We start from the raw sequence: 115,343 nt of genomic DNA on the forward strand, positions 1-115,343 counted from the left end.
AATTGCTAGCAGCACTGCCAAGTCTGCCGCTGGTTCTGAAATCTTGACACCACCAACGGCATTTAAAAATACATCTTGATCAAAACACGCCACGCCCGCATGGCGATGCAATACCGCTAAGAGCATTGCTAAACGGGCTTGCTCTAAGCCAACTGCTAGACGCCGTGGGTTAGGAACATGTGCTGTATCTACCAATGCCTGAATTTCTACCAAGAGTGGTCTACTGCCCTCTTGAGTGACTAATACGCAAGCGCCGGGAACCATTTGCTCGTGCTGCGATAAGAAGATTGCTGACGGGTTAGTGACCCCTCGTAGACCTTTTTCAGTCATTGCAAATACACCAAGCTCGTTAACGGCACCAAAACGATTCTTAATCGAGCGCACTAAACGAAATGAAGAATGGGTGTCACCCTCAAAATACAATACCGTATCCACAATGTGCTCCAGCACCCGTGGGCCAGCCAAGTGGCCATCTTTAGTCACATGACCAACCATCAATACACAGATCCCACTGGATTTTGCAGCTCTGGTGAGTTGGGCAGCGCACTCACGCACTTGGGCGACGGAACCTGGCGCTGAACTTAACACCTCAGAATACAAAGTCTGAATAGAGTCCACCACCAATACCTGTGGCTTGACAGTATCCATGATGGAGATGAGTTTTTCTAACTGAATTTCTGCTAAGACCTCTAGTTGTGGCGCATTGAGCGCGATGCGTTTTGCACGCAATGCTATTTGTGCAGCCGATTCTTCACCACTGCTATAGAGTACATTCATACCTGAAGAGCTCATCTCAGCCAAAGCTTGCAGTAGGAGTGTTGATTTACCAATTCCTGGATCGCCACCCAATAAAACTACGCCACCAGGTACCAAGCCACCACCCAACACGCGATCAAACTCTTCAACACCAGTACTAAAACGTGGCAAATCTTCGGCAGTAATTGCAGAGAGTTTTTGTCTTGGTAATGATTGCGCTAAACCCTGAAACCGTGAGTTAGAAGTGGTCTCGGGCAAGCCCTCTTCCATAGTATTCCACGCCTGACAAGATGGGCATTGGCCCTGCCACTTTGCAGAAGTACCGCCACAAGATTGGCAGATATAAACCGTTTTGACTTTAGCCAAGAGATTCCTAGTAATTGAAGCTAATAAATTCAGTGTTAATCGAGTTGCGTGCCAGCTTTATTTTCTTGGGCACGCTTAGGGGCGTCCTTGCGACGCTGCTCCAGATCGGCCGCTCTTGCAGCCGCAGCTTTTTGCTTATCTTCAAACTCGCGTTGATTATCAACCCGTTCTGCAGCCTTGACAGGCGAAGCCCGCTCAGCGGCACGCTTTTGATCTTCCTGATCTTTAATACTCTTACGTAAATTGCGTTGCACTTCATGCAAAGCACGCTCTTGTTCGCTAATGGGGTCAATTTCTTTACGATATTCTGCTCTAGCGCTACGCAAGCAATAGTTCACCCAATAGTTTTGATAGCAATCTGATGAAGCTTTGCCCCAGCGATACTTAGCCCAGTCTCTTTGCAACTCTAGCTCTGACTCGATCTTATCCAATTTAGCCAACTCAGCCTCTTCAGCAGGCGTTGCTAAAGTAATGCCGCTAATGGAGCTCAGTAATAAAAATATCCCAATGAATATTTTGGATCGCTGAGAAAAATTCTTTCTCAAATTTCCACCTTTGCGCCCAACTCAACCAAGCGATTTGCAGGAATTTTGAAAAAGTCTGATTGACGACCGGCATTTTGATACATCCAGCAAAACAAGCGTTCACGCCACAATGCCATACCCGGAATCTCCGTAGAGACAATGGTGTCGCGCGACAGGAAGAATGAGGTATTCATTAAATCAAACTTCAAGTCAGAAGACCTCTGCAGTAATTCGATGATCTGGCCCATGTCCGGAGTTTCATTAAACCCATACACAGTGCGAACTACATACACACCATTACCAAGATCTCGCAAAGTAATACGCTCATCATCCTTAACATAAGGGACATCCCAAATACTGACCTTTAAGAAAAAAACTCTTTCATGAAGCACGTGGTTGTGTTTGAGGTTATGTAAAAAAGATACTGGTAAATAATCGACGTGAGCCGTTAAGAAAATGGCAGTACCTTCAACTCGATGTGGTGGATGCATCATCAAGGCTTCGATGAAACTCTTTAACTCAATGCCATTATTGATCGCCTTCTGACGTAAGATCTTGCGGCCTTGATACCAAGTCATCAAGAAAATGAAGCAGACTGCGCCCAATAACAGCGGAAACCAACCGCCTTCCATAATCTTCAATAAATTAGCCGTTAAGAATGCGAGATCAACAGCTAAGAATGCACTGATTACCAAGGTTACTAGGATAGTATTCCAGCGCCACACTACACGCATCACAATCGCTGCCAAGAAGGTGGTGACGATCATAGTGGTAGTCACCGCAATGCCGTAGGCTGCAGCTAAGTTTTCAGACTTCTTAAACGCTAACACCACCACAATAACCAAAACCAATAAAGCCCAATTAACTAATGGCATATAAATCTGACCGATTTCCCGTTCAGACGTGTGACGCACTTTCATACGAGGTAAAAAACCTAACAAGATGGCTTGGCTAGTCATTGAAAAAGCACCGGATATTACCGCTTGGGATGCAATCACGGTTGCGGCAGTAGCTAAGATCACCAATGGGAAAACAAACGCTTCGGGCACCATCAAGAAAAATGGGTTGCTAATAGTTTCTGGGTTATTCAAAAACATTGCACCCTGTCCAAAGTAATTTAAAAGCAAACAAGGCATCACGATAAAGAACCAACCCATCCGAATAGGCTTCACTCCGAAGTGGCCCATATCGGCATAAAGCGCTTCAGCACCAGTCAGCACTAGGAACACCGCGCCCAGCACAATAAAGCCTTGCAGAGCATGCTCATCCATAAAGTGAATGGCATACATTGGATTGATAGCAGCAAAGATAGCTGGATGCTGTACGACCTGATATATACCCATTAGGCCAATCACTGCAAACCACAGCACCATAATGGGTCCAAATAATTTTCCAACTACATCGGTACCAGTCTTTTGAATCACAAATAGGATAACTAAGATCACTACTGTAATCGGCAACACAAAACGAGTGAGATCACTAGATATCACCTCCAGACCCTCGACTGCAGACAGAACTGATATTGCAGGTGTAATGATTGCATCACCGTAAAACATACAGGCCCCAAAAACACCGGCCATGATGATTAACAATGAGCGCCTGGAACCGCTTGGTGCCGTCCTTAAGGCCAATGCCATCAGCGCCAAAATACCACCCTCACCATGATTATTGGCGCGCATCACAAACAAAACATATTTCAACGACACCACAATTGCAAAAGCCCAAAAGACCATGGAGATCACACCATAAACAGCATCGGCTGAAAAAGGAATACCATGCTCAGGACTAAAACACTCTTTCAGTGCATATAGAGGGCTGGTACCAATGTCCCCAAAGACCACGCCAATCGCAGCAAACATTAAAGCAATCGAAGCGCCTTTTTTGTGAGGATGATCCTCTCGTGAAATCTCTACCGGCCTCAATAGAGATGATTCAGAAAACTCCGGATTACTCACTGACATGAATTGTTCCTAGCGTGTTGTTGCGTGGCAATATATTACTCCTTATGTCAGATCATTAAATCTGGAATTTTTGGCAGAAAACCGCATATTTACGCGTCTTTTGAAGGTTTACCTCGACAGAGGGGTCCAAAAAATGGTAGAATCTATGTCTTCAGACGCGGGGTGGAGCAGTCTGGCAGCTCGTCGGGCTCATAACCCGAAGGTCGTAGGTTCAAATCCTGCCCCCGCAACCAGTAGTTCAGTACTAAGCCCTTAATTTTTAAGGGCTTTTTGCTTTTATAGGGCTCGAAAGCTTCGACCCAGCCTCAGCTTGGTCAATATTACGATGCCAGAGACGTCCTATCTCGCGCCTTAGAAAACGGATTAAAGTCCCGGCACCCTTTGTAAAAGTCCAAATTTGCGCGCCCGTCTTTGGCGTTTGATGAAAAGGGATCTGCATACCTTCATAACGTGCAGTAACGGTCGGATGCGGATGGCCATAACGATTGCGATATCCATTTTGAGCAAAAGCAATATCCGGTCTCAATTTCGCTAATAGATCAATTGACGAAGAAGTTTTACTACCGTGGTGTGGCGCCATAAAAATCAATTCTCTTTCATCTAATGCGCTTAGTGTTTGCGAATCAAGGCGATCAGTCATTTCTGCTTCGCCCTGTTTCTCTACATCCCCAGTTAACCAGATCGAACTATTTTTATTGCGCACCTCTAATACACAACTCATTTCATTAGGCTTCATCGAATATTGATTCTCAAAAAGCGTATCTTCATTTGGATGCCAAATTAAAAACTCCACCTCATCCCAAATCCAGTACTGACCATAACGGCATGGAATACTTGGAATGCTGTTGAACTGTAAATTTTTTAGTAATGGGTTATTACCTGGCAATGACCCCATCATTGTGTCAAACCCAACCTGCTTCAGTAGCGAGGCTGCCCCGCCCACATGATCACTATCACTATGACTAATTACCATACGATCGATTCGATCTATACCCCTGCCGCGCAAGTACGGCAGCAGGACACGTTGCCCAGCATCATCTTTTTTACCCTGTATCGGACCAGTGTCATAAAGCAATCTCTTATTAGCAGTCTCAATAAAGACCGCTGTGCCCTGCCCAATATCAAATACTGTTGCCCTAAACTCTCCAGATCTAAGGGTCTGGTACTCCAAATTAGCCAACGGGATAAAAAATAATAGGGAAGGCAGTAAAGCGAGCAATCTTGATGGCCAAGAATGGGAAAGATCTCCAGGGCGGATGGCATAAATAATCCCAATCCCCGAAATGAATAACATCCACCATACTGGTTGACTCGACCAAACTACCGCCCAATTCCAATGAGCCAACCACTCTAATATCACGGCCAGGTATTCCATTGATGCATGTGCCGGCAATAAGAGCCAGCGGCCAATAAATTCTGGGAGTAAGGCGCCAGCAATTGCCAAGGGGGTCACAACATAACTCACCAAAGGAATCGCAAATGCATTGGCGATTGGCGAGACTACCGACACCTGATAAAACCAATACAAAGTAAAAGGGAGTAGTGCAATGGTTACCACTGCCTGTACACGACAAGCTTCACGTAGTGCCTGCAAGATTCGATTTGACCAATGCACCTCCAACTCTTTTCCAGTGGGGATACCCAACAATCCAGAAGAATCTTTCATCGCAAAGAGAATGGCGGCGACCGCTCCAAATGAAAGCCAAAATCCTGGCGTATAAGGTGCCATTGGATCAATGACTAGAACAAATGCGAGCGCCCACCACCAAATATCGAATGATCTTGGATTTCTGCCAGTCCATAAAGCAAAGGCAACGACGCCGACCATATACATCGTTCTTTGCGCCGGTATCTGAAAGCCTGCTAACCATGCGTAGATGAATGCCGTGATAAAACCCGAGGCTGCTGCCACTTTACTCACCGGAATGATAAGTGGCCATGCGCGACGCCGCCAGACAAATCCAGCAATCGATGCCCCAATACCTGCCAACATCGTGACGTGTAAGCCCGAAATAGAAATGAGGTGGCCTATACCGGTTGCATTAAATACCCGCCAGTCATCTTGCTCAATGGCATTTTGATCTCCCATCACTAGCGCAATAATAACGCCAGCATAGCGCGCATCGCTTGGCAAGAGTGAACGAATCTTTTCACGTAATTTCCAACGTGCTAACTCCATGCGCAACTCAAATTCGGTCAGACCAATATCAATTGTTTTCAACAATTTGCCAGATCTAACGGATCCACTAGCACCAAAATCCTGATGAAATGACCAACGCTCAAAATCAAAGGTATAAGGGTTTAAAGATCCATATGGTCTCTTGAGCTTGACCTTCAAATTCCAGCGCTGCCCTGGGATTATTTGAGGAATCTCTTCATTGCTTCTCCATGCAGGCTGCCAACTTAGATAGATTCTTTTAGGAAATACACTGATCTTTTCTTTGCCATTCAAAAGATAGCTAATCTCAAATGCAAACTTGGCGCCCGCAGAACTACTTTGTGGAAGAGCGACAACTCTTCCTTCAGCACTGAGTTCTTTGCCCTCTAAATCCTCGGCAAGAATATTTGCCAGTCGCCTATCTGCATAGTTTGCATTCCAAGCAAAGCCCACAGTGAATAAAAGAAGACAAATAAAAATATATCGAAGCCCTCTGATTTGAGGGCCTAGGTATAAAGCCAGCCAACACAAGAAGCTCATAAATAAGCATGCGGGTAGCCATAATGTTGGAACTTGTGGCAAAAATAAAAGAAATGATCCCCCGGCGATGAACGCCGTAATTGCTAAGCGCAAGGGCCTAAGAAGCTAAAGCTAAGTTTGGATTGCCAGTACAGAGAGCCGACCAATGTAGCAATATCTGCACGACATTATCCCGGCCCAAAGAAGAAAATAAATTCAGCTCAGGCAAACGTACCCGACTCACTAGCAAGATATATTTCCTGAAAACTATTTACGCAAACCTAAATTCGTGCCAAGTTTTTCATAAAGAAGAACTTGCTGTTTCACAAATTGCTCCGTTTCAGATGGAGAGCGAATTGCTGGAATCGCTCCCGCTGTTTTATTGGCCCCCTCCCACGCTGGGTCTTGAGCCACCTTCTTTAATACTTCAGTCCACTTATCCACTACCTCTTGGGGCAATCCTGGTGGGCCAAATAAACCACTCCATCCCGTGGCTTGCTCAAATTGATTTAATCCCAACTCGCGACTAGAGGGAATATCAGGGAAATCTTTTAGTCTATCTGGCGTAGATACCATCAAACCACGCATACTTCCGCCCTTAATTTGGCCCGCTAAAGTAGTCATCGTGTTACAAACAAAATCGACTTGATTTCCCAGTAAGGCAGCACTACTTTCACCGGCGCTTTTATATGGGATCATCGTAGCTGCTGAAGAAGGTAGATTTGCTGCATTGAGCAGTATTTCGACGGATAAATGCTGAGAAGTGCCTGCACCAGCGGTTGCATAATTGAGCTTGCCTGGATCAGAGCGCAAAGCGTTAAGCAGATCCTTCATGTTTTTATAAGGTGAGTCGCTTTTGACAACACACACCATAGGATTTAAATCTAACAAAGTAATGAAAGTAAAATCATTCCACTTGTAGGGGGTTTTGCTGTCGAGTGCCGGCACAATAGCCTGAGAACCTACTCGTGAGATCAGCAAGGTATAGCCATCGGGCGGGCTATTACGAACCTTTAGCGAACCAATTGTTCCTGATGCGCCTACGATATTCTGAACAATCAAAGGTTGATTCATCAACTTAGTTGCTACTGCAGCCAAGTTTCTGCCTGAAAAATCGCTATCTCCGCCTGCGGTATAGGGGGCAATTAAAGTAATCGGCTTATTGGGGTAGCCTTGCGCACTAAGACCTAGCGAAACAAAATTTAAAGCTGCAAAAATGAGCCCAAAAATCGAAAGCTTAAGACTCAAAGCATCATTCATTATCTTGCGCAGATTATCGAACATATCATCACACCCCAAGTAGATTTTCAGTTTTTAAAGCGTATTGAGCTCAACACTAAGCTGAGTCCCTGGAACAATAATTCCGCCGCGATCACCCTTGGTAGTAGAGCCCCAACGGGGAACGTAATAATCAGGAAGCGACCGTGCGTTATCAGGAGCAATCCATAATCTGAGCAAATGACGATGGCGCTCAGGCTCTGGCCAATTTTCAAAATCACTTCTTGAATGAAGTATTTGATGGTTATTCAATATTTGAATGTCGCCAGGCTCAAACTCCATAGACAACACAACCTTTCGCTCCGCCAATATTTCATCCATCAAATCCATGACTTCAATCTGTTGACTCGTTAGCCTAGGAGCATCTGGAAAGTTCATTTGTGCTGCGTCGATATATTGACGTATGTAGGTACAAGTTAATTGATCTTCATACCAAGTAAAAATTGGCATGCTGTACCAAGGCTCATAACCATCGGGAATCTCGCCTCTCCTATCCGTTGGATAAGGCATAAATAAAGCCTCTACTAAATCTGGGCGCCTATGCGAAACCTCGTTATACAAGCTAATAGAACTGGCAATATAAGACTCCCCGCCCGACTTGGCCTTTTGAAGACAAAGTAAGGCCACTAAATCTGCAGAATCCGTATGAAAATCTAATTTTTTATTGGTTTGATAAAAGCGGACATCTTTATTCTTGATATCAACACCTTGATCTTTAACATGTCCCAATAAATGTCCCTTTGCATTACTACTACGCAAACTTCCAATATGAGAACCAATCCCAAGATAAATGGTGGCAGACAATTTAAGCTCTAGCTGATCAACAGGCAATCCTCTGATCAACAAAAATCCGCGCCCAAACAGTAATTCATTTGAAAACTCTTTTATCTTTTTGGATAAAGAGGGTATTGGGAACAGTTTTGGAGAAATCTGCTCTAGCGGCTTATTCAGTGACAAAAAATAATTCCCCGCCTCTATAAGCTCGCGAATTTCATCTTGAGTCCACTCCAGAATCCAGGATGTATCCTTTTGTAACTCTTGCCCATTCCATGCGGCAGGCCCAACAATCGCTTTAGGTAGTTGCAACTTCGGTATCAGATCATTCATCTACATTCCCAAGGAGAATCATTTGCTAATCAATATAAACTAACTAGCAGAATACTAAAGTCTCTTTTTTTGAATTGTTAGTAGTTCCCCTTACTTTTCATGAGGAGGCAACGAAGGACAACTTAAGGATTTTGCTTTTATCTACTGAAAACATTACTGCATCGCAATAGCAAGTAAGAATGAGCGCCTGCAAACCATGACCGCACCCTAGGAATTTGAGCTCAGACTCGAGGATTGTGAGTGCCCCGCTTTAACCAGCCTAACTAATTAAAACGCTTATCTGCGCAAAGAGCCGACCAACGGGGCAATACCTCCATAGCGTTGCACCAAGCTGCTGAGGCGAATTCAGCATCGCTTATGCCACGAATAGCGGCCAACTCTTTTGCAATACGAACCACAAAGGCGGGTTCATTAAATGGGATGTCCTCTTCTCTGAGCCAAGCCGGCGGTATATCCGGAGAGTCCGTCTCAGTAACGATGCTATCAAGCGGCAATTCAGTTAAGAGTCTGCGAATCTGCAATGCACGCTCATACGTGGCTGCACCACCAAAACCCAACTTAAAACCGAGTTCAATAAACTGCTCAGCTTGCTGAAAGCTGCCATTGAATGCATGCGCAATTCCGCCGGGGATTTTGCGGCGTCTAAGCGCTTTCAAGATTGCATCCTGTGAGCGGCGCACATGCAAAATGACTGGTAATTGATATTTTTGAGCTAGATCTAATTGCGCATGAAAAAAATATTCTTGCTTATGTGGATCCAAGCCTTCCACAAAATAATCAAGGCCAATCTCACCAATACCCACAAACCTTAGATCTGAAAGTGATTGATTGATCTGCTCTTCCAAGAGAGCAATATCTTCTTCGCGCGCTTGATTGGTATACAGGGGATGAATGCCTAAGGTGTAGACCAAGCCAGGTATCTCACCCCCATATTGCGCAGCAAGCTCTCTAACGTGTTGACAGTCGGCAACTTTAACCGCTGGCAACAAAATAGCCCGCACATTTTTTTCTTTAGCAGCAGCAATGATCGATGGTAGCGAGCCTGAGAACTCTGGTGCATCTAGGTGACAATGAGTATCAATCCACATGGGATGCTTTACTGCGCGAATGTCTTTAGAACTCCGCGCTCTAAGTGCAAGATACGATCGCAGCGTTTAGCTCTTACAGGATCATGCGTCACGATCACAAAGGCTGTACCCTGTTCGCGAGCAATATCGAGCATCAGATCAAACACGCCATCAGCAGTTTCAGTATCTAAGTTGCCAGTAGGCTCATCTGCTAATACACAAGCAGGATTACCCACTAATGCTCTTGCTACTGCTACACGCTGACGCTCACCACCAGATAATTCACCTGGGGTATGTAATTCACGATTCGCCAAACCAACGGCTTTCAGCATCTTGCTAGCGCGCTCCATCGACTCATCGTTACTTAAGCCGCGAATGCGTAATAGCAATGCAACATTCTCCACGGCGCTGAACTCATCTAAGAGATGGTGGAATTGGTAAATAAAACCTAAACTTTGATTACGTAGGCGATCAAGCTTGGCAACCGATAGTTGATTGATATTGGCGCCGTCTAATAAGACTGAACCAGCGCTAGGAGTATCAAGGCCACCCAAAAGATGTAACAAAGTACTCTTACCAGATCCTGAGGAGCCCACAATGGCAACCTTCTCGGAAGGCGCTACCTCTAAGTCAACAGACTTAAGCACCTCTACTGCGGTTGCGCCTTGACCATAGGTTTTAGCCAAACCTTTAGCAATCAGAACCTTATTCATATCTGAGGGCCTCGGCAGGTTGCACCTTGGCGGCGCGACGGCTTGGGTACAGAGTGGCCAGTACGGATAAGCCAAAAGCCATTAATCCAACTGTCACTACATCACCTAAGCGCACATCTGAAGGCAACTCACTAATAAAGTACACCTCCCGCGGCAAGAAACGCACACGGAAGATAGCCTCAATAGCGGGAACAATCACATCAATATTGAGTGCAATGAGTAAACCAAGGCCAACGCCAGCCAAAGAACCTAACAAGCCAATGGCTAAGCCTTGTACCAAGAAAATTCTTTGAATTAAACCTGGGCTCGCGCCCATTGTTCTCAGAATCGCAATATCAGCCTGCTTTTCATTAACGGTCATCACTAAAGTAGAGACCAAATTAAAGGCGGCCACCGCAATAATCAAGGTCAGAATGATGAACATCATCTTCTTTTCTGTTTGAACCGCAGCAAACCAATTTCGATTTGAACGGGACCAGTCAGTAATCCATAGTGCTTGAGGCACAACGGCAGCTAACTCATTAGCAACCTCAGGGGCACGTTGCATGTCATCAACCTTGACGCGTAGACCAGACGGGTCACGCAAGCGCAGCAAGGCTGCTGCATCTTTCCAATGCATGATAGCCAGTGAACTATCGTATTCATAATGGCCGCTATCAACAATACCCACAACTTGAAGGGTTCGCATCCGAGGCATTGCACCAGCTGGCGTTAAATCACTCTCAGGAACAATCAAATTAATTCGATCTCCGACATGAGCGCCAACCAAAGATGCTAGTTGCGCCCCCAAGGCAACGCCAAAACCACCTGGCTTAAGATCATCAATACTTCCAGCAATAAATTGTTTTGGTAAATCAGAAACCTTGCCTTCTTCACTTGGCAAAATTCCGCGAATAGCAACACCGCGCATCACGTTATCTCTTGCGAGTAGACCTTGCGAACTCACCATGGGAGCAACCCCAACTACGTGAGGCTGACCTGCAACTTTTAAAGCCAGTGGCTCCCAATTCGCCAAGCCATCAGGTGCAGTAATTTCTACATGGGAGAGAACGGAGAGCATGCGGTCACGGACTTCCTTCTGGAAACCATTCATCACCGATAAAACCACAATCAGAGATGCAACGCCTAAAGCGATACCTGCAGTGGATATCCCAGAAATAAAGGAAAGGAAGCCGTCACGCTTACCAACCGTCTTACGACGCTTGGAACGGGTATAGCGTAAGCCAATTTCTAGCTCAATGGGAAGTCTCAACATAGCCACAGTTTAGACAATTGCCAGGGCAAACTGATGGAATAGTTAAATGCCACCTAAAATCAGGGAAATGACTGCAAATATGAACTCCCTCCAAAGCACCCCACGGCGCTTTACCCTGATGCTATCGGGAGAGGATGCCTTGGATGCTCATGCGATTGGAAGCCAGCCGCTAAAAGGACTTCCCCACGAGCGCTTCTTACTGGGAGATTTGACTCCAATCGCACCAGTTCTCCTCCTAGGCCAGTCAACTCTGCAAGTAAATCCAAGCCAAGAAATTGTTTGCCTACAGCCCGTTCATCTGCACGCTACGCGTGACCATCTCATTTTGATGGGTCAGAATCAGATTGATCTGACCGAAGCTGAATCTTCAGAACTTCTGAAAACTGCCCTTCCCTTGATTGAAGAAGATTTTCAGAATCCCGTTTTATTTCATGATAAACATTACTGGTTTATCCCAGCAGGCCCATTCGCAAGTTTGGCAAGCTATAGCGTTGATCAAGCACATGGTCGCAATATTGATTGGTGGATGCCCCGTGATACCCATGCAGAAGGTATTGCAAAACATTGGCGCAAGTTACAAAATGAAATTCAGATGCTCTGGCATATCGACCCAGTCAATGAAGCACGAGAGCAACGCGGCCTTCCCAGTATCAACTCTCTATGGATTAGTGGTATTGGCAAACTCAATGATGTTCATTTACCTCAAGTAATCAGGGGATCACAACAGATCTATGGTGAACACACTTTGCTGGCCGGTATTGCGAAGTACTTAGGCATTTCGCATAGCTCAAGCATTCAAACGGAAAGCCTAGCAGGTGCTTTTGCATGGCTAGATCGCCCAGAGACAATATGGCATGAGCTAAGTTATGCCCTCACCCATCAAAAGATTGATCAATTACTCCTCGTTGATTTTCCGAATGGAAAAGTGCGTGAGCGCATCTTGACTGCGAAAGATCTGCATAAAAAGTCTTGGGCCTTTTGGAAAAAAGTCGAACCGCTTACCTGGAAAGAAATCATTTCTTCATGAGTCTTTTTTCCCAACGTCCTTTTTCTGAGCGTACTGCGACTTGGTTGCAACAAAGTGGCTTACATCCCTTGCTCGCGCGTCTATATGCTGCGCGCGGTTTGGAATCTCCAGATGAACTCTCGTTGGAACTCAAAAATCTACTTTCACCCACTGAACTGAAAAATTGCATCACTACTGCAAGTTTACTCGCAGACATTCTTGAGAGAAAAGAGCCCATGCTCATCGTTGCAGACTATGACTGTGACGGTGCCACAGCTTGTGCAGTAGGGTTGCGGGGCTTAAAAATGCTAGGTGGAGTAGACATCCCCATTCAGTTTCTAGTGCCTAATCGCTTCACGATGGGCTATGGCTTAACGCCCGAAGTCGTTGAACTCGCAGCACAGCAAAATCCCAAACCTAAATACCTTATTACCGTTGATAACGGTATTGCGAGCGAAGCGGGCGTAGAACGCGCCCGTGAACTTGGCATGGAAGTGATTGTTACTGACCATCACCTCCCTGGCGACCGATTACCAAAAGCCACTGTAATCGTTAATCCTAATCAGCCAGGCTGTAATTTCCCTAGTAAAGCGCTTGCCGGTGTAGGTGTGATGTTTTATGTATTAGTCGCACTACGTGCAGAGCTGCGCAAGCGCGGAAAATTTACCAACGAGACTCAACCTAAAGTTGAGAATCTCTTAGATCTGGTTGCACTAGGAACTGTTGCGGATGTTGCGCAACTCGATCGCAATAACCGCGTATTAGTTTCCAATGGCATCAAACGTATTCGTGCAGGCATCTCCCAACCCGGTATACAAGCTTTGTTTCAGGCGGCGGGGCGAGACCCTCGTAAGGCAAATACTTTTGATCTAGGTTTTGCGATCGGCCCCAGACTCAATGCTGCTGGGCGTCTAGCGGATATGACCTTAGGGATCCGTTTATTGTTGACTGACAATACAGATGAAGCAATGAACTTGGCGCAGGAACTTGATCGCATCAACCGTGAACGTCGCGTGATTGAAACAGGGATGCAAGAAACGGCGCTTGCTCACCTCTCAGAAGACCAACTTGCAGGAACAATGGCGCAACGAACCAGTATCTGCCTATGGAATCCAGAGTGGCATCAAGGTGTCGTGGGCATTGTGGCTTCACGCCTAAAAGAACGCTTTAACCGCCCTGCCATTGTCTTTGCTCCTGATGGCAATACTGGAGAAGAATTGCGTGGCTCTGGAAGATCGTTAACGGGCTTTCATTTAAGGGATGCACTCGATATGGTTTCTAAGCGCGAGCCCGGCCTCATTCTGAAATTTGGTGGTCATGCAATGGCAGCGGGGCTGACGATTCGTAAACATGATTTTGAGAAGTTTGATGCCTGCTTTCAGGAAGTGGCAAATACCTTATTGACTGATGAAATCCTCGAGCGTCGCCACCCCCATGATGGCGCCCTGCAGCCTTCAGAATTTACCCCCGAGATAGGCGACCTCCTCGCAGAAGAAATCTGGGGCCAAGGGTTTCCACAACCGGTTTTCTATGGGGACTTTGAGATTACTCAGCAAAGCCTCATGAAAGAGAAGCATTTACGCTTGATGGTGCGCCCTCTAGGATCCGATGCCTCAAAAAATACATTAGCAGCCAAGCCGTTGACAGCCGTCTGGTTCAACCGCACCCAAAGCCTGCCTGCTAAAGCCACACTTGCTTACCGTCTAGTCACCGATCGCTATCAGGGCCAAGCCCGTGTACAGCTGATGATTGAGGCTCATGACGAGAACCCTAGGACCTGAGAGTCCGATGTAATAACCCCCTTATAATTAGGGGATGGAAGCTGAACAACTAAACACTATTTCAAATACCTTGTCCGATCTGCTCACTCGCGAGCAAGCTCTTCGGGGGTATCTTTGACTTCGAAGTAAAGTCACGTCGCCTTACTGAAGTTAATTCGATTCTGGAAGATCCCACTATTTGGGATGACCAAAAGAAAGCGCAAGCGCTGGGCAAAGAGAAAAAATTACTCGACGGCGTTGTTGCCACCCTCACCGATTTAAATACCAATATCACTGGTGCCATTGAATTATTCGATATGGCTAAAGAAGAAAGTGATTTTGAGACGATTGCTGCAATCGAGCAGGACGTTGAGGGTTATAGCAAGATCATTAATGATCTCGAATTTCGCCGTATGTTCCACAACGAGATGGACTCATGTAATTGCTTTATTGATATTCAAGCAGGTGCTGGTGGTACCGAGGCTTGTGATTGGGCGAGCATGCTCTATCGCCAATATCTTAAGTATTGCGAACGCAAAGGTTACAAAACCGAAATTTTGGAAGAGTCTGATGGTGACGTTGCTGGCATTAAGAGCGCCACTATTAAGGTTGATGGTGAATACGCCTACGGACATCTTCGCTCGGAGACTGGCGTACATCGTTTAGTGCGCAAGTCTCCGTTTGACTCTTCTAATGGACGCCACACCTCATTTGCATCGATCTATGTTTATCCGGAGATTGATGATTCGATCGAGATTGAAGTCAATCCTGCCGATATTCGCACTGATACCTATCGCGCCTCTGGTGCGGGTGGTCAGCACATCAATAAAACTGACTCCGCTGTTCGTCTCACCCATATTCCAACTGGGATTGTGGTGCAGTGCCAGAACGACCGCAGTCAACACCGTAACCGCGCTGAAGCTATGAGTATGCTCAAGTCACGCTTATATGAGCACGAGATGCAAAAGCGTCGTGCCGAACAGGATAAGTTAGAGGCTAGCAAGACCGATGTAGGCTGGGGTCATCAGATCCGCTCCTATGTTTTAGATCAAAGCCGCATTAAAGATTTACGTACTAACGTTGAGATCTCTAATACTCAAAAAGTATTAGATGGGGATCTTGATGCCTTTATTGAAGCTAGCCTGAAGCAAGGCGTTTAATTACTGACGAATATGAACGATAAAACCAACTCAGCAAATACATCAGCACCAGCCACCGAAGCTGTTGATGAGAACCATATCATTGCGGAGCGTCGTGAAAAGCTCGCCAAGTTACGTGCGAACGGGATCGCCTTCCCAAATGACTTTGTTCCAACACACTTAGCTGCTGACTTACATACTCACTATGACAGCCTGACGAAAGAAGAGTTAGCTGCCAAGAAAATTCATGTGAAAGTTGCTGGCCGCATGATTCTTAAGCGCGTCATGGGTAAGGCGAGCTTTGCCACCATCCAAGATCGCAGTGGGCAAATCCAGTTCTACATCAATGATGAGCTGACTGGTGCGGATACCCATGGCGCCTTTAAGCACTGGGATATGGGTGACTTTATCTCCGCAGAAGGCAATCTCTTTAAGACCAATAAGGGTGAACTCTCGGTCGAGTGCAGTAACTTGCGCTTATTGAGCAAGTCTTTGCGCCCATTGCCAGATAAATTTCATGGTCTCTCAGATCTGGAGACTAAATATCGTCAGCGCTATGTCGATTTAATCGTCAACCCAGAAAGTCGCAATACATTTAAAGCCCGTAGCAATGCGATTGCATCACTCCGTCGCCATATGCTTGATGCTGACTTCATGGAAGTCGAAACACCGATGCTCCACCCGATTCCTGGTGGCGCAGCAGCTAAGCCATTTATCACTCACCACAATGCACTTGATATGCAGATGTTTTTGCGTATCGCTCCTGAGCTTTATCTCAAGCGCTTAGTCGTTGGTGGATTTGAGCGCGTCTTTGAAATCAACCGCAACTTCCGTAACGAAGGCGTCAGCCCGCGTCACAATCCTGAATTTACGATGATGGAGTTCTATGCAGCCTATACCGATTACCGTTGGTTAATGGACTTCACAGAAGGCCTGATTCGTGCGGCAGCGATTGATGCACAAGGTACAGCAGTATTGACACACCAAGGTCGCGAGCTCGATTTAAGCAAGCCATTCCAACGCTTAACGATTAACGAAGCAATCCTCAAGTATTGTGGTCAGTCTGGCAAGAGCTACGAAGCTACACAACTGGATGATGCCAACTTCATTCGCGCTGAATTGAAAAAAGGTGGCGAAAATCCAGATTCCCCAACGCTGAAGAACGCAGGCATAGGCGCTTTGCAATTAGCCTTATTTGAGTTGGTAGCTGAAGAACATCTCTGGGAGCCTACCTATATCATCGATTACCCCATCGAAGTGAGTCCACTCGCTAGAGAGTCAGATACACGCCCAGGCATTACTGAGCGATTTGAGTTATTTATTACCGGTCGTGAAATTGCCAACGGATTCTCTGAGCTTAATGATGCAGAAGACCAAGCCAATCGCTTCCGCAAGCAAGTAGAGCAAAAAGAAGCTGGCGATGAAGAAGCCATGTACTTTGATCATGACTTCATTCGCGCTCTCGAATACGGCATGCCACCAACTGGTGGTTGTGGCATTGGTATCGACCGTTTGGTCATGCTCCTCACTGATGCACCAAACATTCGTGATGTGATTCTCTTCCCGCACTTACGTCGCGAAGAAGAATAAGACGCAAATCATCCCTAAATCATTAGAGATAAAAAAAGGCACCCTAGGGTGCCTTTTGTTTTTAAAAAGTATCCTCAGTAAGTAGAGAACTCATCAAATTGTGGGTCATGCTTTAGCACTTGTTGAGCAATCAACAAAACGCCTGCAATGAAACTAAAACATACCAGCAGAGCAAAGGCATGATATTCATTTAGCCCACTTTGATTCAGGATCTCAAGATAAGCCTCAGCCTGCAATGCAAGATGAGTAGACAAGGTAATGAGTGCAATACCAATAATGACTTGTGCAGCGGTAAATAATGACGAGCTCACTTGCTTGCGGGAGCCTACTTCCTGATTTAAATGAATCAGTGGTGATTTACCGATAGTTTGTGAGTTGCCCTGAAAATGTGTCATATAAGACCCTTATTCCTGATGAACTTCGATCTTACGGATGCTCCTTATATAAGTAAAAGAATTACTTTTCATACCTTAAGTACTTTTAGGTATATAGATAACGTGGGCAGCCAAAATTAGGGGTTTTTCTTGAATAGAGTGGCTAATAAGATCAAGAAAAGTACTGAAAACCAAAATAAGGACCATTCCGGCACTTGAAGGCCAAAAATAGTGGGCAGTTGCGCAGAACAAAGCCCATCAGCCTTAAACAACCAAGGGACGCCTTGGGAAAGTTGAAATTGATTAATCCAAACCTCCAAAGGATCAATCCCACAAGAGGTTTCGGGGTGAGATAAAAGCCAAACTTGGCGCCCTGCTACTGAAACACCATATGTCGCCGATAACAGCGCTAGAACATGGAAGAATCTCCGCAATGGAGCAATGCCCACAGCCAAAAAGCAAAAAATGGTGACTCCCAAATAACCGACCCTTTGCAAAATACATAAGGGACATGGCAAAAAACTGACCCCTCGATAGCCGGTCTGTTGCAAAAGGACTGCAAAAATAACCAGTCCAAGACTAAATAGAGAGAGATATAAATAGCGTGCTGAACTCATAAAAATGATCATAGCCTGTTATCCGATCTCATATAAGCCAATCCTTATTACCAAAAATTTGATGCATATCACAACTTAGTCCTGTTTATCAGCAAATTACCGCAGATTTAGGCCGTCGAGAATGGGATAATTAATCATTCTTTAAAACTTCGCCTTTTATTTACAAGCATTTATGGCCGCATACAATACTGAAACCGTTCTCACTGTTCACCACTGGAACGACACACTCTTTAGCTTCACTACTACCCGTAATAAAGGACTACGTTTTCGTAGCGGTCACTTCTTAATGATTGGCCTTGAAGTCGAAGGCAAGCCACTAGTACGCGCATACAGCGTTGCAAGCCCCAATTACGAAGAACATTTGGAATTCTTGAGCATTAAGGTTCAAGATGGTCCGCTGACATCACGTTTACAAAAGATTCAAGTTGGCGATCCTATTTTGGTTAGCGAAAAGTCTGTTGGCACATTAGTATTGGATGACTTAAATCCAGGCAAGCACCTCTATCTATTTAGCACCGGCACTGGTTTAGCTCCATTCATGAGTATTATTCGTGACCCAGAGACTTATGAAAAGTTTGAGAAAGTTGTTTTGATTCACGGGGTGCGCTTAGTGAGTGAGCTCGCTTACGGTGACTACATCAAAAATGAACTCACTCAAGATGAATACCTTGGTGAATTGATTCGTGAAAAACTCATTTACTACCCAACAGTGACTCGCGAAGCATTTAAGCACACCGGTCGCCTCACAACCGCTATTGAATCCGGTCAACTCTTTAAAGATATTGGTTTGCCGCCACTTGATCAAGCCGTTGATCGCGCCATGATTTGCGGTAGCCCATCCATGCTCAAAGAGACCGCAGAGATGTTGGATGCTAAGGGCTTCAAAGTATCTCCGAGCCTTGGCCAATTGGGTGACTACGTCTTTGAACGTGCATTTGTAGAGAAATAATCACACTCTCTGTATATACCCATAAGTAATTTAGATATCTCTATATATTTCTTGTAGGTATATAGATGTCTTGGTAAATTCTTCTTAACAGGATATTTATCAAGGAACTTGAATGTCACCTATACGTGAGCACTACAACCCTATTATTACCAGTCTCTTGAGAGAGCATGACCGCCTACCGCATGACCAAGTAGAAGAGCGCAAGAGTTTTCAAAGACGTATTCTCTTTTTGATGACCACCATCAAAATGGAAGAGTTCTCAGACTCTTTTGCTTAAACCATCCTCGATGTTCAACGCTCCACTGAAATAAACCCATCTCTATTTGGCATTTTTACTAAAGGTAGAGTCTTGGCATCCATCACCGCATCTTTTGCAATAATCTTATTGAGATAAAGAATATAAGCGGTGGCTGCATAAACCTGGTCATCAGTTAAAGATTGCGGTGCTTGGTGTGGCATTGCTCTTTTGACATAGTCAAAAATAGTAGTTGAGTAAGGCCAAAAACTTCCCACGGTCTTTACGGGCTTATCCGTATTTAAAGCGCCGCCACCCACAAGACGATTAGCGGGTCCGCCCTGTCCTTGATCCCCATGGCAGGATGCACACTGTTGCTGATATAGCTTTTCTCCAGCAATAGCAGTGCCCGAACCAGGAGGAAGACCTGCCCCACTTGGACCAACATCAATATTCCACGCTCGAATTTGATTTTCAGAAATAGGCTTGCCAAGGCCTACTGGTCCTTGCATTTGATAACCCGATGTACAGCCAAGCATCATGCCAATGGTGACTACGACAAAGCATACGATGGAGGATCTATTAGCGACCATTAGTAACCTCCCCATTAGCGGCTACACGCCATGGTTGTATGGCGTTATTGTGATAAAAAGTATTTGCGCTCTTAGCCTTGATTACAGCATCCATCGTAGGTTGCATTTCACCACTTGAATCAACTGCCCTGCTCATTAAAGTTGCTGGCGCTCCATCCCATACCCAAGGAAAGCGAAACCGTACCAAAGATTTATCCATCACCGGCTCCTGAAGTACTGCCTCCCCCCAGGATTTACCACCATCTGTTGAAACCTCAACACGTCGAATATTGCCATTACCAGACCAAGCAAAACCCGAGATTTCATAAAAACCTTTGGATTTAAGCTTCATTAATCCTGAGGGCTGGGCAATAACAGACTTCACTTCCATGGCGAAAGTAAATTGCAATGCCTTACCATCGGATCGAAGATCGGTATATGCAGAAGTCTCTTCACGGGTTTGCCAAGGCTCAGTGCCCAACTTGATTCTTCGAAGCCACTTAATACTCATATTGCCTTCATACCCCGGCAAAAATAATCGCAAAGGATAGCCCTGTTCAGCACGCAACATCTCACCATTTTGAGCGTAGACCAATAAGGCATCATCCATCATCTTATTCATTGGAATGCTTCGAGTCATCGCGGCACCGTCAGCCCCCTCCGCTAAAGCCCACTTGGCTCCAGGCTGGACGCCGCATTCTTGCAAAATAGTCGACAAGCGAACGCCGGTCCACTCGCAACAAGAGACTAATCCATGAATTTGCTGCACTGTTTGATTGCTCGCCTTTTTAAGCTCAGCGGCACTATTGCCAGAGCATTCTAGAAAATAAATTCTAGACTCGGATGGAAAGCGCACAATTTCATCCATCGTAAAGATCATTGGGCGATCGACCATTCCATGAATTACCAATTTATGTAGATCTGGATTGATGTCAGGAACGCCAGCATGATGACGCTCAAAAACTAAGCCGTTTGGAGTAATAATTCCATGCAAACTTTGCAGAGGAGTTCTTGAGCCCGTTAGAAAGGTTGGTGCCGGCGAAGGAAGCAATCGCACCACATTCTTTTCATATTTCGATGGCAAACCATAAGGGGGATTTACAAAAGTTGATCCCTGGGTTTTAGTCCAAGGATCAATCTCTAAAAAACCACCCCCTTGGTTTTGAGCGGAGGCAGAAGAGGCGCCCAATACACCGCCAACGCCAGCGCCAGCAACAATCGATGATTTTAAGAATTGACGGCGATTAGAAAATACATCTTTCTTAGACATAAATACTTTGCCTCCATTTTGCTAACTAATTAGCGTATATTTTTTCTAGCATACAGCCAATACAAAAAGAATTGCTATTTTTAACTCTAGGATGCGTACAAAATAAATACAAGTCCAAAAATAGCAATAAATAGGGTTTCAACTACCAACATGAGTACTGGCTGCCAACCTAGTTTGGCCAATTCCTGAAAATTGGTTTTTAATCCCGCTGCTGCAATAGCAATTACCAACATCCAACGTGATAAACCACCAATTTGATGGGTAATCGAAGTTGGCAAAATCTGCATCGATGCCACAATAGATAGGGCGACAAAGCCCAATAAGAATGTGGGAATCAATCGTAAGCTACTCCACCCTAAAGTACTGGTAGTTTTTTGTGCGCCAAAGAAAATCGAGATGACTAAAACTACTGGTAGCAAAAGAGCCACTCTAAATAGCTTCACTACAGTAGCAACATCTCCCGCCTCGGGGCCAAAAAGCATTCCCGCAGCCACCACTTGTGCCACATCATGAATAGTTGCGCCGATAAAAATTCCAGCTGAAAGAGCGCCAATATCGAGCATCTGCAATGCAAAAGGATAGGTCACCATTGCAATCGTTGACAGCACAGTAACGCCAACAACCACCAATAAAGTAAATTGCTCGTTTTCTTTCGACTTGGGTAATACGGAGGCAACGGCAAGCGCAGCAGATGCACCACATATTCCAACTGAACCGCCTGCTATCAATCCAAAGTCTGGCGATAACTTTAAAAACTTTGCCAGAACAAACCCTAAGCAAACAGTTAATGTAACAGCAACAATCACCATAAATCCAGTATTCAGACCAATCGCACTAATATCTGCGAAGGTGATTCGAATACCCAAAAATGCAACCCCTAAACGCAGAATAGTTTTTGCGCAAAAATCTATCCCTGGTTTTACAGCCTCGTTTAGATAAAGAAAGTGGAGCGATAGGCCCAATAACAGCGCATATAACAGTTGGGGTCCACCATAATTTTCTGAAAGAAAACTAGTGGACATGGCGATTACCAAACAGACCAATAGCCCCGGTAAATTGCGCTTAGTAGTGCCGTACATATAACGCTAAACAACCAACTCACTAAAGTATTCGTGTTGATTGGTATTGAGTGTAGAGACTCGCCACTCCAAGGGCTCATCCTGAATGCCCAGCGCAACCCTTCTGATAATCAAAACTGGTGAATCGGGCTTTACGCCCAGCCACTCCGAAAATTGCTTACCAGCAAGGCCTGCACGTAAGCGCTCGCTACTTCGAACTACGGTCTGTCCATATTTCATTTGGTACAACTGGTAAATGCTGCCCTCGCGATTAATGTAATCAGCTCGGTTCAGTTTTTGAAAACGCTTTTTATCAAGCGTGATCTGATCAATCATGACGCATTTATCGTCTAGATAAAGGCAGTTGACGAGGCGCCATACTGCGACACCTTCTTTAATCTCGAGCTTACTAGCCTCTTCCTTGTTTGCAACGGCACTGGTCAACGAAACCAGCTCAACCCTTGGGTTCACTTTTTTGTCAGCATCATGTTTGACAACGTGGAAAAAATAATAGAGCAAACGCTTGAGGTCATGCTCAGCAACATAGGTACCCCTGCCTTGGCGACGAACCACAATGCCTTCAGCAACCAACTCATCCACCGCTTTGCGCAGGGTTCCTATAGATACATCTAACTCTTTTGATAAATCCTTTTCAGCAGGCAATGCCTGCCCCATAGGATAACGACCCCTGACCAGATCTTCGGTGATCTTTTGCTTTACTTCTTGATAAGCAGTCAGGGATTTCATGCTTTAAGACTTACGCTGATTCGTATAAACGGGTTAATACGAATTCACGGTGACCGAGAATTTCAGAGGCAGTCAATTCACCATCAGCAGTGCGCAAGAGGCACTCTAATAACTTATCACCAGCCTGGTCCATATTCTCTTCGCGACGCAAAAGACCTGACACATCAACGTCAATGTGCTCGCCCATTGTACGAACTGTTTTTGGATTAGCGCAGATCTTAATCACCGGAAGAATCGCATTACCGATCACATTACCTTGGCCTGTTGGGAAGAAGTGAGCAGCAAATCCAGCGGCAGCACACAAGGTCACCATCTCAGCAGCTGCAGATGAAGAGTCCATAAAGTGCAAACCTGGAATCTTTGGCTCTTCGCCCTTATCTAAGACGCTGTCAACGATACATTTCTTACCGATTTTCTGAATATTGCCTAAGGCTTTTTCTTCGATGGTTGTCAAACCGCCAGCAATATTGCCTTTGGTTGGCTGCGAGTCAGATAAGTCACTGGTCTTATGACGCTCAATCACATCCTGATAGCGATCAAACATTTCGCGGAACTTTTTCTTCACTTCTGGAGTACGGCAACGAGCTTCTACTAAATGCTCACCACCAGTTAACTCAGTAGTCTCACCAAATACCAAGGTAGAGCCAATTCCGTAGAGCTTGTCAAATGCATCACCAACCGTTGGGTTTGCACCGCAACCGGAGGTAGTGTCAGACTCACCACACTTCGTAGATACCCAAAGCTCGGACAACCGTGCTTTAACACGTTTCTGCTTTGACGCATGCTTCATCATTGCATATGCAGCTTTACTGGCTGAGGCAATCGTAGCAGTATCGCCATTGCCCTCAATCCAAAAACCTTCAACTGGTTTGCCTGAAGCTTTAATGCCATCAACCACAATTTTGGTCCACTGTGGCTCAATACCGATCACTACTACCGCAGCAACGTTTGGATTAGAACCAGTGCCGATCAATGTACGGAAATGCAATTCCAAGTCAGCACCGAACTGCAAGCGTCCATAGGAGTGAGGAATAGCTTGGGTTCCCTTGATGTTGTTTGCCACTGCTTCACAAGCGGCATTCGACAAGTCATCTAAAGGCAAAATCAGCACGTGGTTACGAATACCCATGCGGCCGTTCTCACGGCGGTAACCCATAAAGGTCGCGTCTTTCAAATTAATCATTTTTTTCTTTCTCAATGAATGTGTGAATAAGGGCCTGGATTACCAGCGCTTAGTTTTTACGTTCTGAACGTGGAGATGCTCACCTTTTTTGATGGGAGCAACTACTTTGCCAATATCAACGCCATACTTCATGACCGTATCGCCTGGCTTAAATTCATTCAAAGAAATTTTGTGACCAATTGGAATATCACTCTCAGACTTCATATTGAGAGTTAAATCTCCATCCATCACCCAACCAATCAAATCATCTCCGGCTTTCACACCTTCAACTACTACTACGCCTACGCCATCTCCTGGCTCATGCACGACAAAATGGATCATTACCTTCTCCTCTTTAATCTTGTTTAACTACTAAACACCCCATAACTGGCGAATACCAGCCTGAATTTCTTCTATAACAACATCAGAAACGTTGACGCCCTCTTTAAAGCCTGATGCACGCTGTTTAAAACGTCTTTGTCCGGGAACTCGGGTTCCGGAGTCAGATGCCAAGGTTTTTAAGAACTCTTGCATCTTGCTTGCAAACACTTGGCTACCCGCCAAACCTGGATCGATGGTTAGCAAAAGCTGTCCGATGCGAGGACGATTGCCCTTGGCATCAAAAAAAGAATCTGCTTCATAAGAGAATCGACTTCCCGATAGACCGACAACTAGCAACTCAATAATGAGAGCAAGCAAAGCCCCCTTATCGCCACCAAGCGGAACCATTAAGCCCTTGAGTCCTTCATTGGGATCAGTGGTTGGCTTGCCATCAGCAGTTAATGCCCAACCTTCTGGAATAGACTCTCCCTTTTTCGCTGCAACCAATAACTTACCCCTGGCAACAGCCGATAAGGACATATCAATCACCATCGGATCGTGATTTGCCACAGGAAACGCAGCAGCCAGAGGATTCGTACCAAAAAGGGCTTTGCTGCCACCAACCATCGGCATTGCTGCTGGTGTATTGCCAAACAATAAAGAGATATAACCGGCACGCGCTGCGGCTTCAGCAAAGTGCCCTGCAACTCCAAAGTGATGGCTGTTGGTAACTGCGACCAGGCCAACGCCCGTCTTAGATGCCAGATTCACAGATAAGTCAGTAGCAAATCGTAGCGCTGGAAAGGCAAGACCATCACAAGCGTCTACTAAAGCGGCAGAGGTTTTAAATGGGCGTACTTTAATTTTTGGTGATAACTCTATGCGGCCATTTTTAGCATGCCCCGCATATTGAGAAACACGTGCCAGTCCATGAGATGCCAAGCCATCCAGCTCAGCAAGCGCTAAAAATTGCGCAGTCTCATAAGCGGCTTTTTCTCCAATGCCTGCCGCCTGCAAACCTGATGAAGCTAACTTAACCATCTTTTGATAGGACAAATTCACCTTATGCTCCTAGAAACCGATTCACTTCATCGGCAATCATTTGACTAACGCGCTCATTACTTTCCTGAGTTACACCTGCAACATGTGGGGTCAAGATCAGATTCTCAATCCCTGCAAAATGACTCAAATCTTTAGCCGGCTCACTCTCAAATACATCAATAGCCGCACCGCCCAAACGTCCGGTCCGTAAGCGCTCTGCTAGAGCCCGCTCATCAACGATGCCACCGCGAGCAGTATTAATCAGGCAAGCGCCAGACTTCATTTGATCAAGAGTGGAGGCATCAAATAGGTTCTTTGTTTCTGGCAGAAATGGGAGATGCAAGGAAACTGCATCACTATGTGCGAGCAAGTCGCTTAAAGGAAGTAACGGCACTGAAAACCCAGGAAGCTCAACAGAGCTGCCAGATAACATTGGGTCATAAGCAAGACACTGCAAACCGAATGCATTTGCCTTCTTAGCCACCACTCTACCAATGCTTCCAAATCCAACGATGCCTATCGTCTTTCCTAAAAACTCGTGGTATGCAGAGAAGCGGGGGCGAGGCCATTCACCCTTTAAAGTTGAGATAGTTGCCGGAATGAAGCCCCTAGTTAATGCAACCGCAGCGCCTACAACATACTCAGCAACCGACTCAGCGTTTGCACCGGTAGCAGGTATGACTTTGATATTACGCTTCGCGCAAGCTGGCAATTCAATATTCTCTAGACCAACGCCTAGTCGACCAACTACTTTCAACTTGGGTGCGCCAACCAAAATGTCCTCATTGACTTGTGTGAGGTTACGAACAATCAGCGCCTCAATATTTTGCAATGCAGCAATCAAAGCTGGGCGGTCTTTATATAGCTCAGGCTCATAAACGACTGCATGCTTAGAACGCAGGGTTTCTAGGGCTTGACTTGTAATGAACTCAGAGATCAAAATGGATGACATATCTAGATCATATAGATGATTTAGATATCCTGCAATACCCCCTAATTGTGCAATGCAATTACAAATTCAATTGCACAAAACAATCCCTGGAGGAGACACTAGCAGCACATAAGCTTATAACTATTAAATAGAGATCGCTTCTATTTTTGAGAGAAATCAAAGATAAGATACTAAGATTGAATTAACACCGGAGAACAAAAGAATGTTTAAGCAATTCATCGCAAGTCTCAGCACTAAAATTGCATTGGTTACTGGAGCCCTCATATTAATTAGCTCGCCAATTGCAAATGCTCAAAATTGGCCGACTAAGCCTATCAAACTCATCATTCCTTTTGCTGCAGGAGGTACCACTGATATTCTAGGGCGCCTACTAGCTCAGCAACTGACAAAAGATCTTGGTCAAAACGTGATTGTTGAAAATAAGCCTGGCGCTGGCGGCAATATCGCCGCTGAATTTGTCGCACAATCTGCAGCCGATGGATATACCATCATGCTGGCTTCTGGAAGCATGCTTACCGTCAATCCAAATCTCTATAAAAAACTGCCCGTAAATTACGCCAAGGATTTTGTTTACATTACCAATGTGGCAAGTGGGCCAATGCTTTTGTCTGTAAGCAATAAGATTCCAGTAAAGAACGTTGCTGAGTTCATTGCTTATGCAAAAACCAAAGACTTAAACTTTGGCTCAGCCGGTATTGGCAGCCAGGTTCATATGGCTGAGGAGAACTTTACCTATACAGCTGGAATTCCAGCAACACACGTACCCTATAAAGGTGAATCCGCAGCACTAAATGACTTAGTAGCAGGTCAAATTGATTTCATGGTCGGCAACCTCACAGCAGCAGCAGGGTTTGCAAAGGCTGGCCAAATTAAGCCACTAGCAGTTACTAGTTTGAAGCGTTCCAAACAATTGCCGGATGTTCCAACAGTCGCCGAGTCAGGCATACCTGGATTTGAATCCACTGGCTGGTTTGGACTTGTTGCTCCAGCAAACACCCCTAAAGTTATCACCGATAAAATCTATGCCGCTACTGTTAAAGCTGTAAATTCAGAAGCACTTCGTGCTAGCCTAGATTTAAATGGCCTAACTGCAGTCGTCAATAATCAGAAAGAATTTGAAACCCAAGTAAAAGCAGAGTCGGTAGTTTGGGAAAAAGTGATTAAGGGCAGAAATATTAGTGCCCAATAAATAAAACGCCACTTTTAATAGGTGGCTTTTTATTTGCTGAAACATATTGAGGTAATCGGGATATTGTCAAATTAATGAATACAAAAAATAAAACTGGGGCGCATGCCCTTATAGAGGCATTCGAGATAGCAGGTATCAATAAAATTTTTACCTTATCAGGTAATCACATCATGCCTGTGTATGACACTATCTTTGATACAAAAATTGACCTCATCCACACCAGACATGAAGCAGCCGCAGTTCATATGGCTGACTCCTGGGCAAGATTAACGGGCGAGGTTGGGATTGCCCTTGTAACAGGCGGTCCTGGACATGCCAATGCTATTTCAGCGCTCTATACGGCATCCATGGCTGAGTCACCAGTGGTCCTTCTTTCAGGTCATGCTCCAATCGGACAACTCGGAAAAGGCGCCTTTCAGGAGATGGATCAAGCAGCTATCGCAGCGCCACTCACGAAAGCTTCATGGGTATGTCAAAAGACGGAAGATTTGGCATTGGATTTTGCAAAAGCAATTCGCATTGCTAAATCCGGCAGGCCCGGTCCTGTTCACCTCAGCCTTCCTACCGATGTGCTTGAGTCCGCTCTCCCCCTCAATACAACTATGCCCACCACCTCATCCTTTAGTGCGGAAGTATCTATAACTGATACCGCCGCCCTAGAAAAACTAATGAGTGAGTTACATAAATCAAGCAAGCCGCTCATTTTGACTGGTCCTTTAATGCAGTCCAAACCAGGCAGAATGAAATTAAAGGAACTTGAAAAAGTGACTGGCATTCCTGTTGTTGGCATGGAAAGCCCCAGGGGTATTGGCGATCCAAGCTTGGGTGCTTTTGCTGAAGTATTAAGTCAAACGGATTGCATATTATTGCTTGGGAAAAAGACAGACTTCACCCTGAAGTTTGCACAAAGTCCCGGAATTCAGAAGAGCTGCAAGTTCCTCCAAATCGATCCTGATGCTAGTGAAATCGAGCGGGCTAAAAAAGTCATTGGGGAACGACTAGCGCAATCAATTCAAGCCGATGTTCCGAGTGCCATTGAAGCCATTATTGGATTAAATAATGCAAAAGCGATTCCAACTAGCCATTGGCAAAACGAAGTAGCAGATGCTATTGCATTTCGTCCTGAAGCCTGGAAGAAACTCCCACCAAAAACTGGAACGATGCACCCCGTACAAGCGCTTGCCCCACTGCAAGAAATTCTAGATAGCCATCCCGACTCCGTACTCATTAGTGATGGCGGTGAAATTGGCCAGTGGGCACAAGCCTGCCTACAGGCCCCTAATAGAGTTATCAATGGTGTGGCTGGATCGATTGGATCGGCGCTACCCTTTGCAACTGCAGCGAGAGTTGCAAAGCCTCACTCACCAATTGTTGCGGTGATGGGCGATGGTACATTCGGCTTTCATAGTGCAGAAATTGATACCGCTGTTCGCTACAAACTCCCATTTTTACTGGTGGTTGGTAATGATGCTCGCTGGAATGCTGAATACCAAATTCAAGTTCGTGAATATGGTCAAGACAGAACTATTGGTTGCGAGCTGCTTCCATCCCATTATGAAAAAGTGTGCTCTGTGTTTGGAGGGCATGGAGAATTTGTGAATGACTCCACTGAAGTGCTACCAGCTGCTAAACGAGCTATGGAGAGTAAACTTCCTGCGTGCATGAACATCATGATTAATGGACTTGCGGCGCCAAACATCAAACGATCTTAATTTGGGCACAAAAATGCTTGCCAGGCTAGGCAATCCGTCTATCTATGTGAGTTGACGTATTAGTAAAATGATTCCGGAAAAAATGAGGATTGAGCCATAAGCCACTCTCATGGCAGCATTACTTAATTTGGTATGTACATGGGTGCCAAACCAAATCCCCAGAAAGGTGGCCGGCATGAGACAAATTGCCAATCCAATCACCGGCCAACTCAAAATCAAACCAGTAACTAGCATTAAGGTGAGACGCAAAAGGGTCAGCGTAAATATTGCAAACGCCATCGTGGCACGCAACATCTTAGGATCATTGATCCGTAAACCTAAATATGAGACATAGATTGGCCCACCAGTGGCAAACAATGCCGTAAAGGTGCCACCAAAAAATCCAAATGGCGCAGCCCACCACTTACTAATGGGTTCACGTAATTCTGTATTTCTTTGCCAAAGGATGCGAGCTCCATTGATTGCCGCAAAGCAACCCAAAGTAATGAGTAGTGGCTCACTTGGAGCCATCACCAATAAATAGATTCCGAGAATCATGCCAATCAGGCTAAACGGGAACAGCCATTTCAGCTCTTTGAGATTAGCGTCCTGAGAAGATTTTCTGCCGACATATAAAGAGGCGCAGATATCAATAATCACCATCATCGGGACTACCGATTTCAGCGGATACATTTGCACTAGCAAAGGCACTGCAACAATAGATGAACCAAAACCTGAGATGCCAAAAATGAAATAGGCAAGAAATATAACCAGTGTTGCCAAAGCAAACTGGATAGGATCAATTAAATCAAAAATGATTACGCCTCTACCAAGATCGTTTGCCCTGGCTGTATCATCTTAAATTGCACGGGGCGATTTTCAATCTTTAGCTCTTGCTTAATAAAATTCACTGCCGTGTAATAGGAGTCTTCAAGAGATCCTGGCTCCGGAAAGTCATCTCGATAGTGGGCGCCTCTGGAGTTCTCCCTGGCAATAGCCGCTTCAGTTACAGCCTGACTTACCAGAATGAGATTTTGTAAATTCATCCAATCTTGCCAAGTATTACTGTATTCACGCTGAATATTACCCACACCCATTTGATTTAACTGTGAAGCCAACTGCTTCAAGGTTTGACGTGCGCGCATTAAGCACTCTTTTGTTCTCGAAATGCCAACGCCATCCCACATACATTCGGCAAGGGCATCGCGGATTGCCTCAATATCACCAGCTGGTTTTTTCAAGGGCGCCTCGTGCGCCTCAATACTTTGTGCAACCTCATCCATATTGCACTCTTTGAACTGCTGTGAAGCAACCCAGTGAGCCATCACATCTCCTGCAATACCTCCAAAAACGGTTGAGTTAGCAACACCGTTACCACCTAAGCGATTGGCACCATGAACGCCACCCGTATCTTCACCAGCTGCAAAAAGACCCGGAAGATCGGTGCTGCAATCTTTCCTAAAAACAAGACCACCCATCATGTAGTGAGCGGTTGGCACTACCTCAACCAAATCATTCGCCAGATCAAAGCCGCTATCGGCACAACGTTCAACCATCCCTTTAAATTGCTTACGCACATTCTCTGGTCCCAAATGACTCATTTGAATGTAGACCCCACCATTCGGGGTTGCGCGTCCAGAACGAATCTCTGAATTAATAGATCGAGAAACAATATCTCTAGTAGCGCGCTCGTTACGTGGATCATAGTTACCCATGAAGCGCTCCCGATTGCCATTGAGCAGATAACCACCAGCACCGCGTAATCCCTCTTCCAAGACGGTGCCTGTCATACGAGTCCCCGGACCAGCCAATAAACCAGTGGGGTGAAATTGCACCATTTCCATATCGCGCAATGTAAGCCCAGCGCGCAATGCCATTGCCAAGCCATCACAACTCTTATCTCCAGACGGTGTATGGTATTTGTACATAGTTGGGCCGCCACCAGTTGCAAGCAGGACAGCTTTGGCGCGGACCAGAACAAATTCACCGGTCTGCATATTGAGCATCAATACACCAGCAAGTGATTCACCATCTTCGCTATGAATTAATTCAATAGCACGATGCTCTTCTAGACGATTGATGCCTCTGGCCCATACCTGTTCTGCTAGGCGATTAATAATTTCAATGCCGGTTAAGTCCCCTTTATGAACTGTTCGATCAAATGTTTGACCAGCAAATGCTTTTTGATGAACCGTGCCGTCTGGATTGCGATCAAAAAAACAACCTAATTCATTTTCCAACTCATGAATACGTTCAACCGCTTTACTAACTAGCGTCCATGCTAAATCCTGGTCAGAGAGCCATTTACCACCTTCAATCGTATCCATGAAGTGGCGCTCAACAGAATCTCCTTCGGCCAAAGCCACGTTGTAACCGCCCTGCACCATACGCGTACAACCACACTTACCTAGTAAACCTTTGACAGCAATGGTGATATTTAAGTTGGGGTTTGCTTGATGGGCATGCAATGCAGCAAAAAGACCTGCGCCCCCTGAGCCCAGAATCAAGATATCAGTATCTATTGTTGGAATCGTATTCATGAGCTGATCCCAAGGCTTTTTAGTACTGCTGCTTTTTTGCTAGCGACATCACTCTTCACTTCTTGGTAGATACTGCCGCCATGACTATCCATTGCAACTAGTAATGGGCCAAAATCTTTAATCTTGAAACGCCATAAAGACTCTGGATTGAGATCATCCATATCCACATCCTCAATCTGCTCGATCCAAGTTGTTTCAAGCGCTGCAGTACCACCAATAATGGCTAAATAAACGCCACCCAATTCTTTGAAAGCCGCAGCTGAACCCTCGCGCATACCACCTTTGCCCACAATCATTCGTACACCATTCTGGGTCATTAAGGGGTGAGTGAAGCGCTCCATACGATCTGAGGTGGTTGTACCAATACAAATAGGTTCATATCCAGCAGGGAACTGGGTACTTACTGGCACTTTACGAACATTAGGTGCCGTATGAATCACCGCATGACCATTTAAATCAAAGCGCGTCTTACGATCATGATCAAACATATGAATTTGAGTAGCATCACGAATGCCGAACAAAGTATTTTGCAAGGTCACGGTATCGTTAATTCGTAGCTTGCGGATATCCTCTTCGCTTACTGGTGTTGCAAGGTTGTAATGTGCCATCAGTCGCCTTCCTAGAATCCGTAGGTCACGCCAGAAGGCGTAAAGGTTGCACGTGCTCTTCGAGCGGAATGGCATTGCATATTGACTGCAACGGGATTCAAAGTAATGTGGGTATGAGCTAGCTCAACTTGAACCGCAAAAGCAGTTCCGTCACCACCGAGTCCTTGTGGACCAATGCCAAGCTGATTAACGGCGGCGCTGAGCTCTTTCTCTAACTGAGCACCCTCTTCATCACTACATACGCTGCCTAATTCACGGGTTGCTGCACGTTTTGCCATAGCAACACATTGATCTGAGGTGCCACCAATCCCAACACCGACAATCGTTGGCGGGCAAGTCTTCCCGCCAGCAGAAACAACACTTTCAATCACAAACGCTTTAACCCCATTAATACCATCTGCAGGTATTGCCATTTTTAAAAAAGAATTATTTTCTGAACCGCTACCCTTTGGCACCATTTCAATCTCAACTGATTCTGATTTATCAAAAAAATCAATATGTATAGCTGGCATATCAATGCCACAAGAGGTGTGATTATTTTTGCGAGTAATTGGATGCACCACCGAAGATCTGAGTGGATACTCTTTAGTGGCGCGCTCACATCCTTTACGAATCGCCGCCTTTAAGGCCATGCCATCAAATTGCACATTGCTGCCAATCTTTACGTTATAGATCGGCAGACCTGTATCTTGGCAAAGGAGATTATCTTCACGCTCTGCTACTGAGATGTTGGTAATCATGGTCTTCAAAACTACCTGAGCACGTGAATCTGTCTCCGCTTTATCTAGCTTATCAATACCAGCCTTAATATCATCAGGCAAAACCCTGAGAGCTCGAATGTAGAGCTCTTTGCAGGCCTCTTCCACTAAATTCATTTGTAATTGCATATCAACCTAATCAATTAGCGAAATATAGAAATAAAAGTCCGCACACAATCGCGAACAGGATGGAAACTTGAATCCAGCCCTTGCGTAAGCCCTTCCATGGCCCAAACTCGATCATCAACAGACGTATTCCACCTGCCAAATGAACTGCCAGCAAAATAACCAAGGCCCACTCACCAAACTTAAATACCCAAAAGTCAGTTAAAGCTAAGGATTTCTCAAAGCCCTCGGCTCCTCGTAAAGACTGAGACAGCATCAGAAAGTGCAGGGGTATAAAACAGGCTAACAGCAAGCCAGAAAAGCGATGGCACGCATATGCAAAATAAGATAAGTGGCTTTTTGCACGGTAATCTAACTTTGGTCTGGAGCTCATATTTGACCTCCTGTAAAAACACCAACAACTGCAGCAGTGCCAAGAACCAAAATCAGCAGTGCCAGCATCCAAGCTAGAGGTTTAGCCAATTCACTCTTTGGGAAAGTCTCTTGCAAGATATTCGCTACACCGATTGGCGCGTGTACAAAACACGCTAGTACAAAAATTTCATAAAAAATAGCAAACAGCACATTGCCCTGGGTGCGGCCTAAAATCTCTTGCGCACTTAAACCACCTCTGATAGCGTAAAAAATAATGAGTAAATGAATCGCAACACAAATCCCAAGTACCATAGCGCTAATTCTTTGCGCATACCAAAGCTTTGCTTGCAATACGCCAGTGCTCATAGCTTGCCCCACTTGCTTCCACGTATGGCAGCCCTAGCAACTAACTTTTTTAAACCAGCAATACTGGCAGTAGGCTCAATAGCCTTGGGGCAACGCTCAGTACAAGAGCCTTGTGTATGGCATGCGTGGCAACCAGCATCACCCGCTACGGCACGCATACGATCTAACTGCTGAACATCTCTCACATCATTCGTTAATGTCCAAGCACGATTGAGTGCAGCAGGTCCAAGATAATTAGGCCTTGACTCAACTACCTCACAGGAGGCATAGCAAACACCACAGCCGATACACTCAATCCCAGCATTGGCTAATTGACGCTCTTCAGAATCTGGCTCAACTTTTGCAAAGTCATCATGACGCGTTTGATTGCCTTTGAAAAATCCGACTGCGCCCTTCCATTTATTAAAAAACTCTCGCATATCTGTTGCGAGATCTTTAATGACCGGCAAGTTATTTAATGGGGCTATCTCTAATGAGTCTCCCTGAAGAATCTGAGATACGTGAGTACGACAAGTCCAGCGAGCTACGCCATTAACTGTCATGGCACAAGATCCGCACATACCCACTCTGCAAGCAAAGCGGTAACTCAAGGTGGGGTCAAGCTTTCTCTGGATGTAGGTAACGACATCCAAAACTGTTTGATTGGGGTTGCGTGGCACCAAGTATTCAACAAACTCCCCTTCTTGGGAGCCGCGCCATACCCTTACTTTCAGATCTGTATTTGACATGCCCTCATTATATTGATGGATAGTAAAAAATAAATCGAATTAATTTTTCTTTGAGATAAAGAAATTATTTATAATAATGCCTATGTCTAGCATTAAAACCCTAAAAAACTTCTTGGCGATTACCCGCCACAAGAGTGTGGCAGCTGCAGCCCGAGAAATTGGCCTCACCGCAGCGGCGGCTGGACAGCAATTACAACAACTGGAAAAAGAAATTGGTCTAGAGCTATTTGATCGGACGAAGCGCTCCCTCACCTTAAATGCGCATGGAAGATCGCTAATCGAACCGATTCAAGAAATCGTCGCTCGCTACGAGGCCCTTGGCTCAGATCTTAAATCCGATCTTAGCGGAACGATTGTTTTAGGTGCGCTGGTTTCTACCCTAATGGGTGCATTCGGAAAAACTTTAAATGAATTAAAGCAAAGCTTTCCCAGTCTTGAAGTGAAATTGATTGCCGGCTTATCAAGTGATTTCCTTGATCAAGTTTTAGAAGGTAGCCTCGATGCAGCAATTGTCACTGAGTCCCCATACGCATTACCCCAAAACGTACAATGGACTGAGCTATATAAAGAACCCATGATCTTGATCAGTCCAGCAACTGCATCAAAACGAAAATCAAACGTGTCGTACGCAGATTCCAAACTGCCCTTCATTCGCTTTGAGCGTAATACTTGGACGGGCCATCTAGTTGACCAAACCATTAAGGCTAATAAACTTTCTATACAAGAAGGTATGGAGCTCAATTCTGTCGAGGCTATTATTGAACTAGTGCGCCAAGGGCTTGGCTACTCGATCGTTCCAAAGCTAGCAAACATCTCCTGGGGGAATGATCGACAGCTCAACATTCAGGAACTACCTGGAAAAACAATCTATCGTAAGGTTGGACTTCTAGAGCGTAAGAAGCATGGGAGACAGAACATCACGCTAGCTATCAAGCAGCATTTCTTATCTAGCCTATAGGGCTTCACGATATAGCGTCGCAGCATCTTTCAGAGTAATTTCTCTGGGACTATTCATCAGCAATCGAGTTTGTAGCATCGCATCTTGTGCTAGCTGATCAATATCACGTTCTGTAATTCCTACCTCAAGCAACTTTTGCGGCAATCCCAACTCACCAGCAAGGCTACCGAGATAATCGGCCAACTGGGAGGCCTGCTCAATACTTGAACCTTTTAGCCCAGGCTTTATGATTTGACCAAGCTCTGCATACATCGAGTGAGCAACATCAATATTAAATCGTATTACCGGTGCCAGCATTAATGAGTTAGATAAACCGTGAGGCACATGGAATCTTGCTCCAATTGGATAGGCTAAGGCATGCACTCCAGCAACCGGTGCATTCGTAAATGCCATACCGGCTAAACAAGCACCAAGTAACATATTTTCACGAGCAACAATATCGTTTCCAAAATTGACTGCTTGGTGAAGGTTACCAGCCAATAATCTCAAAGACTCTTTAGCAACGCAGTCCGACATTGGGTTCTTCAAGCGCTTAGTAGTGAAAGCTTCAATTGCATGAACCATTGCATCTATTCCGGTTGCGGCGGTTACATGTGATGGCAGGCCAAGAGTTAATTCTGCATCGAGTATTGCCATGTCCGGCAAAAGATGTGGTGAAAGCACGCCCTTTTTCTCGCTCTCACTAACTGTAACAACAGAACTTTGAGTCACCTCTGAGCCTGTGCCTGCGGTAGTCGGCACTAGGATGAGAGGCAATCTTGGGCCTTTCGCCATGCCAATCCCATAGATATCCTCCAATCTTTCTTTTCCAGACGATAGGAGTGCAACCAACTTGGCAACATCCATTGAGCTACCACCCCCAAACCCAACGATATAGTCAGCATGACATGCTTGCGCCGCCAGCACTGCCTGATTGATTACCGGGATTGGTGGGTCAGCTTCAACATCTGAGAAGATTTGAACTGATAGCTGCAGCTCTTTAAATTGAGCTAATGCTCTATTTAGCAAGCCTGCAGCCAACACTCCAGGGTCAGTAACAATCAATACCGATTTGCCACCTCGCTCCTGAATCTTGCGTGCAAGATTGACTGAACTACCTCGCGCCACCAATATTGAATGGGTTGAGTAAAAGTCAAATTGCATAGCTCAGCATCCCGAGATAGATTAAAACGGTTTTAATAAAACTTTAGCTGCAGCAGTCTTTCCTGCATGCAAGTCGCTGAATGCCTGAGGACCATCTTCCAGCGCTCTCTTTTCAACCCATGCAAGGTCACCAAAGGCATTGCGTGCGAGCAAATTTACAGTGGCTTGTAGATCTACCGTCGAATAGGTATAGGTGCCCAGCAGGGTAATCTCAGCAAGCGTAAGCTTTCTCATGTCAATTTCGCTAGCCCAATCCTGTAGGCCAACATGCATCATTACTCCGCCAGGTTTAACTGCACTTAAAGCCGAGTTTCGGGTTACTACAGCACCGACACAATCCATCACAAACTCATAAGCATTTTCTGAAATCTTTTTATCAATCGGGTTGATTGTCTTACAGCCTACGTATTTTTCTATCGCCTTTCTACGCAAGGGATTTACTTCAGCAACCGTCAAGTCATCCACACCGTAATGCTTCAAGAGTAACGCTGATAACATTCCGATTGCACCTCCACCCAATATCAAAACACGGCACTCTTGAATCGGTCTTTGAAGTGCGCGCATTGATAAGTTAATGGCATGGACGGCTGTGGCAGCAGGCTCGGTTAACGCAGCCGCATCTAAACTTAAGCTCTCTGGAATAGCAATAAGTGAACTAGCGGGAATACTCATATACTCCGCAAAAGCGCCCGGTCTTGTCATCCCAACCATCGTACGATTAGCACACAAATTATTTCGACCTTGCAAGCAATATTCACAATTGCCACATGTAATTAAAGGGTTCCCGGTAACTCTTTGACCCTTTGAAAACAATGGAGAGCTCATCTCCTCAACCGTGCCAGCAAATTCATGCCCTAAAACTAGGCCCGGCTTTCTTCTTGGGTCATGGCCATGAAATGCATGCATATCACTTCCGCAGATTCCAACAGACTCGATTTTGAGAACCACCTCACCCTCATCTAAAGAAGGGTATGGACGTTCCATAATTTGCATTTCATTGGGCTGGGTATAAACCAAGGCTTTCATTATCTCGTTCCTTATGTAGCGGTATAACCACCATCCAACATGATGGTCTGTCCAGTAATGTATGCAGAGGCATCGCTAGCCAAAAAGATCGCCAGACCATAAATATCACTCAATTCTCCGTTGCGACCAATAGCTGTTTTTTCTGAGTGCATTTTGACTAAGTCAGGATTATTAAATACTGGTGCAGTCAGTGCTGTTGGAAAAAATCCTGGACCAATTGCATTACAAGTAATCCCAAATTTTGACCACTCTTGAGCTATTGCCCTGGTTAACTGCAAAATACCGCCTTTGGCTGCACCATAAGGAGCGCTATTTGCAAATGCCCGATAACTTTGTAACGAAGCAATATTGATCACTCTTCCCCAGTTCCGAGACTTCATTTGGGGAGCAAGCGCTTGTGTCATAAAAAACGGCGCTGCTAACTGAATATTTAATTGTTCTTGCCAGCTCTGAGGAGAAACCTCGCCGAAGGGTTCTCGTAAATTAATACCTGCAGCATTAACTAAGATGTCCACCTTGTCAGCTTTACCTAAGACTCGAGTTGAAAGATCCTTGGCAACCTCTAAATCACTTAAATTAGCAACATAAGAGGAGACATTGACTCCCTGCTCTCTCATTCGCTCTTCAGCTTGCTTTAAAGGCCCCTCTCTGCGAGCGGCAATAATCACTTCGGCGCCAGACAAACCTAAGGCCATAGCAATTGCCTCTCCTAATCCACTGCTACCACCAGTGATCAGAGCAGTTTTACCCTGCAGATTAAAAAGTTGATTCGCTAATGAACTCATACTTCAACAGGGCTTCCAAGATCAAATATTTCATTGGGAAAGTATTTTTCAAGACGATCATCAGCAGTACGGGCATGCGCTTCCATTCCCTCGAGGCGACTAATTCTTGCAGTTACCAATGCCATCTCTTTACTGCCTTCACGCGTCATCTTCTGCCAAGTTAAGGTTTTCATAAATTTATGAACCGATAATCCACCCGAATATCTAGCGGCTCCTTTAGTTGGTAATACATGGTTTGGTCCGCTAGTCTTGTCGCCAAAAGCAACAGTAGTTTCCTCACCCAAAAACAAGGATCCGTAACAAGTTAGATTACTCAGCCACCAATCCAAATCTGTTGCATGAACCTCAAGATGCTCGCTAGCGTATTGATCAGAAACCTTAGCAAGCTCTTCTCGAGTGCTGCATACAATGACTTCTCCGTAATCACGCCAGGCACAAGCTGCTGCATCTTTTGCCGTTGGTGGCAATACATCAATCATCTGAGGAACCAGCTCCATCACTTCTTTGGCCAATTTCTCAGATGTTGTAAATAACCAAGCCGGGGATTCATGTCCATGTTCAGCCTGCCCTACTAGGTCGCTGGCAACGATTTTAGGATCTGCAGATTCATCTGCAATTACCGCAATCTCTGATGGACCGGCAAAAACATCTATTCCAACTTTGCCAAATAATGAACGCTTTGCCTCCGCAACAAATTTATTACCAGGCCCAACCACAACGTCTGCTGGCTTCCCTGTAAAGAGACCATATGCCATGGATGCAATCGCCTGCACCCCGCCAAGAGTCATGATGACATCTGCACCGGCTGCCTTAAAGGCATAAAGCACATATGGATGAATGCCACCACCACGAAATGGACTAGAACAAGCAATAATATTTTTGACGCCGGCAGCTTTTGCAGTTGCCACAGTCATATATGCTGAAGCAATATGAGCATATCTTCCAGACGGCGCATAACATCCCACCACATTTACCGGTAACACCTTTTGACCTGCTGTGACGCCTGGATGCAATGTCGTTGAAAAATCACTAATACTTTTTTTCTGGGCTAGAGCAAAGTCAAATACTTGTTTGACAGCGAAATCGATATCTCTTTTTACTGAATCAGGCACATCCGCTAGAATTTTATTGATCGCAGACTCTGACATCACGATATCACCAGACCATTTATCAAGCTTTACGGCATATTCCTTTACGGCTGATTCACCATTTCGCTCAATATTGGCCAGCATTTCAGTGACCACTTGTTGAGCTGTCGATGTCTCAGTTTCTGGAGTTTTAGCCGCCTTCTTCAAATAATTTATTGACATGTTTCTAACCCTATCTTTGTAAGCGCTTACAGCTTTAATCCAAAAAATGAGGTTGCCCCCATTTTTTGGATTTCTTTGTTAACTACTTCGTGTTATTTGCAAACTCACGCAACTTCTTATCAGCATTCACCATCTTCATGAACTCATCAGTGATGTATTCGTTTGCTGGCGGAATAGTTTGAATTGCTCCAGTTGATTGCATAAAGGCTGCAATCGCATTGAACCAACCATCAACTTGTGATGGGCCTTTAGAGCCATCCATAATCTTTAACTCTGTTGCTAAATCATAGTTTGGACGGGTATCAAACTCTTTCTTCATTGAGGCCTCAGAAATAGTCACACCACCTTGCTCATAAAACTTCTTCATCATTGCAATGGCTTGGGGTTTATTGGCATTCATCCACTTCCATGCGCGCAAGTAAATTGCTAAGAATTTAGCGACGTTCTGTGGATTTTCCTTTGCATAATCACCGCGAACAATTAAAGCGCCAGGTACAAATGCTCCCCCATCTTTGCCGCTACAAATAACCTTGGCACCAGCTTTTTCTTCTAGGGTATAAATATTTGGCGCCCATAAACCACCAAAGTCTGCATTCCCAGATGACATTGCAGAAATAATTTCGCCCTGGCCCATGTTTTTAATAACGACATCGGCTTTAGTTAAACCATATTTCTTAAGGCAAGACTGAACTGCATAGTCGCCTGTGGAGTTGCCAGTTAAAACAATAGTTTGTCCTTTTAAGGACTGTGGATTTGCCGCAAATGCCTCTGCTGCTTTCGGGGTAGCTAGCAATGCATTTCCAGCAGACTCATCGTTACTAAGGCCAATCGTTTTGATTCCGAAACGGACATAACCTAAGACGGCCGGTACCGAGCCCGTACCCCCCACATCCCAAGACTTGGAGGCAGACGCTGCGATTTGAGGAACACCTGCAGGGAAGGTACTAAATTCTGGCTTAAGACCCAACTCTCCCCACCAATTTTTTTCAGTTGCAACGAAGAACGGCAAGGCCCAATACAGAGCAGGCTGATAGCTCACCTTAATCTCCGTTAAAGCAGGCTTTGCTTGTGCTTGCACATTCCCGATGCTTGCTGCAGCAAGCATTGTTGCCCCCAAGATTCCAACCAATGACTTTTTAAATTTCATATCCGTCTCCTTCGTCTATTTCAAAAGTAAATCAATGATCAACACCCAGGTTTTGCTCCCTGAGTAATTTCCAAATATGACTACGCAACTGCACAAAAGAACCTAAATCCATTACATCTTCAATACGAGTGTATTGATCCCAACCTTCTTTCTCTCTAATCGGCTTAATTTCTATAACATCTCTAATCAAACCAGGCCTTCTAGACATGACAACGACACGATCCGCAAGGTACACAGCTTCCTCAACCGCATGGGTAATAAACAAAACCGTTTTCGGATTTTTACGGGCCAGTCTCACAAGCTCTTCTTGCATTACAACTCGTGTTTGCGCATCCAATGCCCCAAATGGTTCATCCATTAATAGGACCTCCGGCTCTAATACATAGGCTCGTGCAATAGCCACACGTTGCTGCATACCCCCCGATAATTGATGAGGGTAAGCCTGCTCATAACCCTCTAGACCCATTAAGGTGATTAAGCGGGCCGTCTTCTCCCTCTTATCCACCGCGCCCATACTCAAAGACTTGAGTCCGAACTCAATGTTCTCCTGTACTGTTTTCCATGGGAATAATGCAAATTGTTGAAATACAACTGCGCGATCCGGTCCTGGACCCTTCACTTCTTTGCCACCAACTAATACACGCCCCTTACTTGGCATTTCCAGGCCCGCAACCATCCGCATACACGTTGTTTTACCGCAGCCAGAGGGTCCAACAATAGCAACAAACTCCCTATCTTTTACACACAAGTCAATTCCGCCAACAGCTAGAAATTCTTTTCCACCCTGTTTAAAACTACGTTCTACGGATTCAAAAACAATATCTGCCATAACTCAAATTTCTTTATAGTGAACAGCCAGCTTTTCAGCCTGCCTTAAAAGTACATCAATTAATAAACCAATTAATCCAATTGCAATCATTCCACTCATAACAATATCGGTTTGAATACTTGCTTGACCCTTCACCATCATGTAACCAACACCGCTAGAAGCCACAATTAACTCTGCACCCACTAACGATTGCCAACCCAGCCCCGCTGAAATTCTGAGGCCAGCAATAATTGAGGGGATTGCCGCAGGAAATAACACTTCAGTCATCAAGCGAAACTTGCCGGCGCCCAGCATCTTTGCCGCTTCAAGATATTTTTTATCAACATGTATGGCACCACGATAAGTATTAATTAATACGGGCGGGAATGCGCCCATAAAGATTACCAATACTGGTCCGCCTATGCCGGTACCAAACCAAAGCGCTGCAAATGGAACCCAGGCAATAGGGGCTACAAAACGAATACTCTCAAAGAAAGGGGTAATCAGCTGGTTAGCGAACCTTGATAAGGCCATCAACAAACCCAATGGAACACCGATCATGACAGCTAAAACAAAGCCATACAAAAAACGCTGAAAGCTGGAGGCGATATGGGCAAGTAAGGTATAGCCAGAGAATGGTTCATTGAGTAGATGAATAAACTTCAACAAGACCTGATGTGGCGCAGGAAGAAACTGTTTAGGAACAAAACCAAGAGCAACCGCTAGATACCAAAAACCAATAAAGCTAGCAAGACCTAAGCCAGTCCATAATATAAATTCACCTTGGTTTAAACGGTCGCGATTAACCATCATGCTCTCCAAGGCATCGCATAGCGCTCAGCCTTTGCTAATAATTGCGTCATTAGCCATCCCGAAATTGCTACGCTCATCATGCCAACCAGAATCATTGCCGGATTAATATCTTGAGCAGCTTGATTGAGTATTGAACCCAATCCTAAAGTAGCACCCACTAACTCGGCAGCAACCAAAGTAGTCCACGACGCCTGGAGCGAAAGTCTTAGACCAGTAAAGATCAGTGGTAGAGCGCCAGGTATTAAAACCTCTCTGTAATAGGCAAAGCGGCTAATCCCCAACATAGCTGCTGCTTCTCTTTGCGGCACTTCAATAGAGCGGACACCCGTGAAAGTATTAATAACAGCCGGTACAAACGCTGCCACATAAATCACCATAACCTTGGCTGAGTTGCCGAGCCCCAGCCAAACAATCGCTAGTGGGATCCAAGCTAAGGGGGGAATTGGTCTTAAGGTTAAAAATATTGGGTTAACAAATGCTTCAATTTTCTTATTTGCGCCCATCAAAATACCAAGCAGGATGCCTAGGGATGATGAGACTAAAAATCCTGAAGTTACCAGCACCACGCTCTGAAGAATATGCTGATACAACTTGCCATTACCGTAGCCTTGCACAGCAATAATTTTGAATGAATTCCACGTTTCAGTTGGCGATGGAAATCTTGCGCCCAAAATAATACCCGTCCACTCAGTTAACCCAAACCAAGCAAACAGAAGGATTGCACAAAACAGAAGGAGGGATAAAAACTTGCTAAAAATTTCTAATTCCTTATAGAATGACAGAAAATGTAAGCGCTTTCATTCTAACCACAAAATGGAAGCAAAATGAGCGGTGCAAACTCAAATTGACTAGGACTTTCCCTAAGGCCCAAATGAAAAAAACGGTAGGATCAATCACGATTGACCATGTTGCATCCGCAGCAAAAGTCTCTACTGCCACCGTTTCTAGGGCCCTAAATAATCCAGATGCAGTTAGCTCTGAACTCAAAGAAAAAATTAGTAGTGTTATAAAAAAATTAGGGTACATACCCAATGCAGGAGCTCGCGCACTAATGCTCAAACGCTCTGGAACAATTGGCGCTATTGTCCCGACTCTTGATAATGCAATCTTTGCACAAGGCCTTGCAGAATTTCAACGTCAACTGAATGAATCTGGACGCCAACTTTTGGTAGCGAGTAGTAACTACGATCCTGAGATTGAAGCAAACCAAATAACCAATTTACTCACTAGAGGCGTTGAAGGTATTGCGCTATTTGGCGTTAGCCAACAGCGAGAAGCGCTAAAGCTACTGAAAACCCGTAATATTCCATACATACACGTGGGATCATTATCAGCACCTTATAACGGCTATGCCTCAGGCTTTGATAACCGAGAGGCAATCAAGCCTGGAGTTCAGCATCTACTCTCTCTTGGGCATAAACACTTTGGAATACTGGCAGGAATTACAACGCATAACGATCGTGCTAGAGACCGTGTAGACGGGGTTCTAGAGCTTTTAGCTGAGAAAAAAATTCAGGTTAAAAGCGACGTGATTGTTGAATGTGCTTATGGTCTACATGAAGCACGTCTCGGAATGAAAAAATTACTCCTCAATAATCCTAAAATTACTGCGATCATTTGCGGTCAAGACGTATTAGCGTTAGGAGCATTACTTGAAGCACAAAAGCAAGGGCTTCGAATTCCAAATGATCTATCCATTATTGGATTTGATGATCTAGAAATTTCTCAGCATCTCACGCCAAGTCTGAGTACGATTCATATTGATGCAATTGGTATGTGGGCACAGGCAGCGAATCATCTAATCTCCCAGATTAATGGAGTAGACAATCTGCCTCGAAAAATTAAAGCCAGCGTCAATTTAGTTATTCGCGAATCGAGCTCAGTGCCGCCCAAGCGCTAAAAGCGAAAAAAGAAAAAGCCACCCCGAAGGATGGCTTAAAAGAAATCTATGGAGGTACTACGTAAAACAAACTACAGAATGAACAACTTCATATTAGTCCTATCTGCGACAGCCTTTTGGGTCTAATGCTTTAATACTGAGCCCAATGCACTAACTTAGTGCCGTTAATGGTTCTCTTTGGCGTGGTTGATTGAATATTTAGGTATTTCAATCACCAAGTCTTCTCTGGCAACAATGGCTTGGCAAGATAAACGGGACTGGGAGTTAAGACCCCAAGCGCGATCTAGCATATCTTCCTCATTCTCATCTGGAGGGTTGAGGCTATTCAATCCCTCTTTCACAATCACGTGGCAAGTCGTGCAAGCACAGACCATGTCACAGGCATGCTCAATCGGAATGTCATTTTCAAGCAGGGCCTCACAAATCGAGGTGCCAGGGGAAACTTCAACCACTGCGCCATCTGGGCAATACTCACTATGGGGAAGAACAACGATTTGGGTCATGATGATTTCTACTTTTTTAATTTAGATCTCGGCAACATTTTTGCCGGATAAGGCTTTCTGAATACTCGCGTTCATACGCATCTGGGCAAATTCATCAGTCGCTTTGGCCGCATGATCCACTGCTTTGCGCACAATGGCACTATCAGTCTCTTCATTCAAAATCTTTTGTAGCGCCGCCATCTCTTGATCAATCGCCTTTTGCTCTACTGCATTAAGAAGATCTCGATCACTAGCTAGCGCAGTTTGTACGGCATCTAATAAACGCTGCGCATTCACCTGTTCTTCACGCAAAGATCTAGAAAGCAAATCTTCTTGGGCTGAGGCAAATCCATCTTGCAGCATGCGGGTAATTTCTGCATCGGTTAGGCCATAAGAAGGTTTAATATCTATCGACGCTTGAACGCCAGAGCCTTGCTCAGTGGCGCTCACAGACAATAGGCCATCAGCATCCACCTGAAATGTCACCCGAATGCGGGCTGCACCTGCAGCCATGGGTGGAATACCGCGTAACTCAAAACGACCAAGAGAGCGGCAGTCTTGCACCAATTCACGTTCGCCCTGTACGACTTGGATAGCTAAGGCAGTTTGACCATCTTTGAAGGTCGTAAAATCCTGTGCTCTTGCCACTGGAATGGGTGTATTGCGAGGAATAATTTTCTCCACCAGGCCACCCATCGTTTCAATACCGAGAGAGAGCGGTATGACATCTAATAAAAGCCACTCATCATCTTTACTCTGATTGCCTGCTAATAAATCCGCTTGCATCGCTGCACCCAGCGCTACGACTTGGTCAGGATTTAAATTGTTTAATGGCTTTGTGCCAAACAACTCACCAACCGCGCGCTGCACATTGGGCATGCGGGTTGAACCACCTACCATCACTACACCTTTAACATCCTCAGCCTTTAAGCCGGCATCACGCAGCGCTTTTTTACATGATGTCAAAGTCTTAGCCACCAAGTTTTGAGTAATCTCAAAGAGCTGTGCCTGACTAACACCCACATTGACGACCGTTCCGTCTGAGAGAGTCTCATGCACACGCGCCAGAGGGTTATGGCTCAGCGACTCTTTGGCATGCTTACAGGCTTGAAGCAAGGTACGGTGATCATGAATCGATAAAGGGGGTAATTTAGATTGCTCAATCACCCAGCAATACAAACGATGATCAAAGTCATCACCACCCAATGCAGAGTCACCACCGGTAGAGAGTACTTCAAATACACCCCTACTCATGCGCAAAATAGAAATATCAAAAGTACCGCCACCCAAGTCATAGACTGCATAGGTGCCTTCAGAGGCATTGTCTAATCCGTAAGCAATCGCAGCGGCAGTTGGTTCATTAAGTAAACGCAACACTTCAATGCCCGCTAACTTCGCTGCATCTTTCGTAGCTTGACGCTGGGCATCATCAAAATAGGCGGGTACGGTGATCACAGCTCCCACAATGTCATCGTTTACGGAGTCTTCAGCCAATTGACGTAAACGCGCGAGGATTTCTGCAGAGACTTCAATAGGGCTTTTATCACCAGCAACGGTTCTGAGCTTGAGCATGCCTGGCTGATCCACAAAATCATAGGGAGTGCTTTCAATATGCTCTACATCATGTAAGCCACGACCCATGAAACGCTTTACCGAAACAATCGTGTTCTTTGGATCGATCACCACACTCTCAAGCGCCTCAAATCCTGCTTGGGTACGGCCATTTGGCAGATAACGAACTACCGAAGGAAGCAACTCGCGCCCTTGTTCATCCGGAAGTACTTTAGGCAACGCATCTTTCACAATAGCGACTAAAGAATTCGTAGTGCCTAAATCAATGCCGACAGCAATGCGGCGCTGATGAGGTGCAAGCGATTTACCAGGTTCAGAGATTTGTAATAAGGCCATAAGAAATAGAGAGTCGTTTACGTATGGTCTAGATCAAAGCTGCAATAGTGTCATCAAGTTCAAGCGCAAACTTATCAATGAATAACAAGCCACGTAAAAGTTCTGCGGCACGCTGATAATTTTTTGCGCCATCGATGGCTTGAGTGATTTCAGCAAGAATATCTGCCTTGGATTGCTCTACTTCAGCCATCAAGGCTTCAAGAGCGGGCAAATCTTCTGCTTGTTCATCTAGAAGCTCGCGCCATTCCATTTGCTTCATCAAGAAAGCGGCTGGCATCGCAGTATTGGTTTCTAGTTTGGCATCAACACCATGCAGCTGGCACAAATACAAACCACGTTGAATAGGGTGTTTTAGTGTCTGAAGGGCGGTATTAGCAAATGTAGCCATTTGCATTGCCAGTCGCTGCTCGGTCTCACTCCCGCGAGCATGGCGATCAGGATGAACTTCCTTCTGGATTGCTAAATAAGCCTGATCTAGAGCAGGCAAATCGATCTTGAACTGCTGATGTAAACCAAAGAAGTGGAAGTAATCGTCAGACGCGGAAGGATTCGCCACAACCACACTCATCTTTTACGTTTGGATTTTGAAACTTAAATCCCTCGTTCAAACCCTCACGTACGAAATCCAATTCAGTACCATCCAAATAAGCCAAGCTCTTTGGATCAACAAATACTTTCACGCCATTGGATTCAAACACCTGATCTTCAGTGGCAGGCTCATCGACATATTCCAGCTGATAAGCTAAGCCGGAGCAACCCGTAGTGCGAACGCCCAAACGTAGGCCGCAACCTTTGCCGCGCTTCTCAAGATTGCGGTTAACGTGCTTTGCAGCTTTTTCAGTCAGGGTGATTGCCATATCTTTTTCTAATTCCGTTTATTTAGCTGGATGCTTTTCTTTGTAGTCAGTAACTGCAGCCTTAATAGCATCTTCAGCCAAGATAGAGCAGTGAATTTTCACCGGTGGTAATGCCAACTCTTCAGCAATTAATGAGTTCTTAATCTCTAAAGCTTGATCCAAGGTCTTGCCCTTAACCCACTCGGTTACTAATGAAGATGAAGCAATCGCAGAGCCGCAGCCATAAGTCTTGAACTTGGCATCTTCGATCACGCCTTGATCGTTCACGCGAATCTGCAGCTTCATCACGTCGCCGCAAGCAGGCGCGCCAACCATACCAGTACCTACGCTATCGTCGCCCTTCTCAAAGGAGCCAACGTTACGGGGGTTTTCATAATGGTCGATGACCTTTTCACTATATGCCATGGTATTTCCTCTTTAATTTCTTTATCTAGATATTGCTTTTAGTGTGCAGCCCATTGAATCGTGCTCAAGTCGATTCCGTCTTTATACATTTCCCATAATGGGGAGAGCTCACGCAACTTCGCAATCTTTTCTTTCACTAACTTAATGGTGAAATCTACCTCTTCTTGAGTCGTAAAACGACCTAAGGTAAAACGAATCGAGCTGTGCGCCAACTCATCGTTACGACCCAATGCACGCAATACATACGAGGGCTCTAAGGATGCAGAAGTACACGCAGAGCCAGATGAGATAGCCAAATCTTTAAGCGCCATCAACATCGACTCACCTTCAACATAGTTAAAACTAATATTGAGGTTATGAGGAACACGATCGTCCATATCACCGTTGACATAGACTTCTTCAATATCTTTCAAGCCAGTCAATAGGCGGTCACGCAACCCACGGATACGCTTATTTTCTTCGGCCATCTCAATACGAGCAATGCGGAACGCCTCACCCATACCGACGATTTGATGAACGGCTAATGTGCCAGAACGCATACCGCGCTCATGACCACCGCCATGAATCTGAGCTTCAATACGAATACGGGGCTTGCGACGCACAAACAAAGCGCCGATACCCTTAGGTCCATAAGTCTTATGAGCAGAAAAACTCATCAAATCAACTTTGGTCTTCTCTAAGTCAATTGCTACTTTGCCAGTCGCTTGTGCAGCATCCACATGGAAAATCACACCGCGTGCACGGCACAAATCGCCAATGCGAGGAATATCTTGCACTACACCGATTTCATTATTGACATACATTACTGATGTCAAAATCGTACCCGGCTTCATGGCAGTTTCTAACTGCGCAAAATCAATCAAGCCGTTGGGCAAAACATCTAAGTAAGTCACTTCAAAACCTTCGCGCTCGAGTTCGCGACAGGTGTCTAGAGTTGCCTTGTGCTCGGTCTTCACAGTGATGATGTGATTACCGCGCTCTTTATAAAAATGGGTAGCACCCTTGAGAGCTAGGTTAATACTTTCAGTAGCGCCGCTAGTAAAAACGATCTCTCTTGGATCAGCATGAACTAATTGAGCTACTTCTGAACGCGCCCACTCCACTGCTTCTTCTGCAGCCCAGCCATAGGCATGACTGCGGGAAGCCGCATTACCGAATTGCTCACGCAAATACGGCAACATCTTGTCAACCACACGAGGATCAATCGGTGTTGTGGCTGAATAGTCCATGTACACCGGAAAGTGCTTAGGACTAAACATCGGAACCGGTTGCAAAGGAAGGTCTTGTGGTGCGTTCATATGGTATTTCTAGGTATGTAGGACTGCTGATTAAATTCGCTTAATTCGCTTAGCTTTGCCGCGCTAAATTAAAAACAGAATTCACTAATGGCGCTTTGGGAACAACTTCTTTTTTCGCTGCAAGTGCTGGAACTGGTTTTTCAGACTTGATACTTTCAACTTTCATTTTCTTTTGGCGCATGTCTTGAATCACAATGCCGCGCCCTTCTTGCTGCTGAACTAAATCTTTTAAGCTCACTGAGCTTAAGTACTCCACCATTTTGGAATTGAGATTGCTCCATAGATCATGAGTCATACAACGACCATGGCCTTCTTCTTCGGTATGACAGTTGCCTTTGCCACCACATTGAGTGGCATCCAATGGCTCATCAACTGCCACAATGATGTCAGCAACACTGACTTCATGGGATGGGCGCGCTAAGGTGTATCCACCTCCAGGGCCGCGTGTGCTTTCCACGATATTGAAACGGCGCAATTTACCAAACAACTGCTCGAGGTAAGAAAGGGAAATCTTTTGTCTTTGGCTAATTCCGGCCAAAGTTACAGGACCATGCGTTTCACGCAGGGCTAAATCAATCATTGCGGTTACTGCAAAACGACCTTTAGTTGTAAGTCTCATATGTCACCTTGGTAATGGATTGTTATGGACAGCTCATGGGCAGGCGGGTAATACCCGACCATTCCACTCAACTTTACCATATGACCCAGCAAACTGCTCGGGAATTATCCCAAAAATCCCCATTGCAAGCCTGGAATTAGCTTATTGAGTCTCTAGACCTAGCCCCAAAAGCCATTTCTTTGACCTTAGTGAGTCGATCTCGAGTGCTGGCGGCCTTTTCAAACTCGAGATTCTTGGCTTCAGCGTTCATCTGCTTCTCTAAGCGCTTGATTTCATTAGCTAAATCTTTCTCGCTCATATCCTCATAGCGAGCCCGCTCTTGCTCCACCTGCATCTCCTGGCGTTTCTCTTTGACGTCATAGACCCCGTCAATGATGTCCTTAATGCGTTTCTGCACCCCTTTGGGCTCGATTCCATGAAGCTTATTAAAGGCAATTTGCTTGGTGCGACGTCTTTCTGTCTCGCCCATGGCCCGTTTCATCGAGTCAGTGATCCGATCGGCATACAAAATAGCTTTGCCTCGCACATTGCGGGCGGCACGACCAATCGTCTGAATTAAGGAGCGCTCAGAACGCAAGAAACCTTCTTTATCAGCATCCAGAATTGCTACTAAGGAAACCTCTGGAATGTCCAAACCTTCGCGCAATAAATTAATGCCCACTAAAACATCGAATACACCTAAACGTAGATCGCGCAAAATTTCGACGCGTTCAACAGTGTCAATATCAGAATGAACATAGCGCACCTTGACACCATTATCTGAAAGATAGTCAGTGAGCTGCTCTGCCATACGTTTGGTAAGCACGGTGACTAAAACACGTTCACCCACTTTCACGCGCTCATGAATCTGACTGAGCAAATCATCGACTTGAGTGCTAGCTGGTAAGACCTCAATATCAGGATCAACTAAACCTGTTGGTCTTGCCACTTGTTCAACTACTTGACCTTGATGTTCTTTTTCATAATCAGCCGGCGTTGCAGAAACGAAAATAGTTTGACGCATTTTGGTTTCAAACTCGGTAAATTTGAGTGGCCGGTTATCCATTGCAGAAGGCAAACGGAAGCCAAACTCTACCAAAGTATGTTTACGAGATTTATCCCCGTTATACATAGCATTCAACTGACCAATCAAGACATGACTCTCGTCTAAAAACATCAGTGCGTCATTGGGCAGATAGTCCACCAGCGTAGGCGGGGCATCGCCAGGAGCGGCTCCTGAGAGGTGGCGAGAGTAGTTCTCGATACCCTTGCAGAAGCCCAATTCATTGAGCATCTCCAAATCAAAACGAGTGCGCTGTTCTAGACGCTGCGCCTCTACCAACTTACCATCTTTTACAAACTCATCGAGACGAGTTCGCAACTCTGTCTTAATAGTTTCAATCGCTTTGAGAACGGTTTCGCGAGGTGTCACATAATGCGAACTTGGGTAGACGGTAAAGCGAGGAATCTTTTGGCGTATTTTTCCAGTCAGTGGATCAAAGAATTGCAAACTCTCGACTACGTCATCAAACAACTCTACGCGGACTGCTAATTCATTATGTTCGGCTGGGAAAATATCAATCGTGTCACCGCGCACACGAAACACACCGCGTTTGAAATCAGTTTCATTACGGTCATACTGCATGGCAATCAGTCGCATCAAAATATCACGCTGACTCATCTTGTCACCAGGGCGTAGTGTCATCACCATGCTGTGATAGTCACCAGGGTTACCGATACCGTAAATGGCAGATACCGTTGCGACGATGATGACATCGCGTCTCTCCAGCAAACTCTTGGTTGCTGACAAACGCATCTGTTCGATGTGTTCGTTAATAGAGGAGTCTTTCTCAATAAAGAGGTCGCGCTGAGGCACATAAGCTTCAGGCTGGTAGTAGTCGTAGTAACTGACGAAGTACTCCACCGCATTTTTAGGAAAAAACTCCCTAAATTCACTGTAAAGCTGGGCAGCCAGCGTCTTATTGGGGGCAAAAATGATGGCTGGACGCCCTGTTCTAGCGATGACATTGGCCATCGTAAAAGTCTTTCCTGAGCCCGTTACCCCCAAAAGCGTCTGGAAGGTTAAACCATCCTCTATCCCCTCCACTAAGCCATCAATCGCTGCTGGCTGGTCGCCAGCAGGCGCAAAAGGCTGATAAAGCTGGTAAGGGGAGGCTGGGAAGGTGACAAACTTCGCAGGATCAAGGTCGTGGCCTACCTCACCCAAGGGATCAGCCATAGGGGTTTTGGGCGCTTCTTTTACTTCGGGTTTTGATCCAATTTTGGACGACTTAGGGGGCATCTCGGCTATCATTTCATCTGTGAGATATCTTCACAGCGAATTTTGTACAAACAATGATTTTGCCGTTTTTATTTAGAAATAGTTGGTTCTGACTTCAAAAACAGACAATTAATAGCAAAACTATCCTTAAACCACCATACCCGACCCCAAATGACCCTGTTTGCCTCAGTTCAATTAGCCCCTAAAGATCCTATTTTTGGCCTCACAGAAGCCTACGTTGCGGATCAACGCCCCGACAAAGTGAACCTCGGTGTTGGCGTGTACTACACAGATGAAGGCAAAGTGCCTCTCTTAAAAGCGGTGATCAAAGCGGAAGAGGCAATTGTGGCGAAACATTCACCACGAAGCTATATTCCAATCGAGGGTCCAAACCCCTATAACAGCGCAGTACAAAATTTATTATTTGGCGCAGACTCTGCTCTGATTAAAGACGGTCGCGTAGTGACTGCTGAATGTTTAGGGGGTACCGGTGCATTACGTGTTGGCGCTGACTTTATTAAGCGTCTCAATTTAAACGCACCTTGCGCAATCAGCAATCCAACCTGGGAAAATCATCGCGGTATTTTTGAATCCGCTGGCTTTGAAGTGCTGGAGTACACCTACTTTGATGGCACAACCCGTGGTGTTGATTTTGACGGCATGGTCAAATCCTTAGAATCATTCCCAAAACACACGACTGTGCTCTTACATGCATGCTGTCATAACCCAACTGGAGCAGATATTACTGAGGCGCAATGGCGTCAAGTGATCGAGATTTGCAAGCATAAAGGTTTGATTCCATTCTTGGATATGGCTTACCAAGGCTTTGCATCTGGGATTGAACAAGACGGTATTGCGGTTCGCCTTTTCGCTGAATCTGGTATGTCCTTCTTTGTGTCCAGTTCTTTCTCTAAATCATTCTCACTTTACGGCGAGCGTGTCGGCGCCCTGTCGATCGTGACCCAAAGCAAGGATGAATCTACTCGTGTGCTTTCACAATTAAAGCGCGTGATCCGTACTAACTATTCCAATCCACCAACACACGGTGCTGCAATCGCAGCAGCGGTTCTGAACTCTCCTGAGTTACGCAAGCTCTGGGAAGATGAATTAGCGGAAATGCGTGATCGCATTAAAGCCATGCGTCATGGTTTGGTTGAAAAATTGGCTACTGCTGGTGTGAAGCAAGATTTTGCTTTTATTGAAAAGCAGCATGGTATGTTTTCTTACTCAGGCTTAACTGCTGAGCAAGTTGATCGCTTACAGAAAGAAGATGGCATTTATGCCCTCTCTACTGGACGCATTTGTGTGGCGGCACTCAATACAAAAAATATTGATAAAGTAGCCAAAGCAATCGCCCGCGTATTAGCTCAAAAAGCATAATAAGCGGCTACATAGAATTACAGGGGGTACCATGCTTTATCAGTTACACGAGTTCCAAAAAGCCTTACTTCAACCCATGAGTTCATGGGCACGCGCTGCTTCTGAGGCTTTGATTAATGCCTCCAATCCAGCTTCAAAGGTTCCAGGATCAGAGCGTTTAGCTGCCAGCTACGAACTTCTCTATCGCCTCGGCAAAGACTACAAGAAACCAGAATTTGATATTCGTTCAGTCATAGCGCATGGTCATGAAGTAGCCGTCCATGAAATCACCAAGATTTCTAAGCCATTCTGTAATTTGATTCGCTTTAAGCGCTTCTCTGATGATGTCGATACCATCATCAAACTAAAAGAAGATCCTTCAGTACTGGTAGTGGCTCCAATGTCTGGACATCACGCCACACTATTGCGTGACACTGTACGAACCCTCTTGCAAGACCACAAGGTTTACATTACCGACTGGATTGATGCTCGCAATGTCCCAGTGAGTGAAGGTGAATTTAGTCTCGATGACTATGTTCATTACATTCAAGAATTTATTCGCTCTATTGGCGCCGAAGATTTACATGTGATCTCAGTATGTCAACCCACCGTGCCAACCTTAGGTGCTATTTCATTGATGGCATCTGCTGGTGAAACAACTCCTGCTTCGATGATCATGATGGGTGGCCCCATTGATGCTCGTAAATCACCTACTGCCGTAAATAACTTGGCAGAACAAAAATCTTTTGATTGGTTTGAAAGTCATGTGATTTACAAAGTACCACCAACCTATCCGGGTGCTGGTCGCCGCGTTTACCCAGGCTTCTTACAGCACACTGGCTTTATGGCCATGAACCCACAAAATCACCTCCAATCGCACTGGGACTACTTCCAGAATCTGGTGAAGGGTGATGAGCAGGATGCTGCATCCCATATTCGCTTCTATGACGAATACAACGCAGTATTGGATTTGGATGCGAAGTTCTACTTAGACACAATCAAAACTGTATTCCAAGACTACGCATTGCCAAACGGTACTTGGAAGGTTGCGGGAGAACTGGTTAAGCCGCAGGATATTCAGAAAACGGCCCTGCTTACAGTTGAGGGTGAGTTAGATGATATTTCTGGAAGTGGGCAGACTCGTTCTGCGCATGGTTTGTGTGCTGGCATCCCGAAAGAACATAAAGATCACTATGAAGTCGCTGGTGCTGGTCACTACGGTATTTTTGCCGGTCGTCGTTGGCGCAATAAGGTTTATCCAAAAATCAAAAACTTTATTCGTGAGCACCAAGTGGTGAATAAAAAAACTAAGGCAAGACCCCCTGCACTAGAGGGTTCTGACTAAGTCAATATCAGTGAGGGTCTACACCCTCACTTTTTAAACTTTCTAGGCAATGAAAACAAAACCGGCGAACGAGCTCACGGATCGCCTAGAGGATCTCCTTCCTCAAACCCAATGTACAAAATGTGGCTATCCAGATTGCAGAGGGTATGCAGAAGCTTTAGCTAGCGGAGAAGCGCTACCCAATCGCTGCCCACCAGGTGGTGTTGAAGGCATTAAAAGACTCAGCCAAGTTCTGACACCCATTTACCCTCAAGATGCTTTTGATCTTAATGACACAATTGATCCAGAGTGCGGCAAAGAACGTCCTAGACCGATTGCATTGATTGATCCGCAAAAATGTATTGGTTGCACACTCTGTATTCAGGCCTGTCCAGTTGATGCCATTGTGGGCGCATCTAAGCAAATGCACATGGTGCTCACTGAGTGGTGTACTGGTTGTGATCTCTGCATTCCACCGTGCCCCGTTGATTGCATCAGTATGGTTGATGTCACTGAGACAACAGGTTGGAATGCTTGGGCTCCTGAATTAGCTGAGCTCTCACGCAAGCGCTATCACGACCGCGAACATAGACTTGATCGTGAGCAAAAAGAGAATGATGAACGTTTAGCCAAAAAAGCGGCAGCTAAATTAGTAGCGGTCAATGCAGAACAGCCTACCACCGCGGAAGAGGAAAAAGAGCAAGAGCGCAAACGCGCCATCATTGCGGCGGCGATTGCCAGGGCACAGCAACAGAAATGATGAATCCTGATAAGCGGCGTGCTTTCTTTGAACAGCTCAAAGCCAATAACCCCAAACCAACCACCGAATTAGAGTACAGCTCTCCTTTTGAACTGTTGATTGCAGTGCTCTTATCAGCTCAAGCAACCGACGTATCGGTAAATAAGGGAACCAAGCAGTTGTTTAAAGTTGCCAATACGCCCCAAGCCCTTTTAGATCTTGGTGAAGAAGGCGTTCGTCCTTACATACAACACATTGGCCTATTCAATGCCAAAGGCAGACATATTCAAGAGACTTGCCAATTAGTGATTGAAAAGCATGGTGGTCAAGTTCCACAAACTCGGGAAGATCTTGAAGCGCTTCCAGGGGTTGGCCGAAAAACAGCGAATGTCATTCTGAATACTGCTTTTGGTCAACCAACCATTGCGGTTGATACCCATATCTTTCGCGTATCCAATCGCACCGGTCTTGCGCCTGGTAAAGATGTCGTCAAAGTCGAAGAGCAATTACTCAAAAGAGTACCCAAGGAGTATCTACTAGACGCACATCATTGGCTTATTCTGCATGGCAGATACACTTGTAAAGCACGCAATCCTGAGTGTGCTCAATGTATCGTCGAGCCACTCTGTGGCTTTAAACAAAAAACTGGCAAAGGAAAAGTTCGTGGCGATATTTAATCCAACTCGCGAAGAAGTGCGCCGCTTTTTCTGTGATACCTGGAAAAAGAAAACTGAGAATCGCATCCTGGATCCAATGGAGACACTTGCAAGCAACTGGATGGAGCAACATCCTGAATACCACGCATTATTAACCGATCCTGAAGCTGCCTTAGAGCAAGATTACACACCAGAGCGGGGTGAAACCAATCCCTTCTTGCATCTATCCATGCATTTATCTATTGGCGAACAGATCTCCATTAATCAACCACCTGGCATTAAAGAGATCGCTGAAAAACTCAGTAAGAAATTAGGCTCTGAACATGAAGCTCAACACTTGATGATGGAATGCTTGGGTCAAGTTATGTGGGAAGCACAGCGAGAAGGTAAAGCACTGAACCCCGAGAACTATCTCGAGGCCCTGAACAAGCTAATTTAGGTATTGACCTTTTTAGACAGGTTCAAAGAGGTGGGTTTTTTGCCCATCTTGTGTTTCCTGAAATACCACCTTCACCTTTTGCCCAACGCGAATCGAATCAAAATCGCAATGAGTCAAATGAGTCAGTATGGAGATGCCCTCATTTAAGCGCACATAGGCCATCGCAAACGGCACTTCGACACCACGTCTCATCACGGTATAGGAGTAGATTTCACCCAGGCCGGCAGATTTCACCCAAGTCGTATCATTACTGCCGCAATGCGGACAGATCGTGCGTGGATAGTAATGCACTTCTTTGCAAGCATTGCAATGCTTTAAGACCAATTGGTTGTTCTGCGCAGCTTCTAGGAAAGCCTTATTTTCAGGATTAGCAACTGGGCTTGGCAAACGATATTCTGTATTAGCCGAATTTTTTTCATTTACTTGACTCATGACAGTCTCCCTAAAATTAATACTGCTGCACCATGACGAGTACCCAGTGCGCCACCAATACCTGAGGCAAGTGCAAACTCTAAATTGGGGACTTGTACTACTGGATGCGCTTCACCACGCAACTGTCTGACTGCTTCAATGACTTTTGTCATACCGCCGCGATTAGCTGGATGGTTATTGCATAAGCCGCCTCCATCGGTATTAAAAGCTAACCGACCTTTGCCTGAAATTAATTGACCACCTTCAACAAACTTGCCACCCTCACCCTTCTTACAGAACCCTAGATCTTCCAACTGAATCAGGACGGTAATGGTGAAGCTGTCATAAATAGATGCATACCGAATTTGCTCAGGTGTTAACTTGGCCTCCTTAAATGCTAAGGGTGCAGCCCAAGCTAACCCAGAATAAGTAAGGTCGACCTTGCCACCCATCTGACCTTTCGTCGTTTCACCGGCGCCCATCATGGTCACTACCGGTTTTTTCAAGGTCTTCGCAATATCGGGATGAACTACGACCAAAGCACCGCCGCTATCTGTTACTACACAGCAGTCAGCACGATGCAAAGGATCAGCAATCATTGGGGAGTTCAAGACATCTTCAACAGTCAGAACATCTTTCAATGCTGCATGAGGATTATGCTGTGCATGATGTGAAGCTGCTACCTTGATCCATGCAAGCTGCTCACTGGTAGTGCCAAACTCATACATATGGCGCATAGCACACATGGCATAAGTATTTAATGGCGCTGGTGAATACGGTTTTTCAAAAGCAAAATCAGGAGCACTAGCCCATTGACTACGAACTTGTGTACCGCTAGAGCCTTCAGACTTCGGCCGTCCGGCCAAGGTAATTAAAGCTACCTTGCACTGGCCTGCTGCAATCGCACGAGCGGCATGGTTCACGTGAGTTAAATAGGAAGATCCACCAGTATCCGTTGAATCTAAATACGTGAGTTTTTTCAAACCCAAATAATCTGCCATGGATACAGGACCCATACCAGGCGCGTCACCTGCACAAAAATAACCATCAACATCATCTAGTGTTAGGCCGGCGTCTTGCAAAGCCCCACGCGCTACTTCCGCATGCAGCTGAGCAACCGTATGATCGGGCGCCACCCTGAGGGGATGCTCATATATTCCAGCAATACAGGTATTGGATGTAAATGACATGAATCTTCCTTTAGTAAACCCTTAAATCGATCATTAATCAATCGTAATTTGTGATTGCGCAATTAGCTTACGCCACTTTTCAATTTCACTTTTAATGAATAAAGAAAACTGTTCGGATGTTCCTGGCATGGGATCAGCACCCTGTGCAATCAGCTTATCCTTAAATTTAGGATCCGCCAAAATACTTTGCAATTCTTTGTTCAAGCGATTACGAATCTCTACTGGTAAGTTTGCAGGAGCAACCAAGCCATACCAGGTTGCCATGTCATAACCAGGCAAGCCAGATTCTGCGATGGTTGGAATATTGGGTGCAGCACTTGATCGTTTTGCAGTAGTAATCCCTAGCGCTCTTAAGCTACCCGACTTCACATGGGGCAGACCACTTGGTAAGTTCGGAAAACTCATATCTACTTGACCGGAGATCACATCAGGCATGGCACTGCCAGTACCTTTGTATGGCACATGAATCATGTCAATCTTAGCCATTTTTTCAAATAGCACGGCTGAGAGATGGACAGATGTTCCGCTGCCACTAGAGGCAAAGGTCAGTCTGCCAGGGTTTGCTCTAGCTGCTGCAATCAATTCACCAACTGATTTATAGGGTGAGTTCGCTGGAACGATTAGGATATTGGGAGCTGAAAATACTCCACCGATGGCTGTGAAATCCTTCACCGGGTCATAGGGCAAGTTTTTATACAGAGACGCATTCACTGCATGACCAATGGATGGGAAATACAAGGTATAGCCATCTGGAGCAGAGCGAGCTACTAACTCTGCAGCAATATTGCCGTTAGCGCCGGCCTTATTCTCAACCACAACAGCTTGCCCCAGTCGATTCGATAAGCCTTCTGCCAGGGCGCGCCCTACTGTGTCAGCCGAGCCGCCAGGAGAAAAGCCAACAATTAAATGAATAGGTTTATTGGGATACGTGGATACGCTATCAGCAGCAAAGGCCGAACTCAATCCCATCCAAAATATCAGGACTGAGAAAAACTTTTTAGATTGCAAGCTAGAAACCAAATTATTTCTCAAGCTGACGCATTGGTACACCACTTAGCTCTTGCAACTCTTCAAAGCTAAGGCCATCGATCCAATCGACCGCTACTAAACCTTCTGGTGTTACAGCAACCGTTGCTAAGTCGGTGTAGATGCAATCTACCGCTGCCAAAGCAGTGAGAGGATAAGTGCATTCTTGAACGAACTTAGATTCCCCTGACTTAGTTAGGTGCTCCATCATCACAAATAACTTCTTGGCACCAAGAGCTAAATCCATTGCACCACCCACCGCTGGAATTGCCTTAGGGTCACCAGTTCGCCAGTTTGCAATGTCGCCTTTGACAGAAACTTGAAAGGCACCCAATACACAGATATCAATATGCCCGCCACGAATCATCACGAAAGAATCGGCATGATGACATAACGAGGCACCTGGCAACATAGTGACAGGCTGCTTACCTGCATTCACCAACTCTTCATCGATTTCATGGTCTTTTGCTAATGGGCCCATACCAAGCAGTCCATTCTCAGAATGCATCAAGATTTCTTTATCTGCAGGTAAATAATTACAAATCGTCATGGGCTGACCAATACCCAAGTTGACATGAGCACCGTCTGGTATATCTTGAACAATGCGCTTGGCAATGTCGGCGGTTGAACGCTTTTGTACTTTAGAGAGATCAATCATGATTTACCTCCAACAGGTACCACGCGTTTTACAAAAATTCCGGGAGTCACTACATTCTCTGGATCTAATGTGCCGAGCTCGACAACTTCATTGACTTGCGCAATGGTGCAACGAGCGGCTGTAGCCATAATCGGACCAAAGTTGCGACCAGTACGGTGATAGGTTAGATTTCCCCAACGATCACCTTTGTCAGCTTTTATCAATGCATAGTCCGCTTTAATGGCAGTTTCAAAAATATGATTCACGCCGTCAATTACGCGCGTATCTTTACCCTTTGCAAGCTCGGTGCCAAAGCCCGTTGGCGTGTAAAAACCACCGATACCTGCACCACCAGCACGAATACGTTCTGCTAGAGTGCCTTGGGGAACAAGTTCTAATTCAATCTTACCTGCACGATAGAGATCATCAAATGCGCCAGATTCTGGTTGACGGGGAAAAGAACAAACCATCTTCTTAACCTGTCCAGCTCCAATCAATTTGGATATGCCAATGCCAGAGTTGCCGGCATTATTGCTGACGATCGTCAGATTCTTCGCGCCCTGCTCTGCTAAAGCATCCAATAAGTAAATGGGGAGGCCTGCACCACCAAAACCCGAAACCAAAATGGTTGAGCCATCACTAATATCCTGCACAGCCTGCGCCACGCTAGGAATGATTTTGTCTATCACTTCCTGTCTCCATCTATTTTTTATGGGTACCGCTTTTCAGCTTTTTGCCCAATTTCTACTAATTTAATGCATCAGAGTAAAGATCTGATCTTTCTTGCAAAATCAAGGGCGGAGGGGCCATCTCCATGAATGCAAAGTGTGTCGGCCTGTAGCTTGACAAGCTTTTGATCAATCGAGAGCACTTCGTTGCTAGAAGCCATCCGAACAGCTTGCTGCGCAGCCTCATCTTCATCCTCTATTAATGCACCTACTTCAGAGCGTGGCACTAAATATCCTTGAGAGGTATAACGTCTATCCGCAAAAACCTCTTGCCATAATTGAACACCTACCGCATTTGCAGCTTCAACATAGCAACTACCTGCTAAGCCATACAAAATGACATCCCCTCCCAAATCTTTGACAGCCAGAGCAATTGCTTTAGCCAACTCTATATCTTTGGCGGCCTGGTTATAAAGAGCTCCATGTGGCTTGACATGATGCAAGTTGCCATTCATGGAATCAATAAAAGCTTTCAGAGCCCCTGCCTGATACATCACGTAGTTATAGGCGTCATTAGGGGTAACGGCCATCTCTCTTCGACCAAAACCAATTAAGTCTGGCAGGCTCGGGTGAGCCCCAATAAAAACATTTTTCTGAATTGCAGCAGCGACTAAATTTTTCATCCGTTCAGGATCACCAGCGTGCCAGCCACAAGCAATATTGGTAGAGTCTATATAGTCGAGCAACGAAAAGTCATCGCCCATCTGCCAGACCCCAAACCCCTCACCCATATCGCAATTCAGATCAATTTTCTTTGTCATAACTTACACAATAGAGCAGACTCAATATTATTCAAGGTTTTAATCTGGTTAGCAAAGTACAAAGCATTTATCTTATCGGCATCTTCCAGTGTAGCTCTTATAAATTGGAATTTATCTCCAGGCTTTAATTGTGCCAATTTTGAACGTTCAGAGCGTACTACCTCTAATAATCTAGGGTAGCCACCCGTAGTCTGATGTTCGGATAACATCAAGATTGGCTGTCCAGAAGGTGGTAACTGAACCGTGCCAAACCAGATACCTTGCGAAGGTATGCCAGCAATAGAACTAGAAATTTTGAAGTGACTATCCAATCGCATGCCCATACGATTACTTTGCGATGAAACCGTCCAAACCGTCTTCCAAAGCAATTCTTGATCTTGATCACTGAGTAAATCCAAGTGCAAGCTTGGGATTGCTGCAATAAATTGAGCTTCATGAGTAGGAATGCTTGGAGAAGCAATAAACCACTTCGTAGAGTCCGCACCACGCTTCATCATATTTTCTAGTAGTGGCTTTTCATCAGAATAATGAGGTTGCGATAAATAGAGGACATCCCCTTTTTGTATCGGCTTACTTCCAATACCCGAACTCAAATGTGAACTACCGCCCCCCAGAATAGATTTCGTCAGAATACCTCCAGCAATCGCCAAGAAAATTCTATAACCTTGTTGCATTGAGGAAAAACGAAGGATTTGACCCTGATGAATTCGGATTGGGCGATTACCAAAGACACGTCTCCCATCAATTTTCGCCTCACAATAGGCGCCCACCCAAGCAACCCAAGTATCAGTATGAAACAACAATTGAGGCCCAATGCCTGTAATCTCCAGCCCTGCGGCACTTGTTAGATTACCAATGAGTGCGTTTGCTAAAGCTGCGCTATCTACATCGACGGGGCCACCCGAGCTAAGTGCTAAATGTGCATAACCATGGCGCGGAAGATCCTGAATGGTGGTTAAAGTACCAGAGGTAATAACATCAACTGTATTGACTTTACTTAGTACTAAATTTTCTAATTGCGAGGAGTTTTGCGTTGCCTCTAATTGAATCTTTTTATATTCATCTAAGCTGATCTCAATAAATTCAACTCGAGTGCCGGGGGTCAATAAATTAGGTGGCACTCTTGTAGCGTCGAACAAGATATCTGGCGTTCTCCCAATAACGTTCCAGCCCCCTGGAGTAGATTTTGGATACAGCCCAGTCTGTAACTCAGCAATAGCCACAGACCCAGCTGGCACGGCAGTCCGCGGGGATTCAAGGCGAGGCAATCTTAAGGCTGGATCTAAGCCGCTACAGTATGCAAAACCAGGCATAAAACCCAAAATGTCGACATATGTTTCTGAGTTTTTATGTCGATTGATAAATTCCCGAACCGTCATCTTACATTTTTGCGCACTACTTAATAAATCAGGAGCCACCTCAGGGTCGTAGCAAACTCGAATACGATATGTCAGCTCATTTTTTTCTGGTAATTTACTTGAGCTGGAAATGTCTTTGAGAGCAGCCTGCAAAGCAATCCGCGCACTCGAACGTGTCTGCGCAAATTCAAGGCTTTCAAAATTCAAACAGACTAAAAGACTGTCAATACCCGGAATAACGTCGAGCAACCAAGGAGGAGAATTGGACAATAAAAGCTCACACAATTGATGAACTTTAGTCAGCGCATTACTTTGCCCCCGAAAATCGACTAAGAGGGCTGCATCACCAACATCTAAGATATTGATTTCACTAGAAGACTTTTGAGAACTCTTTAAAGCCATCGGGCATTACTTAATTTCTTTTTGCAAAAACTGATCAGGCAACCATGTCACCAAATCAGGCCAAATGGTGATTAAAGCCACCGCCAATACCATCATGCCAAAAAAAGGTAGCGAGACCTTAGCGATGTAATTACTATCCTTGCCGGTCATACTCTGCAAAACAAATAAGTTAAAACCAACCGGTGGCGTCACTTCTGCAATCTCGACCAACAAGACAATAAAGATCCCAAACCATACCAAATCAAATCCAGCCTGCTGAACCATAGGCAGGACAGTTACCGTTGTTAGGGCAATCATTGAAATGCCATCTAATGCCGTTCCCAATAAGATGTAAATAATTGTCAAAACAAAAATAAGGGCCCAAGGTGAAAGGTACATACTTTGCACCCACTCAGCAAGCCCCCTTGGGATTCCGGTGTAACTCATGACAATTGACAAAAAAGAGGTCGCCCCCAAAACAAACATAATCATTGCAGTCAGCCTTGTAGCCGATAGAAGACTTTGCCAAAAATTACTCCATGATAAGTTTCTGCCAGCTGCCGCTAAAATCAACGACCCCACTACCCCATAAGCAGCAGCCTCAGTTGCAGTAGAGTATCCAGCCAACATCAACCATGCAATAAAGATAATTAAGGCAGTACAGGGTATTAATTGCCCAATTGAATGAATGCGCTGCTGCCAAGAATACCTTTCTGCAGGAGGCGTCTTATCGGGATTGAGTAGCGCCCAAACAATGATGTACCCGGAGAATAAGCCCATCAAGATAGCGCCGGGTATAAATCCTGCCAAAAAAATACGAATGATGGATTGATCCGCTGCTACAGCATAGACCACCATCGTAATTGACGGGGGAATCAAAATTCCCAAAGTACCAGCGCAGGATAAGGACCCCAGGGTAATCTTTTCGTCATAACCACGCTTAGTTAATTCAGGCAGAGCAGATTTTGCAATCGTCGCGCACGTTGCAGCAGATGATCCAGATACAGAGCCAAAAATTCCACAACCCAAAATATTCACATGCATCAACCTACCTGGCAACCAATTCAGCCAAGGAGATAATCCAGTAAACATTTGTTCTGAGAGCTTTGTTCTAAATAAAATTTCTCCCATCCAAACAAATAATGGAAGTGAGGCCAAAGTGTAGGATGAACTTGAATTCCACCAGACATTAGCCAAATTCATCATGGTGTCTTTATCAGAAAAGACAGCTAAGCCAAACCAAGCCGTAATTGCTACACCTGCTGGAATCCAAATTCCCATCAGCAATAAGAAGGTCATCAATACCAACAATATCAATGCGATTACAGTAATACTCAAAGAGTCTCTCCAAAATCGCCAGCGCTTAAACGCTCCTCAGCCATTTGCTGATAACGAGGCTTACCTCCACGTAGCACTCTAAAAAACTCATCTAAAACTGCTAAGAAAAATATCAAGCATCCCAGCGCAGCAAAAATCTGAGGCATCCAGAGTGGCACAATGATTTGACCCTGAGAAACATCATTAAATTCCCAACTCTGGTAGACGAATAATGAAAAAGCTAAGAGTGCAAACAAGCAGAATCCAGACATAACTGCAAGGCTAAATATCTCCAGGCGATTTTTCCAGATTGGGCCAAGTCTACTTAAAAATATTTCGACTCTGACAATACCGCCATGCTGAAAGGTTTGCCCCAAAATTAAAAATGCAGATGCAGCGCAGAACCAAGCAATCAAATCATCAGCGCCACGCAGATTAATGCCAAATTCTCGGGATAACGACATTGATACCATCAAAACACAAATACTCAGAATGCATAAGGCCGCCAAAACGGCGGCCCAATGAATTAAGCCATCAAGCAAACGACCATACAGACTTCGCAAGGCTGGCATCAATTTTATTTCTTAAAGTCTTCGATAATTTTTTGACCTTCATCGCCAGCGCTTCGAATCCACTCAGCGACCATAATACGACCCACTCTATCTAGATCATTCTTTAATTGGGTGGATGGCTTTTGCACAAGCATGCCATTTTTTGCCAAAGTTTCGTTGTAAAGCTTGGTTTTTTCCTCGGAAACTTTTGTGCCCCGTTTTTCAGCTTCAGCACATGCTTTCAATAATGCAGTCTGAGTGGGTTTATCTAAGGAGTCAAAAGCTTTTTGATTAATCATCAAAATATTCTTAGGCAACCAAGCATCAACTTCATAGTAATACTTTAAGCTCTCCCAAGCTTTAATATCTACGCCAGTAGCACCAGAAGTCATCATTGAATTAATCGTTCCTGTTGCCATCGCTTGCGCTAAGTCAGCAACCTGAACTGTTACTGGCTGAGCGCCAACCAATTCTGCAATCTTCGATGTCGCTGGGTTGTAGGCCCTCCACTTCAAGCCCTTCATATCAGTGCCAGAGTTAATTGGATTTTTGGAGTAAAGACCTTGCGGAGGCCAGGGTACCGCATAAACTACTTTCAAACCCTGTTTTTGCAGCGCAGACTCTGTGGCATTTTTTGAAAGTTTCCAAAGCTTTTCAGAATCTTTATAACTTGTTGCTAAGAATGGAATGGAGTCGACGCCAAAAATCGGATTCTCATTAGCAAGCACGGAGATTAAAACCTCTCCCATCTGCGCCTGCCCAGTTTGAACTGCTCGCTTAATTCCATTTGCAGGAAACAGAGAGCCATTAGGATGCACAACAATTTTTAACGAGCCCCCTGTAGCTTTTTCTACGTCAGCAGCTAATTGCTGCAGATTTTCTGTATGAAAATTGCTAACTGGGTAGGCGCTTGCCAAATCCCATTTAGTTTGGGCTTGAGCGCTCAGAACCCAAAAGCCAAATAACACAGCAATCAAGGACTTGGAATGCTTTATGAATTGCAAACTCATTTTTGTCTCCAGTTGAATTTTATGAGGGAGGGTATTGCTTAAATTTAATACTAATATAACTGAGAAATTGCCTCTTTAATTGCTAATGGCAGCTGCTTAGACAGCGCCCTTCTACTCTCTAATGTGGATTTCGAGATCTCTTGAGTTCTAGCTGACCAGGCCGAAGCTGGGAAAAAAGCATCGTCTTGGTATCTAGGAATGATGTGCCAATGAATATGCGGGACCATATTACCTAAGGCTGCTAAATTGACCTTGTCTGGATGCATGACATGACGCACTGCCTCTTCAACTACAAATACCAGGCTCATGACATGCTCACGCTCACCATAAGTGAGATCTGACATCTCTGCGATATGCCGATTCCAAATCACACGACAGAATCCTGGCAAATCAGGGTCATTCACCAGAATGACTCGACAGTCATCACCGCGCCAAATGAGTTCACCCTCTTCAGGTCTGAGATCGTCTTTACAGAGTACGCAATTTGCCATGGGAAGAATGTATACGAAAACGGCACCTAAGTCACCCTTGTAGGGTAATTTAGATGCCGCAGTAGTAAGGGTGCTACTACTTAAAACTGCTTAGGGATTCTTAATGGAATTGCTCTTCTTCAGTAGAACCAGTCAATGCAGTCACAGAAGACTTACCACCTTGAATGACGGTAGTGACATCGTCGAAGTAGCCGGTACCCACTTCTTGCTGATGTGAAACGAATGTGTAACCACGGTCACGGGCAGCAAATTCGGGCTCTTGCACTTTCTCAACATAAGCAGTCATGCCACGCTTAGAGTAGTCTTGCGCCAAGTCGAACATGTTGTACCACATCGAGTGGATGCCAGCGAGAGTAATAAATTGATATTTGTAACCCATCGCACCCAACTCACGTTGGAACTTCGCAATCGTTGCATCATCCAAGTTTTTCTTCCAGTTGAAAGAGGGTGAACAGTTATAAGCCAACATCTTGCCTGGGAACTTCGCACGAATGGCTTCAGCAAATTTACGAGCAAAATCAAGATCAGGCGTACCTGTTTCACACCAAACCATATCAGCGTATGCAGCATATGCCAGACCACGTGAGATTGCCTGATCTAAGCCCTTACGTGTTTTATAAAAACCTTCTGGGGTACGTTCGCCAGTCAAGAATGGCTTATCGTTTTCATCATAGTCAGAGGTCAATAAGTCAGCAGCTTCAGCATCGGTACGAGCCAGAATAATCGTTGGCACACCCATCACGTCAGCAGCTAAACGTGCAGAGATCAACTTTTGTACAGACTCTGTCGTTGGCAACAATACTTTGCCACCTAAGTGACCGCACTTTTTCACCGAAGATAATTGGTCTTCGAAGTGAACGCCAGCCGCACCTTGTTTAATTAATGCTTTACTTAGTTCAAACGCATTTAATACACCACCAAAACCTGCTTCAGCATCAGCAACGATCGGCGCAAAGTACTCGATATAACCAACATCGCCTTTATTGATCCCTTTTGCAGTCTGAATTTCATCAGCTCGCTGGAATGAGTTATTAATACGCTCAACCATTTTTGGAACTGAATCGACTGGATATAAAGATTGATCGGGATACATCGCTGCATATGAATTCCCGTCAGCAGCAACTTGCCAACCAGATAAGTAAATTGCCTGAATGCCAGCTTTCACTTGTTGCATCGCTTGACCGCCAGTCAAGGCTCCCAAACAGTTGACATAAGCTTCGTTATTCACCAACTCCCAAAGACGTTCTGCGCCGTGCTTGGCTAAAGTGTGCTCAATCTTCAATGAGCCACGAAGACGGACAACATCTTCAGCCGTATAACCACGAGTAATACCTTTCCAACGTGGGTTGGTATCCCAATCCTTCTGTAAGGCTGCGATTTCTGCTTTGCGATCTGCCATGGTTTTCTCCCTAAGTTAAACAAGTACTTCAAAATTTGAGACCGGTTAAGACCCATTCAAGTCTTATGTCTTATATAAGAGTTTAGAGAGTTTAAAAAATGGGGGAAGGGGAATTAACAACTTTATATCAATTATTTAACTCTTTAAATTCAATTACTTATCAATTTTATTTTGCAATACGAAATGATTAACCATGACACGAAATTGAGTTGCCTTGTTTATATTGCACTGCATTTTACTCAGTGTAATAACATTTCACATCATGAAATATTAAACAGTCGCTATTTTGCTTTAGGAGCAATGTCTGAAGAGACTTTAAAGACCGTGGGAATAATCATCAGCTGAAACACCACAATGCCAATGAATAAGGCTTTCGGCAATCCAGCATCCATAAAGAGACCGAAGATAAAAGGTCCCACTGCTGCACCCAAATCAATGCCTGAATAAACAATTCCGTATACACGACCCGCTACGCCTTGCGGAGTTGCTTTCTTAACCAATAGATCTCGTGATGGTGCCACTACACCGTATCCAAAACCTAGCGCAAAGAAAATAATTGGAATCAGTTCAAGCGAAATAAAGCCCGTAGCTAGCAGCAAGCACATGACTACCGTCACAGATAAACAAGTTGACACTATGCGCTCTGGGGCTTGCAATTTAGCAGCTAAATACCCTCCGAACAAAACACCTCCAGCGCTACCCAATGCCAGAAGCGTAATGTAATAACTACCCGTCGTTAATGGCAACTCATAGATACTAAAGAGTGTGCTTGGGGCAAAAGACTGTAAGCTTGAAGTGGAGGCCATGCTGAAAAAAAAGAACATCCAGCAAAACCACACAGCTGGCAATTTTAAGAAAGCAAATGCACTCTCTGGTGCACCACCAGGATTGGCAGCTTGAGCACTGGCATGGCTACTCTCATGACGCTCTTTGACGTTATCTAGTAACTGGTTTTTATTAACCCAAAGAATCACGAGAATGATGGCCTCAAGCAAAGCGGCCGATAGGAAAGCAATACGCCAGTCAGAAAACTGCGCAATACCCACCATAAATGCAGGTGCGGCAGCCCACCCCAAATAACCTGTTACCCCATGCATAGAATAGGCATAAGGTAAGTTTGGTGGAGAAATTTTATGATTGATCAGAGTGTAATCAACTGGGTGAAAGATGCCGTTACCACATCCAGCAATGACAGCGCCCATGATCAACATGAGATAGCCGTTACTTTGAGAATACGTTAAGGCTGCAAGCGCAAGTAAACCGACCCCTGCAAATAAAACTGGTCTAGCCCCAATACGATCGACTAAAAATCCTGAGGATGCCTGCACAACACAGGAGACCACAAAAAAGATGGACATCAGTAAGCCAAGCTCAGCATAGCTCAGAGCAAATGCGTCCTTCAACCATGGAAACATGGGAGGAAGAACTAAATGAAAGAAGTGTGAGCTGCCGTGCGCCAGGCTAATAAGACCAATCACCCGGACATCACTGGCACGCCTACTAAGCGCAACAGTCATGTGCCGAGTTTACTGGCGCAGGAATATTCCTGCAGAAATACTATTGGAGTACTAGTGAACCTGACGAGTAAAGCTAAAGTCGCCTTTTTTATCCACATCCACTGGCACAACATCCTTAGGACCGAACTTACCCTCCAAAATCATCTTGGAAACGGGGTTCTCAATATGCTGCTGAATGGCACGCTTCAGTGGTCTCGCACCAAATACTGGATCAAAACCGACTTCCGCAATCTTGCTTAAGGCTGCATCACTAACCTCAAGCTGCATATCGACCTTAACCAAACGATCCGATAAGTTTTTGAGCAAGATCTTCGCGATATTAGCAATATTAGCCTTGTCCAAGCCATGGAACACCACAATCTCATCAATTCGATTCAAGAACTCTGGACGGAAATGATTCTTTAACTCTTCAAATACGGCTTCTTTAATTTCAGCTTGCTTCTTATCCGTCATTGACTGAATCAAATGAGAGCCAATGTTACTCGTCATCACGATCACAGTGTTCTTGAAATCTACAGTACGGCCTTGACCATCCGTTAAACGGCCATCATCAAGTACTTGCAAAAGGACGTTAAAGACATCTGGGTGCGCCTTTTCGATTTCGTCAAACAAGATGACGCTGTATAGATGACGGCGGACTTGCTCTGTTAAGTAGCCTCCCTCTTCGTAACCAACATAGCCTGGAGGCGCGCCAATCAAACGGGCAACGCTGTGCTTCTCCATGAACTCACTCATATCGATCCGAATCAAGTGGTCTTCACTATCGAATAAAAAGCCAGCTAAGGCTTTGCACAACTCTGTCTTACCAACACCTGTTGGCCCCAAGAATAAGAATGATCCATAAGGACGATTCTCTTCAGCCAAGCCAGCGCGCGAGCGACGGATAGCATCGGATACTGCACGGATAGCCTCTTCTTGGCCAACTACGCGCTTATGCAGCAACTCTTCCATCTTGAGAAGTTTGTCGCGTTCACCTTGCATCATCTTCGATACCGGAATACCCGTCGCACGAGAAACGACTTCGGCGATTTCTTCTGCGCCTACTTGAGTACGTAACAACTTGTTCTTGACAACGCCGTCTTTACCGCCCTTTGCTTCAGCAGCAGTTGCAGATTTAAGCTTCGCTTCAAGCTCTGGCAATTTGCCATATTGCAATTCAGCGACCTTCTCTAGCTTGCCTTCACGTTGCAACTTAGCAATTTCTCCGCGCACTTTCTCAATCTCTTCTTTCAAATTGGCAGCACCTAATACAGCGCCCTTCTCTGCTTTCCAGATCTCTTCTAGGTCTGCATATTCAGCACCTAGACGCTTGATCTCATCTTCAATCAAAGCAAGGCGCTTTTGTGAAGCCTCATCTTTTTCCTTCTTAACGGCCTCACGCTCAATCTTGAGCTGAATTAATCGGCGCTCTAGCTTATCCATCACCTCTGGCTTGGAATCAATTTCCATCCGAATACGTGAACCCGCCTCATCAATCAGATCAATTGCCTTATCTGGCAAGAAACGATCGGTAATATAGCGGTGGGATAACTCTGCAGCAGCAACGATCGCAGGATCGGTAATCTCAATTCCATGATGGAGCTCATAGCGTTCTTGTAATCCACGCAAGATCGCAATCGTCGCTTCAACACTGGGCTCTTCGACCATCACTTTTTGGAAGCGGCGCTCGAGTGCAGCATCCTTCTCAATGTACTTGCGGTATTCATCTAAAGTGGTCGCACCGATACAATGCAATTCACCACGCGCTAATGCAGGCTTGAGCATATTGCCAGCATCCATTGCGCCATCCCCCTTACCAGCACCTACCATCGTATGAATTTCATCGATAAAGATGATGGTTTGACCTTCGTCCTTAGCTACATCACTCAAGACCGCCTTCAGACGCTCTTCAAATTCACCTCGATACTTAGCGCCTGCTAATAGCAAAGCCATATCCAAAACTAAGACACGTTTATTTTTTAAAGTCTCAGGTACTTCGCCATTCACAATTCGCTGTGCCAAGCCTTCCACAATGGCGGTTTTACCTACACCAGGCTCACCAATCAACACTGGGTTGTTTTTACCGCGACGTTGCAAGATCTGAATGGTGCGACGAATCTCATCATCACGACCAATGACGGGGTCGAGCTTACCCATACGAGCGCGCTCAGTTAAATCGATTGTGTATTTTTTTAAGGCTTCACGTTGACCTTCAGCATCTGCACTATTCACTGATTCCCCTCCGCGTACTAAATCAATAGCCGCCTCTAACGATTTACGATTTAAACCATTCTCGCGGGCTACCTTGCCAAGCTCGCCCTTATCATCAGCCACCACTAGCAAGAACAACTCGCCAGCGATAAATTGATCATTACGCCTATTCGCCTCTTTTTCGCATAGGTTGAGCCAATTACTCAAATCACGACCCACTTGCACTTCACCACTAGTACCCTGCACTTCAGGCAAATTGCTAATGACTTTCTCCACGCCTTTTTCAAGGCCTGGAACATTGACGCCTGCACGGGTTAATAAGCTCTTTGCAGATCCATCAGAGTCACGCAACATTGCCAACAAGACATGGGCTGGCTCGATGTATTGATTATCTTTAGCTAAAGCGATGCTTTGCGCTTCACTTAAAGCCTCTTGAAATTTGGTTGTTAATTTATCTATTCTCATTTTTATGCCTCATGTATTCCATGTATTTCTATCTATAGAATATAAGGGCAATAATGACAATTTCAAGGCTATTTACGCCCTTTTTAACCCTAAATGTGAGCTATTTTGACCTGGCTTGTTTATTTACTAGAGTGCTCTGACGGTAGCTACTACGCTGGCATTACCAATCGCTTGGAGCATCGCCTGGAAGCCCATAATTCAGGGCAAGGCGCTCGCTACACCCGGTCACGAAGACCAGTTATCCTCTTGGCGACCCAAGAGCACCCAGATCGCTCAGAGGCCTCTAAGGCCGAGATGAAATTAAAACAACTGCCAAGATCAGAAAAGTTAGGATTTTTTAAATAGGACTTAAGAGGTTTTAATTCTTCTTCCAGCGCGCCATTGCAGCATCATCTGTGACACGAGCATCTACCCAGCGAGCACCCCCAGGAGTATCTTCTTTTTTCCAAAATGGGGCGGCAGTTTTTAGGTAATCCATCATAAATTCACAAGCAGCAAAAGCTTCCCCTCTGTGGGCGCTAGTTACAGCAACCAAAACGATTTGATCTTCTGGTAACAGCGGACCAACTCGATGAATGACTAGTGCTTGATATATGTCCCAGCGTGCTTTAGCTTGAGTAATGATTTCTTCTAAAGCCTTTTCGGTCATGCCGGGGTAATGCTCTAAGGTCATCTCTTTGACTTGACTGCCATCATTCATGTCGCGGACAGTGCCCAAGAAAGTGACTACTGCGCCCACTCTTGGATCGCCCTGACGAAGCGCTGCAATCTCAGCGCTCAGATCAAAATCGTTTTCTTGAATTCTGATTGGCATATTAGCCACCAGTCACCGGTGGGAAAAAAGCTACTTCAGCACCTTCTTGCAAGCTTGTATTTGCATCCACCATATGTTGATTGAGTGCGCAACGCAACGCTTTTCCTTCAGCCAATGCCTGAGCCCAAGCTCCACCGCGTTGCGCCAGAAAGATTCTGAGATCAGCGATGGTCTTAACTGTTGCTGGAGCATCAATGCTTTCTTGCGAAGTCTCGAGGGCTTCACGCAATGAGGCAAAGAATCGTAATTCAAGTTTCATTAGAGCATCGTAAACCGATTACTTAAGAAGCGCTTCAAAAGGAATGTACTTGACCATATCACCCTTTTTGATGGGCTGTCCTGGCGGGCAATCTACCAAGCCATCGCCCCATGAAGCACTAGTGAGCACTCCAGAACTTTGGTTCGGGAATAAATCTAAACCGCCCACTGCATTGATCTTTACCCGCAAGAACTCATTACGACGATCTGCTTTCAGCCAATCAAAATCAGCACGCATTAAATAAGACTGTGGCAGCTTAGCCTCACGCCCCTGCAACTTCAAAATAAAAGGGCGCACAAACAGCAGAAAGGTGACAAAGCTAGATACTGGGTTGCCAGGCAATCCAATAAACCAAGCCTCACCCTCTTTTGGCTCATCCGATTTGCGAACCGCACCAAATGCTAATGGCTTACCCGGCTTGATAGCAATCTGCCAAAGATCTAATCTACCCTCAGCATTCACTGCAGGCTTAATATGATCTTCTTCGCCAACAGACACGCCACCTGAAGTAATAATCAAATCATGATCTTTGCTTGCTTTACGCAATGCGGCGCGAGTAGCATCCAAACGATCCGGAACAATCCCCAAATCGGTAGCGTCGCAACCCAAGGATCGGAGACAGGCTAATAAGGTATCGCGATTGGAGTTGTAGATGCCACCTGGCTTTAAAGGTTCACCTGGTAAGGCTAATTCATCGCCGGTAAAAAAGGTGGCCACTTTGACGCGACGCTTCACGTTTAAGTGAGTTAATCCTGCAGATGCTGCTACACCCAACTCTTGAGGGCGCAAATATGTTCCAGCAGTTAATGCCATTTTGCCAGCGCTTAAATCCTCACCTTTGCGGCGAATCCACTGGCCTGATACTGGAGCAATATTGACCTGCACTTGATCCGCTACCCCTTCAGGAACGGCACAATCTTCTTGCATAACGACTGCGTCAGCGCCAGGAGGTATGGGAGCTCCCGTAAAAATCCGTGCTGCCGTACCAGGCTCTAGTTGAATGCCAACTGAACCTGCTGGGATGCGTTGCGCGATTCTGAGGATACTTCCAGAATTTTGGGTATCCGCAGTGCGAACCGCATAACCATCCATCGAAGTGTTATCCAGCGGTGGCACATCCACTAAGCTACTGACGTTTTCTGCAAGTACACGACCAAGTGTTGCTTGCATTGGAATGCTTTCACTCTCCTCTACTGGCTTGGCATGGGAGAGTAAGTGATCTAAAGCCTGCTGCGCAGTCAACATCGGTGGCTTAGTCATAGCAATATGGATTGTTACTTTGTGTTGATTAAAAAATCTAGTTGAGATGCGCTGTAATGAAATCTTTAACCTGATTTACATCCGCATTGATATTTTCTACGCGCTGTGGCTTTGATTTGATATCTTTAAACGCAGGCGGGCACTCGGCAGGACGACCCAAGGCTTCTTGAATCGTTTCTTCAAACTTAATGGGCAAGGCCGTCTCCAGCACCAGCATCGGAATACCAGCTTGCAAGTACTCACGCGCTACTTTGACACCATCAGCAGTATGAGTATCAATCATCACGCCATAACGTTTGTCGACATCACGAATCGTTTCTAAACGATTGCCATGAGTACTGCGTCCAGATTGGAACCCATACTTGCCAAGCTCTTTGAAGACGGCATCTTGAGAGATGTCGAAGCCACCAGTAGTATCGACTTGCTTAAACATCGCAGCAGTCGCCTTGCCGTCTTGACCCATAAAGTCGAATACAAAGCGCTCAAAGTTACTGGCCTTCGAGATATCCATTGAGGGACTAGAGGTATGCAAAGTCTCGGCAGATTTGCGCGCACGATAAACACCCGTGCGGAAGAACTCATCGAGCACATCGTTCTCATTTGTAGCGACGATCAAATGCTCAATTGGTAATCCCATCATGCGGGCGATATGACCAGCGCAAACATTACCGAAGTTGCCAGATGGCACAGTAAAGGAGACTTTTTCAGAGCTAGCGTTGGTTGCTAGCAGATAGCCTTGGAAGTAATACACCACCTGCGCAACAACGCGCCCCCAATTGATAGAGTTCACGGTGCCAATTTGCTGCTGAGCTTTAAAAACAAGGTCGTTACTCACCGCCTTGACAATATCCTGGCAGTCATCAAAGACTCCGGCTACTGCTAAGTTAAAAATATTGGGGTCCTGCAAAGAATACATTTGGGCAGATTGAAATGCGCTCATCTTGCCGCGCGGTGAAAGCATGAATACCTTCACGCCCTCTTTGCCGCGCATTGCATATTCGGCAGCACTACCAGTATCGCCAGAAGTGGCACCCAAGATATTCAGTTTCTGGCCAGCGCGCTTTAGCGCGTATTCAAAAAGATTGCCGAGTAACTGCATCGCCATATCTTTAAAGGCGAGAGTTGGGCCATTAGAGAGACTCAATAAGCCAATACGTGTGCCATGCTCTTCACCCAACCAATGCAAAGGCGTAATATCTTTCGCATTATCTTGTGGACGACCATTGCAATAGACTTGCTCGGTATAGGTTTTGCGCAGCAGTGCACGCAAATCAGCCTCAGGAATATCGTCGCAATACAAACTCAACACCTCATAGGCTAGGTCTGCGTAAGATAAACCGCGCCATGAATCTAACTGCTCCGCAGTCACCTTTGGGTATTGCGTCGGCAAATACAGGCCGCCATCTGGCGCCAACCCACCTAACAAAATTTCTAAGAAGGATTGTTCTGGGCTATTGCCACGAGTAGATTGGTAACGCATAGATTAAATTAAGACAGATTTTCTAAACGAATCTTCACTACTTCACCAGCAACCGTCTTGAGATTCTGAATCTCTTTGATTGCGGCAAGCATGTTCTTCTCTTTGGTTTCGTGAGTTAAGGCCACTAAGTCAGTCTGACTTTCACCTTCATCAGCTTCTTTTTGCAAGAGCGCATCAATAGAAACGCCATGGGAAGCCAAGATCTTCGTAATATCAGCGAGCACACCTGCCTGATCAGCTACGCGCATACGTAAGTAGTAGCTGGTCGTGATCTCGCCAATCGGCAATATAGGGGTGTTTTGGACTGCATCTGGTTGAAATGCCAAGTATGGAACACGATGTTCAGGATCTGCACTTAATAAACGAGTGATATCAACCAGGTCGGCAATTACTGCGGAAGCGGTTGGCTCTGAACCAGCACCTTTACCGTAGTAGAGGGTAGTGCCAACAGCATCGCCAAATACTTGGACCGCATTCATGGCTCCCTCTACGTTTGCAATTAAACGCTTAGCAGGAATTAAAGTGGGATGCACACGTAACTCGACGCCCGTTGGTGTTTTCTTAGCAATACCGAGTAGCTTGATGCGATACCCCAATTGCTCAGCATAGCGAATATCAATCGCCGCTAGCTTAGTAATACCTTCAACATGTGCCTTATCAAATTGCATTGGAATACCAAATGCAATTGCACTCATGATGGTTGCTTTATGAGCAGCATCAATACCTTCAATATCGAAGGTTGGATCCGCTTCTGCGTAACCTAAGCGTTGCGCTTCTTTAAGAACAGTTTCAAAGTCCAAGCCTTTGTCCCGCATTTCAGAAAGAATGAAATTGGTAGTACCGTTGATGATGCCTGCAATCCATTCAATACGATTGGCCGTTAAGCCTTCACGCAAAGCTTTAATAATCGGAATACCGCCAGCAACTGCTGCCTCAAATGCAACCATCACACCCTTGGCGTGCGCTGCTTTAAATATCTCATTGCCATGAACCGCAATTAAAGCCTTGTTAGCCGTTACCACGTGTTTGCCAGCTGCAATTGCCTCTAAAACCAAGTCCTTAGCGATGCCATAGCCGCCAATCAGCTCAACCACGATATCAATCTCTGGGTTATTGATCACGGCACGAGCATCGTTGACGATCTGCGCACGATCTTTAACGATCTCTTTGGCGCGCTCTACATTTAGATCAGCAACGGTATGAATGCGAATGCCACGACCGGCACGACGAGTGATTTCATCTTGGTTACGCTCTAGAACAGTAAATACACCACCACCTACGGTGCCAATACCTAAGAGACCTACTTGAATCGGTTTCATGATGCCTTTGCAGCGGTTGAAGAAGCCTTACGACCATGCTTATTACGATAACGCTCCAGAAAACGCGCCAGGCGACCAATCGCCTCCGTGAGCACGTCTTCATGAGGTAAAAACACTACGCGGAAGTGATCAGGTTTACCCCAGTTAAAACCGGAACCCTGTACTAACAATACCTTTTCCTCTTTAAGAAGATCGGCAACAAACTGTTGATCATCTTTAATGGGATAAACCTCAGAATCCAACTTCGGAAATAAATACAGAGCTGACTTGGGTTTTACGCAAGTGACGCCAGGAATTTCTGTGATGAGTTTCCAAGCAAGATCGCGCTGCTTTGCAAGCCGACCGCCTTCGCTAACTAAGTCGTTAATACTTTGATATCCGCCTAATGCAGTTTGAATGGCGTATTGGCCCGGTACGTTTGCACACAAGCGCATCGAGGCCAACATATTGAGACCTTCGATATAGTCCCGCACCATTTCTTTATCACCAGAAACCACCATCCAGCCTGCGCGGTAGCCGCATGAGCGGTAGTTCTTAGATAGCCCGTTAAAAGTAATGATGACAACATCATGAGACAGGGATGCAAGCGAGATATGTTTCTCACCATCGTACAACATCTTGTCGTAAATCTCATCAGCAAACAAAATTAAACCGTGCTCGCGAGCAATTTGCGTCAACTCAAGCAACACTTCTTTAGAATAAATCGCACCAGTTGGATTATTTGGGTTAATGACCACAATCGCTTTAGTACGAGGGGTAATTTTTTTGCGCAGATCATTTAAGTCTGGCGCCCAATCTTTTGACTCATCACACAGATAATGAACGGGTGTGCCGCTGGATAAACTCACAGCAGCAGTCCATAGTGGGTAGTCTGGCGTAGGCACCAACACTTCGTCGCCATCATTCAGAAGGGCGTTCATGGAAAGTACGATGAGCTCAGACACACCGTTACCGGTATAAACATCATCTAATGCCACACCCTGAATACCCTTTTCTTGGCAGTACTGCATGATGGCCTTACGTGCCGCAAAAATACCTTTGGAATCAGAATAAGCAGAGGCATTACTCAAATTGCGGATCATGTCCAACTGAATCTCTTCGGGAGGATCGAAACCGAAAACCCCGACGTTTCCGATGTTTAATTTGATGATTTTGTGACCTTCTTCCTCCATGCGCTGAGCAAGCTCGAGCACTGGACCACGAATGTCGTAACAAACGTTATCGAGTTTTTGGGACTTTAGGATGGGTTTCACAATAAATTAAAGGGTAAGTTCTTGAAATCTTGGAAAAAACAGCTAGCTATAATCCACATAATTATGACAGAGAGTCCACTTGAAGCTTCAATCTGACCCCCATTCTGGAGGCAATTCGATTACCGGCTATGGCGATGGCTACGTAGAGATCAACAAGGTCCCATATGCCCATGCGGTCTTATTGAGCTCAGACGGGGCTATTTCAGAGTGGCCCGCAAAGTCCTTTGATGACCTAGAAGCCAGCCATTTCACCCAAATGGTCGATCTCAAGCCTGAATTGATTCTCATTGGGACCGGCAGTCGCCAACACTTTCCTAAGCCAGAACTCCTAAAAGCCCTGATTCAAGCCAAAATTGGCTTTGAAATCATGGATTCTCAAGCTGCCTGTCGTACTTACAACATCTTGGTAGGTGAAGGGCGTCAAGTCCTCTTAGCCTTGATCGTGGAGCCGACTTAATGCAGTTTGGGCAAATTCGGCAATCTTCTGCCCTGCACCCCAGCAAAATGTTGCTGTTAATACTCATTTATGCCCTGCTCTGGTTTGGCACTCTGAACTATCGCCACCTCATTCCATCCGATGAAGGACGTTATGCAGAAATCGCCAGAGAGATGTTGGTCACTGGTGATTGGGTAACACCGCGCTACAACGGCTACAAGTATTTTGAGAAACCGCCACTCCAAGCTTGGGCAACTGCAGCAGCATTTAAAGTATTTGGTATTGGTGATTGGCAAGCAAGGCTCTGGACAGCACTCACTGGATTTCTGACCATTCTCGCCATTGGCTTTACTGGCGCTCGCATCTTTAATGCGAGAGCAGGTTGGTTGGCTGCAGTCGTTTTAGCATCAAATCCAATGTGGATCATTAGCGGCCACTTTAATTCTCTCGACATGGGGCTCTCTTCTTTTTTAGTGGCGGCGCTTTGCAGCTTATTGCTGGCACAAACTGCTCAGAGTAAATCCAGTTGTCGCAATTGGATGTGGGCTTGCTGGGTGTTTATGGCACTGGCTACCTTATCAAAAGGCGTGATTGGCGCAGCCATCCCAGCCATGGTTTTTATCGCCTACTCTGTTAGCACTTGGGATTGGAAAATTTGGACTCGCTTACGTTTGTTTAGTGGGTTGATTTTGTTCTTAGCTATTACAGCACCTTGGTTTATTTTGGTGGCACAACGTAATCCCGAGTTCCTAGAATTTTTCTTTATTCACGAACACCTACAACGATTTACACAGGATGCCCATAGTAGAACTGGTCCCATCTATTACTTCGTACCACTGCTATTAATCGGCATACTTCCTTGGGTATTACAAATCCCCGGGGCACTGACACAGGCTTGGCAAGAACGCAGACGAGAGTTCTCCAGCGGATGGTTACTGGTGTGCTGGTTTGTAGTGATCTTTGCGTTCTTCAGCGTGTCCCGCTCCAAGCTTCCTGGTTATATCATCCCGATCTTTCCTGCACTAGCCCTATTGATTGGTAATCGCTTAGATCGTTTATTAGGTCAAACGAACTCCATGGCAATCCCTTGGAAATTACAAACCCTTGGATTTGCTCTGCTGGGTTGTATAGGCTTTTTCTTCTTATCAGAAATTAGCAAGCAAGCAAGGCCTGATGAAATTGAATCCTATGCGCAATATACCCAATGGGTCATTGCTGCATTAGTTGCGCTCATTATCTTTAGCTCGTATGCAGCTCTGCAATCTAAACGCAATGGCATCCAAAGCATTGTGAGTTTTGCCTGTGGCTTTTTCTTGTGCGCCATCATCGCTGGAACTGGTCATGAAACTTTGGGGCGTGCAGTATCAGGCATTGATCTCGTTAACCGCGTCAAAATATCTATTCCAGAAAAAGTCAATTTCTACTCTGTGCGCCTACTAGATCACACTGTCCCGTTTTATCTTGGTAGAACTATGATCATGGTCGAATCACCTGATGAGCTGGAATTTGGTGTTAATCAAGAACCTGATCTGTGGATGCCGACCCTCGATGCTTTCATTACTCGTTGGAAAGAAGATCAAACCGCCTATGCACTGATGGTTCCCGAGCAATATATTGCTCTGCAGGACTTAAAGATACCGATGCAAGAAGTAGATCGTGATTCTCGTCGAGTGATTGTCAAACATCCAGAAACTACAAGTAGCTCGCAGCAATCAAAGTAATATAAGCGTTATGGCAAACCCTGCACCTACTTCCACCCCCGAATTTATTCCGTTTACGCGCCCCAGCTTTAATCAAGAAACGATTGATGCCGTTGCTGAGGTATTGCGCTCGGGCTGGGTAACCTCGGGGCCAAAGCTAGCGGAGTTCGAGGCAGCCCTTAGTGACTACTTTGGTGGTCGCCCGGTGCGTTGTTTTGCTAATGGCACGGCAACCATGAAGATTGCATTGCAAGTGGCTGGTATTGGCGAGGGCGATGAAGTAATTACCACACCGATATCTTGGGTAGCCACTTCGAATGTGATTTTAAGTGTTGGTGCCAAACCAATCTTTGTAGATGTTGATCCTGTTACCCGCAATATTGATTTCAATAAAGTAGCTACTGCAATCACTCCCAAGACTCGCGCCATCATGCCAGTGTATTTGGCTGGCTTACCAGTTGATATGGATCAGCTCTACGCATTAGCCAAGCAATACAAGCTGCGCGTGATTGAAGATGCTGCACAAGCGTTTGGATCGCAATGGAAAGGCAAGAAGATTGGTAGCTTTGGCGATCTAGTGAGCTTTAGTTTCCAAGCCAATAAGAATCTCAGTACGGTTGAAGGTGGTTGTCTCGTACTCAATAATGCAGATGAAGCCAAGCTTGCTGAAAAGTTTCGTCTACAGGGTTTAACTCGTCAAGGCATGGATGGCATGGATGTGGATGTGTTGGGCGGCAAAGATAATTTGACCGACGTTAATGCGGTCATTGGCTTACAACAACTCAAACAATTGCCAGCTTATCAAACACGTCGCGCTACACTTGCACATCAATACTTTGACGTGATCCGTACCGAACTCAAATCTGCAGACCTGGATCATCTTAAGTTAGAGCTTCCAGTTGAAAATTTCACAGAGAGTAATTGGCACATGTATCAAGTAGTGCTGCCACTAGATCAACTCAATTGTGATCGCGCCCAAGTCATGATGGAATTAAAAGCCCTCGGCATTGGCACTGGTGTGCACTACCCTGCCATCACCGGCTTTACTCTGTACAAAGATCAAGGCTATAAAACGAGTGATACTCCTATTGCAGAACGTATTGGTCGCTCTATTCTCACTCTTCCACTATTTCCTGGAATGGCCGATGAGGATATTCGTCGTATAGCCAGTGGATTAGTCGGAATCCTCAAGAAACACCGTAAAAACTAGTCTTATTGGGTTAAATCCCCAGAATCAGGCAAAATTGCAACATGACCGCAAATTTAGCTGCCAATCCAAAACTCAGCATCGTTATTCCCGTTTACAACGAAGAAGACGGTCTTCAGGCTTTATTTGATCGCCTTTATCCTGCATTAGATGCGCTCGCTACCAAACGCAATGTTGCATATGAGATTATTTTTGTAAACGATGGCAGTAAGGATCGCTCAGCAGGGATTCTGGCTAGACAAGTGGAGTTGCGTCCTGACGTTACACGTGCAGTGTTATTTCATAGCAACTTTGGCCAGCACATGGCCATCATGGCTGGTTTTGAATACGCGAAAGGTGAACACATCATCACCTTGGATGCAGATTTACAAAATCCTCCCGAAGAAATTGATGCGCTCACTGAGCAATTGCTAAAGGGTCATGATTACGTCGGCACTATTCGTGCAGATCGTCGCGATAGCTTCTTCAGAAAATATGCCTCACGCGCGATGAATCGTTTACGTGAAAATATTACCCGTATCACAATGACCGATCAGGGCTGCATGCTGCGGGGCTATAGCCGTCGCATTGTTGATCTCGTTCGTCAATGTGACGAGAACAATACCTTTATTCCTGCGCTGGCTTATACCTTTGCTGCCAACCCCATTGAAATAAGCGTCAAGCATGAAGAGCGCTTCGCTGGTGAATCCAAATACAGCCTTTATCAACTGATTCGGTTGAACTTTGATTTGGTTACTGGCTTTTCTATCATACCTTTGCAGATCTTCTCGATTCTGGGCATGTTACTGTCGCTCGCTGCCGGCAGCTTGTTTGCATACCTATTGGTGCGCCGCTTTGTTTTAGGTGCAGAGGTTGAGGGTGTCTTCACCCTCTTTGCGCTCACTTTCTTCTTAATTGGTGTGATGCTCTTTGGCCTTGGTCTTTTGGGTGAATATATTGGCCGCATCTATCAGCAGATCCGTAATCGCCCACGTTATGTGGTGCAAACCGTTTTAGAGAAAAAATAATTGCACGCTGTCGTATTCGCATATCACGATGTTGGCGTTAATTGCCTCAAAGCACTTCTTAATGCGGGTATCCAAGTTGATCTGGTAGTTACTCACGAAGACGACCCCAATGAGAATGTCTGGTTCGCTAGCGTCGCCAAACTCTGTACTGAAAAAAATATTCCTTACATCACGCCAAGTGCTAGCGAGTTAAATGATTTAACTCCTAAGCTTCAAGCGCTATCGCCTGACTATATCTTTTCCTTCTACTACCGCCATATGATTCCGGCGCAAATTTTGGCTTGCGCCAAGATTGCCGCAATCAATATGCATGGCTCATTACTGCCGAAGTTCCGAGGTCGAGCTCCAGTCAATTGGGCAATCTTGCATGGCGAGACAGAAACTGGTGCCACCCTCCATGTCATGGAAGTCAAACCAGATGCTGGTGACATTGTTGGACAAGTAAAGGTCACCATTGGTCCAGACGAAACCGCGACAGATGTCTTTGGTAAAGTCAGTGAAGCTGCTGTAGCAGTGATCAACCAAGTTCTGCCAGAGCTCCTCCAAGGCAAAGTTCCCCGCAAGCCCAATGAACTCCAAAAAGGCAGTTATTTTGGCGGCAGAAAGCCTGCTGATGGGCAAATTCACTGGAATCAGAGTGCACAGCAAGTCCATAACCTCGTGAGAGCCGTTGCACCCCCTTATCCAGGCGCTTTTACTGAGCACAATGGCGCAACCATGATCCTAGTCCGCACTAGCCTGAAAGGCTCCTTTCCAGCCAAGCTCGATCTTAGTGCTACTGGTATCCAAGTGGTTGATAATCGGGTATTCGGCATTTGTGGCGACCACCAAGCAGTTGAAGTCTTGGAATGGTTTCCAGCAAGCAAATAGGCATTAAATACAAATTAGATTAAAACAAGGTAGTAGAGATGAAAAAAGTACTCATTCTTGGTGTTAACGGTTTTATCGGTCACCACCTTTCCAAACGCATTCTGGAGACAACCGATTGGGATGTCTATGGCATGGATATGCAGAATGATCGCCTGGGTGATTTGATCAATCACCCTCGCATGCACTTCTTTGAAGGTGATATCACCATCAATAAAGAGTGGGTTGAATATCACATTCGCAAATGTGACGTTATCCTCCCTTTGGTTGCGATTGCTACACCGGCAACTTACGTACAACAACCACTTAAAGTATTTGAGCTCGACTTCGAAGCCAACCTGCCGATCGTGCGCTCTGCTGTTAAATATAAAAAGCACCTGGTCTTCCCATCGACCTCTGAGGTTTATGGCATGTGTGAAGACAGCGAATTTGATCCGTCTCAATCAAATATGGTTTACGGTCCAATCAATAAACCCCGCTGGATCTATGCTTGCTCCAAGCAATTGATGGATCGCGTGATTTGGGGTTACGGTATGGAAGGCTTACGCTTTACCCTCTTCCGCCCATTTAACTGGATTGGTCCTGGACTCGACAGTATCTACACACCAAAAGAAGGCTCCTCCCGCGTAGTGACTCAGTTCTTGGGTCACATCGTGCGTGGCGAACCTATTAATCTAGTAGATGGTGGCGCACAGAAACGTGCTTTTACTTATATTGATGATGGTATCGACGCACTCATGCGCATCATCGCCAATAAAGATGATGTTGCTAATGGCAAGATCTACAACATTGGCAACCCAAAGAACAATCACTCTGTCCGTGAATTAGCAAATCAAATGCTCGAGATTGCCCATAGCATCCCTGAGTACGCCAAAACAGCGAATGACGTCAAGATAGTGGAAACAACCTCTGGAGCATATTACGGCGAAGGCTATCAAGATGTTCAGAACCGCGTACCAGCGATTGACAACACTATGAGTGAATTGGGTTGGAAACCGACTACGCCAATGACAGATGCCCTCAAGAATATTTTTGAAGCTTATCGTCAAGACGTGGAAAAAGCCCGATCTTTAGTCGACAAAGAATAAGCAGAACTAGATTCAAGGATTCATGGCTAAGATTGCTCTCAAGGTTGATGTTGATACCTTACGTGGCACCAAAGAAGGTGTCCCTAATCTAGCTAGAACCCTTGAGCGTTTTGGCTTAAAGGCCACCTTCCTATTTAGCCTTGGACCAGATCACACTGGCTGGGCCTTAAAAAGAGTTTTTCGCCCCGGCTTTCTAAAAAAAGTGAGTCGTACTTCTGTCGTAGATCACTACGGTATTAAAACTCTGCTCTATGGCGTTCTTCTTCCTGGCCCAGACATTGGTAATAAAGCAGCTGCAGAAATGCGCGCAATTGATCAAGCTGGACATGAAACTGGTATACACACTTGGGACCACGTTGCATGGCAAGATGCTGTGCGCAATCAAGACTCCGGATGGACTAAGGCGATGATGCAAAAAAGCTGGGATCGCTTTGTCGAGATCTTTGGTCACACTCCAGTAACATATGGTGCAGCAGGCTGGCAAATGAACGAAGCCGCTTTTGAGCAGCTCGATCAATGGGGGATTACATATTCCTCTGACGGAAGAGCAGAGCCGAACTTGATACCGTATCGCCTAGGACTTACTTCAGGTAAGGCAAAACATGTGCAGTACCCAACCACGCTACCGACTTTTGATGAACTCATCGGGATCGATGATGCCGATGAGTTTGGGGCTGTCAAAAAACTCCTTGAAATTACCCAAAGCAATCCCAATGACCAAGTCTTCACCCTGCATGCAGAATTAGAGGGTCAGAAGCTACTACCAGCGTTTGAACAACTATTGGCTGGATGGCTCAATCAAGGTCATGACCTAGTCACCATGGGCGAGTTACACCAATCCTGGAAAGCCACCAATCAACTGGATAAAATAGCGGTATTGCCACTCACCTGGGGTGAGATACCCAATCGAAGTGGCGAACTGATTATTCAGCATCATTAAGCAAGTAAAACCAAGAGACAAATTACAAAGGATCATCATGACAGTAGCAATCGGCCAAGCAATTCCAACATGCGCTATTCCGGCGACATCAAACCTCACTTTTTCTCCGGCATCTGCTAAAGGAAAAAAACTGGTTCTCTACTTTTATCCAAAAGATATGACGCCAGGCTGCACTGCCGAGTCGGGTGAGTTTCGCGACAACATCGAAGCCTTTACTAAAGCAAATACCTTGGTGGTTGGCGTCTCTCGCGATAGCCTCAAGTCGCATGACAATTTCCGTAGCAAGTTACAACTGCCATTTGAACTAGTTGCCGATACCGAAGAAAAGCTCTGTCAACTCTTTGGAGTCATCAAGATGAAGAATATGTATGGCAAACAGGTCCGCGGAATTGAGCGCAGCACCTTCCTGTTTGACTCTACTGGGACGTTAGTAAAAGAGTGGCGCGGCCTAAAGGTTCCTGGTCATGTGACAGAGGTATTACAAGCGGCTCAAGCTACCAAATAATTTTTGCAACAATTTGTTCTCGGGTGCTTGCAAAGCCCAAAATTTGGGGTAAAGTAAAGTCATATGCACCGTAAACGACGGGAAAGTCTGACAATCCGTTTGAATCAGAAACCTGAGTATCTGAGTTCAGGTTCGGGGAGCAACCCCCTCCATTTTTTTGAAGTCCTTGCAACTAGTTTCGTAATAAACCGTCAACGCACTCCGCTTGGCGGTTTTTTCTTTTAGGAGAGCCTGCATGCCATTGCCACCCATCCCAACTCAAATTGCTGATCAAGTGAAGCTCAGTCGGAAAGATACTCCCGACTTAAAGAAGCGCCCAGCTCCAGCAAAACCAGTGGTGGTAGAAACCTCTGATTGGGTAAACGATGTCGAGGAAGATTTATCTGCAGCAGAAGTAGCTCTAGAAAAAATTAAAGCAGACCGCAGCCCCACCCGAAATGAAAATCATGTAGCAACTCCTGCAAAACCAAAACGTGTCATTCGTACAGGACCCCCAAGTTTATTTGTACTCGATACCAACGTCTTGATGCATGATCCAAGTTCTTTATTCCGCTTCTCGGAGCATGACCTTTTCTTACCTATGACCACTCTGGAAGAGTTGGACAATCATAAAAAAGGAATGACCGAAGTAGCCCGCAATGCACGTACTGTCAGCCGCTCTCTCGATCAGTTGGTTGCCGGTACTAGCGGCACCTTAGATGACGGTATCCCGCTCAACAAACTTGGCAACCAAGATGTTTCCGGACGCCTGTATTTCCAAACCAAACTTGCTACTCAAGCTTTGCCAGAGGGACTGCCCGAAGGTAAGGGCGATAACATGATTTTGGCTGTGGTTAGCGAACTTCAAAAAACGCGCAATGGTCAAGAAGTAGTCTTGGTATCCAAAGACATCAACATGCGTATTAAGGCGCGTGCTTTGGGCTTGCCCGCTGAAGATTATTTCAACGACCAGGTACTTGAAGATCGTGACTTAATGTACTCAGGCGTCATGTCATTGCCTGCAGACTTCTGGCCAAAGCATGGCAAAGATATGGAAAGCTGGTCTGATTCAAAATCAGGCACGATGTTCTATAGAGTTACTGGACCATCTGTGCCAAGCATGCTAGTCAATCAATTTGTTTATCAAGAAAATCCAGACGGCTCTACACCGTTCTATGCCCACGTACGAGAAATCAATGGCAGAACTGCTCTCTTGCAAACCCTCAGAGACTTTTCTCACCAGAAGAACAATGTATGGAGTGTTACTGCACGTAATCGTGAGCAAAACTTTGCGATGAACTTACTGATGAACCCTGATGTAGATTTTGTAACGCTCCTAGGGCAAGCTGGTACTGGCAAAACCTTGTTAGCTCTAGCAGCAGGCCTTGAGCAAGTCCTAGATAGCAAACGTTATAACGAGATCATCATTACCCGCGCCACCGTTCCCGTTGGCGAAGATATAGGCTTCTTGCCTGGTACCGAGGAAGAGAAAATGCAACCTTGGATGGGTGCCTTTGATGACAATCTAGAAGTGTTGCAACGTAACGATGATGCTGGTGAGTGGGGTCGTGCTGCTACTCAAGAGCTCATTCGCTCACGGATTAAAGTCAAGAGCATGAACTTCATGCGCGGTAGAACCTTTGTAAGTAAATTTGTGATCATTGATGAAGCGCAAAACTTAACACCAAAGCAAATGAAAACCCTCGTAACGCGTGCGGGCCCAGGAACGAAGATTGTTTGCCTAGGTAATATTGCACAGATTGATACACCTTACTTGACGGAAGGTTCATCTGGTCTTACTTATGTCGTTGACCGTTTTAAAGGTTGGCGCCATGGCGGCCATGTGACCCTAGCGCGCGGCGAGCGCTCACGTCTTGCGGATCATGCTGCCGACGCGCTCTAAGCAAACCCGGTCATGCCGCACTCTCATTGGGTGCGGCATTTTTATTTGTTCGATCCTGGCATTATCGGGATGCAGTACATTCAGCAGTAAAGCAGGCCCATCAAAAGTGGCGCAATTCAAACAAGACACTAGTGTCGGCACCGAGGATATCTCTATTGCAGCCGTAGGCTTAGTAGATGTTCCCTATCGTTATGGGGGCAATACGCCCAAGGGTGGCTTTGATTGCAGCGGCCTCATTGTTTATGTTTATAACAAAGCGGCGGATATTAAATTACCCCGCACCATCCAACAAATGAGTACTCAAGGCAGGAGTGTTGAGAACCAACCACCAGCACCAGGTGACTTAGTGTTTTTCAATACCACCGGTGAAAAATACTCGCACGCTGGCATCTATGTGGGGCAAGGAAGGTTTGTGCATGCGCCAAGTGCAGGCGGCACTGTACGCCTCGACTACATTACCGCACCCTATTGGGCTGCTAAGTTTACTGAGGCTCGTCGGATAGCACCCTAAGCTCTCTATCACTATAGGATAAATAGCATTTACCCTATATTTCCCAATAGCTTAATTTTGATTAGAGTATCGTTTTAAGAAAGTCATTCATTGAAGTATTCACAAAAGGGGTCACTATGAAGAAAATCGTCATCGCTTTATGCATCGCATTGAGTTTTACACTTCCCACCTATGCTTTTGCCGATCAGGCAGCCTGTGAAGCAAAAGCTGTGAGCAAGGATGGTAAGCCTTTATATGGCGCCGCTAAAGATGCCTCCATTAAAAAATGTATGGGCGATGCAAAACCCAATGATTGTGAAGCAAAAGCGGTCAGCAAGGATGGTAAGCCACTATATGGCGCTGCTAAGGCTGCTTCCATTAAGAAATGTGAAGGCGGAAAGTAAGTGATTCGGTTGAGCGCACTACCTCAGTAAAAAAGCCTCGCAATGCGAGGCTTTTTGATGTGTTCATTCTTCATCGATATTTTAGAACGGCTCATAACCGCCAGAAGAGTAGCCGATAGATCCCATCGCTAAGTTATCGAACTTGGTATATGGGCCTTGCCAGCTCAATCTAACTGTACCAATGGGCCCGTTACGCTGCTTGCCGATAATAATCTCAGCCATACCTTTATCGGTCGTAGTATCAGGGTGATACACCTCATCGCGATAAATAAACATAATCAAGTCAGCATCTTGCTCGATCGCGCCTGACTCGCGCAGGTCAGACATGATTGGGCGCTTATTAGGACGTTGCTCCAAACCACGATTTAACTGTGAGAGCGCCACTACTGGGCACTGCAATTCTTTTGCAAGCGATTTAAGGGAGCGGGAGATTTCTGAGATCTCAGTTGCGCGGTTCTCTGAACCGGAGCCACTCATCAACTGCAAGTAGTCAATCACTACTAAACCAAGAGTGCCGCCAAAGTTTCTGGCAATTCGGCGCGCGCGCGTGCGCAACTCTAGACTTGATAAGGAGCCAGTCTCATCAATCAAAATTTGTGTATTACTTAACCGGGCAATTGCATCAGTCACGCGTGGCCACTCATCATCTTGCAGCTTACCGGTACGCATACGACCTTGATCAACGCGCCCTACTGAACCGAGGAGGCGTGATGCCAATTGTTCACCTGACATCTCCATCGAGAACACGACCACAGGCAAACCTTCTGCGAGAGCAACGTTCTCGGCAATATTCAATGCAAAAGCCGTCTTACCCATCGAAGGCCTTCCGGCAACAATGACTAAGTCACCTTTTTGTAAACCACTGGTTTGCTTATCCAAATCAATAAAGCCTGTGGCAATACCAGTGATGTCGCTACCACCTTGGCGGTTGTATAGCTCGTCAATACGTGCCACAACCGAGCGTAAGAGTGGTTCGATCTCGAGGTAATCTGCTTTGCGACTACCTTCTTCACCGATTTGCAAAATACGAGCCTCTGCCTCATCCAATAGTGTTCTCACTGGACGGCCCTCTGTAACAAAAGCAGAGTTCACAATGCTGTCTGAAACTTCAATTAAGCGACGCAGAATGCTGCGGTCACGAACGATATCAGCGTAGCCTTTAATGTTTGCCGCACTCGGTGTGTTCTGCGCTAATGAATTGAGGTAATCAACGCTAACCAAATCGCCACCCTGCTCAGACTTAATTGCATCATGAACAGTAATGACGTCGGCGGGATGGTTGTCGCTAACTAAACGTGCAATGACTTTATAAATCAATGCATGCTCAGGGCGATAGAAATCTTTATCGTTTAAGACTCCACCCAGGTTGTCCCAAGAGGAGTTATCGATCAGTAGACCGCCGAGCAATGATTGCTCGGCTTCTACAGAATGGGGTGGAACTTTTAAGGCCTGCACGACTGCATCCCCAGAACCCATCATGCCGGGATTCAGCGTCACGGAACGTGAACGGGATTCAGCCATGAGGCTAGCGAAGTTCCTAAAGCCTGAGTTTTAAAACTTAAGCTTGCTCGCCAACTACACGAATCGTGATGTCAGCCACTACGTCGGTATGTACAGCAACCGCAACAGGATGATCACCAACCATTTTCAATGGGCCAGTTGGCATACGAATTGAAGCCTTTTCAATCGTGAAGCCTTTCGCTTTCAATGCATCAGCGATGTCATGGTTAGTTACAGAACCAAACAAACGACCGTCAACACCTGCTTTTTGACCGATTTCGAGAACCAAGTCTTTGAGCTTCACGCCAACTGCTTGGGCAGCAGCCAATTTCTCAGCAGCCAATTTTTCTAACTCGGCACGACGTATTGCAAAATCAGCGATTGCTGCTTCAGTTGCACGACGAGCTTTACGTTGCGGGATTAGGAAGTTACGAGCGAAACCGTCTTTAACACGAACGACGTCACCGAGGTTGCCCAAGTTGGTTACTTTTTCTAAAAGAATAATTTGCATTGAGGGCTCCCAATTATTTTCTATGTTGATCGGAGAATGGCAGCAAAGCCAAGAAACGAGCACGCTTGATAGCAGTGTCTAACTGACGCTGATACTTTGCTTTTGTGCCTGTCAAACGAGCAGGAGTGATCTTGGCGTTTTCGCCAATGAAGTCCTTCAATGTATCTACATCTTTGTAGTCGATTTGCTCAACGCCACCAACAGTGAAACGGCAATAACGCTTACGCTTGAACAATGGGTTCTGAGCTGGTTTCTTTTTGAAATCGGGTTTCTTTCCAAACGCCATGATGATTTCCTCTTTAATTTTTCAATTGAATATGGGTAATATGGAAAACAAGTCTTTGATTACGTAGAGTCTTCGGTGCTAAGAATCCTTCAAACACTGCCTCAACTCCTAAATCCATTCGCTCTAGATCCTTTTGTATGGGGCCAATTGCTATGGCTTCAACGCTCATCTGAATTTTCCTTGCCACTCCTACCTCGTTCGCTTCGCCACGATGTTCTAGCTGGCAATGCATCACTGGTATTCCTGCAGGCGTAAATCGAATCGCGTCTTTAGAAACTAAGATTGCAGTGAGGGTGAAATGATTCAACGCCGCTCCGCTTATCTAATACGTTTTCTAGTCTGTGTATTCCTCTTCAAATTTCTAACTTAGGCTACCGCTGTAGGAGCGTCGGCTTGAGCTGATTTGCGAGCTTCTTCACGTTGCACTTCTTTCATCATGATGGAAGGCTCTGTTTCAGCTTTCTTAGTCTTGATAATGAGGTGACGCAAAACAGCATCGTTAAATTTGAACGCATGCTCAAGTTCTTCCAGAGTTTTCTGGTCGCACTCAATGTTCATGCAAACGTAGTGGGCTTTAGCAAGCTTGTCGATCATGTAAGCCATCTGACGACGACCCCAGTCTTCCATACGATGAATTTTGCCGCCCGCAGCTGCTAATGTAGCTTTGTAACGATCGATCATCGCTGGCACTTGCTCGCTTTGGTCCGGATGGACGATAAAGACGATTTCATAATGACGCATCAAACACTCCTTTAGGATTAAGTCACCTGGGCGTCTGCCAATTTCTGATGGTTTTGAAATTAGCGCCAGTGTGACAAGGTAGTAACAAATTGTAAGTACTGCTCACAACACTTTTTAAGTCCTCACCTAAATTCAGGCAAGACCGCTATTCTAGCAAAAAAATCCTGCCAAGTCAGGGATTTAGGGTTTGCTTTGTGATCTTTTTCAGCATTTAAAGCCAGCTGCAGGGCAATCCTCGCTCTGGGAGCAGAAAGAACCCCTGCCAGTTCACAAGAAAGCTCATCTTTTGAGGCTACAGTTGCTCCAGCACCAGTTCGGGACGTTCTGACCAAAGCGATGCCCTGCATTTGAGCCTTTTTCAAAGGCTCAAGCCAAGTTTTATGAAAACCACCTAAACCAGTGCCAGCCAAAACCAAGCCCTGGACACCTGCGCCAACAAGCGCCTCAACTGTCTGCCCCCGCGCTCCAGCGTGACTAGTCAGAATATCTACCCATGGCCAAACCTCAGGAATGGGCAAATCCTCAACTGAGGCAGCCTGAATTGCCTTTACCCTAGAAAGCCAAGAGGGGTTTATCAAGCCTATAGGGCTGTTGGGCGAGTCCATCAGTGGCGCATTTAACGCCGAACTATGGCGTTTAGCCAAATCCCGCGCCAAGCAAACTTTGCCGGCAAATACTGCAAATACCCCGCCAGGACAGTTTTCAGGTGCGGTTGATGCCCATTTCAAGGCATCCAAGAGGTTTGCTGGACCATCTGCTTGAGGTGCATTTGCAGGCAGCATGGCGCCAACTAAGACCACCCTTTTGCCTAATTTTTCAGCAAGCCTGCCACAGGTAGCATGTAAGAAAAACCCAGTTTCTTCAATGGTGTCGGTACCATGAGTAATCACTACGCCTTTTACAGCAGGATTTTGAAGAGATTCTTTAACTGTATTGCCTATCAGGGTGAGTAAATCCTCACTAAGATCACGACTATCGATATTGGCAAGCTGTTGAGAGACTATTTTTACAGCATCTGGAATACTTTCCTGAATCTTTGCCAAGAGGGCCTCAATACCAACTTGGCCCGATTGATATGCAGTCGGATTGGCAGGATCAGAGGCTAAACCAGCAATGGTTCCACCCACCCCCAAAACCAAAATATGGGGGATATTTTCAGGATTGCCATGGATCGAGTTCATACCCCATTATCTCCCTAAATTACTTGAATTATCAAAAAGTGCTGTATACAATCCCAGTATGGACATAAATACAGTCGATTATCTAGAGGAGCTGACTGCCCTCCCCAAGCTCACTGCACGCCAGAGTGAGATATTGGAACTGATCACCAAAGCAATTGATGAGAGTGGCTTGCCGCCGACCCGCGCAGAGATTGCCACGCAATTAGGATTTGCATCTGCAAATGCTGCTGAAGAGCATCTTCGCGCACTTGCAAAAAAAGGCTATATTGAACTAACGCCAGGAACATCACGCGGCATTCGCATCCCCCAGCGCTTTCATCAAGCACAACACTCAAACAAATATCGTCAATTGTCATTACCATCTGGCGCATTACAGCAACTCACGCTTCCACTCATTGGTCGTGTTGCTGCAGGATCACCGATCATGGCAGTTGAGCACATTGAGAAACAAGTCCCAATTGATCCAAGTTTATTTAGCAAAGGCGCTGATTACTTATTAAAAGTAAAAGGGATGAGCATGCGCGATGCGGGCATTTTGGATGGTGACTATTTAGCTGTCAGAAAAACTACCGAAGTACGTAACGGCGATATCGTTGTTGCTCGTCTTGATGATGAAGTCACTGTCAAACGCTGGCAGCAAAAGAAAACAGCTAACGGCATGGTGATTGAGTTGCAAGCAGAAAATCCAGACTTCAAAAATATTGTGGTCGATAGTCGTCAACCGAACTTTGCAATTGAAGGTCAAGCGGTAGGCCTCATCAGGGCTGAAGGCTTGTAAGCCAATTCCTCCATAAGAAAAGGCCTCCAGTGGAGGCCTTTTTATTTCCTGCAGATTTCTTAAGACTGCTTGCTATTTGATTACCGCTTGCTTGGCGCCACGACATTGGCGTTCTTTGGAGATGAAGTAATCGTAATCAAGGTTTTTGGTCCAGTCAAAGGACCTTCATTTAATTCGACGGTAGCAGTGCGATCACCTTTAGTAAAGACCAAAATGCTGGTTTTAGACTTTACTGCACTGACAGTTGTCCAACCGGCTCGAGGGTATTCCGATTGGAAGAAGGCATAAATATCAGTTGGGGTTTGTACGCCGGACAGAACAACACGACCTACCCAGTTATCACCCCGCCCAATAATCAACGACTCCCCGCCAATAATTTTTGATGCAGCAGGCAAAGGCATATCGCCCAAGAGCTGAGTCTGAACTTCTTGCACTTCCTGTTGCGTTCCAGTTGGTGAGTCGCCAGAGCTAGCGCAAGCAGCCAGCAATGCTGTCATGAACAATGTGATAGCGCTCAATTTAAGAGTGTGAATTTTGATCATTTTTCGCTTTAAAAAAGTGATGTGACTTTCTGGAACAGACTGAAAGTATTTTAGGTGCTCCACCTATTTCGTCAAGCGAAATTACTGGAGGCGCGTGAGGGAATCGAACCCCCGTACGAAGCTTTGCAGGCTCCTGCCTAACCACTCGGCCAACGCGCCATATGCCTGAATCAAAAATGGGAAGCTTTTGAGGGCTTCCCATCGAACTTGGAGCGGGAAAGGAGGTTCGAACTCCCGACCTATACCTTGGCAAGGTATCGCTCTACCAGCTGAGCTATTCCCGCATAACAGGGCGATAGTTTAACAAACAATCAAAAAGAAAGCATTATTCCAAGTGATCCAGCAGAGTCTCAGAATTGATCCTACCCGCAAAGCTATACCAGGTGGTGTCTCGATGGAATTAGTCGATTTTTCCTGCAAGTTGCGGCAGGGCTTTTTTCAAGTAATAAAACATCGACCAAAGCGTCAAGAATGCCGCAACCCAAATGAGCCAGGTTCCGACTCTGGCGCAATCTAACCACCCAAACAAAGTGTCATTGAGCAGCAAAAAAGGAATTGCCACCAATTGAGCTGTTGTTTTTAATTTACCAACCATATGCACCGCAACGCTCTTGCCAGCACCCAACAAAGCCATCCATTCTCGCAAAGCAGAGATCGTGATTTCTCGACCAATGATCACTAAGGCAACCCATACCTGAACACGATCCATATTCAAAAGAACAAGTAATGCCGCCGCAACAATTAATTTATCGGCAACTGGATCCAAGAACTGACCAAAGGCAGATTCTTGTTTTAAACGGCGCGCAAGAAATCCATCCAACCAATCGGTAATTGCAGCTGAGATAAAGATAATGGCTGCAATCAAGTTCTTCTCAAATGGCGTAAACCAATCACTCGGAAGATAGAAAATTGCCACCAGCAATGGAATTGCTGCAACACGCAACCAGGTAAGGGCAATAGGGAGATTGAACGGCATTAGATAAGCATAAACTAAATATGGCAGGCAACCGCTAGTGTAATTGGCGGTAAATTTGCTCTGCCAAGGTGAGTGACACCCCTTCTACGCTAGCAATTTCTTCTATGCTGGCATTGGCCACGCCCTTGAGACCACCAAAACGAGCCAACAGCTTTTGGCGTCGCTTAGCGCCAATACCTTCAATCTCCTCCAAACGAGAAACTGTTCTTGCCTTAGCTCGCTTAGCGCGCATGCCGGTAATGGCAAAACGATGTGCCTCATCTCGAATCTGTGCAACTAGCAAAAGTGCCGCACTATCAATACCGAGCTCTAAGGATTCGCGGTCATCTGCAAAAATCAGCGTTTCTAAGCCAACTTTGCGACCCTCTCCTTTGGCAACACCCACAATCAAGCCCACATCCATAGCGAATTCTAAAAGCACCTGCCTTGCCATCTCTACTTGCCCTTTACCACCATCAATCAAAATGACCTGAGGCATTTTTTCTGGAGGAAGTTCTTGGAAGTTGGCATAACGCCTTTGCAAAACTTGACGCATCGCTGCATAGTCATCACCCGGTGTAATGTCATTGATATTGAAACGTCGATACTCGCCTGATTGCATGGCATTCTTCGCATACACCACGCACGAAGCTTGAGTTGCTTCACCTGAGGTATGGCTGATGTCAAAACATTCAATTCGTAAATGCTCTAGACCCTCGAGATCCAAACCTAAAATATCAACCAAAGCCCTTGCTCTAGCTAACTGCCCACCGGTTTCAACTAAGCGCTTCGTTAAAGCGATCTTGGCGTTACCTTCGGCCATCGCTAACCAATGACGACGTTGACCTTGGGGTTGATGTAAGAAGGTAATTTTTTTACCGGCTTGTGCATTTAATAAATCGTGCAGATCTTCGGGAGGTGCTTCATTAGATTGGCTGACATCGTCGCTTAAGGATTGCAGAGGGTGATTCAAGACCAAAACAGGTGGTATTAAATTGATCGTTGCGCTAGATGCACTCTCGCTAGCGACATCCTCTAAATAATGCTGAGCAATAAAGGCTTCTAATATTTCTGCAGGGGGCGGAAGTTCTCCAGAGGCAGTGCGTAAACCTTTAGGGAAATAAGGTCTGTCACCTAGATGACGCCCACCACGCACCATGGCGAGGTTCACACAAACCATACCTTCCATTTGTGCGACAGCAATGATGTCAACATCGCCCTCACCTTCGGCAACGGTATCCATTGCCTGTTGTTGTAGAACGCTAGAAAGATCTGCAATCCGATCACGTAGTACTGCAGCCATTTCGAATTCCATGGCGTCGCTATGCGCATGCATTTCCTTTTCCAGCTCCGCAAGTACCCGACTATGGTCGCCCTCTAAAAATCGTGTTGCTTGCGCCACGTCTTGACCATATTGCTCGACACTAAGGCGACCCACACACGGAGCACTACAGCGATGAATCTGATGCAAGAGGCAGGGGCGGCTACGATTCTTAAAAACGGAATCTTCACAAGTCCTCAAGCGAAAGACTTTCTGCAAAATTTGCACGCTATTACGCACTGCCCAGCTATTGGGGAAAGGGCCAAAGTAATGATTGCGTTTATCCACCTTGCCACGATAAGAAGCCAAGCGTGGGAATTGATGCCCCGCTAACATCACATATGGGTAGGACTTGTCATCCCGAAACAAGATATTGAATGGCGGAGCCAACTCTTTAATGAGATTGTTCTCTAAAATGAGGGCTTCAGTTTCTGTCCGTGTTACTGTTGTTTCATGGCGAGCAATTTTCCCCACCATCAACGCTATTCGCGGTGACAGCTGTTTGCTTTGAAAATAACTAGATACACGCTTCTTAAGATTGCGAGCTTTGCCGACATATAAGATGTTCCCCGCCTCATCAAAGAAGCGATATACCCCCGGCAATCCGGGTAGCCGTTTAACATCCTGCTGAAGGGTTTCAAAAAGCGAATTACTCATGCGTTGGGATATTTTCTGCCAAATCGTAGACAACTATGGTGATGCCGGTGTTTGCTGGCGTCTAGCCCGAAGCTTATCAAGCCTTCATGGCCAAGAGATACGCATTTTTTGCGATGACCTACCAACCCTCAATTTACTCGCTTCTGGCGTAGATCCTGTAATTAAGCAAAAAATAGATCTTCAACCTTGGGAAGCCAGCTTTAGTAATGCAAGGCATCCTGTACAAACTCCCGATGTCGTCATCGAGGCTTTTGGCTGTGAATTACCTGAGCGTTACCTTACTGGTATGTTTATTGCCCCCATCAAGCCCATCATCATCAATCTCGAATATCTCAGCGCTGAACCCTGGATTACGGACTTTCATGCAAAAGCATCGCCACAATCCCATGGCATACCTAAGTATTTTTTCTTCCCGGGATTTCAGGATGAAGTCGGCGGAATATTGGTTGACCCTGTGCCACCAGAAGGTATATCTGTTGCCAACAAAATTCCGTATGACTTAAAGGGGGCGTGGTCTAAGCTGCGAAGTGATACAAAACGCATTAGCATCTTTTGCTACCCAGGAGCGCCTTTGCGCAAGTGGCTAGAAGATCTTGGCTCGCTGGATGAGAATATCGATGTCTTACTAACGCATGGTCATGCTGAGCTCCTAAATCTTTATGGAGAGCAGCCCATTCAACTGCCTGCCAATCTGCAATTAATCCCCATACCTTTTGTATCGCAAGATGAATTTGACTGGGTACTATCGCAATGTGATTTCAATATCGTTCGTGGTGAGGATTCTTTTGTGCGCGCGCAATTAGCAGGCAAACCATTTATTTGGCACATATACCCGCAAGAGGATCGCGCCCATGAAGTCAAATTAGCCGCCTTTTTAGATCTCTACCTTGAAATTGCTAATCAAGAATTACGTCTTGCAACCATTGCAGCCATGACCTGGGCAATGCCGAGCGAATGGTTCCATATGCTCGATACTTGGAATATCCATTCTCAAGCTTGGCGTACCCAATTACTCAAAAACCAAGGGGATGGAGGCTTAGCAGCCCGTCTATTGCGGTTCGTAGCCTAAGACCAAGCAATAAAGGCTTGCGGGCGGTTACAATCTTGTTTTTGATAAAAACCGCAGAATAATTACTCTGCACCCAGGAATAGCAAGATGAAAACAGCACAAGAACTCCGCGTTGGTAACGTCGTTATGATTGGCACCGATGCCATGGTCGTTTTAAAGGCCGAATACAGCCGCTCTGGCCGCAACTCTTCAGTTGTAAAAATGAAATTTAAGAACTTGTTAACCGGTGCGCCAAATGAAGGCGTTTATAAAGCCGATGACAAATTCGATGTTGTTATCCTCGAGAAAAAAGATTGCACATATTCTTATTTCGCAGATCCAATGTATGTCTTCATGGATGGCGACTATAACCAGTATGAAGTTGAAGCTGAGTTCATGGGTGATGCATTGAACTATCTTGAAGAAAGCATGCCCTGTGAAGTAGTTTTCTACGAAGGTAAAGCACTCTCAGTAGCAATGCCTAACTCGCTCGTTCGTGAAATCATTTACACAGAACCTGCAGTGAAAGGCGATACCAGCTCCGGCAAAGTATTGAAGAACGCAAAACTGGCTACTGGCTATGAATTGCAAGTTCCATTGTTCTGCAACACTGGGGATAAGATCGAGATCGATACTCGTACTGGTGAATACCGTAGCCGCGCTAACTAAGCAAAAACTGAGTAGCAAACGCTCAAACAAAAGCCCGGCATGCCGGGCTTTTTACTTAACTACTACTTGGTTTAAGTAATCAATTTGAACTGCTTAAGCAAGCCCTTAGCATGTTGATACTCTGCTTCTTTTTGCAACACATCCCACGCTAGGGCTAGCGAGTCTGGCATCAAGCGATTCAAACGGGTAGCGGACTCCGCTTGTTTTTGCTTTGAAACCTTTAGCTTGCTCAGTAACTGATCAGCTAAGTCCGGGCGATTACAAATTAAGACGGCATCACAACCGGCGTCTAGCGCCATTTCGGCCCCCTTCACCACTGATCCAGCAACGCTCGCCCCCTCCATCGAAAGATCATCACTAAAGATTACCCCCTGAAATCCTAGTTCTTGCCGAAGAATAGAATGTAGCCAAATCTTTGAGAAGCCCGCAGGATTTTGATCCACCTGCGAATAAATCACATGGGCTGGCATCACCGCTGCCAAACTCAAGTCCAGCCACTCATAAGGCTTAGCATCATCGTTGAGAATTTCTTGAAGTGAGCGCTCGTCCACTGGAATAACCACATGAGAGTCTGCCTCCGCCCAGCCATGACCTGGGAAGTGTTTGCCACAGTTGGCCATACCGCCAAGCCGTAAACCTTCATTCAAACTCTTGGCTAATGCAAACACGATTTGTGGATCACGACTGAATGAGCGATCACCGATCACTCCACTGCGATCAAAATCCAAATCGAGGACAGGGGTAAAACTAAAGTCCACACCACACGCACGAAGCTCTGCAGCCAATACATATCCACAGGCAGTTGCGGCAGCCATGGCGAGCGCAGCAGAATCAGCGGCATGGCTTGATTTACTTTTCGCACCCCAAAGCTCGCCTAACTTACGCATTGCGGGAAGATGCGTAAAACCATCCGTCTTGCAACGCTGTACTCGTCCACCCTCATGGTCAATCGAGATCAAGACATCAGGGCGTAATTTCTTGATATCAGCAGTCAATTTAGTCAATTGCTGACGATTAGCAAAGTTCCTGCCAAACAAAATCACACCACCCGTCAGAGGATGCAAGATCCTGCGGCGATCTTCCGCATTTAAGACCTGGCCCACCACATCTAAGGTAATTGGGCCGGGGTTCATGGTGGCTTTACTCATGTATTCCTCTTAAGAATTTCTCAGCTTTATCTTTAATTCAATTCTTCAGTTATTTCTGAGTAACGATGACATGGGCAATTGCCATGTCTTGCTCATCACTCACAGTCACGTGAGCTTCCCAATTTTTCTCTTGCATAAATTGAGCCAAAGCCCCGAGATAACTAGTTACTGGCTTCCCACTAGCTTCATTTAAAGTTTGGAGAGAGCGCCAAGTCATTGGCATTCTCATTCCCAAACCAATTGCTTTTGAGAACGCCTCTTTAGCAGCAAAGCGGGTGGCCAAAAATGCAATGCCGCGTTTGTGATTTCTGGCAAGACGATATTTGAAGACCGCCATCTCATCTGGACCCAAAATCTTTTCTGCCAAGCGGCCATTAGTACGATCGTAAGCAGCTTGTAAGCGCCCAATCTGCAGAATGTCAGTACCAATGCCGATGATCATCAAATATTTGCTAGTCAGAGAGGTTTGATACGGTCTTGATGTCGACCTCTTACCATCAAGGCTTTCATATCCTCAATAGCATTTTGCCAACCTTTAAATAAAGCCTCAGCCACAATGGCATGGCCAATATTGAGTTCGGATAATTCTGCAATAGCGGCTATGGGCATCACATTACCTTCATGCAAGCCATGGCCAGCATTGACTCTGAGTCCAATGCTCTTGCCGAACTGCGCCGCCTTTCGAATGCGCTCTAATTCTACTGCTTGTTCAGAACCAGATAAATCTGCATAACGCCCTGTGTGCAACTCCACTACAGTAGCACCAACGTCTTTTGCTGCCTGTATTTGCTTTTCTTCAGGATCGATAAATAGAGAAACCCGAATACCAGTATCTTGTAATTGCTTGGTAGCAGCTTTCACTGCATCAAATTTCCCTAATACATCTAAGCCACCCTCAGTAGTGACCTCCTCACGCTTCTCGGGCACCAAACAGACATCGTGTGGCTTTACCTTACAAGCAATATCGAGCATTTCAGGGGTCACTGCACACTCTAGGTTCATCCGAGTTTTAATAAGCGGGCGTATTGCTAATAAATCAGCATCTTTAATATGGCGGCGATCCTCTCGCAAATGCAAAGTGATTAAATCCGCGCCAGCCTCCTCGGCTAATTGTGCCGCCTTGAGGGGATCTGGATATACCGTGCCACGCGCATTGCGTAAGGTGGCAACGTGGTCAATATTGATGCCCAGTTCTAAGGCGTGCGGAGAAGTCATGTCAATAGATTACTAGATTTTCTTCAAATCAATCAAAATTTGACGGGTCGTCAAGACTTGATCTTGCAAGTGCAAGCCCAAAAGGAAACGCATGAGCTGCTTACTTTCAGAGAGCGTCTCTGGAGCAGAAAAGTCCCCAGCAGCAATTGCCAATAAAGATTGACCCTTCAATACTGGCCAGTGGCCTGGATCGTCACCTTGGGTAGGACGCACACCTCGCTCTGGCTGGTAAACATAGTGGGTTTGGGCATCAGGTATTTGATTGGTTTCAACGCAACGATCTAAGGCAGCCGCGTAGCCCGTCTCTTGAAGCAGCGATAACTCAAAAGGACGCAGAATTTCTTCTAAGCCCTTCGACTCAAACTCAAGATTCGATAGAGCGTTGATGGTTTCAGCATAACGATCGTAAAGCTTTTCGTATTCATCTTCGCGAGCTAAAAACTTCACGAGTAATTCATTGAGGTAAAAACCGCAGAGGAGTGCATCGCCAACTAAAGAAGGCATGCCCCCCACCCACTCAGACTTGGTAAGCGTGCGTAATTCAGACTTACCACTCCAAGAAACCAGTAATGGCTGAAAGCGTTGCAACACAGGACGTAGTGTTGAATGAGGACGTTTAGCACCTTTAGCAATCAGCGCCATGCGGCCATGTTGCCGCGTGAAGACATCCAGAATTAAGCTAGTCTCTTTATAGGGAATGCTGTGCAATACAAAAGCAGGCTCGTCAGCAACACGAATCGAGGCCATAAGAGCTTATTCCAGACCCTGTGCCCGCAATTCAGCACGATCATCTGCCCAACCACGCTTCACTTTGACCCAAGTCTCCAAAAAGACTTTGCCATCAAAGAGCTTTTCCATATCGATGCGAGCATCGGTAGAAATCTTCTTCAGTCGCTCACCCTTTTGCCCAATGATCATGGCTTTATGGCTATCGCGATCTACCAAAATGGTGGCAGCAATCCGGCGCATCTTGCCATCCATCTTGAATTGATCAATTACTACGGTAGAGGTGTAAGGTAACTCTTCGCCAGTAAAACGGAAAACCTTTTCACGCAAAATTTCTGCCGCTAAGAAGCGCTCACTGCGATCAGTAATAGTGTCACCATCGTATACAGCCTCAGCCTCAGGCAAATAACCCTCAAGCACATCCAACAGTCTTTCAATATCTCCCGGACTCTTTGCGCTCATGGGTACGATTTCTGCAAACTCACACTTTTGATCTTCGTGCCCACCTAATTCACACCAAGGTTTAGACATCTCTTTCATAAAGTTGAGCAAGGCTTGATCCCGCTCAGATGGAGTCTGAAAGCGACTATTGAACAAGTCCAATTTATTTAAGACCAGCAGCACTGGAAGATCATCTGGCAGCAGCTTTAATACTTTTTTATCATCCTCGCCAAAGTAACCAGCCTCTACTACAAAGCAAGCGACATTGACATCTTGTAAGGCGGTAGTAACAGTACGATTCAATGCTTTATTAAGGGTGTTCATTAAACGCGTCTGGAAACCAGGCGTATCAATAAAAATGAACTGTGCTTCCTCGCGATTCTGAATACCTAATATCCGATGACGGGTTGTCTGCGCCTTACGTGAAGTAATACTGATCTTTTGTCCAACTAATGCGTTGAGCAAGGTTGACTTGCCCATATTGGGACGCCCAACAATGGCGATAGTGCCGCATCTAAACACGATTAGCCCTTCAGCTTAAGATTTAACTGCTCTTCAGTCGCTTCTTTCTTGGCTGCTTTTTTCTTAGCCGACCGAGTTTTCTTGGGCTTGCGAGATTCTTGTGGCAAGGCTTTTAAGACCCCCAGCAAAGCAGTCTTAGCAGCTGACTGCTCAGCAGCGCGGCGGGATGCCCCCTCACCTTTTACTGAGACCTTGAGGCTTGGTATGACACACTCCACCTCAAATTGCTGATTGTGTGCAGCGCCACTAGTGCCTGTCACGTTATAAGTTGGCAAAGGTAACTGGTAACTTTGCAAACACTCTTGCAACAGTGTTTTGTCATCTTTACCTAAAGTTTTAGGATCAACCTGCGTCAGAATAATTGAATAGAGTTTGCGCAAACACGCTTTTGCCGCTTCAAAACCGCCATCCAAAAAGATCGCGCCCGTCACTGCCTCCAAGGTATCTGCCAGAATGGATGGACGGCGAAAGCCACCACTCTTGAGCTCACCCTCGCCCAAGCGAAGGTAATCTGATAGGGATAGTGTTTGGGCAATCTCATACAAAGCTTGCTGTTTGACTAAATTTGCACGCACACGTGAGAGGTCACCCTCATCTAAATCGGAATAACGCTCATACAGTAAATCAGCAACCACGCAATTCAGAATGGAGTCACCCAAAAACTCTAAGCGCTCATTATTTTTTTTGCTATGACTACGGTGAGTCAAGGCTTGATTTAAGAGTTCGGGCTTTTTAAAGGTATAGCCCAGACGCTCTTGAAGCGGTGCGGTTTCGATAACGGCGCGCGCGTTCATGATCGACTACTCAAAACCACCAATACGACCTAGATTACCTAGGTTAAGCCAGACAAAAAATGCCCTGCCAACAATGTTCTTATCAGGCACAAAACCCCAATAACGAGAGTCAGCACTGTTATCGCGGTTATCGCCCATCGCAAAGTAATGCCCTGCAGGCACCTTGCAAGTTAGGCCAGATGGTTGGTATTGGCAAAACTCTGCACCCGGAAAACGTTCTGCGGGGAATGACCCTGCAGAACGATCAGGGTCATTCAAAATCTCATGACGATTGCCACCTAAATCTGCTGGGAAAGCTTCTGTATAACGTTTGGCGTAACGCATATTTTCGGGATCTAGATAGGCTTCGCCGCCGCTGTATTGCAAAGGCTGGCCATTAATTGTTAAGCGCTTATCTTCATAAGCAATCACATCACCCGGTAAGGCAACGACTCGCTTGATATAGTCCACTGACTCATCGCGAGGGTAACGGAACACCACCACATCCCCACGTTTAGGGGAGCCCAGCTCCACAACTTTTTGATTGATCACCGGCAAACGAATGCCATACGTAAATTTATTCACCAATATGAAATCGCCGATCTGCAATGTCGGAATCATGGAGCCAGAAGGGATCTTGAATGGCTCAACAATAAAAGAGCGCAATACAAATACTGCACAAATGACTGGGAAAAAGCCTGCGGTGTACTCGAGCCATAATGGCATGCGATCAATACCGGCTGCTTTTCTTTGTGGTGCAAAGTAGACCCTGTCAGCAATCCAAGCAATGCCAGAAACAATTACCAAAATGAAAAGAATCAGAGCGAAGTTCATTAATCCTCCACCTGCAAAATAGCCAAGAAAGCTTCTTGCGGAATCTCAACGTTACCCACTTGCTTCATGCGTTTCTTACCTTCTTTTTGCTTCTCTAATAACTTGCGCTTACGAGAAATGTCACCACCGTAGCACTTCGCTAAAACATTCTTCCGTAAGGCCTTGACGTTTTCACGCGCAACGATATTGCTACCAATCGCCGCCTGAATAGCTACATCAAACATCTGCCGCGGAATAATGCCGCGCATCTTGGAGACCACTTCACGACCACGATGTTGACTATTGCTTCTATGCACAATGACTGACAAAGCATCTACGCGATCACCGTTAATCAAGATATCGACTTTGACCACATCGGCTGGGCGATATTCTTTGAACTCATAATCCATCGAGGCATAGCCACGTGAGATTGATTTGAGACGATCAAAGAAGTCGAGCACAATCTCAGCCATCGGTAACTCATAAGTGAGTTGCACTTGACGACCTAAGTAGTTCATCCCCGTCTGAATCCCACGCTTGCCAACGCATAGAGTGATCACTGAGCCAACATACTCCTGTGGCATATACAGATTGACAGTCACAATCGGTTCCATGATCGTATCGACCTTGCTGGTCTCGGGCATCTTAGATGGGTTATCTACCATCAAGATCGTGCCGTCAGATTGCTGCACCTGATACACCACGGTTGGCGCAGTCGTAATCAAGTTCATACCGTACTGGCGCTCCAAGCGCTCTTGGACGATTTCCATATGGAGCAAACCCAAGAATCCGCAGCGGAATCCAAAACCTAAAGCTTGTGAAACCTCTGGCTCATACAGAAGTGATGCATCGTTTAATTTCAGTTTCTCCAGTGACTCACGCAATTGATCGTATTCACTCGCCTCTACTGGATAGAGGCCAGCAAATACTTGTGACTTCACTTCCTTGAAACCAGGTAATGGCTCGGTAGCAGGTGTGCGACCTTGTTGGCCTACAGCATGGGTCACCGTATCACCTACTTTTGCAGCTTTAAGCTCTTTGATGCCAGCGATGATAAAGCCGACTTGACCAGCACTCAGCTCAGGGCGATCTACTGACTTTGGACTAAAGACGCCCACGTGTTCAACTAAATGGGTTGAGCCATGGGCCATTAAAGTAATTTTGTCTTTGGGTTTTAAGGTGCCATTAACTACACGCACCAACATCACCACACCAACATAATTATCAAACCAAGAGTCAATGATCAAGCATTGCAATGGTGCACTCGCATCACCCTTGGGTGGCGGAACGCGACGAATCATTTCTTCAATGACTTCATGCACACCCATCCCGGTCTTGGCAGAACAAGTTACCGCATCAGTTGCATCAATACCAATCACATCTTCAATTTCTTGAATAGCGCGTTCAGGGTCTGCCTGCGGCAAATCAATCTTATTGAGCACCGGTACCACTTCAACACCTAACTCAATTGCGGTGTAACAGTTTGCTACTGTTTGCGCCTCAACGCCCTGACTTGCATCTACCACCAGCAAAGCACCTTCACAAGCCGATAAAGAGCGACTCACCTCGTATGAGAAGTCAACGTGACCTGGGGTATCAATGAGGTTGAGGTTATAAATCTTGCCGTCTTTGGCTTTGTAATTTAGAGCAGCCGTTTGGGCCTTGATCGTGATACCTCGCTCACGCTCAATGTCCATTGAATCGAGAACCTGGGCTTCCATTTCTCGATCAGAGAGACCGCCACAAATTTGGATAATACGATCAGCAAGCGTAGATTTGCCGTGATCGATATGGGCGATGATAGAAAAATTGCGGATTAAATCCATAGCGTCTTAAAAAGTCATTCAAGAAAACGCCTTGTCAGAACGCACCACAATGATGCGCTGCAAAAAGTCGTCTTAGAGGGATTGTAATGGGTGGCGCCCGTAAGACGCCGAACCCTATTTTTTAGCCTAAAAACGGCTTATTTTGGCTTTACCGGAAGCACCAAAGTGCTATCTGCACGGCGAATAAAGACTGGAACAGCCTTATTGGCATCCAGGGCTTTAACCAGGGCTTCAAACTGCTTAACCCCAGTAATGTCAGTATCAGCCACCCGAATAATGACGTCGCCTGGTCGAACCCCTGCCTTAGCTAGAGGGCCATCACCTAGACTAGTGACCTCTACCCCACCCTTCAGATTCAGATCCTTCTTTTTGGCATCCGATAAATCGATTACAGCCACCCCAAAGACATTTGTACTGTTGCTATCTGCAGTTGGCGCATCAGATTTCTTATTAACAGCTTTTGCAGACTCAGTGTCAGCCACCGTCACTGTTAATTCGCGTGCTGCACCCTTGCGCCAAACTTGTACTGGGACAGAGCTACCAGGTTTGGTATCGCCCACGACTCGAGGCAAATCGGTTGATTTAGCAATCTCACGTCCATTGAAACTTAAAATCACGTCGCCAGCTTCAATGCCGCCAGCCGCTGCTGGGCCACTTGGCTCGACGTTACGAACGTATGCACCTCGAGGTTTGCCTAAACCCAAACTCTCTGCAATGTCTTTTGTCATCTCACTTAAGGCGACACCAATACGACCGCGAGTCATTTTTCCGTTAGTTCGTAACTGATCTGCAACTCGCATTGCTTCATCAATGGGAATGGCGAAAGAGATGCCCATATAACCACCAGAGCGACTAAAGATCTGCGAGTTGATGCCAATCACTTGACCGGCTGTGTTGAGTAATGGGCCGCCAGAGTTACCGGGATTGACGGCAACGTCAGTTTGAATAAAGGGTAAGTAATCCCCCGTATCACGACTCTTGGCAGACACAATGCCTGCAGTTACTGTATTTTCCAAACCGAAAGGTGAGCCAATTGCAAGAACCCACTCGCCTACTCGCACCTTTGATGAATCACCCAAAGGCAGTCTTGGCAAATCACGCGCTTCAATTTTGACAACCGCTACATCGGTACGTTTATCCATACCCAATAATTTCGCCTTGAACTCACGCTTATCCGTTAAGGTGACATAAATCGTGGTGGCACCTTCAACCACGTGCGCATTTGTCAGAATCAAACCATTGGATTCAATAATGAAACCGGAACCAACGCCACGATCTGCTTCTTGCGGCTTTCCGGAGTTTGGCTGCGACTGCTTAGGGCCGTTAGGAACTCCTGGCATCGGTACACCAAAAAAGCGGCGGAAGAATTCCGCTTGTTCTTCTGGCATTCCGGGGATCCCACCTTGAGCTTGCTGAACCATGACTTTCTCAGTCGTACGAATATTGACAACCGCTGGGCTGGCGCGCTCAACCAAGTCGGCAAAATCAGGAATCGCGACTCGAGGATTCTGAGCCATTGACGGTGTCATAAAAGACATCTGCCCCAGACTCAAAATAGCCAGGAGCGCAATAAAGTGCTTTTTCATAATGCTATAGACCTACTTGGTGAAAACCAACAGTGGAGATAAAGAGAATATTAGGTCAACTTGCCGAAAATCAAGGTGCCGTTAGTACCCCCAAAGCCAAAATTGTTTTTAACAGCATGAGCAATCTTGACATCCCTAGCGGTATTGGCGCAGTAGTCCAAATCGCACTCAGGATCTTGATTAAAGATATTGATAGTGGGTGGGGATTTCTGGTTATGGAGGGCCAGGATGGTGAAAACTGACTCTAAGCCACCGGCACCACCCAAAAGGTGACCAGTCATTGACTTGGTGGAGTTGATCAGCGCCTTCTTAGCATGATCGCCCAAAGCCGCTTTGATGGCTTCGGTTTCATTCTTGTCACCTAAGGGCGTAGAAGTGCCATGAGCATTTAAGTACTGAATTTGGTCTGGATTTAAACCGGCATCACGTAAGGCATTAACCATGCAACGACGTGGACCATCCATATTGGGAGCGGTCATGTGATACGCATCACCGCTCATACCAAAACCAAGCAGTTCACAATAAATTTTTGCGCCACGAGCCTTGGCATGCTCATACTCTTCCAGCACAACTACGCCAGCACCTTCGCCAAGGACAAAACCATCGCGGTCTTTATCCCAAGGTCGTGATGCAGTTGCAGGATCATCATTACGAGTGGAGAGGGCTCTTGCAGATGCAAAACCACCAACACCTAAAGCAGAGATAGTGGATTCAGCGCCACCGGCAACCATGACATCCGCATCGCCATACTGAATCAAACGCGCAGCTAAGCCAATGCTGTGCAAGCCAGTTGTACAGGCAGTAACAGCAGCCACGTTTGGACCTTTGAGACCAAACAAAATGCTGAGGTGTCCAGAAATCATATTAATGATTGAACCTGGAACAAAGAATGGTGAAATGCGACGAGGACCGCGGGCCAGTAACTCGGCACCCGTTTCCTCAATCATTGGCAGTCCGCCAATACCAGAGCCGACCATCACGCCAATGCGTTCGGCGTTTTGTTCGTTAACTTCTAGACCGCTGTCGCGAATCGCCTGTGTACCAGCGGCGATACCGTAATGGATAAAGGTATCCATATGGCGTGCCTCTTTGGCAGAGACGTATTCTTCGACATTGAAATCTTTCACCTCTCCAGCGAAATGAACGCTTAATGGAGTGTGGTCAAACTTGGTGATCGTGGCGATGCCTGATTTGCCGGCAAGCAAGTTAGACCAAGCTACATCAACTGAATTACCAACAGGTGAAATAAGACCAAGGCCGGTAACTACAACCCGGCGTCGGCCATTTGATGCTGACACAGTAATACCTAAGCTAGGGATTTAACCCTGAGCTTTTGATTTAGCGAAGTCGATCGCGAGCTGCACTGTGGTGATTTTTTCAGCTTCCTCATCAGGAATTTCGATGCCGAATTCATCTTCCAAAGCCATAACCAGCTCAACAGTGTCAAGAGAGTCAGCGCCCAGGTCATTCACAAAAGAAGATTCATTCTTGATATCTCCTTCAGCGACGCCCAATTGCTCAGCGACGATTTTCTTAACGCGTTGTTCGATGTTATCCATTAAGTCCCCCAAGGGTTGTAAAAAAACGATGGAAGGATTTTATCAGCATGGCGGGCTTAATTAGCAAAACCACCCAAAAATGACCAAATCCTTGCTTTGCCGTTAGGCCAAATAGAGTCCGCCATTGACGTGTAGGGTATTCCCAGTAATGTATCCAGCTGCTGGGGAGGCCAAAAATGCCACTGCCTGGGCAACATCTTCTGGGCTACCCAAACGAGCCAAAGGAATGTTCACTTTTAGGGCATTTTGCTGATCTTCGCTCAAAGCGCGCGTCATATCGGTATCAATAAATCCCGGTGCCACACAGTTCACAGTGATATTACGACTGCCGATTTCACGAGCGAGGGCACGAGTCATGCCAGAAACACCGGATTTTGCTGCGGCGTAGTTCGCCTGTCCAGCATTACCCATGTGACCAACGATCGAGGTAATGTTGATAATGCGGCCACCACGAGCCTTCATCATGGGACGTAAAACAGCTTGAGATAAACGGAACACTGAGCTTAAGTTGGTATCAATCACATCAACCCACTCTTCAGACTTCATCCGCATTGCTAAGTTATCGCGAGTAATGCCAGCGTTGTTCACCAAAATATTGATGCCGCCATACTCTTTCACAATGTGATCGATGATTTCTTCACAAGCATTTGGTGCAGTTACATTCAACACCAAACCAGTACCACCGGAAGGCTTTAAACGCGCATCAATTGCTTTAGCGCCGTCACTGGATGTCGCAGTTCCAATGACCTTAGCGCCACACTTCATCAACTCATCTGCAATCGCCTGACCAATACCGCGCGAGGCGCCAGTCACCAGGGCAATCTGTCCGCTTAAGTCGAGATTCATATTTGTCTTTCGCTTGATTTTTATACTGAGTCGATGGTTTTATTTGAAACTTGCTAGAACTTCGTTCAAGCTAGCTTCATCAAATACTGGCACGCCAGTCACCTGATCATGAATTCGCTTAGTAAGCCCTGCCAATACCTTGCCTGGACCACACTCCACTACCTGAGTAATTCCTTGTGCGGCCATTGCTTGAATAGTTTCTTGCCAACGAACTGGTTTAGCTGCTTGACGTACCAAGGCGTCTTTAATCGCCGCTGGGTCATTCAAGATTTCGACATCGACGTTGTTAATGACAGCAATTGTTGGCACTTTAAATTCGATGTTCACCAAGTAGCCTTTGAGCTTTTCAGAGGCTGGTTGCAATAACGAAGAATGAAATGGTGCAGACACTGGGAGTGGCAAGGCGCGCTTGGCGCCAGCAGCCTTAAGTAATTCACATGCTTTAGTAACGGCAGCGCTGGCACCTGCAATCACGACTTGACCGGGTGCATTGAAATTGACTGCCTCCACTACACCACCCGATGCAGTGCTTGCTTCAGCGCAAACCCGGATGACTATTGCGTCATCCAATCCAAGGATCGCTGCCATACCGCCGGTACCAACCGGAACCGCAGATTGCATCGCTTCTGCACGAAAACGTACCAAGGGAACTGCGTCTTTAAATGAGATCACGCCGGAAGCAACTAATGCAGAGTATTCGCCCAGGCTGTGACCTGCCATCACCTTCGGTGCAGGGCCTCCCGCCGCTAACCAAGCACGGTAAAAGGCTACCGCTGCAGTCAACATAACAGGCTGGGTATTGGTAGTTAATGACAGCGCCTCTGCAGGACCTTCAGCAATCAACTTCGCAACATCTTCACCCAAAGCTTCAGAAGCCTCTTGCAAGGTTGCACGCACTTCAGGACGCTCAGCGATGGAATTGAGCATACCTACCGATTGAGAACCCTGTCCAGGGAATACGAATGCAAATGTCATGAGATTAATTTACAAAACAATGAAAAGAGATTGAATACGGATTAACGCGCATGAATACGGCATCAATACTTCAAGGCCACCGCGCCCCAAGCAAAACCACCGCCAACGCCCTCTAATAAGAGATGTTGACCACGCTGAATTTGACCGGAACGCACACCAGCATCCAAGGCCAATGGGATAGAGGCTGCCGAAGTATTACCGTGCTCATGCACAGTCACAATCACCTTATCCATCGACATACCCATCTTTTTGGCAGTACCTTCCATGATGCGGATATTGGCTTGGTGAGGAACTAACCAATCAATTTGCTCAGGCTTAAGATGCGCCTTTTCTAAAACTTCATGAGCCACTTGCTCTAGAACTTTGACTGCCAATTTAAATACCGCTTGACCATCCATGGTCATAAATGGTGAGCCATGCACTGCACCGTTACCAGCACGCCCAGGCACACACAAAATATCACGCTGACTGCCATCGGCATGCAAAGCAGTCGACAAAATGCCAGGCTCACTTGAAGCTTCGAGCACTACTGCGCCAGCACCATCACCAAACAACACACACGTGCCGCGATCTTGAAAATCCAAAATGCGTGAAAAAGTTTCCGCACCGATGACCAACACTTTTTTATAGGAGCCACAACGAATAAACGCATCTGCCGTTGCGATGGCATAAGTAAAACCGGCGCAAACTGCCTGTACATCAAATGCAGCGCAGTTACTGTGGACACCCAATTTGTCCTGTACAACGCAAGCTGTACTGGGGAAGCCGCCCAAGTGATCAGGAGTTGAAGTTGACAAAATGATGAGGTCTAAATCTGCTGAAGTAATGCCAGCACTGCTTAATGCCGCTTGCGCTGCTTTTACTGCGAGATCGCTCGTGAGTTCATTTTCTGCAGCAAAGTGACGCGCAGAAATACCGCTACGAGTGGAAATCCACTCATCGCTAGTCTCTAAACCAGATTTAGCCAAACGTTCCACTAAATCTTGATTGGTTAAACGCTGCTCCGGAAGATAGCTTCCAGTACCAGCGACTCTTGCAAAAATACTCATGCTTTTGTCTCCGCTACAAAGGCTGCGGCAATACGTTCAACCATGCGATTTTTAGCTGCTTCGTATGCTCGATCTAAGGCAAAACCAAATCCAAAACGGTCTGCAGAGCCATGGCTCTTAATCACACAACCCTGAAGACCCAACAATACAGCACCGTTATAGCGGCGATGATCAACCCGCTTACGCACCCGTAGCAGTGGCACCATGGCACAAATGGCCATCAACTTAGTCAATAAAGAGCGGTTGAATTCATCACGAATCATGCCGCTCATCATTTTTGCCAAGCCTTCACTAGCCTTCAGAACTACGTTGCCTACAAATCCATCGCACACCACAATATCGGTGGTGCCTTTAAAAATATCATTCCCTTCTACGTTACCGTAAAAGTTTAAATTCGTCTGACGCAGCAATTCACTCGTTTGCTTAACAACATCATTGCCCTTAATCACCTCTTCACCGATATTCAGGAGACCAATGGAGGGATTTTGTTTGCCATCAACTACCTGAACCATAACATTGGCCATCTGTGCAAATTGCACCAAGTGCATCGGCTCACAGTCAGCGTTGGCGCCTAAATCGAGCATCGTCGTACCACGCCCTAATTCATTAGGGATGGCAGTGGCAATCGCTGGACGATCAACACCCTCAAGGGTTTTTAAAATATAGCGAGAGATTGCCATCAATGCACCAGTGTTGCCAGAGGAGATGACTGCGTCAGCAAGACCTTCTTTTACTTGCTCAATCGCAACTCGCATCGATGAATCTTTTTTGCGACGCAAAGCAACCTCGATGGGATCGTCCATCAACACCACTTCACTCGCGGGAACAATTTGAATGCGCTCCATTGGCGCTTTGGGAGATTTACTCAAGACTTGCTTGATCAACTCTGGATCACCCACTAAGGTAATCTTGGCATCAGCATGTTTTTCTAGAAAATCGCAGGCGGCAGGAACCGTCACGACGACTCCATGATCTCCGCCCATGGCATCGATAGCAAGAGTAACGCTCATAAACTGATGGATTGCTGCAGTAATGTTTCTAAGAAAAAAGCGGCTTTAAATGAGCCGCTTCTATCTGTTTAGACTAAAAAATTAGTCGTTTTTAGTTTTAACAACTTTACGACCACGATAGTAGCCGTTAGGTGAAATGTGGTGGCGCAAATGAGCCTCACCAGTTGTGGCTTCAACAGCCGTAGCAGGTGCGGTCAAAAAGTCGTGCGCACGGTGCATGCCACGTTTGGAAGGTGATTTTTTGTTTTGTTGAACGGCCATATTGGACTCCTAAGCAAGGCGACATTCTAGCATGGAAAAGCGCCTAAATGCTTGATTTATCAATGAAGCATACCGAAAACAACAGGCTAACTAAAAACCCTATTTTCAGTTTTTCTTCATATTTTTCAATATGTTAAAGGGATTTTCTGGTTTATCTGCGACCTCATCGCCATCCTCATCTCCAAAAACCGATACATGAGGCTCACAGAAGCCCTCAGGGTGCTTTGGAATCAAGGGGATAGAGAGTAAAACCTCATCCTCGATAGTTTCCAAGACGTTAAATTGCTGACTAATCACCAAGGGCTCCTGCTCCTCGTCTTCGAGGGGGTAATCGTCAGCCTCAGCCTCAGTAGCAACCAGCAGAAAACGCCGCTTTTCCGCCAGATCTACTGCGCAATCCTGTAAACAACGTTGGCAAACTAGGTGAAGCCGCCCTTTTAAACCCAACTCCATTACTTGGCGAGGCTCGCTGCCTGGCGAATCCTCAAAATGCGTCTCCAAGTCCCAATGGAAGCCATCCCCCAAAACCACGGTAGACGCCTCCTCAGCCACTCTGGGAAGCTCGGAGATGCTTAAAAAACCAGCACCTTTATAGGATTGGGGGGCACAAAAATCCACCCGCTTCAAAGTATTAGGTTCTGCAGATAACTGGACTTGAGGTAAAACTTGATTACGATTCATGACATCAGTCTAAATCAAGGCATCTTCGAAAGTCAGCAGCAATGAGTAACCAAAGAAATTCACCCGAAAATCCCCCCCTCATCTTGGCATCCACCTCGGTGTATCGCCGCGAGCTTTTAGAGCGCCTGCGTGTTCCCTTTGAGGTGATCTCTCCCAAAGTAGATGAAACACCCCTTGCCGGTGAAAACACGCTCGACTTAGCACTGCGCCTTGCACAGGCAAAAGCGGCAGCTGTTGCCAAACAAAATCCTCATGCTTGGGTCATTGGCTCTGATCAAGTGGCAGAT

The 115,343-nt window shown here is 45.8% G+C and carries 118 protein-coding genes, 3 tRNA genes and 1 pseudogene (2 of these 122 cut by a window edge); 32 read left to right on the forward strand and 90 right to left on the reverse strand.

Annotated features, from left to right (window positions below):
• The 3 genes in view from radA to VC178_RS00285 are tightly spaced (at most 35 nt apart) and all read right to left on the reverse strand, a layout consistent with a single transcriptional unit that may run on beyond the window.
• Window positions 1-1,122, reverse strand: the 5' portion of a protein-coding gene (gene radA / locus VC178_RS00275; RefSeq protein WP_323481192.1) for a DNA repair protein RadA. Its footprint begins 243 nt before the window's first position; the window shows 1,122 of its 1,365 coding nt (coding positions 1-1,122); the start codon lies at window positions 1,120-1,122; its stop codon lies beyond the left edge, outside the window.
• Between the two features lie 35 nt (window positions 1,123-1,157).
• A complete protein-coding gene (locus tag VC178_RS00280; protein WP_215296508.1) occupies window positions 1,158-1,667 on the reverse strand; it encodes a hypothetical protein in 510 nt (169 codons plus the stop codon).
• Entirely contained in the window at window positions 1,664-3,505 is a 1,842-nt protein-coding gene (locus VC178_RS00285; RefSeq protein ID WP_323481573.1) for a potassium transporter Kup, read from the reverse strand. Before VC178_RS00285 ends, VC178_RS00280 begins: the two co-directional genes overlap by 4 nt.
• Window positions 3,506-3,763: 258 nt before the next feature.
• Here VC178_RS00285 and VC178_RS00290 point away from each other — a divergent pair.
• Window positions 3,764-3,840: transfer RNA gene (locus VC178_RS00290), tRNA-Met, on the forward strand.
• A gap of 26 nt (window positions 3,841-3,866) precedes the next feature.
• Here VC178_RS00290 and VC178_RS00295 read toward each other — a convergent pair.
• From VC178_RS00295 to VC178_RS00320, 6 genes are all read right to left on the reverse strand, one after another.
• Window positions 3,867-6,305, reverse strand: a complete 2,439-nt coding sequence (locus VC178_RS00295; RefSeq protein WP_416350525.1) for a DNA internalization-related competence protein ComEC/Rec2 — start codon at window positions 6,303-6,305, stop codon at window positions 3,867-3,869.
• A 246-nt stretch (window positions 6,306-6,551) separates the two neighbouring features.
• Window positions 6,552-7,568: a tripartite tricarboxylate transporter substrate binding protein gene (locus tag VC178_RS00300; protein WP_323481194.1), complete on the reverse strand. Its 1,017-nt coding sequence runs from the start codon at window positions 7,566-7,568 to the stop codon at window positions 6,552-6,554.
• Between the two features lie 30 nt (window positions 7,569-7,598).
• A complete protein-coding gene (locus tag VC178_RS00305) occupies window positions 7,599-8,669 on the reverse strand; it encodes a TauD/TfdA family dioxygenase (RefSeq protein WP_215367264.1) in 1,071 nt (356 codons plus the stop codon).
• A 263-nt stretch (window positions 8,670-8,932) separates the two neighbouring features.
• A complete protein-coding gene (locus tag VC178_RS00310) occupies window positions 8,933-9,757 on the reverse strand; it encodes a TatD family hydrolase (RefSeq protein WP_323481195.1) in 825 nt (274 codons plus the stop codon).
• 8 nt (window positions 9,758-9,765) lie between these two features.
• Entirely contained in the window at window positions 9,766-10,449 is a 684-nt protein-coding gene (locus VC178_RS00315) for an ABC transporter ATP-binding protein (protein WP_323481196.1), read from the reverse strand.
• Window positions 10,442-11,704, reverse strand: coding sequence for a lipoprotein-releasing ABC transporter permease subunit (locus tag VC178_RS00320; protein ID WP_323481197.1), 1,263 nt, complete (start codon window positions 11,702-11,704; stop codon window positions 10,442-10,444). The genes VC178_RS00315 and VC178_RS00320 overlap by 8 nt, the downstream gene beginning before the upstream one ends.
• A gap of 67 nt (window positions 11,705-11,771) precedes the next feature.
• Between VC178_RS00320 and VC178_RS00325 the strand changes: the two genes are divergently transcribed.
• From VC178_RS00325 to lysS, 4 genes are all read left to right on the forward strand, one after another.
• Window positions 11,772-12,731: a hypothetical protein gene (locus tag VC178_RS00325; RefSeq protein WP_323481198.1), complete on the forward strand. Its 960-nt coding sequence runs from the start codon at window positions 11,772-11,774 to the stop codon at window positions 12,729-12,731.
• On the forward strand, window positions 12,728-14,491 hold the full coding sequence (recJ, locus tag VC178_RS00330; protein ID WP_323481199.1) for a single-stranded-DNA-specific exonuclease RecJ: 1,764 nt from the start codon (window positions 12,728-12,730) through the stop codon (window positions 14,489-14,491). The genes VC178_RS00325 and recJ overlap by 4 nt, the downstream gene beginning before the upstream one ends.
• Window positions 14,492-14,525: 34 nt before the next feature.
• A protein-coding gene (gene prfB, locus VC178_RS00335) for a peptide chain release factor 2 (protein ID WP_215367258.1) occupies window positions 14,526-15,630 on the forward strand; the annotation gives its coding sequence in 2 pieces (ribosomal slippage) (window positions 14,526-14,606 and window positions 14,608-15,630; 1,104 coding nt in all).
• Window positions 15,631-15,642: 12 nt separating this feature from the next.
• A complete protein-coding gene (lysS, locus tag VC178_RS00340; protein ID WP_323481200.1) occupies window positions 15,643-17,199 on the forward strand; it encodes a lysine--tRNA ligase in 1,557 nt (518 codons plus the stop codon).
• Between the two features lie 74 nt (window positions 17,200-17,273).
• On the opposite strand, the gene VC178_RS00345 is transcribed toward lysS, so the two are convergent.
• Both VC178_RS00345 and VC178_RS00350 read right to left on the reverse strand, forming a co-directional pair.
• The gene (locus VC178_RS00345; RefSeq protein WP_323481201.1) at window positions 17,274-17,594 is read right to left on the reverse strand and encodes a hypothetical protein; all 321 of its coding nucleotides are present in this window, start codon (window positions 17,592-17,594) and stop codon (window positions 17,274-17,276) included.
• 116 nt (window positions 17,595-17,710) lie between these two features.
• Complete coding sequence (locus tag VC178_RS00350; RefSeq protein WP_323481202.1) at window positions 17,711-18,190, reverse strand: disulfide bond formation protein B; 480 nt, start codon at window positions 18,188-18,190, stop codon at window positions 17,711-17,713.
• 172 nt (window positions 18,191-18,362) lie between these two features.
• Between VC178_RS00350 and VC178_RS00355 the strand changes: the two genes are divergently transcribed.
• Both VC178_RS00355 and VC178_RS00360 read left to right on the forward strand, forming a co-directional pair.
• Complete coding sequence (locus VC178_RS00355) at window positions 18,363-19,139, forward strand: ferredoxin--NADP reductase (protein ID WP_323481203.1); 777 nt, start codon at window positions 18,363-18,365, stop codon at window positions 19,137-19,139.
• A 112-nt stretch (window positions 19,140-19,251) separates the two neighbouring features.
• On the forward strand, window positions 19,252-19,416 hold the full coding sequence (locus tag VC178_RS00360; protein WP_323481204.1) for a hypothetical protein: 165 nt from the start codon (window positions 19,252-19,254) through the stop codon (window positions 19,414-19,416).
• 14 nt (window positions 19,417-19,430) lie between these two features.
• Here VC178_RS00360 and VC178_RS00365 read toward each other — a convergent pair whose 3' ends face one another.
• The 8 genes from VC178_RS00365 to VC178_RS00400 all read right to left on the reverse strand — a co-directional run bounded on the left by VC178_RS00365 (window position 19,431) and on the right by VC178_RS00400 (window position 26,497).
• Window positions 19,431-19,967: a cytochrome c gene (locus tag VC178_RS00365; RefSeq protein ID WP_323481205.1), complete on the reverse strand. Its 537-nt coding sequence runs from the start codon at window positions 19,965-19,967 to the stop codon at window positions 19,431-19,433.
• A complete protein-coding gene (soxC, locus tag VC178_RS00370) occupies window positions 19,957-21,216 on the reverse strand; it encodes a sulfite dehydrogenase (protein WP_323481206.1) in 1,260 nt (419 codons plus the stop codon). Before soxC ends, VC178_RS00365 begins: the two co-directional genes overlap by 11 nt.
• A gap of 86 nt (window positions 21,217-21,302) precedes the next feature.
• The gene (locus VC178_RS00375; protein ID WP_323481207.1) at window positions 21,303-22,295 is read right to left on the reverse strand and encodes a YeiH family protein; all 993 of its coding nucleotides are present in this window, start codon (window positions 22,293-22,295) and stop codon (window positions 21,303-21,305) included.
• A gap of 6 nt (window positions 22,296-22,301) precedes the next feature.
• Window positions 22,302-23,021 carry a GntR family transcriptional regulator gene (locus VC178_RS00380; protein WP_323481208.1) on the reverse strand — a complete coding sequence of 240 codons (720 nt, stop codon included), beginning with the start codon at window positions 23,019-23,021 and terminating at the stop codon, window positions 22,302-22,304.
• A gap of 10 nt (window positions 23,022-23,031) precedes the next feature.
• On the reverse strand, window positions 23,032-24,204 hold the full coding sequence (locus VC178_RS00385) for a UxaA family hydrolase (RefSeq protein ID WP_323481209.1): 1,173 nt from the start codon (window positions 24,202-24,204) through the stop codon (window positions 23,032-23,034).
• Between the two features lie 39 nt (window positions 24,205-24,243).
• A complete protein-coding gene (locus tag VC178_RS00390) occupies window positions 24,244-24,525 on the reverse strand; it encodes a flagellar biosynthesis protein FlgA (protein WP_215367250.1) in 282 nt (93 codons plus the stop codon).
• 30 nt (window positions 24,526-24,555) lie between these two features.
• Window positions 24,556-25,566 carry an Ldh family oxidoreductase gene (locus VC178_RS00395; RefSeq protein ID WP_323481210.1) on the reverse strand — a complete coding sequence of 337 codons (1,011 nt, stop codon included), beginning with the start codon at window positions 25,564-25,566 and terminating at the stop codon, window positions 24,556-24,558.
• A 1-nt stretch (window position 25,567) separates the two neighbouring features.
• Window positions 25,568-26,497, reverse strand: a complete 930-nt coding sequence (locus tag VC178_RS00400) for a hydroxyacid dehydrogenase (protein WP_323481211.1) — start codon at window positions 26,495-26,497, stop codon at window positions 25,568-25,570.
• A 202-nt stretch (window positions 26,498-26,699) separates the two neighbouring features.
• Between VC178_RS00400 and VC178_RS00405 the strand changes: the two genes are divergently transcribed.
• Together VC178_RS00405 and VC178_RS00410 are read left to right on the forward strand one after the other, a co-directional pair.
• On the forward strand, window positions 26,700-27,686 hold the full coding sequence (locus tag VC178_RS00405; protein ID WP_215367248.1) for a Bug family tripartite tricarboxylate transporter substrate binding protein: 987 nt from the start codon (window positions 26,700-26,702) through the stop codon (window positions 27,684-27,686).
• 74 nt (window positions 27,687-27,760) lie between these two features.
• A complete protein-coding gene (locus VC178_RS00410; RefSeq protein WP_323481212.1) occupies window positions 27,761-29,398 on the forward strand; it encodes a thiamine pyrophosphate-binding protein in 1,638 nt (545 codons plus the stop codon).
• A 42-nt stretch (window positions 29,399-29,440) separates the two neighbouring features.
• Here the strand turns inward: VC178_RS00410 and VC178_RS00415 are convergent, their stop codons facing one another.
• From VC178_RS00415 to VC178_RS00445, 7 genes are read right to left on the reverse strand one after another with little or no spacing between them, the layout of a single operon-like run.
• Window positions 29,441-30,160 carry a sulfite exporter TauE/SafE family protein gene (locus tag VC178_RS00415; RefSeq protein WP_215367246.1) on the reverse strand — a complete coding sequence of 240 codons (720 nt, stop codon included), beginning with the start codon at window positions 30,158-30,160 and terminating at the stop codon, window positions 29,441-29,443.
• 35 nt (window positions 30,161-30,195) lie between these two features.
• Window positions 30,196-31,917: an L-aspartate oxidase gene (locus VC178_RS00420; protein ID WP_323481213.1), complete on the reverse strand. Its 1,722-nt coding sequence runs from the start codon at window positions 31,915-31,917 to the stop codon at window positions 30,196-30,198.
• Window positions 31,914-32,525: a fumarate hydratase C-terminal domain-containing protein gene (locus tag VC178_RS00425; RefSeq protein WP_323481214.1), complete on the reverse strand. Its 612-nt coding sequence runs from the start codon at window positions 32,523-32,525 to the stop codon at window positions 31,914-31,916. Before VC178_RS00425 ends, VC178_RS00420 begins: the two co-directional genes overlap by 4 nt.
• 11 nt (window positions 32,526-32,536) lie before the next feature.
• Window positions 32,537-33,412, reverse strand: a complete 876-nt coding sequence (locus VC178_RS00430) for a fumarate hydratase (RefSeq protein ID WP_323481215.1) — start codon at window positions 33,410-33,412, stop codon at window positions 32,537-32,539.
• 10 nt (window positions 33,413-33,422) lie between these two features.
• Window positions 33,423-33,782 carry a succinate dehydrogenase, cytochrome b556 subunit gene (gene sdhC, locus VC178_RS00435; RefSeq protein WP_323481216.1) on the reverse strand — a complete coding sequence of 120 codons (360 nt, stop codon included), beginning with the start codon at window positions 33,780-33,782 and terminating at the stop codon, window positions 33,423-33,425.
• On the reverse strand, window positions 33,779-34,129 hold the full coding sequence (locus VC178_RS00440) for a succinate dehydrogenase (protein WP_215367241.1): 351 nt from the start codon (window positions 34,127-34,129) through the stop codon (window positions 33,779-33,781). Before VC178_RS00440 ends, sdhC begins: the two co-directional genes overlap by 4 nt.
• Window positions 34,126-34,857 carry a succinate dehydrogenase/fumarate reductase iron-sulfur subunit gene (locus VC178_RS00445; RefSeq protein ID WP_323481217.1) on the reverse strand — a complete coding sequence of 244 codons (732 nt, stop codon included), beginning with the start codon at window positions 34,855-34,857 and terminating at the stop codon, window positions 34,126-34,128. Before VC178_RS00445 ends, VC178_RS00440 begins: the two co-directional genes overlap by 4 nt.
• 82 nt (window positions 34,858-34,939) lie before the next feature.
• Here VC178_RS00445 and VC178_RS00450 point away from each other — a divergent pair, with 82 nt between their 5' ends.
• Window positions 34,940-35,815 carry a LysR family transcriptional regulator gene (locus VC178_RS00450; RefSeq protein ID WP_323481218.1) on the forward strand — a complete coding sequence of 292 codons (876 nt, stop codon included), beginning with the start codon at window positions 34,940-34,942 and terminating at the stop codon, window positions 35,813-35,815.
• Here the strand turns inward: VC178_RS00450 and VC178_RS00455 are convergent.
• The 8 genes from VC178_RS00455 to VC178_RS00490 form a co-directional block, all read right to left on the reverse strand.
• On the reverse strand, window positions 35,810-36,958 hold the full coding sequence (locus VC178_RS00455) for an iron-containing alcohol dehydrogenase (protein ID WP_323481219.1): 1,149 nt from the start codon (window positions 36,956-36,958) through the stop codon (window positions 35,810-35,812). The genes VC178_RS00450 and VC178_RS00455 overlap by 6 nt on opposite strands.
• 21 nt (window positions 36,959-36,979) lie before the next feature.
• Complete coding sequence (locus VC178_RS00460; RefSeq protein ID WP_323481220.1) at window positions 36,980-37,984, reverse strand: galactitol-1-phosphate 5-dehydrogenase; 1,005 nt, start codon at window positions 37,982-37,984, stop codon at window positions 36,980-36,982.
• Window positions 37,985-37,995: 11 nt separating this feature from the next.
• On the reverse strand, window positions 37,996-38,769 hold the full coding sequence (locus VC178_RS00465; protein WP_323481221.1) for an SDR family NAD(P)-dependent oxidoreductase: 774 nt from the start codon (window positions 38,767-38,769) through the stop codon (window positions 37,996-37,998).
• A complete protein-coding gene (gene hisD, locus VC178_RS00470) occupies window positions 38,766-40,079 on the reverse strand; it encodes a histidinol dehydrogenase (RefSeq protein WP_323481222.1) in 1,314 nt (437 codons plus the stop codon). The genes VC178_RS00465 and hisD overlap by 4 nt, the downstream gene beginning before the upstream one ends.
• A gap of 82 nt (window positions 40,080-40,161) precedes the next feature.
• Entirely contained in the window at window positions 40,162-41,226 is a 1,065-nt protein-coding gene (locus tag VC178_RS00475; protein ID WP_323481223.1) for an ABC transporter substrate-binding protein, read from the reverse strand.
• 31 nt (window positions 41,227-41,257) lie between these two features.
• Window positions 41,258-42,055, reverse strand: a complete 798-nt coding sequence (locus tag VC178_RS00480) for an ABC transporter ATP-binding protein (protein ID WP_323481224.1) — start codon at window positions 42,053-42,055, stop codon at window positions 41,258-41,260.
• A gap of 3 nt (window positions 42,056-42,058) precedes the next feature.
• Window positions 42,059-42,847, reverse strand: a complete 789-nt coding sequence (locus VC178_RS00485; protein WP_323481225.1) for an ABC transporter permease — start codon at window positions 42,845-42,847, stop codon at window positions 42,059-42,061.
• The gene (locus VC178_RS00490) at window positions 42,844-43,518 is read right to left on the reverse strand and encodes an ABC transporter permease (RefSeq protein ID WP_323481226.1); all 675 of its coding nucleotides are present in this window, start codon (window positions 43,516-43,518) and stop codon (window positions 42,844-42,846) included. The genes VC178_RS00485 and VC178_RS00490 overlap by 4 nt, the downstream gene beginning before the upstream one ends.
• A gap of 200 nt (window positions 43,519-43,718) precedes the next feature.
• Here VC178_RS00490 and VC178_RS00495 point away from each other — a divergent pair, with 200 nt between their 5' ends.
• Window positions 43,719-44,747: a LacI family DNA-binding transcriptional regulator gene (locus VC178_RS00495; RefSeq protein ID WP_215367232.1), complete on the forward strand. Its 1,029-nt coding sequence runs from the start codon at window positions 43,719-43,721 to the stop codon at window positions 44,745-44,747.
• A gap of 164 nt (window positions 44,748-44,911) precedes the next feature.
• On the opposite strand, the gene fdx is transcribed toward VC178_RS00495, so the two are convergent.
• The 8 genes from fdx to uvrB form a co-directional block, all read right to left on the reverse strand.
• Window positions 44,912-45,250, reverse strand: a complete 339-nt coding sequence (gene fdx / locus VC178_RS00500) for an ISC system 2Fe-2S type ferredoxin (RefSeq protein ID WP_215319780.1) — start codon at window positions 45,248-45,250, stop codon at window positions 44,912-44,914.
• Window positions 45,251-45,271: 21 nt separating this feature from the next.
• Entirely contained in the window at window positions 45,272-47,137 is a 1,866-nt protein-coding gene (hscA, locus tag VC178_RS00505) for a Fe-S protein assembly chaperone HscA (RefSeq protein ID WP_215319779.1), read from the reverse strand.
• 28 nt (window positions 47,138-47,165) lie between these two features.
• Window positions 47,166-47,693, reverse strand: coding sequence for a Fe-S protein assembly co-chaperone HscB (hscB, locus tag VC178_RS00510; protein ID WP_251372103.1), 528 nt, complete (start codon window positions 47,691-47,693; stop codon window positions 47,166-47,168).
• Window positions 47,671-47,994, reverse strand: coding sequence for an iron-sulfur cluster assembly protein IscA (gene iscA, locus VC178_RS00515; RefSeq protein ID WP_215296476.1), 324 nt, complete (start codon window positions 47,992-47,994; stop codon window positions 47,671-47,673). Before iscA ends, hscB begins: the two co-directional genes overlap by 23 nt.
• Window positions 47,995-48,012: 18 nt before the next feature.
• Window positions 48,013-48,399, reverse strand: coding sequence for a Fe-S cluster assembly scaffold IscU (iscU, locus tag VC178_RS00520; RefSeq protein ID WP_215319777.1), 387 nt, complete (start codon window positions 48,397-48,399; stop codon window positions 48,013-48,015).
• Between the two features lie 38 nt (window positions 48,400-48,437).
• Window positions 48,438-49,697: an IscS subfamily cysteine desulfurase gene (locus VC178_RS00525; RefSeq protein ID WP_416350520.1), complete on the reverse strand. Its 1,260-nt coding sequence runs from the start codon at window positions 49,695-49,697 to the stop codon at window positions 48,438-48,440.
• Between the two features lie 49 nt (window positions 49,698-49,746).
• Window positions 49,747-50,316, reverse strand: a complete 570-nt coding sequence (locus tag VC178_RS00530; protein ID WP_323481227.1) for a Fe-S cluster assembly transcription factor — start codon at window positions 50,314-50,316, stop codon at window positions 49,747-49,749.
• Window positions 50,317-50,452: 136 nt separating this feature from the next.
• On the reverse strand, window positions 50,453-52,534 hold the full coding sequence (gene uvrB / locus VC178_RS00535; protein ID WP_323481228.1) for an excinuclease ABC subunit UvrB: 2,082 nt from the start codon (window positions 52,532-52,534) through the stop codon (window positions 50,453-50,455).
• Between the two features lie 213 nt (window positions 52,535-52,747).
• On the opposite strand from uvrB, the gene VC178_RS00540 reads away from it, so the two are divergent.
• Genes VC178_RS00540 through VC178_RS00560 form a run of 5 tightly spaced genes read left to right on the forward strand, consistent with a single transcriptional unit; the run spans window position 52,748 to window position 57,093 of the window.
• Window positions 52,748-53,956, forward strand: coding sequence for an amino acid aminotransferase (locus tag VC178_RS00540; RefSeq protein WP_323481229.1), 1,209 nt, complete (start codon window positions 52,748-52,750; stop codon window positions 53,954-53,956).
• 31 nt (window positions 53,957-53,987) lie between these two features.
• Window positions 53,988-55,280, forward strand: a complete 1,293-nt coding sequence (locus VC178_RS00545) for a polyhydroxyalkanoate depolymerase (protein ID WP_216124402.1) — start codon at window positions 53,988-53,990, stop codon at window positions 55,278-55,280.
• Between the two features lie 49 nt (window positions 55,281-55,329).
• Window positions 55,330-56,019 carry an electron transport complex subunit RsxB gene (rsxB, locus tag VC178_RS00550; protein WP_323481230.1) on the forward strand — a complete coding sequence of 230 codons (690 nt, stop codon included), beginning with the start codon at window positions 55,330-55,332 and terminating at the stop codon, window positions 56,017-56,019.
• Window positions 56,019-56,675, forward strand: a complete 657-nt coding sequence (gene nth, locus VC178_RS00555; RefSeq protein WP_323481575.1) for an endonuclease III — start codon at window positions 56,019-56,021, stop codon at window positions 56,673-56,675. The genes rsxB and nth overlap by 1 nt, the downstream gene beginning before the upstream one ends.
• Window positions 56,668-57,093: a DUF1841 family protein gene (locus tag VC178_RS00560; protein WP_323481576.1), complete on the forward strand. Its 426-nt coding sequence runs from the start codon at window positions 56,668-56,670 to the stop codon at window positions 57,091-57,093. The genes nth and VC178_RS00560 overlap by 8 nt, the downstream gene beginning before the upstream one ends.
• 12 nt (window positions 57,094-57,105) lie before the next feature.
• Here VC178_RS00560 and VC178_RS00565 read toward each other — a convergent pair whose 3' ends face one another.
• The 14 genes from VC178_RS00565 to clpB all read right to left on the reverse strand — a co-directional run bounded on the left by VC178_RS00565 (window position 57,106) and on the right by clpB (window position 72,525).
• Window positions 57,106-57,525 (reverse strand): Zn-ribbon domain-containing OB-fold protein, encoded by a 420-nt coding sequence (locus tag VC178_RS00565; protein WP_216124404.1) that lies wholly within the window; start codon window positions 57,523-57,525, stop codon window positions 57,106-57,108.
• Window positions 57,522-58,694: a thiolase domain-containing protein gene (locus VC178_RS00570; RefSeq protein WP_323481231.1), complete on the reverse strand. Its 1,173-nt coding sequence runs from the start codon at window positions 58,692-58,694 to the stop codon at window positions 57,522-57,524. Before VC178_RS00570 ends, VC178_RS00565 begins: the two co-directional genes overlap by 4 nt.
• Window positions 58,695-58,727: 33 nt before the next feature.
• Entirely contained in the window at window positions 58,728-59,726 is a 999-nt protein-coding gene (locus VC178_RS00575; RefSeq protein ID WP_323481232.1) for a tripartite tricarboxylate transporter substrate binding protein, read from the reverse strand.
• Window positions 59,716-60,378, reverse strand: a complete 663-nt coding sequence (locus VC178_RS00580; protein ID WP_216178214.1) for a 3-oxoacid CoA-transferase subunit B — start codon at window positions 60,376-60,378, stop codon at window positions 59,716-59,718. The genes VC178_RS00575 and VC178_RS00580 overlap by 11 nt, the downstream gene beginning before the upstream one ends.
• Window positions 60,375-61,046, reverse strand: coding sequence for a 3-oxoacid CoA-transferase subunit A (locus tag VC178_RS00585; RefSeq protein ID WP_215319771.1), 672 nt, complete (start codon window positions 61,044-61,046; stop codon window positions 60,375-60,377). Before VC178_RS00585 ends, VC178_RS00580 begins: the two co-directional genes overlap by 4 nt.
• 71 nt (window positions 61,047-61,117) lie before the next feature.
• On the reverse strand, window positions 61,118-61,846 hold the full coding sequence (locus VC178_RS00590) for a 5-oxoprolinase subunit PxpA (RefSeq protein ID WP_323481233.1): 729 nt from the start codon (window positions 61,844-61,846) through the stop codon (window positions 61,118-61,120).
• Complete coding sequence (locus tag VC178_RS00595) at window positions 61,843-63,606, reverse strand: urea amidolyase family protein (protein ID WP_323481234.1); 1,764 nt, start codon at window positions 63,604-63,606, stop codon at window positions 61,843-61,845. Before VC178_RS00595 ends, VC178_RS00590 begins: the two co-directional genes overlap by 4 nt.
• Before the next feature lie 6 nt (window positions 63,607-63,612).
• Complete coding sequence (locus VC178_RS00600; protein ID WP_323481235.1) at window positions 63,613-64,923, reverse strand: TRAP transporter large permease subunit; 1,311 nt, start codon at window positions 64,921-64,923, stop codon at window positions 63,613-63,615.
• Window positions 64,920-65,474 carry a TRAP transporter small permease gene (locus VC178_RS00605; RefSeq protein WP_323481236.1) on the reverse strand — a complete coding sequence of 185 codons (555 nt, stop codon included), beginning with the start codon at window positions 65,472-65,474 and terminating at the stop codon, window positions 64,920-64,922. The genes VC178_RS00600 and VC178_RS00605 overlap by 4 nt, the downstream gene beginning before the upstream one ends.
• 5 nt (window positions 65,475-65,479) lie before the next feature.
• Window positions 65,480-66,463 carry a TRAP transporter substrate-binding protein gene (locus VC178_RS00610; protein WP_323481237.1) on the reverse strand — a complete coding sequence of 328 codons (984 nt, stop codon included), beginning with the start codon at window positions 66,461-66,463 and terminating at the stop codon, window positions 65,480-65,482.
• A gap of 50 nt (window positions 66,464-66,513) precedes the next feature.
• Window positions 66,514-66,954, reverse strand: coding sequence for an HIT family protein (locus VC178_RS00615; protein ID WP_216178208.1), 441 nt, complete (start codon window positions 66,952-66,954; stop codon window positions 66,514-66,516).
• 100 nt (window positions 66,955-67,054) lie between these two features.
• On the reverse strand, window positions 67,055-68,353 hold the full coding sequence (gene aceA, locus VC178_RS00620) for an isocitrate lyase (RefSeq protein WP_215296459.1): 1,299 nt from the start codon (window positions 68,351-68,353) through the stop codon (window positions 67,055-67,057).
• A gap of 281 nt (window positions 68,354-68,634) precedes the next feature.
• Window positions 68,635-69,870, reverse strand: coding sequence for an MFS transporter (locus VC178_RS00625; RefSeq protein ID WP_323481238.1), 1,236 nt, complete (start codon window positions 69,868-69,870; stop codon window positions 68,635-68,637).
• A 51-nt stretch (window positions 69,871-69,921) separates the two neighbouring features.
• Complete coding sequence (gene clpB, locus VC178_RS00630) at window positions 69,922-72,525, reverse strand: ATP-dependent chaperone ClpB (RefSeq protein ID WP_323481239.1); 2,604 nt, start codon at window positions 72,523-72,525, stop codon at window positions 69,922-69,924.
• 105 nt (window positions 72,526-72,630) lie between these two features.
• On the opposite strand from clpB, the gene VC178_RS00635 reads away from it, so the two are divergent.
• Entirely contained in the window at window positions 72,631-72,870 is a 240-nt protein-coding gene (locus VC178_RS00635) for a GIY-YIG nuclease family protein (RefSeq protein ID WP_216124422.1), read from the forward strand.
• A gap of 13 nt (window positions 72,871-72,883) precedes the next feature.
• Here the strand turns inward: VC178_RS00635 and moaE are convergent, their stop codons facing one another.
• The 6 genes from moaE to VC178_RS00665 are packed head-to-tail and all read right to left on the reverse strand — an operon-like array spanning window position 72,884 to window position 78,910.
• Entirely contained in the window at window positions 72,884-73,339 is a 456-nt protein-coding gene (gene moaE / locus VC178_RS00640; protein ID WP_215296455.1) for a molybdopterin synthase catalytic subunit MoaE, read from the reverse strand.
• Window position 73,340: 1 nt separating this feature from the next.
• Window positions 73,341-73,598: a molybdopterin converting factor subunit 1 gene (moaD, locus tag VC178_RS00645; protein ID WP_215296454.1), complete on the reverse strand. Its 258-nt coding sequence runs from the start codon at window positions 73,596-73,598 to the stop codon at window positions 73,341-73,343.
• Window positions 73,599-73,616: 18 nt separating this feature from the next.
• On the reverse strand, window positions 73,617-74,843 hold the full coding sequence (gene glp / locus VC178_RS00650; RefSeq protein ID WP_416350526.1) for a gephyrin-like molybdotransferase Glp: 1,227 nt from the start codon (window positions 74,841-74,843) through the stop codon (window positions 73,617-73,619).
• A 52-nt stretch (window positions 74,844-74,895) separates the two neighbouring features.
• Window positions 74,896-76,338 carry a threonine synthase gene (gene thrC / locus VC178_RS00655; RefSeq protein ID WP_323481241.1) on the reverse strand — a complete coding sequence of 481 codons (1,443 nt, stop codon included), beginning with the start codon at window positions 76,336-76,338 and terminating at the stop codon, window positions 74,896-74,898.
• 8 nt (window positions 76,339-76,346) lie between these two features.
• Window positions 76,347-77,657 carry a homoserine dehydrogenase gene (locus VC178_RS00660; RefSeq protein ID WP_215296452.1) on the reverse strand — a complete coding sequence of 437 codons (1,311 nt, stop codon included), beginning with the start codon at window positions 77,655-77,657 and terminating at the stop codon, window positions 76,347-76,349.
• Window positions 77,654-78,910 (reverse strand): pyridoxal phosphate-dependent aminotransferase, encoded by a 1,257-nt coding sequence (locus tag VC178_RS00665; RefSeq protein WP_323481242.1) that lies wholly within the window; start codon window positions 78,908-78,910, stop codon window positions 77,654-77,656. The genes VC178_RS00660 and VC178_RS00665 overlap by 4 nt, the downstream gene beginning before the upstream one ends.
• A 79-nt stretch (window positions 78,911-78,989) precedes the next feature.
• Between VC178_RS00665 and VC178_RS00670 the strand changes: the two genes are divergently transcribed.
• From VC178_RS00670 to VC178_RS00720, 11 genes and pseudogenes are all read left to right on the forward strand, one after another.
• Window positions 78,990-79,367: an Mth938-like domain-containing protein gene (locus VC178_RS00670; RefSeq protein WP_215319763.1), complete on the forward strand. Its 378-nt coding sequence runs from the start codon at window positions 78,990-78,992 to the stop codon at window positions 79,365-79,367.
• Entirely contained in the window at window positions 79,367-81,067 is a 1,701-nt protein-coding gene (locus tag VC178_RS00675; protein WP_323481243.1) for a glycosyltransferase family 39 protein, read from the forward strand. The genes VC178_RS00670 and VC178_RS00675 overlap by 1 nt, the downstream gene beginning before the upstream one ends.
• 10 nt (window positions 81,068-81,077) lie before the next feature.
• Complete coding sequence (locus VC178_RS00680; protein ID WP_323481244.1) at window positions 81,078-82,256, forward strand: DegT/DnrJ/EryC1/StrS aminotransferase family protein; 1,179 nt, start codon at window positions 81,078-81,080, stop codon at window positions 82,254-82,256.
• A gap of 41 nt (window positions 82,257-82,297) precedes the next feature.
• A complete protein-coding gene (locus tag VC178_RS00685) occupies window positions 82,298-83,260 on the forward strand; it encodes a glycosyltransferase (protein ID WP_323481245.1) in 963 nt (320 codons plus the stop codon).
• Window positions 83,261-84,130 (forward strand): formyltransferase, encoded by an 870-nt coding sequence (locus VC178_RS00690; RefSeq protein ID WP_323481246.1) that lies wholly within the window; start codon window positions 83,261-83,263, stop codon window positions 84,128-84,130.
• Window positions 84,131-84,168: 38 nt separating this feature from the next.
• Entirely contained in the window at window positions 84,169-85,215 is a 1,047-nt protein-coding gene (locus tag VC178_RS00695) for a bifunctional UDP-4-keto-pentose/UDP-xylose synthase (RefSeq protein WP_323481247.1), read from the forward strand.
• A 22-nt stretch (window positions 85,216-85,237) separates the two neighbouring features.
• A complete protein-coding gene (locus tag VC178_RS00700) occupies window positions 85,238-86,155 on the forward strand; it encodes a polysaccharide deacetylase family protein (RefSeq protein ID WP_323481248.1) in 918 nt (305 codons plus the stop codon).
• A gap of 37 nt (window positions 86,156-86,192) precedes the next feature.
• Window positions 86,193-86,660 carry a peroxiredoxin gene (locus tag VC178_RS00705; protein ID WP_215296443.1) on the forward strand — a complete coding sequence of 156 codons (468 nt, stop codon included), beginning with the start codon at window positions 86,193-86,195 and terminating at the stop codon, window positions 86,658-86,660.
• Between the two features lie 235 nt (window positions 86,661-86,895).
• The gene (locus VC178_RS00710) at window positions 86,896-88,542 is read left to right on the forward strand and encodes a PhoH family protein (RefSeq protein ID WP_215296442.1); all 1,647 of its coding nucleotides are present in this window, start codon (window positions 86,896-86,898) and stop codon (window positions 88,540-88,542) included.
• Between the two features lie 106 nt (window positions 88,543-88,648).
• A pseudogene (locus VC178_RS00715) lies at window positions 88,649-89,050 on the forward strand (C40 family peptidase); the annotation flags it as partial.
• A gap of 119 nt (window positions 89,051-89,169) precedes the next feature.
• The gene (locus tag VC178_RS00720; protein WP_323481249.1) at window positions 89,170-89,436 is read left to right on the forward strand and encodes a hypothetical protein; all 267 of its coding nucleotides are present in this window, start codon (window positions 89,170-89,172) and stop codon (window positions 89,434-89,436) included.
• 81 nt (window positions 89,437-89,517) lie between these two features.
• Here the strand turns inward: VC178_RS00720 and dnaB are convergent, their stop codons facing one another.
• The 6 genes from dnaB to VC178_RS00750 form a co-directional block, all read right to left on the reverse strand.
• Window positions 89,518-90,957, reverse strand: a complete 1,440-nt coding sequence (gene dnaB, locus VC178_RS00725; RefSeq protein ID WP_370625657.1) for a replicative DNA helicase — start codon at window positions 90,955-90,957, stop codon at window positions 89,518-89,520.
• Window positions 90,958-90,994: 37 nt separating this feature from the next.
• Window positions 90,995-91,447 (reverse strand): 50S ribosomal protein L9, encoded by a 453-nt coding sequence (rplI, locus tag VC178_RS00730; protein ID WP_215296439.1) that lies wholly within the window; start codon window positions 91,445-91,447, stop codon window positions 90,995-90,997.
• Window positions 91,448-91,460: 13 nt separating this feature from the next.
• Window positions 91,461-91,733 carry a 30S ribosomal protein S18 gene (gene rpsR, locus VC178_RS00735; protein WP_215296438.1) on the reverse strand — a complete coding sequence of 91 codons (273 nt, stop codon included), beginning with the start codon at window positions 91,731-91,733 and terminating at the stop codon, window positions 91,461-91,463.
• Between the two features lie 13 nt (window positions 91,734-91,746).
• On the reverse strand, window positions 91,747-92,040 hold the full coding sequence (priB, locus tag VC178_RS00740; protein ID WP_215319753.1) for a primosomal replication protein N: 294 nt from the start codon (window positions 92,038-92,040) through the stop codon (window positions 91,747-91,749).
• Between the two features lie 59 nt (window positions 92,041-92,099).
• A complete protein-coding gene (rpsF, locus tag VC178_RS00745) occupies window positions 92,100-92,474 on the reverse strand; it encodes a 30S ribosomal protein S6 (RefSeq protein WP_215296436.1) in 375 nt (124 codons plus the stop codon).
• A gap of 122 nt (window positions 92,475-92,596) precedes the next feature.
• Complete coding sequence (locus tag VC178_RS00750; protein WP_323481250.1) at window positions 92,597-93,655, reverse strand: asparaginase; 1,059 nt, start codon at window positions 93,653-93,655, stop codon at window positions 92,597-92,599.
• 58 nt (window positions 93,656-93,713) lie between these two features.
• Between VC178_RS00750 and lexA the strand changes: the two genes are divergently transcribed.
• The gene (lexA, locus tag VC178_RS00755) at window positions 93,714-94,433 is read left to right on the forward strand and encodes a transcriptional repressor LexA (RefSeq protein WP_215296434.1); all 720 of its coding nucleotides are present in this window, start codon (window positions 93,714-93,716) and stop codon (window positions 94,431-94,433) included.
• Window positions 94,434-94,513: 80 nt separating this feature from the next.
• Here the strand turns inward: lexA and VC178_RS00760 are convergent, their stop codons facing one another.
• From VC178_RS00760 to uvrC, 5 genes are all read right to left on the reverse strand, one after another.
• Window positions 94,514-94,951, reverse strand: coding sequence for a hypothetical protein (locus VC178_RS00760; protein ID WP_323481251.1), 438 nt, complete (start codon window positions 94,949-94,951; stop codon window positions 94,514-94,516).
• Between the two features lie 109 nt (window positions 94,952-95,060).
• A tRNA-Cys gene (locus VC178_RS00765) sits at window positions 95,061-95,134 on the reverse strand.
• Between the two features lie 49 nt (window positions 95,135-95,183).
• Window positions 95,184-95,259: transfer RNA gene (locus VC178_RS00770), tRNA-Gly, on the reverse strand.
• 116 nt (window positions 95,260-95,375) lie between these two features.
• Complete coding sequence (gene pgsA / locus VC178_RS00775) at window positions 95,376-95,951, reverse strand: CDP-diacylglycerol--glycerol-3-phosphate 3-phosphatidyltransferase (RefSeq protein WP_215296432.1); 576 nt, start codon at window positions 95,949-95,951, stop codon at window positions 95,376-95,378.
• A 34-nt stretch (window positions 95,952-95,985) separates the two neighbouring features.
• On the reverse strand, window positions 95,986-97,908 hold the full coding sequence (gene uvrC, locus VC178_RS00780; protein ID WP_323481252.1) for an excinuclease ABC subunit UvrC: 1,923 nt from the start codon (window positions 97,906-97,908) through the stop codon (window positions 95,986-95,988).
• On the opposite strand from uvrC, the gene earP reads away from it, so the two are divergent.
• Both earP and efp read left to right on the forward strand, forming a co-directional pair.
• Window positions 97,907-98,977: an elongation factor P maturation arginine rhamnosyltransferase EarP gene (gene earP, locus VC178_RS00785; protein ID WP_323481253.1), complete on the forward strand. Its 1,071-nt coding sequence runs from the start codon at window positions 97,907-97,909 to the stop codon at window positions 98,975-98,977. The genes uvrC and earP overlap by 2 nt on opposite strands.
• An 87-nt stretch (window positions 98,978-99,064) precedes the next feature.
• Window positions 99,065-99,625 (forward strand): elongation factor P, encoded by a 561-nt coding sequence (gene efp, locus VC178_RS00790; protein ID WP_215296429.1) that lies wholly within the window; start codon window positions 99,065-99,067, stop codon window positions 99,623-99,625.
• Window positions 99,626-99,696: 71 nt separating this feature from the next.
• Here the strand turns inward: efp and nagZ are convergent, their stop codons facing one another.
• The 17 genes from nagZ to VC178_RS00875 form a co-directional block, all read right to left on the reverse strand.
• Window positions 99,697-100,773 carry a beta-N-acetylhexosaminidase gene (gene nagZ, locus VC178_RS00795; protein WP_323481254.1) on the reverse strand — a complete coding sequence of 359 codons (1,077 nt, stop codon included), beginning with the start codon at window positions 100,771-100,773 and terminating at the stop codon, window positions 99,697-99,699.
• 49 nt (window positions 100,774-100,822) lie between these two features.
• Window positions 100,823-101,215 carry a holo-ACP synthase gene (acpS, locus tag VC178_RS00800; RefSeq protein ID WP_323481255.1) on the reverse strand — a complete coding sequence of 131 codons (393 nt, stop codon included), beginning with the start codon at window positions 101,213-101,215 and terminating at the stop codon, window positions 100,823-100,825.
• A 14-nt stretch (window positions 101,216-101,229) separates the two neighbouring features.
• The gene (pdxJ, locus tag VC178_RS00805; protein WP_323481256.1) at window positions 101,230-101,988 is read right to left on the reverse strand and encodes a pyridoxine 5'-phosphate synthase; all 759 of its coding nucleotides are present in this window, start codon (window positions 101,986-101,988) and stop codon (window positions 101,230-101,232) included.
• Window positions 101,989-102,000: 12 nt separating this feature from the next.
• Entirely contained in the window at window positions 102,001-102,735 is a 735-nt protein-coding gene (gene recO, locus VC178_RS00810) for a DNA repair protein RecO (protein ID WP_215296425.1), read from the reverse strand.
• A gap of 6 nt (window positions 102,736-102,741) precedes the next feature.
• On the reverse strand, window positions 102,742-103,635 hold the full coding sequence (gene era, locus VC178_RS00815; protein ID WP_251372131.1) for a GTPase Era: 894 nt from the start codon (window positions 103,633-103,635) through the stop codon (window positions 102,742-102,744).
• Window positions 103,636-103,679: 44 nt separating this feature from the next.
• Window positions 103,680-104,471 (reverse strand): ribonuclease III, encoded by a 792-nt coding sequence (rnc, locus tag VC178_RS00820; RefSeq protein WP_215296423.1) that lies wholly within the window; start codon window positions 104,469-104,471, stop codon window positions 103,680-103,682.
• Window positions 104,472-104,477: 6 nt separating this feature from the next.
• On the reverse strand, window positions 104,478-105,284 hold the full coding sequence (lepB, locus tag VC178_RS00825) for a signal peptidase I (protein WP_216178189.1): 807 nt from the start codon (window positions 105,282-105,284) through the stop codon (window positions 104,478-104,480).
• On the reverse strand, window positions 105,284-107,089 hold the full coding sequence (lepA, locus tag VC178_RS00830) for a translation elongation factor 4 (RefSeq protein WP_323481257.1): 1,806 nt from the start codon (window positions 107,087-107,089) through the stop codon (window positions 105,284-105,286). The genes lepB and lepA overlap by 1 nt, the downstream gene beginning before the upstream one ends.
• A 137-nt stretch (window positions 107,090-107,226) precedes the next feature.
• Entirely contained in the window at window positions 107,227-108,675 is a 1,449-nt protein-coding gene (locus VC178_RS00835; protein WP_416350521.1) for a DegQ family serine endoprotease, read from the reverse strand.
• Between the two features lie 50 nt (window positions 108,676-108,725).
• Window positions 108,726-109,973, reverse strand: coding sequence for a beta-ketoacyl-ACP synthase II (fabF, locus tag VC178_RS00840; RefSeq protein WP_323481258.1), 1,248 nt, complete (start codon window positions 109,971-109,973; stop codon window positions 108,726-108,728).
• Between the two features lie 21 nt (window positions 109,974-109,994).
• The gene (gene acpP, locus VC178_RS00845; protein WP_028819177.1) at window positions 109,995-110,234 is read right to left on the reverse strand and encodes an acyl carrier protein; all 240 of its coding nucleotides are present in this window, start codon (window positions 110,232-110,234) and stop codon (window positions 109,995-109,997) included.
• Between the two features lie 102 nt (window positions 110,235-110,336).
• The gene (gene fabG / locus VC178_RS00850; RefSeq protein ID WP_323481259.1) at window positions 110,337-111,080 is read right to left on the reverse strand and encodes a 3-oxoacyl-ACP reductase FabG; all 744 of its coding nucleotides are present in this window, start codon (window positions 111,078-111,080) and stop codon (window positions 110,337-110,339) included.
• Between the two features lie 39 nt (window positions 111,081-111,119).
• Complete coding sequence (gene fabD / locus VC178_RS00855) at window positions 111,120-112,055, reverse strand: ACP S-malonyltransferase (protein WP_323481260.1); 936 nt, start codon at window positions 112,053-112,055, stop codon at window positions 111,120-111,122.
• A gap of 62 nt (window positions 112,056-112,117) precedes the next feature.
• Window positions 112,118-113,104: a beta-ketoacyl-ACP synthase III gene (locus VC178_RS00860; RefSeq protein WP_323481261.1), complete on the reverse strand. Its 987-nt coding sequence runs from the start codon at window positions 113,102-113,104 to the stop codon at window positions 112,118-112,120.
• On the reverse strand, window positions 113,101-114,114 hold the full coding sequence (plsX, locus tag VC178_RS00865; RefSeq protein ID WP_323481262.1) for a phosphate acyltransferase PlsX: 1,014 nt from the start codon (window positions 114,112-114,114) through the stop codon (window positions 113,101-113,103). The genes VC178_RS00860 and plsX overlap by 4 nt, the downstream gene beginning before the upstream one ends.
• An 81-nt stretch (window positions 114,115-114,195) precedes the next feature.
• On the reverse strand, window positions 114,196-114,375 hold the full coding sequence (rpmF, locus tag VC178_RS00870; RefSeq protein WP_011902241.1) for a 50S ribosomal protein L32: 180 nt from the start codon (window positions 114,373-114,375) through the stop codon (window positions 114,196-114,198).
• Between the two features lie 105 nt (window positions 114,376-114,480).
• Window positions 114,481-115,056, reverse strand: a complete 576-nt coding sequence (locus VC178_RS00875) for a YceD family protein (RefSeq protein ID WP_216124469.1) — start codon at window positions 115,054-115,056, stop codon at window positions 114,481-114,483.
• Between the two features lie 41 nt (window positions 115,057-115,097).
• Here VC178_RS00875 and VC178_RS00880 point away from each other — a divergent pair, with 41 nt between their 5' ends.
• Window positions 115,098-115,343 carry the start of a Maf family nucleotide pyrophosphatase gene (locus tag VC178_RS00880; RefSeq protein WP_323481263.1) on the forward strand. The gene runs 363 nt beyond the window's last position, so the window shows 246 of its 609 coding nt (coding positions 1-246); it begins with the start codon at window positions 115,098-115,100; its stop codon lies off the right edge, out of view.

The sequence above is a fragment of the Polynucleobacter sp. AP-Sanab-80-C2 genome (assembly GCF_035012965.1).
GTDB lineage: Bacteria > Pseudomonadota > Gammaproteobacteria > Burkholderiales > Burkholderiaceae > Polynucleobacter.

Excerpts from the sequence above, each read along its gene's own strand:
- VC178_RS00285 (WP_323481573.1), bottom strand. The coding sequence starts at position 3,505 with ATGTTTGCTGCGATTGGCGTGGTCTTTGGGGACATTGGTACCAGCCCT.
- VC178_RS00295 (WP_416350525.1), bottom strand. The coding sequence starts at position 6,305 with ATGAGCTTCTTGTGTTGGCTGGCTTTATACCTAGGCCCTCAAATCAGA.
- VC178_RS00300 (WP_323481194.1), bottom strand. The coding sequence starts at position 7,568 with ATGTTCGATAATCTGCGCAAGATAATGAATGATGCTTTGAGTCTTAAG.
- VC178_RS00305 (WP_215367264.1), bottom strand. The coding sequence starts at position 8,669 with ATGAATGATCTGATACCGAAGTTGCAACTACCTAAAGCGATTGTTGGG.
- VC178_RS00310 (WP_323481195.1), bottom strand. The coding sequence starts at position 9,757 with ATGTGGATTGATACTCATTGTCACCTAGATGCACCAGAGTTCTCAGGC.
- VC178_RS00315 (WP_323481196.1), bottom strand. The coding sequence starts at position 10,449 with ATGAATAAGGTTCTGATTGCTAAAGGTTTGGCTAAAACCTATGGTCAA.
- VC178_RS00320 (WP_323481197.1), bottom strand. The coding sequence starts at position 11,704 with ATGTTGAGACTTCCCATTGAGCTAGAAATTGGCTTACGCTATACCCGT.
- VC178_RS00325 (WP_323481198.1), top strand. The coding sequence starts at position 11,772 with ATGACTGCAAATATGAACTCCCTCCAAAGCACCCCACGGCGCTTTACC.
- recJ (WP_323481199.1), top strand. The coding sequence starts at position 12,728 with ATGAGTCTTTTTTCCCAACGTCCTTTTTCTGAGCGTACTGCGACTTGG.
- lysS (WP_323481200.1), top strand. The coding sequence starts at position 15,643 with ATGAACGATAAAACCAACTCAGCAAATACATCAGCACCAGCCACCGAA.
- VC178_RS00345 (WP_323481201.1), bottom strand. The coding sequence starts at position 17,594 with ATGACACATTTTCAGGGCAACTCACAAACTATCGGTAAATCACCACTG.
- VC178_RS00350 (WP_323481202.1), bottom strand. The coding sequence starts at position 18,190 with ATGAGTTCAGCACGCTATTTATATCTCTCTCTATTTAGTCTTGGACTG.
- VC178_RS00355 (WP_323481203.1), top strand. The coding sequence starts at position 18,363 with ATGGCCGCATACAATACTGAAACCGTTCTCACTGTTCACCACTGGAAC.
- VC178_RS00360 (WP_323481204.1), top strand. The coding sequence starts at position 19,252 with ATGTCACCTATACGTGAGCACTACAACCCTATTATTACCAGTCTCTTG.
- VC178_RS00365 (WP_323481205.1), bottom strand. The coding sequence starts at position 19,967 with ATGGTCGCTAATAGATCCTCCATCGTATGCTTTGTCGTAGTCACCATT.
- soxC (WP_323481206.1), bottom strand. The coding sequence starts at position 21,216 with ATGTCTAAGAAAGATGTATTTTCTAATCGCCGTCAATTCTTAAAATCA.
- VC178_RS00375 (WP_323481207.1), bottom strand. The coding sequence starts at position 22,295 with ATGTACGGCACTACTAAGCGCAATTTACCGGGGCTATTGGTCTGTTTG.
- VC178_RS00380 (WP_323481208.1), bottom strand. The coding sequence starts at position 23,021 with ATGAAATCCCTGACTGCTTATCAAGAAGTAAAGCAAAAGATCACCGAA.
- VC178_RS00385 (WP_323481209.1), bottom strand. The coding sequence starts at position 24,204 with ATGATTAATTTGAAAGACGCGACCTTTATGGGTTACCGCCGTGAGAAC.
- VC178_RS00390 (WP_215367250.1), bottom strand. The coding sequence starts at position 24,525 with ATGATCCATTTTGTCGTGCATGAGCCAGGAGATGGCGTAGGCGTAGTA.
- VC178_RS00400 (WP_323481211.1), bottom strand. The coding sequence starts at position 26,497 with ATGTCATCCATTTTGATCTCTGAGTTCATTACAAGTCAAGCCCTAGAA.
- VC178_RS00405 (WP_215367248.1), top strand. The coding sequence starts at position 26,700 with ATGTTTAAGCAATTCATCGCAAGTCTCAGCACTAAAATTGCATTGGTT.
- VC178_RS00410 (WP_323481212.1), top strand. The coding sequence starts at position 27,761 with ATGAATACAAAAAATAAAACTGGGGCGCATGCCCTTATAGAGGCATTC.
- VC178_RS00420 (WP_323481213.1), bottom strand. The coding sequence starts at position 31,917 with ATGAATACGATTCCAACAATAGATACTGATATCTTGATTCTGGGCTCA.
- VC178_RS00425 (WP_323481214.1), bottom strand. The coding sequence starts at position 32,525 with ATGGCACATTACAACCTTGCAACACCAGTAAGCGAAGAGGATATCCGC.
- VC178_RS00430 (WP_323481215.1), bottom strand. The coding sequence starts at position 33,412 with ATGCAATTACAAATGAATTTAGTGGAAGAGGCCTGCAAAGAGCTCTAC.
- sdhC (WP_323481216.1), bottom strand. The coding sequence starts at position 33,782 with ATGAGCTCCAGACCAAAGTTAGATTACCGTGCAAAAAGCCACTTATCT.
- VC178_RS00440 (WP_215367241.1), bottom strand. The coding sequence starts at position 34,129 with ATGAGCACTGGCGTATTGCAAGCAAAGCTTTGGTATGCGCAAAGAATT.
- VC178_RS00445 (WP_323481217.1), bottom strand. The coding sequence starts at position 34,857 with ATGTCAAATACAGATCTGAAAGTAAGGGTATGGCGCGGCTCCCAAGAA.
- VC178_RS00450 (WP_323481218.1), top strand. The coding sequence starts at position 34,940 with ATGTCTAGCATTAAAACCCTAAAAAACTTCTTGGCGATTACCCGCCAC.
- VC178_RS00455 (WP_323481219.1), bottom strand. The coding sequence starts at position 36,958 with ATGCAATTTGACTTTTACTCAACCCATTCAATATTGGTGGCGCGAGGT.
- VC178_RS00460 (WP_323481220.1), bottom strand. The coding sequence starts at position 37,984 with ATGAAAGCCTTGGTTTATACCCAGCCCAATGAAATGCAAATTATGGAA.
- VC178_RS00465 (WP_323481221.1), bottom strand. The coding sequence starts at position 38,769 with ATGAGTTCATTAGCGAATCAACTTTTTAATCTGCAGGGTAAAACTGCT.
- hisD (WP_323481222.1), bottom strand. The coding sequence starts at position 40,079 with ATGTCAATAAATTATTTGAAGAAGGCGGCTAAAACTCCAGAAACTGAG.
- VC178_RS00475 (WP_323481223.1), bottom strand. The coding sequence starts at position 41,226 with ATGAAATTTAAAAAGTCATTGGTTGGAATCTTGGGGGCAACAATGCTT.
- VC178_RS00480 (WP_323481224.1), bottom strand. The coding sequence starts at position 42,055 with ATGGCAGATATTGTTTTTGAATCCGTAGAACGTAGTTTTAAACAGGGT.
- VC178_RS00485 (WP_323481225.1), bottom strand. The coding sequence starts at position 42,847 with ATGATGGTTAATCGCGACCGTTTAAACCAAGGTGAATTTATATTATGG.
- VC178_RS00495 (WP_215367232.1), top strand. The coding sequence starts at position 43,719 with ATGAAAAAAACGGTAGGATCAATCACGATTGACCATGTTGCATCCGCA.
- fdx (WP_215319780.1), bottom strand. The coding sequence starts at position 45,250 with ATGACCCAAATCGTTGTTCTTCCCCATAGTGAGTATTGCCCAGATGGC.
- hscA (WP_215319779.1), bottom strand. The coding sequence starts at position 47,137 with ATGGCCTTATTACAAATCTCTGAACCTGGTAAATCGCTTGCACCTCAT.
- iscA (WP_215296476.1), bottom strand. The coding sequence starts at position 47,994 with ATGGCAATCACCCTGACTGAAAAAGCTGCAAAGCACGTTAACCGCAAT.
- iscU (WP_215319777.1), bottom strand. The coding sequence starts at position 48,399 with ATGGCATATAGTGAAAAGGTCATCGACCATTATGAAAACCCCCGTAAC.
- VC178_RS00525 (WP_416350520.1), bottom strand. The coding sequence starts at position 49,697 with ATGAACGCACCACAAGACCTTCCTTTGCAACCGGTTCCGATGTTTAGT.
- VC178_RS00530 (WP_323481227.1), bottom strand. The coding sequence starts at position 50,316 with ATGAGACTTACAACTAAAGGTCGTTTTGCAGTAACCGCAATGATTGAT.
- uvrB (WP_323481228.1), bottom strand. The coding sequence starts at position 52,534 with ATGGCTGATCCCTTGGGTGAGGTAGGCCACGACCTTGATCCTGCGAAG.
- VC178_RS00540 (WP_323481229.1), top strand. The coding sequence starts at position 52,748 with ATGACCCTGTTTGCCTCAGTTCAATTAGCCCCTAAAGATCCTATTTTT.
- VC178_RS00545 (WP_216124402.1), top strand. The coding sequence starts at position 53,988 with ATGCTTTATCAGTTACACGAGTTCCAAAAAGCCTTACTTCAACCCATG.
- rsxB (WP_323481230.1), top strand. The coding sequence starts at position 55,330 with ATGAAAACAAAACCGGCGAACGAGCTCACGGATCGCCTAGAGGATCTC.
- nth (WP_323481575.1), top strand. The coding sequence starts at position 56,019 with ATGAATCCTGATAAGCGGCGTGCTTTCTTTGAACAGCTCAAAGCCAAT.
- VC178_RS00565 (WP_216124404.1), bottom strand. The coding sequence starts at position 57,525 with ATGAGTCAAGTAAATGAAAAAAATTCGGCTAATACAGAATATCGTTTG.
- VC178_RS00570 (WP_323481231.1), bottom strand. The coding sequence starts at position 58,694 with ATGTCATTTACATCCAATACCTGTATTGCTGGAATATATGAGCATCCC.
- VC178_RS00580 (WP_216178214.1), bottom strand. The coding sequence starts at position 60,378 with ATGATTGATCTCTCTAAAGTACAAAAGCGTTCAACCGCCGACATTGCC.
- VC178_RS00590 (WP_323481233.1), bottom strand. The coding sequence starts at position 61,846 with ATGACAAAGAAAATTGATCTGAATTGCGATATGGGTGAGGGGTTTGGG.
- VC178_RS00595 (WP_323481234.1), bottom strand. The coding sequence starts at position 63,606 with ATGGCTTTAAAGAGTTCTCAAAAGTCTTCTAGTGAAATCAATATCTTA.
- VC178_RS00605 (WP_323481236.1), bottom strand. The coding sequence starts at position 65,474 with ATGCCAGCCTTGCGAAGTCTGTATGGTCGTTTGCTTGATGGCTTAATT.
- VC178_RS00610 (WP_323481237.1), bottom strand. The coding sequence starts at position 66,463 with ATGAGTTTGCAATTCATAAAGCATTCCAAGTCCTTGATTGCTGTGTTA.
- VC178_RS00615 (WP_216178208.1), bottom strand. The coding sequence starts at position 66,954 with ATGGCAAATTGCGTACTCTGTAAAGACGATCTCAGACCTGAAGAGGGT.
- aceA (WP_215296459.1), bottom strand. The coding sequence starts at position 68,353 with ATGGCAGATCGCAAAGCAGAAATCGCAGCCTTACAGAAGGATTGGGAT.
- VC178_RS00625 (WP_323481238.1), bottom strand. The coding sequence starts at position 69,870 with ATGACTGTTGCGCTTAGTAGGCGTGCCAGTGATGTCCGGGTGATTGGT.
- clpB (WP_323481239.1), bottom strand. The coding sequence starts at position 72,525 with ATGAGAATAGATAAATTAACAACCAAATTTCAAGAGGCTTTAAGTGAA.
- moaE (WP_215296455.1), bottom strand. The coding sequence starts at position 73,339 with ATGCCAATCAGAATTCAAGAAAACGATTTTGATCTGAGCGCTGAGATT.
- moaD (WP_215296454.1), bottom strand. The coding sequence starts at position 73,598 with ATGAAACTTGAATTACGATTCTTTGCCTCATTGCGTGAAGCCCTCGAG.
- glp (WP_416350526.1), bottom strand. The coding sequence starts at position 74,843 with ATGTTGACTGCGCAGCAGGCTTTAGATCACTTACTCTCCCATGCCAAG.
- thrC (WP_323481241.1), bottom strand. The coding sequence starts at position 76,338 with ATGCGTTACCAATCTACTCGTGGCAATAGCCCAGAACAATCCTTCTTA.
- VC178_RS00660 (WP_215296452.1), bottom strand. The coding sequence starts at position 77,657 with ATGAAACCGATTCAAGTAGGTCTCTTAGGTATTGGCACCGTAGGTGGT.
- VC178_RS00675 (WP_323481243.1), top strand. The coding sequence starts at position 79,367 with ATGCAGTTTGGGCAAATTCGGCAATCTTCTGCCCTGCACCCCAGCAAA.
- VC178_RS00680 (WP_323481244.1), top strand. The coding sequence starts at position 81,078 with ATGGCAAACCCTGCACCTACTTCCACCCCCGAATTTATTCCGTTTACG.
- VC178_RS00685 (WP_323481245.1), top strand. The coding sequence starts at position 82,298 with ATGACCGCAAATTTAGCTGCCAATCCAAAACTCAGCATCGTTATTCCC.
- VC178_RS00695 (WP_323481247.1), top strand. The coding sequence starts at position 84,169 with ATGAAAAAAGTACTCATTCTTGGTGTTAACGGTTTTATCGGTCACCAC.
- VC178_RS00700 (WP_323481248.1), top strand. The coding sequence starts at position 85,238 with ATGGCTAAGATTGCTCTCAAGGTTGATGTTGATACCTTACGTGGCACC.
- VC178_RS00705 (WP_215296443.1), top strand. The coding sequence starts at position 86,193 with ATGACAGTAGCAATCGGCCAAGCAATTCCAACATGCGCTATTCCGGCG.
- VC178_RS00710 (WP_215296442.1), top strand. The coding sequence starts at position 86,896 with ATGCCATTGCCACCCATCCCAACTCAAATTGCTGATCAAGTGAAGCTC.
- VC178_RS00720 (WP_323481249.1), top strand. The coding sequence starts at position 89,170 with ATGAAGAAAATCGTCATCGCTTTATGCATCGCATTGAGTTTTACACTT.
- dnaB (WP_370625657.1), bottom strand. The coding sequence starts at position 90,957 with ATGGCTGAATCCCGTTCACGTTCCGTGACGCTGAATCCCGGCATGATG.
- rplI (WP_215296439.1), bottom strand. The coding sequence starts at position 91,447 with ATGCAAATTATTCTTTTAGAAAAAGTAACCAACTTGGGCAACCTCGGT.
- rpsR (WP_215296438.1), bottom strand. The coding sequence starts at position 91,733 with ATGGCGTTTGGAAAGAAACCCGATTTCAAAAAGAAACCAGCTCAGAAC.
- rpsF (WP_215296436.1), bottom strand. The coding sequence starts at position 92,474 with ATGCGTCATTATGAAATCGTCTTTATCGTCCATCCGGACCAAAGCGAG.
- VC178_RS00750 (WP_323481250.1), bottom strand. The coding sequence starts at position 93,655 with ATGAACTCGATCCATGGCAATCCTGAAAATATCCCCCATATTTTGGTT.
- lexA (WP_215296434.1), top strand. The coding sequence starts at position 93,714 with ATGGACATAAATACAGTCGATTATCTAGAGGAGCTGACTGCCCTCCCC.
- pgsA (WP_215296432.1), bottom strand. The coding sequence starts at position 95,951 with ATGCCGTTCAATCTCCCTATTGCCCTTACCTGGTTGCGTGTTGCAGCA.
- earP (WP_323481253.1), top strand. The coding sequence starts at position 97,907 with ATGCGTTGGGATATTTTCTGCCAAATCGTAGACAACTATGGTGATGCC.
- uvrC (WP_323481252.1), bottom strand. The coding sequence starts at position 97,908 with ATGAGTAATTCGCTTTTTGAAACCCTTCAGCAGGATGTTAAACGGCTA.
- efp (WP_215296429.1), top strand. The coding sequence starts at position 99,065 with ATGAAAACAGCACAAGAACTCCGCGTTGGTAACGTCGTTATGATTGGC.
- nagZ (WP_323481254.1), bottom strand. The coding sequence starts at position 100,773 with ATGAGTAAAGCCACCATGAACCCCGGCCCAATTACCTTAGATGTGGTG.
- acpS (WP_323481255.1), bottom strand. The coding sequence starts at position 101,215 with ATGATCATCGGCATTGGTACTGACATTCTGCAGATTGGGCGCTTACAA.
- pdxJ (WP_323481256.1), bottom strand. The coding sequence starts at position 101,988 with ATGACTTCTCCGCACGCCTTAGAACTGGGCATCAATATTGACCACGTT.
- recO (WP_215296425.1), bottom strand. The coding sequence starts at position 102,735 with ATGGCCTCGATTCGTGTTGCTGACGAGCCTGCTTTTGTATTGCACAGC.
- era (WP_251372131.1), bottom strand. The coding sequence starts at position 103,635 with ATGGGCAAGTCAACCTTGCTCAACGCATTAGTTGGACAAAAGATCAGT.
- rnc (WP_215296423.1), bottom strand. The coding sequence starts at position 104,471 with ATGAACGCGCGCGCCGTTATCGAAACCGCACCGCTTCAAGAGCGTCTG.
- lepB (WP_216178189.1), bottom strand. The coding sequence starts at position 105,284 with ATGAACTTCGCTCTGATTCTTTTCATTTTGGTAATTGTTTCTGGCATT.
- lepA (WP_323481257.1), bottom strand. The coding sequence starts at position 107,089 with ATGGATTTAATCCGCAATTTTTCTATCATCGCCCATATCGATCACGGC.
- VC178_RS00835 (WP_416350521.1), bottom strand. The coding sequence starts at position 108,675 with ATGAAAAAGCACTTTATTGCGCTCCTGGCTATTTTGAGTCTGGGGCAG.
- acpP (WP_028819177.1), bottom strand. The coding sequence starts at position 110,234 with ATGGATAACATCGAACAACGCGTTAAGAAAATCGTCGCTGAGCAATTG.
- fabG (WP_323481259.1), bottom strand. The coding sequence starts at position 111,080 with ATGAATCTCGACTTAAGCGGACAGATTGCCCTGGTGACTGGCGCCTCG.
- fabD (WP_323481260.1), bottom strand. The coding sequence starts at position 112,055 with ATGACATTTGCATTCGTATTCCCTGGACAGGGTTCTCAATCGGTAGGT.
- VC178_RS00860 (WP_323481261.1), bottom strand. The coding sequence starts at position 113,104 with ATGAGTATTTTTGCAAGAGTCGCTGGTACTGGAAGCTATCTTCCGGAG.
- plsX (WP_323481262.1), bottom strand. The coding sequence starts at position 114,114 with ATGAGCGTTACTCTTGCTATCGATGCCATGGGCGGAGATCATGGAGTC.
- rpmF (WP_011902241.1), bottom strand. The coding sequence starts at position 114,375 with ATGGCCGTTCAACAAAACAAAAAATCACCTTCCAAACGTGGCATGCAC.
- VC178_RS00875 (WP_216124469.1), bottom strand. The coding sequence starts at position 115,056 with ATGAATCGTAATCAAGTTTTACCTCAAGTCCAGTTATCTGCAGAACCT.